Source organism: Streptomyces sp. NPDC033845, assembly GCF_055576225.1.
Genome location: NZ_JBVIRI010000006.1, coordinates 1 through 115,033 on the forward strand (window position 1 = coordinate 1; position 115,033 = coordinate 115,033).

The following is a 115,033-nucleotide window of genomic DNA, read 5'->3' on the forward strand; positions in this document are numbered from 1 at the left end:
GGGTCCTCGTCGTTCACACCGGTGTTGCCCACGTGCGGGGCCGTCATCACCACGACCTGACGGTGGTAGGACGGGTCCGTCAGGGTCTCCTGGTAACCGGTCATCCCGGTGGAGAACACGGCCTCGCCGAAGGTCTCCCCCACGGCCCCGTAGGCACGGCCGCGGAAGATCCGGCCGTCCTCCAGGACGAGTACGGCGGGAGCTTTCACAGCTCCCCTGGTGGAGGTCGTCATCGCTCCTCGCCTTCCGTCGGGCTCAGGCGGCCATGCCGACGGGGCGCGCGGCGCACACGTCGGCGAGGCGGGTCAGGGGGTCGCGGTCGAGGGCGGCCATCACGCGGGCCGCCTCGTCGATCTCCGCCTCGGTGACGTCGTCGACGAACTCGGTACGGCCGATGTCCGTCAGCAGCGTCAGGTACTGGTGGTTGTCCCGGTGCCGCATGGTGTCGGCCAGCGCCCGCCGCATCACCGCGGGATCACCGAACATGGGGTGGGAGGGTGCCAGCCCGATCCGCCGGACCGTGTCCACGATCCGCTGGAGGTCCCGCAGCCCCAGCCGCCCCCGATGGTGGGCCAGGACGGCGCTGAAGACGCAGTCCACCGCCACCGCCTCGCCGTGGTAGAGCTCGGGCAGGGCGTTCATCTCGACGATCGGCGAGAACGTGTGCCCGTAGTCGACGATCCGCTTCAGATCGGTCTCCCACAGGTTCTTCTGCAACTCCTCCGCCATCCCCGCGATGGCCCGGTGCATCACCGTGCGGCCCGGCCGGAGCGCACGGGTGTCGGGGCCCGAGTCCTGGAGCCGTTCGGCGACCAGCGTGGGCCCGTACTCCTCCAACAGCCCGAACAGCTCCGCGTCCTTGATCAGCGCCATCTTCAGCGCCTCACCGAGACCGCTGCGCACCTGGCGCGCGGGCACCGAGGCGATCAGGCCGCGGTCGATGAGCGTCCGCGGGGGCGGTGCGAAGGTGCCGAGGCGGTTGCGGCAGCCCTCGTAGTTCACACCCGTCTTCGCCGACACGCTGCCGTCGATCTGGCAGAGCGGGGTGGTGGGCACCCGGACGTACGGGATGCCGCGCCGGTACAGGCTGGCGGCCATCCCCACCACGTCCTGGACGACCCCGCCGCCGATGGCGATCGGCGGGGTGCCCCGCCGGTCGGTCCCGATCGCAGTGAGCCGGGACGCGACCCGGAGCACCTGGTCGAAGGTCTTGTGGGCGTCACCACCGGGCAGGGTCAGGTACTCGACGCTCGTCCCGGTCCGGGTGAAGTAGCGGCGGATCCGCTGTCCGTAGATCTCCTCCACCGTCTCGTCCATCACCACGAGCCGGGTGCCGCCGGGGCTTCCCGCGCCGTCGGGCTGTCTGGCGAGCTCGGGGTTGTCCGGGTCGAACAGGTCGGTGGTCTCGACGATCTCGTAGTCGTAGCGCCTCGTGGCCGTCATGGTCCAGCGGTACGGCTCGGTCATGGTCCGCTCCATCCTGTGGGGGGAGGGGCCTTCGGGCGGCCACCTCCGTCCTGTCACGTCGTGAGTCTGTTGCGCGCGCCGGGAGGGTGCTGTCGGCCGATCGGACCAACCGGGGAACGACAGGAGACCGCCCTCATCCCCGGACGCCCGGAGCGGCGAACACGGTCCGGAGCTCCGCGAACGTGCGGTCCTTCGTCTCCGGCACGTAGCGGCGCAGCAGTACCAGGATCAGCAGGGTGATCACGGCGAAGAACAGGAAGGCCCCCGCCAGCCGGTCCGCGGACGCCGGGCTGCCGACGACCACCGGGAACAGCAGGGCCACCGCCAGGTTCACGGCCCAGGTCCCGGCGAGCGCACCGCCCGACACCCGGGCCCGCAGCTCCGGGGGCAGGACGTCGGCGAACAGCACCCAGCTCAGCGGACCGGCGGAGAACGCGTAGCAGGCGATGTAGCCGAGCACGGCGGCGACCGTCAGGGCCCCGGCCGCCGCCACGTCCACCAGCTGGAAGCAGGCCGCCGCCCCCAGGGCCAGCACCATCCCGGCCAGCCCCGCCGACAGCAGCGGCCGCCGCCCGTGGCGCCGGATCAGCGCCAGGGCCACGAAGGACATCAGTACGTTCACCACGCCCACGGTCAGGGCCGCGGCCCGCGCCCCCGACGCCCCCGGCAGGCCCGCCGAGGAGAACACCAGCGTCGAGTAGTAGACGACCGCGCCGACGCCCACGATCGGGTTCATCAGCGCCGCCCCCACCGCGATGGCCAACGGCCGCCGCAGTGCCGGATCGGCCGCACACCGCCATACGGACCGGTGCGGGGCCCGGCGCGCGCCCGACAGTACGGCCAACTCGGCGGCGGCCTCCTCGCGACCCCGGGTCGCGCCCAGCACGGCCAGCGCCTCCGGGACACGCCCCCGGGCCACGAGGTCCCCCGGAGCCTCCGGCACCCGCAGCGCCGCCAGCCACAGGGCGGCGCAGGCCAGCGCGTTCACGGCGAACAGCCACCGCCAGCCGCCCTGGCCGGCGGGGCCCGCACCGAGGGCCAGGGCGGCCAGCATGGCCACCGCGATCGACACCTGGTAGGCCGTGACCAGGGACCCGCGGGTACGGGCCGGGGCGAGGTCCGCGACCAGCACGGGCCCGACGGCCGAGGCCACCCCCATGGCCAGACCGATCAGAAACCGCCCGCCGGTGAGCACCGCCGCGCCCGGGGCCACGGCACACAGCACGGCCGACAACGCTCCGAGGCCCCGGCCAGACCGAGGATCCGGCGCCGGCCGATCCGGCCGGTCAGCACCCCGCAGCCCAGACTCCCCACCAGCGCCCCGACCAGTAGCGCGCTGACCACCACGCCCTGGCCGAGCGCGGACAGGCCGAACCGGTCGGCGATGACGGTCAGGCTCTCGTTCATGGTGGAGATGGACACACCGATCAACGCCCCGGCGGACACGGCCACCGCGAGCGTACGCCGGTGCGCGCGCACCGGGGCCACGGGCCGGGGCCGCCGCACGCCGGCCGCATGCCGTGCGGCTCGTCCTCGTCGCTGAACCAGAACAGATACGGGCACCGTGGAGGTCCTTTCGCGCGGACAGGAAGGCTCACGGCGACGCTAGGACGGCCCCGGAGCCGCCCGCGTCCTCCCTTCGGACCCGGGAAGGGAGGAACCCCGCCCGCAGGCCCCGTGCCTGTCCTCCGATACCTCGACCGGTTGGGGGAACCGCGCCCGCCGGGTCCTCCCTACGGTGATTCCGCCGGTGGCGCCCTCCACCACCACCCACCCCCCACGTGAGAGAGACGTCCATGCTGATCTGTGGAATCAAGATGACGCACGACGGCGGCGTAGCCGTCATCGACGGGAACCGCCTCGCCTTCAGCGTCGAGATGGAGAAGATCGGGAACCGTCCGCGCTACAGCCCGCTCGACGACCTGGCGCGCGTGGAGGAGGTCCTGACGGACGAAGGGGTGGACCTCGCGAGCATCGACCGGTTCGTCATAGACGGCTGGTTCGCAGACCCCGCGACCGGACTCTCGGAAGTACCCGTCCGCGACGGCGGCTGCACCCTGAGCCTGCCGGTGGCCCCGTACGCGGACGAGATGGTCGTCAACGGCTACCGGGGCGAGGACCCGCTGCTGCGCCGGCACCTCACCGAGCACAGCTTCTCCCGCGGCACCGAGGGCTACTCCAGCTACCACCACTCCACCGGGCACGTCCTCGGCTCGTACTGCGCCAGCCCCTTCGCCGCCCGCGGCGAGGACGCCCTCGTCCTCACCTGGGACGGCGGGGCGACCAGCCGGCTCTACCACGTGACGCCGAACCCGCCGAAGGTCACCCAGACCGCCGTGGTCCTGCCCTTCTCGGGGCACATGTTCTCGATCCTCTGCTCCGCCCTGGAACCCTTCCAGATCAAGAACCCCGCCCTGATCGTCGAGGACCCCAACGACCCCGAGGTCCAGCTCGGCATCCTCTCGGTCGCCGGGAAGGCCATGGCCTACGCGGCCCTCGGCACCGTCGACGAAGCGCTCTTCGGCACCTTCGACGAGCTCCTCTCCGGAGTCACCCCGACCAACGACGCCGTCGAACTCGTCAAGCAGGTCCTGCACATCCGGGAACGCCTCGTCACCGAACGGGACGCCCTCTTCCCGGGCATGACCAGCGCCGACATCATCGCCACGCTCCAGTCCTATCTGGGCCGGAAGATCCTCTACGAGGTGGCCGTGCAGGTCCGCCGGCACTACCCGACCTCCCGGCCCAACCTTGCCCTGGCCGGCGGCTGCGCCCTCAACATCAAATGGAACAGCAAGCTCCGCGCCTCGGGCCTGTTCGCCGAGGTGTGGGCACCGCCCTTCCCCAACGACTCCGGCGCCGCCATCGGCGCCGCCGCCTGCGCCATGTTCGCCGAGTCCGGACACACCCGGCTCGACTGGGACGTGTACAGCGGCCCCCGGCTCACGCCCGCCGGACCGCCCCCGGCGGGCTGGCGGGCCGCCCCCTGCGACGAGGCACAGCTGGCGCGGCTGCTCGCCACGGAAGGGGAGCCCGTGGTCTTCCTCGCCGGCCGGGCGGAGATCGGCCCCCGCGCCCTGGGCGGACGCAGTCTGCTGGCCCCCGCCACGGACGTCCGCACCCGGGACCGGCTCAACGAGGTGAAGGGCCGCGCCGGCTACCGCCCGGTCGCCCCGATCTGCCTCACCGAGCGCGCGGCGGAGGTCTTCTCGCCCGGCACCCCCGACCCGTACATGCTGTTCGAGCACCGGATCCGGCCGGAATGGGCGGACCGCGTGCCGGCCGTGGTCCACCTCGACGGCACCGCCCGCCTCCAGACGGTCGACGCCGACGCCGGAACCCCCGTCTCCCGGGTGCTGACGGCGTACGAGCGGCTCACCGGCATCCCGGTGCTGTGCAACACCAGCGCCAACATGAACGGCCGCGGGTTCTTCCCCGATGTGGCGACCGCGGCCGAGTGGGGCCGCCTCAACCACATCTGGTGCGACGGCACCCTCTACACCCGCAACGAGCGGGTGACCTTCACCGACTGAGGCCACGACTGAGGCCACGACCGCCCCGCGCCCCGCGTCCTTCGATCGTCCCCCCTCCGGCCGGACCGTCCGCCCGGGGGACCGATCGAAGGACGCGGGGCGCGGCCGGTCCGGGGTGTCCTGGGGGGACCGCGTATCCCGCCTCACCGGAGAAGCAACCATGAGCGACACGACCATCCGCACCCGGAACAGGAACACCGTCGACATCGACGCGCGACTGATGCCGATGACCCTGCCCGTCCTCCCCGTCGAGGAACGGGGGTGCTCCTGCAACTTCTGCTTCACGGTGAAGGAGACCTTCGTCGAGCCGCCGGTGCGCCCCGGCGACCCGGCCTGAGCCGGACCTCGGCCCGCACACCGGTACGCGTCTCGGCCCGCCACCCCGAACGGGGCGGCGGGCCGAGACGTACGCCGGAGGGAAGGCTCAGGACCGGCCGTCGCCCTTCACGCCCGGCGCCCGGCGGACGAAGGACACCCGGGAACAGGGCTGGCACAGCAGCGCCGGCCGCCGTGTGGCGGTCACCGGGACGGCACGGAAGGCGAGGTCGGACAGACCGGAGAGTGCGACGGTGCGGGCGTTCTGGTTCATGGCTCCTCATTTCTGGTTGTTCCTGGTCCCCGGCTCCCATGGCCCGGATCGCCCACCAGGCTAGGGACGGCCCCGTCGCCCGGGGGTCGTCCCAACGGGGGAGAACCGGGACGAGCCGGGGTCAGCGGGCGGGTGCGGCCGACACCGGGCCGACGGTGAACTCCCCGCCGCACACCCGCAGCGGCACGGACACGTACTGGGAGCCGTACAGGCCGGGCGGATAGACCCGCAGGCCGGAGGCCTCGGGGCGGCAGCGCCCGCCGCCGGTCGTGCCGTCGGCCGTGGTCACGGTCGCGGTGCCCGTCGCCCCCGGCGCGAGGACCACGTTGACCGGCCGCGCACCCGAGTGGGCGGCGGGCGGCCCGATCTGCCGGCCGTGCGCGTCGACGGCGCTCACTCCGGGAAAGCCGGAGAGGCTGCAGGCCGTGTCCGTGGCGCTCTGGAACCGCAGCGGCAGGTGCAGCTGACCCGCTCCGGGGTCCGGCCGGCCGGCGGTGACCGCCACCTTCCCGTCGGTGCACGGGGAGGGTGGCCGGGCCCCGGCCCAGGCGGAGCCGGTGGCGACGTATCCGAGCGGCAGCAGGACGGCGGCCGGCAAGCAGAGGGCACGCAGGACGAGACGGCGGTACCGGTGCATCGGAACTCCTACGGGACGGGGTGCGGGAAGGGGAGGTGACACGGGGTGAGGTGCGGGACGGGCGGGGGCCCGCCCCTTCCAGCCCAGCACCTGCCGCCGCACCAGCGGGTCCTCCGGTCGGAGGAACCACGGGGCCACGTTCTCCAGCGCCGCGACGGCCCGTGCGGCCTCGGCCGGCGGGAAGACCCCGCTCACCGACCCGGAGAGGTCCAGACGGCCCCGGTGCAGGAGGCCGACGAGCTCGGCGAGATCCTCGTGTCCCTCGTGTCCCTCGTGTCCCTCGTGTGGTCCAGCGAGCCGCTCTGTCGGTCAGGCGCGGTTACGAGGTGAGCAGCAGGCAGTCCCATGGGGTCCGGGTCGGGCGGGACGGCAGGCCGGCGTACTCGGCCAGGGCCAGTGCCGCGCCGCAGGTGCCCGTGAGGAAGCCGGGATCCGTCCCGCGATCCTCCCCGAGGAGCCGTACGGTCCGGTCGGCGGCCCGTTCCGCCGGCTCCGCGCAGCGGGCGCGCAGCGCCGCCAGGAGCACCCCGGCGGTGCCGTGGCAGAGGCCGGGCCCCCGGGTGTCCCAGGACCCCGGGGCCCGGTCCGCGAGGGCCCGGAGGGAGGCGCGGCCGGCGGCGGCGTGCCGTGACTCCCCGACGGCGCGGGTGGCCAGGTCCAGGGCCCGGGCGATGCCCGGCGCTCCGTAGCACCAGGCGTCACGGCGCCCGCCCCGCCGCGGTCCGTCGGGCGCCCGGGGAGGCCAGGAGGGGCCCGCCCGGTGGTCGAGCAGCCAGTCGGCGGCGATCTCGATCGCGTCCCGCTGGCCGGGTACGGACACGCCCCGCGACTCGGCGAGGGCGAGCAGGGCGAGCGGCCCCGCGATGCCGTGGGCCATACCGGTGTCGGACGGGAACCCGAACCCCAGGCCTCCGTCCGCAGCCGATCCGGGCGTTGGGCCGGACCGGCCGGCCCGGTCCGGTGAGCCGTCGAGGAGCATCCCGGTCAGCCGGGTCAGCGCCGCCCTCAGCCCCGGAGCCGCCTCGGCGGCCCAGCCGCCTTCGGAGGCGGCCAGCAGCAGCCGCCCGAGGCCCCCGAGGCCGCGGACCACGTCGTACACCGGGGGCGGGAACGGAGGCGGTCCGTCCTCCGCCGCGAGCGCCTCGGCCCGGCGGGACAGCCAGCGGGTGCCCTCGTGCAGCGCGTCCGTGGGCACCGTTCCCGGCGGCAGGTAGCCGGCCCCGACGATCAGTGAGGCGGCGAGCCCGCCGCGCCCCCGGAACACCCCGTCCACGGCGAACGGTCCGGAGCGGTCCAGGGCGGCGGCGGCCGCCGCCCAGTGGGCGAGTGCCCGTGGTGTTCCGGCCGGGTCGACCGTGCTGAGACGGGCGTGCAGCAGCGCGGTCCCCGCCAGCCCGTCGCCCAGGGAGTGGACCCGGACGGCGGGCAGGGCCCGGGCGACCTCGGCCGGATCGGCGAGTGCGGCCGCGACCGTCAGGGCGGCCGTGGCGGCGTCGGTGGCGGAGGCGGTGCTGCTCCGCGTGCCGGTCACGGGGAAGGGTGCGCGGCGGGCGGCCGCCGGTTCAGGGCGTCCGAGGCGAGCGAACGCACCAGGTGCTCCGTCGCCGGATCCGGGCCGAGCAGCCGGTTCACGTGCAGGTGCACGAGGTCCGAGGCGCAGAGCTCCAGGACGCCGGGAGCCGCGGGGGCCAGGGGGGTTGCCGTGGCCGTGCGGTGCGCCGCCGCCGCGACGAGTGCCGTCCCGTAGGCGGTCAGGGCGGTGTCGCGGGCGGCCCAGACGGCGCGGAGGTTCGCGGCCCCCGACCCGGCGACGACCGAGGCCGCCGGTTCCGGCAGGAGCCCGCGGAAGGGCTCCCGGAGCGATTCGCGGCGGCGGCGCGCGTCGCGGCCCAGCGCTGCCGTGGCGACGGCTCCCGGCGAGCCGCCGGCCACCCGGCGGGCCACGGACACGGCCCCCGCGGCGGCCAGCAGGATCCGCAGGTCCTGCGCCTCGCCGCCACCCGGCGGGGTCAGGCGCAGGACCGCCAGGGCCAGGTCGCTGTCGGCGGTGAACACGGCTTCGGCGGCGGCCAGGCAGGCGGGCCCGCCGTACCGCTCGACCTCCGGGACGTAGGCCTCCCACCGTGCCGGGCCGGCCAGCCCGCCGGCCCGCAGTTCCTCCGCCCAGCCGTCGGCCGCCGGCCGCACCACCGACTCCAGGGCTTCGGGGCGGCCGTGGAACCGGACCCTGAGGTGGGGGCCGAGGCCTGGGGTCGCGTAGCGGATCCAGAAGCAGCGGACGCCGGGCCCGGGCCCGGGCGGCAGCCCGGCGAGGCGGTCGCCGAGCCTGCGGAGCGCGGCGTCCTGGCGGGCTTCGGGCACCCGGACGGCCAGGGACAGCCATCCGCCGGCCTCTCCGCCCGGACCCCCGTCACCTGCGGGCCGGGGTTGTCGCCGGGGCCGGGTGCGGGGCGCGCAGCGCGGATCGAGCCGGACAGGCTCCTCGCCGGACCCGGACCCGGACCCGGACCCGGACCCGGACCCGGACCCGGACCCGGACCCGGACCCGGACCCGGACCGGGCCCCCGCGCGGTGCAGCGGGACCACCAGTTCGAGCAGGTGGCCACCGTCCGGCCCGCGTACGACGGCCGGGTCGGTGGCCGCGCCGAGCGGTTCGAGTACGGCCCGCACCCCGTGCCGGATGCGGGTGCGGAGGATCTCCCGGTCGCGGGGGTCGTCGAGGTCCAGCGGCAGCAGACGGTCCGCCTCCTCGGCCGTCACCTGCCGTGGCGGGGCGGGCCGGGTGTCCGTGCGCCAGCTGTCGAGCCGGGCGGCGAAATGGGCCGGCCGGTCGGCCGCCGCGACGAGGGCCGTGGGGAGCGTCCAGCGGGCGGGGGCGAGGATCACCTCCCGGTGACGGACCCGCGGGGTCGAGGGCAGCCCGTCGTACGGCCCCCAGGACCAGGTGCGCCAGGGCCGGGTTCCGGTGTGGCCGAGGAGGCGGAGCAGCCGGACCGGGGTGGGCAGGAGCTCGGGGACGAGGTGGTGCGGGACGAGGGGGACCACACGGCGCGCGTGCCGGGGCGACCAGAGGACGAGCCGCCGCCCGTCGGAGGCGAGGTACAGGTCCGCGGGGGTGAGGTCACCGGGCCGTGGCGGCACCCCGACGGCGATCCGGGGACCCGGGCCGTCGGGCGCGGGCGCGAGCGCCGCCGCCGCCGGGTCCAGCGGCCGGCAGACGACGGGGGCCACCAGCACTCCCGGAGGATCCTCGCCGGTGCCCTCGGCGCGGGCGGCGGGGGCGGTTCCGCGCGGGAGGAGGCCCAGCGCGGTGAACCGGGCCGCCGCGGAGCCGGCCTGCTGGGATCCCGAGCCCGGGCAGACGGCGAGCCGTAGCGGTCCGGCCCCGTCGCGGACGACCCGGACGTGGATCTCCGCCGAGCTCGGCGGGGGTTCGCCGCCGGGCGGGGAGAGCCGGTCGACGAGCTCCTCGGTGAGCACCACCTCGTTCTCCGGGCCGTGCCGCGCGACGAGTTCGGCGAGGGCCGCCGACCGGGCGGGCGAGGCCTCGGCGGTGGCCCCCAACCCGTCGCCGGGCTCCGGCGGACCCAGACCCCCGGAGGTGTCCAGTACCTCGCCCAGGCGGACCATCCGGTGGATCCCGTACTCCTCGACGAACCGCCGGTGGTAGTCGGCCAGCGGCGGTCGGGTGTCCGCCGTACGCCACAGGACGCCCGCTGCCTGCGCGGCCTGCTCGGCGAGCCGGGCCGGCAGGACGATCCCGGCGTCGGCCCGGGTGTCGGCCACCAGGGCCCACCCGCCCGGCTCCGGATCCTCCTCCGGAACCTGCGCGGCGACCTCTTCGGGTTGGTCCATCAACGACCGTGCCGTGCGCAGCAGTTCGAGCCGGGGTTCCGCTCCGGGCGGGTGGGTGTCGGCGGCCGCCAGCAGGTCCCGCAACCGGGGCAGGACGGACCACCGGTCCCCGGGGCGGGTGAACGTGCACAGCTCGTCGAGGGTGTGCGAGGGCGGCCCACCGGCGGTGAGATCGCACAGGAGCAGCCCGGAGCGGACCAGCTGGACCAGCAGCCGGCGGGCCGTCCGGTCCCGGAGCTCCTCGTCCTGCCCGCCGGCCTCCTGTCCGCCGGCCTTCTGCCCGGCCATCAGCCCCCGCAGGAGGCCGAGCGGGGCGGAGGCCGGAGCGCCGCCCGCGCACGCGTCGAGCAGTGTCCGCGACACCGTGGTGTCCCGGACGCTGTGCACACCGGCGATGCCGCCCGGCGGCGCGCACTCGACCTCGAACCTGCCGTCGACGGTGCGGATCGTGTTGTCCGTGGTGAGGGTGGTGCGGTCGAAGACGTCCGGGTCGTCGAGCATCCGGTCGGCCACCCGCGCCAGCCAGCGACCGCTCGGCGCGGTGACGGCCCGGTGCGCCACCCCCGACTCCAGCCGCTCCGGGGAGGTGAAGCGGACGGGGGCGACACCGCTGAACACACCGCTGGGGGTCGGGCGGGTGCGCGAGCGGATCTCGTACGAGCGCAGCGACCGGGCGCGGCCCGCGCGGCTGCCGGGCGGTTCCGTGCCGAGCAGGTCCGGGGAGGCGAGGAAGAGCGCCTCCTCCAGTACCGCCGCCCCGTCCTCGGGGCGCGCCCCGAAGGGCCGCAGCGGGATCCGGGCGAAGGCGCCGGGACCCGGTTCGAACACTCGTCGTCGCATGGCGTGCCGGTCCTGTTCCTCCGGAGGAGCCGGGGGCCCCGGGCCGCCGTCGGCGGCCGCGGGCCGCTCGCGCCCGCCCGGCTCCCCCGGAGGGCGGGTCCTACCGGGCGTCCACCCGGCGGCGGTCCGAGCCGGGATCGGCACAGCCGGTGGTCATCCAGTCGGGAACGGACAGGTCCCGGGCCGCGGCACCTGCGGGATCGGTCGAGCGGGTGACCGCAGAGTCGATGCGGGGGTCGAAGCGGAAGGCATCGGCCAGGTCGTGTGCGCTCATCGGAATCTCCTCTCGGCCCGCCGGGCGGGCGGGACACTCGGTGTTCGTACGTCCGCCACGCTAGGAGCGGGCGACCGGAGACTCTGTCCTCCGTTCGAACGGCGCCCCGGACGAGGAGGGGGGTCAGCCCGCCCAGCGGACCCCGGTCAGCTCCTCCGAGACGGCCCACAGCCGTGCCGCGGCCTCCCGGTCCCGGGCGGACTCGGCCAGGGACTGGAGGGCGGGTCGCCCCTTCAGCCTCCCGGGCCCCGTCGGGCCGTAGTACTGGCCGCCGAGGACCTCCGGGTCGGTGGCGGCGCGGACCACGCTCCAGGCACCGCGGTCCTTCCCCTGGGCCAGCAGTGCCAGCGGCGCACCGCGCAGTCTGCCGAGCGGACCGGGCTCCCACAGGGGCGGCCGGGCCGGAGTCAGTCCCTGCACGGCCCAGCCGGGATGCGCCGCCACACTGCGTACGCCGCTCCCGCCGGGGCTCGCGCGCAGCCGCCGGTCGAGCTCGGCGGCGAAGAGCAGCACCGCCAGCTTGGACCTGCCGTAGACGGCCATCGACCGGTAGCCGGTGCGGCTCTGCAGATCGTCGAAGTCCAGCCGGGCCCGGGTGTGGGTGAGGCTGCCCGAGGAGACGATCCGGGCGTCGTGGGTGAGGGTCGGTGCCAGCAGCAGGGTCAGCGCGAAGTGCCCCAGATGGTTCGTGCCGAACATCAGCTCGAAGCCCTGGGCGGTCTCGGCGCGTTCCTTCGAGGCGGTGACCCCGGCGTTGTTGACCAGCAGGTCGACGGGTCCGGTGGCGGCGAGTTGACCGACCGCGCGCCGGACGGAGTCCAGGTCGGCGAGGTCGAGCCGCAGGTCGGAGGCCTGGGCCCCGGGCACGGCCGCCCGGAGCGCCGCGAGCGCGGTCCGGGTGCGCTCCGGACTGCGGCCGGCCAGGACGACATGCGCCCCGGCGCGCGCCAGTTGCTCGGCCACGTGGTAGCCGATTCCGGCGTTGCCCCCGGTGATCACGGCGGTGCGCCCGTCCTGTCTCGGGACGATGCGGGGATCCCAGGTCATGGGGCTGCTCCTTTCACTGTCCGGGCCGGACAGCCCCGGTCCGTTGGAGGACGGCGGCCCGGGGGCCGCTCGCGCCCGGGACCGCCGTCCATGAGCCACACCCTAGGCAGCGCGCCGGCCGGGCCCTGTCCTCCGATCGGTCCACCCCGGGGACAGACCGCACCCGCCGTCGTACGGCCTACGGCACGGCCGGCGGGCCGTCGTCGGGCACCCCGAGCCGCCGCGCGTCCCGTTCGGGCCGCAGGAAGCGGGTGGCGAGCGCCCCGGTGAACGCGAGCAGGGCAGCGGTGAGCAGCCAGGCCCGCTCGTATCCGGTGACGGCCGCCGGGGCGGCGTCGACCACCCGGCCCAGGACCACGGGGGAGAGCACCCCGCCCACCGAGGACAGGCCGACCACGACACCGAGGACGGCCCCCCGCCGGTCGGCCGGGGAGAGCCGGGCGCAGACCGTCTGGCCGATGGTCATCATGGGCACGCACAGGGCCATCGGGCCGCACATCATCGGCAGTTTCAGCCAGGAGGGCCCGGCCGCGAACAAGGCCACCGCCGCGGCCGATCCGAGCATCAGCAGCCCGGCGCCCGCCCCGTCGGGCAGCCGGCCCGGGCGCCCGCCGCGCGCGGCGGCGCGGCGGGCCAGCAGGCCGTGTCCCAGCAACACGGCACCGCTGGCCAGGGATCCGGCCGCCACCGCCAGCCCCGTCGCACCGGAGGACCATCCGAGGGCGGTGTGCAGGTAGTCGGGCACCCAGGTGAGCTGTGCGCTGATCTGCCAGTAGACGGCGAAGCAGGCGAAACCGGCGGCGAGCACGCTCGGCGAGAGGAGGATCCGGCGCAACGAGGGCCCGGCACCGGTGCCCGCGCCCGCACCTGCGCCGGCACCGGTGGCGCCCCCGCCGAGCGGAGGGGCGAGCGGTCCCTCCCGGCCGCGCACGGCCCACAGCGCCGCCCACCCGAGCCCGGCCAGTCCCACGACCCCGAAGGCCCACCGCCATCCCCAGTCGGCGATGACCCAGATCAGGGCCGGTGCGGCCAGGGCGACGCCCACCGCCGCGCCGGTCAGCAGCACCGCCGTCGGCAGGGCCCGGTCCCGCTGGGCGAACCATCCGTACAGGTGGTGCGCGGCCACCGGGGCCGCAGGCCCCTCGGCGGCCCCGAGCAGCACCCGGGTGGCGATCAGCATCCCCAGCCCGGCGGACGGCCACAGCATCGGGAGTTGGGCCGCCGACCAGGCGAGCGCCATCGCCAGCAGCAGGACGGTGCTGCGGACGCGCCGGGTCAGCAGGGAGACACCGATCGCGGAGAGCGAGAACAGGGCGAAGAACGCCGCCTGCGCCGTCCCGAACTCCCGTCTGCTGAGCCCGAGTTCGGCCATGATCTCGGGCCCGGCCAGGCCCAGTACCGCCTTGTCGGCGAAGTTGACCACCATGAACAGCAGGAGCAGCCGGGTGGTCGGCCAGGCGCCGGGGGAGTGTGTGCCGATCCGCGCGGCCTTCTCGCCGACCGTCCTCAAAGTGCCTCTCCACCGACGGAACCGCCGCCCGCAACGCCCCTCGCGATACCGCTCACCGCACCGGCGTCGGCTCCGGCGTGGGCTCCGGCGTGGGATCCGGCGTGGGCCCCGGCTTCGGCCGTGTCGTCCGCGGTGCCCGGGCCCTCGTCCGTCAGGCCCACGCCGACCCGGCCCGCCGCCCACCCGGCGCCCTGCGGGGTGCGGGCCAGTTCGGTCGCCACGTCCGTCCCCTCCACCACCGCGGAGGACTCCGCCGACGCCCAGGAGAAGATGCCGCGGGCCATCGTCGAGGTCTCCCGCGCGGCCCGGCGGGCGTACACCTCGGACCGCACCCGGGCCACCTCCTCGTCGGCCGGAGCCGCCAGCGCCGCCGTCTCCGCCAGGTGCGCGGCCAGCCGCAGCCGGCCCTCCGCCAGCAGCCCGGCCGCCCGGGCGGCGAGCACCCGCGCCCCGCCCGCCGCGGCGGCGAACTCGGCCGCCACCTCCGCCTCGGGCGCGGGCTTCAGATGGGCCGGGTTCTGGTCGTACCAGCCTCCCCACAGCCGCCACAGGTTCCGTACGACGAACTCGGGCTCGTCGTAGGCCGGCCGCAGATAGGGCTTGGCCAGCAGGGCTCCGGGCACGCGCACCCGCCGGACCACCTCGTCCAGCCGCAGTCCCTGGTTCATCAGGTCGCGGGTCTGGTCGCAGAGGGTCTGGAGCAGGACGGCGGTGTCCATGAGCGCGCCCCGCACCCGGTCCGCGCCGACGATCGGCACGCCGTGGCCCGGCAGCAGGATCTCGGCGCCCAGGCCCGCCATGGTCCGCAGGGCTGCCGCCCATTCCTCCGGATACCGCTGCGCCTTCTGCGGGTTGCCCGCGTTCGGGGTGTTCCAGATGAACAGGTCCCCGGTGCACAGCACCCGCGACTCGGGCACCCACACATAGGTGTGGTCGTCGGTCTCGCCCCGCGCGTGCACCAGCTCGAAGGTCAGCCGCCCCCACCGCAGGGTGTGACGGGTGCGGTAGGTGGTGTCCGGGTAGCGGTAGTCCGTCGGCCAGTCGAGCCACGGGACGCCGAACTGCCGCCGGTTGATCCAGGAGTTGTAGCCGGCGGTGCGGCGGTAGCGGTCGAACCGGTCGGCCACGGCCTCATGGGCCAGGACCTCGGGACGCCGGCCCTCCTCGTCGAACGGGCCGAGCCCGCCGATATGGTCGACATGCCCGTGCGTGAGGACGGCGGCCACCACCGGGTCGCCGGAGAAGTTCCTTACCGCCGTGTGCCGTTGGGCGGCGGAAAGCACGTCGCCGGTGTCGACGAGGACCAGGCCGTCACCGGTGTCGAAGACCACCGAGTTCGCGAACCCCGGGCAGAAGCCGACCTCTTCGCGCAGCCGGATCAGATGGTCCCCGCCGTACACCCCGGTGAGTTGGTCGTTCAGATCGGCCGCCCCGTGCCAGACGCGGTCGGCGTAGGCGAGATAGGCCGCGGACCGGTCGGGCAGGGCCGGGCCCTCGGGGAGCGGCTCGGGAGCGGTGGCTGCTGCGGTCATGGTCCTGGCTCCTTCATCTGCGGCTGGCTCCGGCACCGGTGCTCGCGCGCCCGCTCCGGTTTCGTACGGTGAGTCTCGGCGCCGGGGCGAGGACACGGCACCCTTCCGCGTCACTCCCGGCGCGCCCGGTTAGGGTGACGCGTCATACCCCCGGCTCCTGGAGGGCACGTGGTCTCCGAGGCCGCCCGCGCGCTCGCGGCACGCTGCGAACGCCACGCGAACGCCCTTGCGCGCAGGCTGAGCAGGGAGGTCTTCGACAGCGTCCCCGGGTACGCGGAACTGCCCGCGGACATCAAGGACCTGGAGATCGCGGCGACGGTCCGGCACGGCGTACGCCTCTTCCTGCGCGGGGTGGCCCGTCCGCCCGCCGACCCCGACGGGTACCGGCTCTTCCTGGAACGTGCCGCCCACCGCGCGGAGGAAGGGGTTCCGCTGCATCTGCTGCTGCGCACGTACGCCCTCGGGGTGCACGGGCTGTGGGAGGTGATCCGGGAGGAGGCCCGGCCGGCGGAGGCCGGCGCCGTGGCCGAGCTCGTCGATCTGCTGCTCAGGGCACAGACCGAGGTCGTCGGGCTGGTGACGGAACGCTATCTGGAGGAGAGGGAGGCGCTCGCCGCGGAGCGGGCGTCGGCCGGAACACGGCTGGTGCACCGGCTGCTGGACGGCGGGCTCGGCCCGGAGGACGTCCGGCAGGCGGGCGCCGACCTCGCCGGCCCGCTCCTCGTACTGGCCCTGGGCGTCGACCCGGCCGCTCCCGCCGGCGGTCCGGTCGCCCACCGGCGCCGACTGCGCGGGCTGCGAACCGCACTCAACCGCATCGCACTCAACCGCATCGCACTCAACCACATCGACTTCGGCCGCATCGATTTCGGCGGCGATGCACTCGACCGGCCACCGCGTGCCGGCGCCACCGCCGGACCCGGTGCGGCAGCCGGCGGACTGGTGCTCCTGGCCGAGGAACCGGAAGGCGGGGCCCTCGCCGGGCGGGCCGTGCTGGCCGGCTGCGCGGAGGTCCCGCCCGGACTCGCCGTACGGCTGTCCGAGGGATACGGCTCCCCGCTGTACGTCGCCGCCGCGCACGCCGCCGATCCGACCGGGGTACCGGAAGCCGCACGGACCGTGACGGAGGTCGTACGGATCGCCCGCGGGGGCGGTCTGCCGGTCGACCGGGTGCACCGGCTGGAGGACGTCCTGCTGGAGTTCCACCTGTCCCGGCCGGGACCCGGCAGCGACCACATCGCCGGAGTGCTGGACCCGGTCGGGCACCGTCCAGAGCTGCTGGACACGCTCCGGTGTCATCTGGAACTGCGGCTGGACCGACGGGCCACCGCCGCCGCGCTCGGAGTCCACCCGAACACCGTGGACAAGCGACTGGCCCGGCTGACCGCCCTGACCGGACTGGACCTGTCCTCGCCGCGCGGTACCGCCCTGGCCCTGGCCGCCCAGCTGCTCAGGGAGACCCGACGGCCCGCCGACGGCGGCTGAACGAGGAGGAAGCCCGGCCCCGGCCCGGCCGTACACGCCCGGCCCCCTCACGCTTCCGCGGCCGCGGGACGGACCGGCCGGACGACGGCGGGGCGGATCCGCCGCGGCCCCCGCACCCGGGCCATGGCGGGGACACCGCCCCGGGTGCGTACCGCGGCGACCGCCGCCAGCCCCGCGATCCCGACACAGGCGCAGCCCGCGAGGGTGAACGCGGTACGCGCCCCGAAGGCCGAGGCGATCAGCCCGGCCAGCGGGGCACCCGCCGCCGCCGAGCCCAGCGTCACGAGCATGGCCAGTCCGGCGGCCCGGCCCTGGAGGCCCGGACCTGCGCCCATCTGGACGGCCGTCGCGGCGGTGGTGGTGAAGCACAGGGCGGCGATCCCGACGGGCACCAGCAGCACCCCGAAGGCCGCCAGCGAGCTGGAGGAGCCGGCGGTGACCTGGAGCACCCCGATCGCCAGGGCGCACACGGCGAGCGTGCGCAGCGGGCAGGTCCGCAGCCGGGCGGCCAGCAGGGCGCCCAGCAGGGATCCCACCGCCAGCAGGGCGCTGAGCATGCCGAAGGACTCCGGGGCGGCCCCGAACCCGTCGGTGGCCAGCGCCGGCAGCAGCACCGGGAGGTTCATCCCGAACAGGGCCATCAGCCCGCTCAGCACCAGCGTCCACCGCAGACCCGGATGGGCGGCGACGAGCCCGAAGGCGCCGGAGCGCCGCGTCCGCTCGGCGGGATGCGGGTCGGGACGGCGGTCCAGGGCGGGCAGGTGCCGCAGCGCGAGCAGCCCGGCGGCGCTGAGCACGGGGGTGAGGGTGCAGAGCAGAAAGGCCCAGCCGGTGCCCAGACAGCCGATGAGGAGACCGGCGGCGGCCGGCCCGGCGATCCGGGCCAGCTGGAAGTTGGCCGTGGACAGTCCGATGGCGGCACGGCGGTGCTCGGGTTCGACCATACGGGGGATGAGGGCCTGCCGGGCCGGGCCCTCCACGGCCGTCATCATGCCGAGCGCCCCCGCGAGCACGCACACGGACCACATGCGGGCGGTACCGGTCGCGACCAGCACCGCCATGGTGAGCGCCAGCACGGCGGCCACACCGTTGCACACCATCATCAGCCGCCGGGGCCGGTAGCGGTCCGCGATCGCACCGCCCCACAGCCCGAACACCAGGGCCGGCAGGCACTGCACGGTCACCACGAGCCCTACCGCGGCCGGGCTGCCGGTGAGCTCCAGCACCAGCCAGTCCTGCGCGGTGCGCTGCACCCAGGTGCCGGTACCCGCCACGGACTGGGAGAGCAGGAACAGCCGGAAGGCCCGCGAGGCCAGGGGCCCGGTCCCGCTCCCGCGCTCCGCCCCGCGCAGCATCCGTACGGCTCGTACGAGGGCGGGGCCGGGGAGCGTCACCGGGAGGGACGGGAGGGTTTTGTGCGGGAGGGGGGACATGTTTCGACGCTAGGCGCGCGGGCCGGATCCGCGATTCCTCCCAACGGTCGGTCGGGGGGACGAGACGGTCGGTCCGGACGAGGGTCCGGCGGGGGTGCCTGCCGCACCGGCGCACGCGGCAGCGGCTGCCCGGTACGGGCAGCCGCTGCGGTGCGACACGGGTAGCTCAGGTCGGTCCTACGGCAGGCACAGCTTGCAGCCGCCCTGCACCGAGGAGGCGAGGACCTGGTTGCCCTCCAGCACGGTGTTCGCGGGGTGCACGGTGGCCGCGCCGCTGACGACGGAAGCGGGCGGCTGGGGTGCGGCCGAGGCGATGGACGCCGTACCGGCGAGGCCGAGGGCGGTCAGGGTGAGTCCGGCGGTGGCGAGGGCTCGGTTGATGCGCATGGTTCAGGTCCTCCAGGACGGTGGGGTCCATCGGTGCCGCACGGTGGTGTGGCGGACCCCAAGGGGTGGGGGCTTGATCTGTTGTGCACCGACCCCTCCACAGAACCGCGAACCTTCCCCGCCCCGCGTCCTGCGTTCGGCCCCCCACCCGGATGAACGCGCCGCCGGGACCGACGGCCGACCCGGATGACGGGCCCGACCGGGCACCGCGCGCCCGAGGCCCGAGGCCCGAGGCCCGAGACCCGAGGCCCGGGGGCCCGGGGCGGGGTCGCGTCCCACAACACCCGATACCGGTCCGTTCGGAGGACGCGGGCGGCGGGGTGGGGCGCGTTCCCTGGAGGGGCCGGTCCGCCGCCCCTCCGGAAGGACGACCCGTGGAACTCACCCTGCTCGGCACCGCCGCCCCCGAAGGACTGCCCCGACCCGGCTGCCCCTGCGCAGGCTGCGCGGCATCCGTCGGTGCGGACGCCCGTGCCGCCACGGCGGTCCTCGTGGACGGGGTCCTGCTCCTCGGAACCACCCCCGGGGCCGCCGCGGCCGCCGCCCGGGCCGGGCACGCGCCGTCCGCGATCCGGCACGTGCTGTCGGCCCGCCCCGAGAAGCCGGAGGACACCGACCCGGCCGACCCGGCCGACCCGGCCGAGCTGGCCTGCGGGCCGGCAGCCGGCCTGCCCCCGGCCGCCCGGCTGCCGGACGGAGGCCACCTGGCCACCACCTCGGGGCACCGGGTGCACCCGGTCCCCGTCGACGTACCGGGCACCGGCCATGGCTACGCCGTGACCGGTCCCGACGGCACCCGCGCCCTCCTCCTGCCGCCCGGCGCGGCCCCCGCCGCCTCCGGTACCGGGGACGGCGCGGAACGCCCGTACGAGGTGGTCCTCGCCGATGTGCTGGGCCGGCCGGAGGCCCTGGCCCGGATGCGCGACACCGGCGCGATCGGCCCGGGCACCGAGGTGATCGCGGTGCACCTCGACCACGAGGACCCGATCGGCCCCGAGCTGGTCCGGCGCTGTGCGGCGGCGGGCGCCCGCCCCGTCCCGGACGGGACCGCGCTCCGCACCGACGGGGACCGGCCCGCCCCGCTGCCGGCCGTCCCGCGCCGGACCCTGGTGCTGGGCGGGACCCGCTCGGGGAAGTCCCGTCACGCCGAACACCGCCTGGAAGCCCACCCGGACGTGGTGTACGCCGCCACCGGAGGCCCCCGGGACGGCAGCCCGGACTGGCTGCACCGGGTACGGCTGCACCAGGAGCGGCGCCCCGCCCGCTGGCGGACGGTGGAGACCGGCGACCTGGTCCCGCTGCTCGCCGAGGACGGTCCGCCGCTCCTGATCGACTGTCTGGCGTCCTGGCTCGCCGTGGAGATGGAGCGGATCGACGCGGGCGACGACACGGCCTGGCTGGGCGGCGGGCGCGGGAAACTGCGCGACCGGTCCGCCGAGCTGGTGTCCGCGATACGGGCCACCGGGCGGCGGGTGGTGCTGGTGAGCAGCGAGGTGGGAGCCGGGGTCGAACCGGGCACGGCCTGGCAGCGGCGCTACCGCGACGAGCTCGGCTGGCTGAACGCGGCCGTGGCCGACACCTGCGAGGAAGTCCTCCTCGTGGTGGCCGGCCAGACGCTGCCGCTGAAGGGCTGATCACCTGTCCAGCCCGTCCTGTCCGGGCTGTGCCCGCGACCCCGTTCAGTCCACCGGCCCCGCCGTGAGGGTGCCCGTGTAGCCGCCCTGACTGTTCCAGGAGAGCTCTCCCGGCCCGGTGAGCCGCAGCTCCACGAGGTCCGGGCAGTAGAAGCTGCCGTCGAAGACCATGCCCGGAAGAGGGCCCTGCTGCCCGCTCGTACGGAAGACCAGGGTCCGGTCCGCACGTGTCGCGGAGTGCGAGAGGGTGGCCGTGCACCCGGTGTCCCCCTTGATCCGCAGCAGGCCGGAGAGATCCCGCACGGTGGGCGGATCGGCACGGCCGGGGGACAGGGCGACCAGCACCTCGTAGCGGGGCGCGGGCCCCGAACTCCCCTTGATCTCTCCGCCGAAGGGCGAGGTCAGGGCGTACACGTCCTCGACCGACCAGGTCGGCTCCCTGGACGGGGAGACGGAGGACGGGGAGACGGAGGACGGGGCGACAGGGGACGGGGCGGACCGGGAATCCGACGGGGTCGGGGGGCTCGCTCCCCCCTCACCGCCGGAGGTGAACAGACCGACTGTGTGCACCGGACCGGTACCGGAGAGCGCCGGGACGACCACCCGCCCGCCCAGGGCCGCGCCCTCTCCCAGACGTCCCTCGTCGGCGAAGGCCTTCAGCCGGATCGCCGTCCACCGCTCGCCGTCGGGGGACACCCAGGCGGCCGGCTGCTCCAGCTCGTTCAGGACGGCGCTGCCCAGTGCGACGAACGTGCCCGCGGACCTGAACAGGTCGCTGACCCAGCCGGTGCCGGGCTTGGAGTCTTCCCCCACCGGCAGCGTGATCTCGGCCCACCGGCCGCCGCCGTCCGTGGACCGCAGGAGGACGGGCCGCTGGTCCGGCGGCTGGCCGCCCGCACCCGCGCCCTTCGTCCGCAGGGCGCTGAGCAGCAGGGTGTCCCCGCGCCCGGCCAGGCCTTCCACGAGCACCAGATCGTCCGGGAGCGGTGTGCTCAGGTCGTCCAGGTGCGCGCCGCCGTCCGTCAGCCGGTACAGGGCGACGGGATACGAGCCGCCGGGGTCGCAGGACCCGACGATCAGCGCTTCCCCGGAGCCGGAGTCGGACCCCGAGCCGACGGCGGCGCCCCGCTCACGGAAACGGCACCCTTCCGGGGCCCGTGCGGCCACGGGCGTCCAGCCTTCGCCCGTCCCGTTCAGCCGCCACAACGAGGTGCCGTCCTGGGTGACGTACGCATGGTCGCCGTCCGTGAAATAGGCCGGTCTGCGGCTTCCGGCATCGGAGGGTGGCTGGAGGAGGCGCCAGGACCGGCCGTCGGCGGAGAAGTAGGTGGGGGCTGAGGCGAGGACGGGAAGCCCGCCGGAGGAGTCCACGCCCCGGGCCTCGACGATGAAGCCGCCGTTCCAGGACATGAGCCCCGAGAACTCGCTGTACCAGCCGGCGCCGCGGCTCACCGTCCGCAGGTCGCTCCTGGTCCAGGTGACGGCATCGGCGGAGTACCAGGCGTCGAGGTCGTACCCGTCTCCGGACGGTTCCGGACCGTCCCCCGCCGCGACCAACAGCCCCTGACCCTCACCCTTCAGTTCACCCTCAGCTCCGGCACCCATGCCCTTGCCGTTGCCCTCGGACACGGCGACGGCCCGGGCATGGAACCCGCCGCCCGGGGTGACGGACACGTCCGCGGCCTTGCCGTACGTCCAGTCGACCGCCACCGTGTCCGTGCCCTCGCCGTCACCCTCGCGTCCCGTGAACCACCACGCCCCCGCGGCGAGCAGCGCCAGCACCACCGTGAGGACTGCGGTCAGCACCCCGGCCCTCCGGCCGGCAGGCCCCGCGCTCACCGGGCGGACCGATCCGGACAGTTGGGCCCGGTCTTCTCCCCGGTGTCCACGAGCTCGCGCCCGCCCCCGTGGGAGTCCGGGCGGACGTCGTAGACGGGGATGCCCCGCACACCGCCCACCGAGCGGAACGGCCCCAGTTCCTGCGACTTCTCCTCACCGCCGACGAGGTATCGGACGGTCAGAGTCCAGGTGTACGTCGCGGTGCAGGAACGGACGCCGACGGTGACGTAGGCCGGCACGTCACGGGTCACCGAGATCCCGGTCAGCAGGGAGTTGCCGGGGACGGACTGCTCGGCCTCCTTGCCGTCGACCACGTCGAACAGCTTCTGCCGGTCGAGGTCGAGGCGCAGTACGGTCGGTCCGCCGCCGGGCCCACCGCAGGCCTGGGTCTTCTTCAGCATCCACTGGTACGCGGTGGTCGTGTTCCGCCCGGTGACGTGCGGTGTCACCGACTTGATCGAGATCTTGTCCGTCCCCTTGGTGCTCAGGGTGAGGTTGAGCACCCCGGTGCCCCAGGAGGCCGCGCCCTTCTCGGCCGCCGCGGTGCGTGGGTCCTTGGCCAGGTCGTCGAGGTCGAGGGAGGTGACGGGCGGGCCGCCCTCCCTCATGGCGACCGCGGACTGCAGGTCGCAGCCCGCTGCCGTGGGCCAGCCCGTGAGCACCGTCAGGGTGCTGGGCGGCGTGGGGTCCCAGAACTCGCTGAGCCAGCCCCAGAGGGCTTGCGCGCCGCCCGTCAGGATCAACAGCAGCAGCCCCGCCACCGCCGAACTCACGGCGGCAGGGACACCCCAGGTGGCCAGTGCCGACTGCTGCGGCCCTGAACCGTTCGCCTGCTGCCCCTGCTGCCCCTGCTGCCCCTGCTGCGAACCCTGCGTCCCTGACATCCCGGCCCCCCAGCCCCACCCGCGCCGTGTCGCGCCCGCACCCGCCCCCGCCCCCCGCTACTCCGGTATTCGGCTTCCGGCCGGGTCCGCAAACCTGCGGCGTGTCGCCGGGCCCCCGGAGTCCGGTTGTGCGAATCGATGGGTGTGCGACTGACCTTGCCCCACCCGCTGCGTCACCCCTCGCCGCTCTTCGCGCTGTGCGTCAGCTTCTTCATGATCTGCCTGGACGCCACGGTCGTGAACGTGGCCGTCCCCGATATCCGCGCCACCCTCGGGGCCTCCCTGAACGAGGCGGTCTGGGTCAACAGCGCCTACGCCCTCTGCTACGCCGTGCCCCTGATCCTCGCGGGCCGCCTCGGTGACCGCTACGGCCCCAAGCGGGTGTTCCTCGCCGGCCTGGCCGGGTTCACCGCCGCTTCGCTGGCCTGTGCGCTCGCCCCCGGTGCTCCGGTACTGATCGCGGCGCGCGCGGCCCAGGGGCTGGGCGCCGCGCTGATCGCGCCCCAGACCATGGCGCTGATCGTCCACCTCTTCCCCGTGCGCCGCCGGGGCCGTGCCCTGGGTGTGTGGGGGGCGGTCGGGGGTGCGGCCATGGCCGCCGGACCGGTGATCGGTGGGCTGCTCATCACCTGGGCGGGCTGGCGCGGCATCTTCCTGGTGAACGTTCCGGTCGGCATCGCGGGCTGGATCGCCGCGGCCCGGCTGCTGCCGGACTGGCGGCCCGCCCGGGAGCACCGTCTCGACCTGTGGGGGATCGCGCTCAGCGCCCTGGGGCTCACCGCGCTGGTCTTCGGGGTGCAGAGCGGCGAGGCGTACGACTGGGGCACGATCGTCGGCCCTGTCACGATCCCCGGGGTCCTCGTGTTCGGGGTTCTGTGCCTGGGTGCGTTCGTGTGGTGGCAGCACCGCAACACCCGCGAACCGCTGCTGCCGCCGCGTCTGTTCCGCAACCGGAACTTCTCCGCCGGGGCCGCCGCGGGCGGCGCCATGGGAGCGGCCATGGGAGGCCTGTTCCTGCCCCTGATGATCTACCTCCAGAGCGACCTCGGCTACAGCCCGCTGGCCGCCGGTGCGGCCACGGTGCCGATGTTCGCGCTGTCCTCGGTGTGCGCCCGTCTCGCGGGCAAGTGGTCCGACACCACCAGCCCCTGGGCCCTCGCGGCCTCGGGTTTCGTCCTGCTGGTGGTGGGAACCGGCTCCCTCGCCCTGTTGCTGCACCCGGGGGTGGAGGTCCTGGCGCTGATGCCCTCGCTCCTGGTGGCCGGTATCGGCATCGGCCTGGTGTCGGCGCCGCTCGCCGGGATCGCCACCAGGTCCCTGGAACCCGCACTGGTCGGCGCGGCTTCCGGAGTCTTCAACACCACCCGCCAGCTCGGCGGGGCGTTCGGCAGTGCAGCCACCGGCGTCCTGCTCCAGGCCGGCCTCGGAGGCACCGCCACCAGCGCCACCCGGGCAGCCCTGGCCTTCCCCGTGGCGGCGCTCCTGCTCGGCCTCGCCTGCTGCGCCGCCGTCCGGCAGGAACCGGAAGAGAAGGGACAACGACAAGGGCAAGGGCAAGGTGCGGTCTAGTCGTTCGGGTCCCAGTTCGCGAGGAGTTCCATCGGCTCCAGGTTGCCGCTGGTCTCCAGGCGGTCGAGGGGGGCGCGGGCGTAGAAGTAGAGGACCAGGTCGCTCGCCGTGCCGCGGATCGCCAGGTCGCCCGGCTCCGCGTCGGCGGGGAGGCGGTCGCTGCGGACGCCGTCGGCGTCGAGGGTCAGACGCCAGGAGCGACCCTCGACGGTGTGCAGGTCGATGGTCGCCGGCTTGAACGGCCAGGGGACGGTGGTCGCCGAGACGGTGGTCAGGAACTCGTCGACGCCCTCGACCGCCACCTCCGCCGGCAGCGGCTGTTCGGCCCCGTGGGTGAGCTGGACGTCGTAGGTGTGGACGGCGAGTTCCTGGATCTGATGCCGGGCCACGGCCCCGCTGGTCTCCGGGGCCTGCGACCGGCCCCACCAGGTCCAGCAGCCGCGGTCCGGGCCCGCGTTCCGCAACGCGTCGAGCATCAGCGCGGTCGACTCGGCGAGCCAGGCGTCCAGGGCCGCCCGGTCGCGGGGCGCGGTCGGGGCGCCCTTCGGGTCCGTCTTCGCCGGGGGCCCGGAGCCCGGGCCGGCCGCGACGATGGCCGCCTGGCGGCGGCGGCCGTCCCCGAGGTGCTGCGCCAGTTCGCGCAGCGTCCAGTCCGGGCAGCTCGGCACCGTGACGTCCAGGTCGGGGGCGTCCGCGATCGCGGAGCGGAAGGCGGCCGCGCGGTCCTCTATCAGCCGCAGGACTTCGGGGAATTCGAGAGTGTCACGCACGTCCGTCGTCTATCACGGGGCCCGGGACCCCGGGTAACGAATTTGCGGCACCCCGTGCACGCCGCGCCGCGCACCGAGCGCCGCGCACCGAGCGCCGCGCACCGAGCGCCGCTCACTGCGCGCCCAGCGTCATCCACTTCTCGGGGTGTTCGAGAGCCGCGAAACCCGCCTTGGCGTAGACGGTGTGCGCGTCCGCGGTGGCCAGCATCACCCGGCGCAGCCCGAAGGGCGCGAGGTGCTCGCAGACGGCGGCGACCAGCGCGTTCCCCAGGCCCAGCCCCCGGCACTCCCGGGCGATGTAGACATCGCAGAGCCAGGCGAAGGTGGCCCGGTCGGTGACCACCCGGGCGTAGCCGGACTGGGTGCCGTCGGCCAGGTCGTAGACCCCGAAGTTCAGCGAGCCGGCCATGGCCGCCTCCTGCTTCTCGCGGGTCCGGCCCATGGCCCAGTACGAGTCCTCGGACAGCCACGTGTGGACGGTCGCGCGGTCCAGACGGGCGGGGTCGGCCGAGATCTCGTAGCCGGCCGGAAGATCGGTGCTCATGGCCGCATACAAGCAGACCGGGTCACCCCGGGCCATCGAATAGTGGGGTCGGTCGGAGCCGGTCGGTCGGAGCCGGTCAGTCGGAGCCGGCCGCGGCCCCGTCCGTCCGGCCCTGCTGGTAGAGGGCCACCAGCACGCCGTGCAGGGGTTCCTCGTCGGCGTCCTCCTCCGCCTCGTCCACCAGCGCGGTGAGGATCCTGCCGAGTTCCTCCGCCTTGGCGGGGCTGAGCCGCAGATGGCGCAGGCTCAGATGGGTCTCGGCGGTGGAGAGGTCCAGCTCCTGGGCGACCGCGGCGAGCATCGCGGCGGTGCCCGCCGCCTGGGGTTCGGCGACGGCCATCCGCCGGGCCGCGCGCTGGTAGTACTGCTCGGTGCCGCCCCGGACCTGGCGGGTCTCGACGACCCGGATCAGCCCGGCCTCGCGGAGCACCTTGAGGTGGTGGGCCACATTGCCCTTCTTCGCGTCCAGCCGCACCGCGAGCTGTCGGACGGTGGCGGGCCGGTGGCCCAGGGCGAAGAGCAGCCGCTGCCGCAACGGGTGGGCGAGTGCCGCGAACTGCTCGGGTGCCCCGATCTCCAGGACCCCGTCGGGCGGCGGCGGGTAGGAGGGCTGGTCGGGCGTACCGGGCACATCAACCGCATCAGGCATAAGGAAAGTGTCTAAAACCTTTGACGCTTTCGCAAGGGCGGTGATCTACTCCCTGCCATGACGACTTCCGTGACAGTTCCGCCCGCCCCGGTCATCGACGAGACGGTCCGACTCCTGACCGAGCACTACGTGTTCGCCGAGACCGCCGAACAGCTCGCCGACCTGCTGCGACGACGCCTCGCCGAAGGCGCCTACGAGGTCGACGGCGCCGAGGAGCTCGCCCGGCTGGTCACCGAGGACCTCCAGTCCCTCAACGGCGACCGGCACCTCAGGCTCAGGCACCACCCGGACGCGGTCCCCCCGAAGCGGGGCGCGGCCACCATGGAGGCGATGCGCCGGGAGTTCGACACCTCGCTGGGCGGTGCGCCCCGCGTGCAACTCCTCGACGGCGGGGTGGCCGTGCTGGAGCTGGGGCCGATGCTGTTCCCGCTGGACTGGGCCGCCGAACCGCTGGCCGCCGCACTCACCCTGGTCTCCCGGGCCCGGGCCCTGATAGTGGACCTGCGGGGCAACCGGGGCGGCGACCCGGACACGGTCGCCTTCGTGTGCGGCTATCTGCTCGACGAGCGCACCCACCTCAACACCATGCGCTGGCGCCGCGGCGACCGCGTCGAACAGTCCTGGAGCCTGCCGCACGTTCCCGGTGCGCGGTTCGGCGGCAGCAAGCCGCTGTACCTGCTGACCGGCGAGACCACTTTCTCCGCCGCCGAGGAGCTGGCGTACGACCTCCAGCAGCACGGCCGTGCCGTGGTCGTCGGCGAGACCACCCGGGGCGGCGCACATCCGTGCGACGGCTGGACCGTGCACCCGCACCTGGAGGTCACCGTCCCCGTCGGCCGCGCCGTCAACCCGGTGTCCGGCACCAACTGGGAGGGCGTCGGCGTGCAGCCGGACGTCCCCTGCCCCGCCGCCGACTCCCTCGCCCGGGCCCACGAACTGGCCCTGGCCCGCCTGGCCGACTGACCCGCCGCCGCGGACGACCGGATCGCGTGTCCGCGGCGGACCGCCGGGGCGGCCCGGGCAACACGCTGTTCACCACAGGGTGCACCCGGGGGCAACAACGGCCTCCTAGCGTGACCGCACCGTTGGAGCACGCCGTGGACCGGGCCGCCGGGAGGCTTCGTATGAGCACCACCGAGTCACGAGGGACCGCGACCGGGTCGCCGGAGGAGGCCGTCGCCGCCCCCGCAACCGGCACGACCGCCACCGGATCGGCGGCGAAGGAGACCCTGGAGGACTACACCCTCCGCTTCGCGCCGCGCAGTTACCGCCGCTGGACCCCGATGGTCGTGGCCACCACGGCCCTCGGCGGGATCGCCTACATGGCCGACTTCTCCATCGGCGCGGGCATCGGGCTGGCCCACGGCACCGGCAACGCCCTCGTCGCCATCACCGTCGCCGCCGTCGTCATCTTCGTCACCGGGTTCCCGCTGGCCTACTACGGCGCCCGCTACAACATCGACCTCGACCTGATCACCCGGGGCTCCGGGTTCGGCTACTACGGCTCGGTCATCACCAGCGTCATCTTCGCCAGCTTCACCTTCATCTTCTTCGCCCTCGAAGGCTCCATCATGGCCCAGGGCCTCGAACTCGGCTTCGGGCTGCCGCTGTGGCTGGGCTATGCCGTCTCCACCCTGATGGTCATCCCGCTGGTCATCTACGGGATGAAGGCGCTCAGCAAACTCCAGGTGTGGACCACCCCCGTCTGGCTGCTGCTCATGGTCGGGCCGCTGGTGTACCTGGTCGCCGCCGACCCCGGCAGCGTCGACCGCTTCCTCGCCCACCCCGGCACGGACGGCGACGGCGCGGTCAACGCCGCCTCCGTCATGCTCGGGGCCGGCGTCTGCCTGTCGCTGATCGCGCAGATCGGCGAGCAGATCGACTACCTGCGGTTCATGCCGCCGAAGACCGAGGCCAACCGGCGCGCCTGGTGGACCGCGGTGGTCATGGCCGGACCCGGGTGGGTGGTGCTCGGCGCGCTCAAGCAGGCCATCGGGGTGTTCCTCGCCGTCTACATCCTCGCCGAGGTCGGTCCGGCCGCCGCGCCCGAGCCGATCCAGCAGTTCCGCAGCGCCTTCGACGCGATGATGTGGTCCTGGCTGGTCGTCCCCCTGGCGGTGGTCCTGGTGGTCATCAGCCAGATCAAGATCAATGTAACGAACGCCTACTCCGGCTCGCTGGCCTGGACGAACTCCTTCACCCGGGTCACCGGCCACTACCCCGGCCGTATGGTCTTCGTCCTCGTCAACCTGGGCTTCGCCCTCGCCCTGATGGAAGCCGACATGTTCAGCTTCCTCAACAGCATCCTGGGCTTCTACTCGAACTGCGCGATCGCCTGGGTCGTCACCGTGGCCACCGACATCGGCGTCAACAAGTACCTGCTGAAACTGTCCCCGCTCCAGCCGGAGTTCCGCCGGGGCATGCTCCACCCGGTCAATCCGGTCGGCGTGGTCGCCTTCCTCGCCGCCTCGGGCCTGTCGATCGCCATGTACTTCCATCTGCTCGGCGACACCCTCCAGCCGTACTCCCCGGTGGCCGCCGCCCTCATCGCCTTCGTGGTCACCCCGCTGATGGCGGTGCTCACCAAGGGCCGCTACTACCTGCGCCGCACCGACGACGGCATCCCCGAACCCCTGCTGGACACGGACGGCAACCCCAGCGCGGCCGTCTTCGACTGCCACGTCTGCCGGCAGCCGTACGAGCGCCCGGACGTCACCGCCTGCGCCGCCCACGACGCGGTCGTCTGCTCCCTGTGCCTGAGCACCGACAAGTCCGCCGCCCATGTCCTCCCCGCCGGCCCCCCGGTGGACTCCCGGCGGTGAGGGTCGTACAGGGCCGCTACCCGCCTTCCCTGGAGGTGGCCTTCCAGATCGCCGGGTGTTCGGCGTCCCGATCGACACCGTCTTCCGGTACGAGGGCCCCGGCGCCCCCGCCCCAGCGGGGCCCGCGACCCCGGAGTCACCCGCTTCGTCCCGGGCGACGAGGTGTACGGCATCTGCGAGGGCTCCTTCGCCGAGTACGCCCGCGCCGAGGAGGGCCGCACCGCCCGTCGGCCTCACCCCCGGACAGGCCGCCGCCGCCCCGGTGTCCGCCGTGTCCGCCCTCCAGGCCCTGCGCCGCACCGGCCGGCTCCGGCCGGGCGGCCGGGTGCTGGTGATCGGGGCCGCGGGCGGCGTGGGCACGTACGCCGTACAACTCGCCAAAGCCCTCGGGGCCGCCCATGTCACCGGGGTGTGCAGCGCCGCCAAGGCGGACCTCGTCCGCTCGCTCGGCGCCGACGAGACCCCCGACCACACCACCCCGACGCCATCAGGGACCTGAGGGCCGGCCGGGTCCGCGGCAAGGCCGTCGTCCGCATCCGACCCGGCCCGGCCGGCCACCGAGAACGCCGGCCACTCCCGGCGGGGCGGGACTGACGGACACCCCGGGCGGGGGCTCAGCGGGGGCGGAACTCCTTGCGGAGGGTCTCCAGGACGTGGGCCGCGTCCGGGTGGCCGGCCTCGTGGCAGCGGGCCGCGCCCGCCGTCAGCCGGGCGACCGCCAGATCCGCGCGGTCCAGGCCGTTGCCCTCGATCAGGGCCGCCACCCGGACCGCCTCGGCCCTCGGGAGCTCACCGGCCTCGCCGCCCTCCTCGTGCGAGGCGACCGCGGACTCGGCCTCCCGCAGGGCCTCGTCGAAGCGTCCGGCCTCGGCGAGGACCCGGGCGCGCCGGTAGTGGATCTCGCCGCGCTCGTACCAGACGGCGAAGCCCTCCTCGCCGGCCGGCAGCCCGGCCAGCAGCGCGTCGGCGCGGGCCAGGTGCTCCAGCGCGGTGTCGGTGGCCCGGGTGTCCCCGGCCCCGGCGGCGTCCCCGCCGCCCTCGGCACCCGTGCCGTCCGTGCCGCTCCCGGCGGGTCGGTCGGCCGGGGCGAGCCGGGCGAACTCCCGCATCATCTGGACCACGATCGGCGGGTTGGGCGCCTCGGCGTGGGCGGCCACGGCCCGCGCGTACGCCGTGTGCGCCGCCTCCCAGCGGCCGGCCAGGGCCAGGGTGGTCGCCGTCTCGGCGGCCACCAGGGTCAGGACGGCGCCGCCGTCCTCCTCCCCGCCCCAGCCGGCCACCGTGTCGGCCAGCCGAAGCAGTTCCTCGGCTGCCGGAAGGTACTCCTCCAGATCGCGCAGGCCCCGGCCCAGGGTGAGCCGGGCCTGGGCGACGGAGCGCGCGTCCAGGGAGTCCGGGGCGTCTGCCAGGGCCGACTCCAGCACCGCCACGGCGTCGGCCTGCCGGCCCGTCCGGGCCAGGACGTCGGCGAGCATCACCCGGGTCTCGAACGCGTTGGCGGGGTCCTCGGCCCGGTCGAACCGTGCGGCCGCCTCGGACAGGTGGCGTACGGCGCCGTCGGCGTCCCGCAGATGGGTGGCGGCATGCCCGAGCAGCATGTACACGGGGGCCAGTTCGAGGGTGGTGTCGTCATGGGCGACGGCGTCGGCCAGGGCGGAGTGGAGCAGGTCCGCCGCCTCCTGGGGTTGGTCCCGGGAGAGCAGGATCTGCGCCAGCTGGATGGCCGGCCGGGGCCGGCGCCAGGGCCGCCCGGCGGCCTCCAGGTCCTGGAGGGCGGCCCGGAGTTCCTGCTCCGCATCCGCCATCGCGTCCCGACGGGCCAGCAGATCGGCCCGGAACTGCCGGGCGTTGGCCGCCTGGTGGGGGAAGCCGAGCCGGACCGCCTCCGAGCACAGGGCGTCGGTGCTCGCCTCGAACCGGGCGGCGAGCCCGCCGCCCCCGAGCCGGTCCGCGTCCCCGTCCGTGCCGACGGCCGTGGTCCCGTCCGCGGCCCCGGAACGCTTGCGGGCCGCCTGCGCGGCGTGCAGTGCCTGGTGGTCGAAGAAGGCGACGGAGTACAGCAGGGAGAGGTAGGACAGGATCCGTTCGGCGGGCAGGTCGGTGCCGTACGCGGCCTCCGCCCCGCCGAGCGGCTCGGCGTCGAAGGGGACCCGCGCGAGCAGTTCGTCCTTCTCCCGCAGCACCTCCGCCAGGGCGGAAGCGGTCGCCCCGGGATCGGGGGCGAAGGCCCCCGCCTCCTCGCGGGAGCCCGGGGAGGCCGTCCACACCAGGGCGCGGGCCCGGGCGGACAGCGCCTGCCAGGGCATGTCCAGCCGGGCGTAGTCGGCCACCACGCCGTCGAGCAGGGCCGCACCGCTCCGGTGGCGGTCCGCCACCCACAGCTCCCGCGCCTCGTGTTCGGCGCATTCCGCGCGCAGCAGCTCGACGGGCCCGAGGGACTCCTCGTGGGGCTCGCCGGCCCCGGTCGCCGCGGCGAGCCGTTCCCCGACCAGGGCCCAGAGCCGGCTGTCGCCCGGGTGTCCCTCGCGGGACAGCCGGCGTGCCTCCCGTACGAGCGCGGGGAACTCCTCGGGGGCCGCCGGGCGGGCGGTGCCCGGGACGGCGGTCGGCGCGGCCGGACGGGCCGCCGCCGGGGTCAGCGGTGCGCGCAGGCCCAGCGGCAGCGGCTCGTCGAGCACCGGGCGGAGCGCCAGCCGGGCGCGGCGGCGGTCGCCCACGGCGCCGGTGCCGTTGCGGGCGTCGAAGGCGTCGGCGAGGGCGCCGGCCTCGGACCCGACCCGGGCCAGGAGTTCCGCGGCCGTCCAGGTGCGGCCGGCCGGTCCGGCCACGACGGTCTCCCCGTGGCCGTCCTCGACGAGCCTGGCCAGGAACACCTCCACGCCGGTGAGGAAGCGCAGATGGTCGAGCGGGGCACCGGTGGCCTCGAACAGGGAGCGGTTCTCCGCGAGGATCTCCAGGCCCCGGCCCTCGTTCCGGGAGTGCGCGCAGAACTCCAGGTGGAAACCGACCTCGGCCTGGGTGCCGCTGTTCCCGCGCACCTTGCGGTAGCCGGTCAGGTGGTGGGAGCGCGCCTCGTCGGCGCGGCCGGCCCGCAGCAGCGGCAGCAGTGCCCGCGCCTGGCTCGTCTGCGGTTCCTCGCTGCACCCCTGCTCGCGGTCGAGGACCGGCCGCCAGACGTCCAGGGCGGCCGCGTCCACGCCGTCGGCGACCAGCTTCAAGGCGTGGTGCCGGGTCTCGCAGGCCTCGCAGTCGCTGAGCTCGGTCCGGGGCCGGGTGGCCCACAGGTCGTAGGCGTCGTCGGTGCCGGTACCGGTGTGCCGCGCGAGGTGGTAGCGCATCGCGGCCACCGGCTGCACGCCGTGCTCGGCGGCCTCGTAGCGTTCCCGCATCCGGTCGATCCAGCCGCTGATGCCGGTCAGCGGCACCTCGGGCACCTGGAGCAGCGAGGTGGCCACCCACTTGAACCGCCAGAAGACCTGGTGGGCCTCGTAGCGGTCGAAGCTGTCGGGGGAGGAGTCCCACAGCTTGAGGATGCGGGCGAAGACCACGGGCGCCTTGCGGTGCTCGCCGGTGAACTCGTACGCCGTCATCAGTTCCAGCAGCGCCGTGACGAGGACCTCCGGTTTCTCGAAGGCCTCGGCGGTCTCGACGAGTTCCTCGGCGGTCACGGTGCGCGTCAGCCCGTGCGGGCGCTCGTGGTTCTCGCGGAGCGCCTCGACGACGGCCTCGGGGGTGTCCAGCATCTACGGTTCCTTCCTGGGCCCGGGGCCGTCGGCCGCCTCGCCGGGGTGGTGCATGGCGTGGGTGAGCAGGCCGATGAAGGCCCGGTTGAGCAAGGCGCTCTCGCTGGCGCGCAGCGGGCGCCGGCTCAGCAGCAGGGCCTGCCCGTAGAGGGCTTCGGCCGTGGTCACGGCCAGACCGCGCTCGCCGATGGTGAGTGCCTGCCGGACCAGCGGGTTGAGATGGTTCAGGACGAGCTGGGCGCGCGGGGTCTCCTCGCGGAGGGCGCCCAGGATGTCGGCCCACAGGCCGTCCCCGTCGGCCGCCAGCCCCGACCGGGTGCGTTCGTGCCGGGCCTCGCGGTTGTCCAGCAGCAGCGCCGGCGCCGTCACCGGCTGGAAGTCCCGCAGCACCACGTCGCAGTCGTGGGCGCCGATCGTCTCGCGGGCGTACCCCAGGAAGGCGGCGGCCCGCAGCTCGGCCCCGGGGTCCACGGAGTCGAGGTGGGCGGTGACGGTGGCCGGGTCGAGGTCGGTGACCGTGGTGCCGGGCCGGATCTCGGGCAGCCGGTGGACCAGGTCGCGGTCGTAGGTGTAGCCGCCGTTGACGACCCCGAGCCCGGCGGCCGAGGCGATCGGCGCCACCTGCCGGAACTCCTCCACGCTGCGCGCCACCAGCAGCGTCGGATGGGTCCGGGCGAACTCCTCCAGGGTGACGTTGCCGTCGGTGGTCTCGAACGGCAGCCAGGGCAGCACGATCCGCAGCAGCTCGTCGTCATGGCGGGCGAGCGCCTTCACCGCCAGGTGATGGGTGTCGATGAACCGGTGCAGCAGGGCCGGGTCCCGGGCGGCCAGCCCGGTCAGCCAGTCCCGGATCCGGTCGCCGAGGGCGTCGCGCACCGCGGACAGCGTGCCGTCCTCGTACAGCGACTCGCGGGAGGCGGTCGGCCGCAGACTGCTGGTGTCCACCACGCACCGCACGAAGAACGCCCAGTCCGGCAGCAGTTCGGGCGCCTGGTCGGTGAGCAGCATCCCCTTGAGGTGCACCCGGTGCCCGGCCCGCTGGGCGGGGCTGACCGGGGTCGGCTGGACGTAGGCGACCCCGCGCAGCCCGGCGGCCGGCAGGTCCAGTTCGATGGTGTCCAGCGGGGCGAAACCGAAGAGCTCCCGGCAGTACGCGGCGTACGCCTCGCGCTTGGCGAGCGGCGAGCGGTGGTCCCGCTCCCACGGCGGCGCCTCGTTGACCCGGTGGCTCACCCCGTGCCCGTCGACGACGGTCACCTCGTGGCGCAGCAGCCCGCCGTAGTGCCGGGCGAGCGAGACCACCTGCTGCGGCGAGGTCCACTCGGCGTTGTCCGCCCGCGGGACCAGCTTCACGGTGGTGCCGGGCTCCGGAAGCGTCGCCGGGGGGAGGGTCCTGATCGTGTACCGGCCGTCGGAGTGGCCCCGCCACTCGACGGTGGGCGCGTCCGGTTCGGCGGCGGACCGGCTCAGCACGGTGATCTCGTCGGCGACGACGAAGCAGGCCAGCAGCCCGATCCCGAACTGGCCGATGAACTCCCCGCGCGCCGCGTCCAGTCCGGCACCGTCCAGCGCGCCGTCCGCGGTCCGCTTGGAGCTGCGCCCGATGGTGGCGAGGAAGCGGTGGACATCGGCCTCGGACAGACCGATGCCGGTGTCCGTGACGGTCAGGGTCTCCCCGGTGCGCACGGTGATCGTGCCGACGCTCCCGGGGGTGAGCGCCTGCCGTGCGGTGATGGCGTCGACAGCGTTCTGCAGCAGCTCGCGGAGATAGACCCGGGGGCTGGAGTAGAGGTGGTGGGAGAGCAGGTCGACCAGGCCGCGCAGGTCCACCTGGAAGGTGTGGGCGGTCGACGGGCCTTCGGCGGCCGGCGGCTGCGGCTCGGGACGGGAGGGTGACGGGGGCAGGGACACCTGGAGCGGTCCTTCGGTACGGGGTGACGGCGCGGCTGTCGCCGTCGGCGGTCGGGTGCGGGAGGTGCGGGGGAGTACGGGCGCTGCGGGGCTGCGGTGGTCGGCGGCTGCGGCGGTCGGCGGGACGGGCGGCGCCGGCCACCGGGCCGGTCAGCGCCCGGAGTTGACGCGGTGCTGCCGGTACGCCTTGGCCGGGTCCGCGCCGTTGAGGTAGTACCAGGGGAACTTGGTGACCCGTCCCTCGGTCGCCCGGAAGCACTCCCGGGCGGAGGCCCGGTCCCCGGCCAGCGCGAAGGCCATGGCGAAGGTGTTCCGGACCTGGAGCGTGCCGGGGCCGGGCACGAAGTCCGGGTGCCGGATGGAGTGGTCGGCCGCCGCGCGGAGCGAGGCGGCGACCTCGTCCCGGCGGATGTAGCGGGAGTCCTCACCGGAGTCGAGGGCCAGCCAGTGCTCCAGGTGCGCGACCGCCACCAGCTGCCCCAGCAGGGTCCCGCCGGGGGCGCCGAAGGCGGAATCGCGGGCGAACCCGTGCATCTCCTCGTGGGAGCCGCCCCACTTCTCGCAGACCTGCTGCAACCGCTGCTGGTGCGCGCCCAGATGCTGCGGGGAGCGGCGCACGGTGGCCTCGAACCGGCGCCGCGCCACCTCCTGCCCGACCTGGAGGCCGCGGCCGGTCACCTGGAGCCCGTACCAGGGCGAGATCCAGCCCGGTTCGCGCTCGGCCACCTCGTACAGCCAGCCCTCTGCCACGGCGAGCCGCTCGTGGAAGACCCGGAACTGCTCCCGGGAGACCTGGGAGGCGCTGGCGCCGGTCCGGGCCTCCCAGGCCCAGCTGATGTGACGGACGGCCGCCACCAGGCGGGGCAGCGGGGCCTCCGGCTCCGCTGCCACGACCCGGGCGATCCAGCGTTCGGTACCGGTGACCTCGCTGACGGCCCACAGGAGACCGGTGCGGTCCTCGCTCTCCGGACGCGCTTCGAGCACCTCGCGTACGCCGGCCCAGTCCGCGGCCTCGGCGGCCGCGCGGACGCGCCGGGCGTCCGGGTCTCCGGAATCCTCGTCGACGGCGGCGACGGGCCGTCCCGCCCACCGTCCGAGTCTGGTTCCCACGCCCTTGAGCAACGCCATTCCCCCACCCCTTGCCGGATCGCACGGGCGGCGATGATCGCCCCACCCGTGGACGTAGTGACTACCATGCGCGACCGACAATCGCACATCCGTTTTCCCCGGTTCCCGTCGGCCCCGGGTGGCGCTCGCTCTCGGTCACCGCGCCCCCGCCCGCCCTGGCCGCGAGCCTCCGCTCCCGGCCCTGACCTCGATATTTCCCTGCCCAAAGCTATTGCGGAGAGTGACCGAACCGGGGGAGGATCTGCCGCCGTGACACTCTTCCTCGGCGCCGTCCTCCTCGGCTTCCTCGCCCTCCTCTACCGCGTGCTGGTCGTGCCCCGCACCACCGCCACCTGGGTCCAGCGGCAGTTCACCGCCTCCGACTACGGACTCCCGCCCCGCGAGGCCCTCGACCCCGGCCGCCCCGGACCGCCGCCCGCCGACCACCTCCGGGCCGCCCGGCAGGCCGTCGCCGACGCCGCCTGGGAAGGACACTGGGAGACCGCGCGAGGCCACCTCCAGGAGGCGGGCGAGGACTGGGACGAGCGCTGGAACCGCCTCGAACTCCTCCAGCACATCGCCCAGCAGGACGACGCCTGGCTGCACGCCTGGCGCCGCGCACGGCCGGACGACTGCGACGCCGCCACCCTCCAGGCCGGCCTGATGGTCCACCAGGCCTGGGCGATCCGCGGCAGCGCCTACGCCGACGCCGTCCCCGTCGAGGACATGGACCGGTTCCGGGCACTGCTCCCGGCCGCCATCGAGGAGGCCCGCAAGGCCGCCCTCCTCGACCCCGCCAACCCCGGCCCCTGGGTGGTCATGGTCACGGCCGCGCGCGGAGCCCAGTACAAGCCGGCCCAGTTCAAGAAGCTCTGGGAGGGGCTCGTCGCCCGCGCCCCGCACCACTACGAGGGCCACTGGCAGGCCCTCCAGTACTGGTGCGCCAAATGGTTCGGCAGCGACCGCCTGATGATGCGGTTCGCCGGCCGGGCCGTCCGCACGGCACCGCCCGGCAGCCCGCTGGCCGGGATCTACCTGCACGCCCTCGCCGAACTCGACGGCCGGCCCGGCGGCGGAGGCCCGGTCGCCACCCCCTTCTGCCGGAACAAGCTCCGGCAGGTCGCCGCCTCCTTCGACCGGGTCGACCCGCAGGACGAACGACTGCCCGCCCTGCGGCACCTCCTCGCCCACCACATGATCCGGTCCCTGATGTACAAGGCGGCGCTGGAACAGTTCCGCCTCATCGGGCCCTGGTGCGGGGCCGAGACCTGGCGCAAGGCCGGAGACCCCGTACGGGCCTTCGAGAACGCCCGGGGCACCGCCGCCAAGCTCTCCCGGGCCCGCCGCGCACCGGCCCCCAGCAGCCACGGCATCGGCCACTGACCCGGGCCCCCGGTCCTCCGCCGACGCCCCTGACCGAGCCCCGGTGTGCGGGGCCCGCGCGGGCCTTGCGTAGGGTGGGACGGCTTCCCGGCCCGCCCGCCGTCGGCGACGGCCACGCCGCAGCCGGTGCCGCGTGCACCGGCGCCGGGAGCACGACCACCGCACGCACCACCCGGGGGATACCTGCCATGCGCCACTCGCGCCTCGTCCGACGCTCCGTCACCACCGTCTCCGCCCTCTCCTTCGCCCTGCTCCTCACCGCCTGCGGCTCGAAGGACGGCGACGCCGAGGGCAAGTCCGCCGCCTCGGTAAAGCCGGAGAACTCGGCCGCCGCCCAGGCCCAGACCCCGCAGACCAAGGGCAAGACGGACGCCGAGCTGTCCGCCCTGCTGCTCACCAAGGCCGACGCGCCCAAGGACCACGTGGTCAAGGCGCCCACGGCGGCCCAGCTCGCGGCCCTCAAGGGCTCCAGCGACAAGGCCGAGTGCAAGCCCGTCGTCCAGGCCTCCTCGATGGAGCCCCAGGGCACCGCCACCGGCGTGGCCCGCACCTCGGTCGCCGGCACCACCGGCAAGCCCGCCGACCCCAACGCCTCCGAGGAGGAGAAGATGTTGGCCGGGCTGGAGATGCTGTCCGGCTCCGTGGGCACCTCCGTCACCCTCACCTCCTACGACGGCAAGGGCGCCGAGGAGGCCTTCGCCGCGTTCAAGGCGGCCGGCCAGGCCTGTGCGTCCGGGTACGTGCTCGACCAGGACGGCGAGAAGGTCAAGATCAACAAGGTGCTGCCCGGGGAGGCCGTCACCGCCGGAGACGAGGCCGTCTCCTTCATCGCGGACTTCGGCGACGCCGAGACCCCGATGGCCGCCCAGCTGGTCGTGGTCCGCAAGGGCGGCACCCTGGCGACCTTCGCCGTCCAGAGCCTGGCCGGCAAGCCGAAGCTCCCGCAGGCCGTCATCGACGCCCAGCTGAAGAAGCTCGCCTGACCCCCACCGGGCACCTCCCGCACCCCCGGCGCCGTCCGAAGGCGCCGGGGGTGCGCGTTTCCGGCTGGACTACGCTGAGGCAACCCGCACGCCTGAACGAAGGACGCCCGCACATGGCCCGCCCCTACCGCCCCGGACCGAAGCGGTTCGTCCTCGCCGCGGGAGACGGCACCGACCGGCAGATCTCCGCGGGCGACCCCCAGGAGGCCTATGTGGCCTTCTCCGCGTTCTACCGCGACCGGGCACCCGACGACACCTGCACCATCAGGGACGAGGCGGCGGGCCAGAGCCTGGTCCTGATGCCCGCCCGAGGCCTGATCCGCCGCACCCTGGACGCCGACCCGCCCCGGTCCGAGTTCCTCAGGACCGACCGGCCCAACCGCTACACGCCGGCCGCGATGCTGTTCTTCGAGAACGGGTACGCCGGCCTCGACCGCTACGGCCAGTGGTTCGCCGACCCCGCAGCCCTGGACGCCACCCCCGAGGCCCGGGGCGCCGCCCGCGCCGCGACGATCACCACGGAAGCGGCGGCCGTCGAGGAACTCGCCCGGATCTGGGCGGACTCCGGCCACGTCGACCCCACCGACCAGTACCACGTCTTCTTCGACTCGCACGGCGCCGACGAGGACCGGGCCGACCGGGCCACCCTGCTCGCCCTGATCGCGTTCCTGGGAATCGAACGGGTCGACACCCCGGCCGGAGCCGCGTCCGGCGAGGTCTGGGTCCGCACCGACGCACGCCTCGACGCCGAATGCGCACGATGGTCATGAGCGGCTCCCGCAGGCCCGAAACCGTCTTCACCCGCATGACCGGCTGGATCCCCCAAGTGATCAGCCAGGACGGCGGGCTGAAGCTGATGCTCGGCGCCGGGGCCGACGCCAACCACGAGCCCCGCACGTTCACCTTCCCGATCACCGAAGCCCATCTCGCGGTGATCCGCGAGGACCTCCCCAGACACCTGTTGCTGTGGAGCGCGGTCCTCCCGCTGTGCGAGGACGCCGGTACCCGGGGCCCGCTCGACGAGGACGCCGCCACCGCACTCCTCGACCCGGTCCTCCTCGGCCCGCCCGCCGGCATCGACGCCCTCTTCCGCCGGATCCGCTGGGACCGGAGCCGCCTCATCGCCCACGGGGCCGACATCGCCCTGCTGGAGAGCGGCCGGGTGCACGCGTCGATGCGTACGGCCACGGAGACCTCGGACGGCAGACGAGCCGCCGAACACCACGCGAACCGCCGCCGCGCCGAACGCGGAACCGTACTCGGTCCGCTCGACACGGCACTCCTCAAGTACACCGGCCGCCACCTGCACGGCGCGACCGTCCCGAAGCGACTCCCCGACGCCGTCGACCCCGCCCTGCTGCCCGAGGTCCTGCGGGTCATCGCCACCGCGGAGCGGGCTTGCGCCGGCCTGGGCATCGGCCGCGACCCGCGACGGGGCAGGCACGCCACCGACAAGCGCGACTGGAACCGACTGGAGTCGGCGGTGCAAGCGGCCGTCCGCCGCGCACACCCGGAGCTCGTCGACGACGCGGTGGGCACCGTGAGCCTCCTGATGTGCTCGGAGGCGGCGGCCCGCGGCAGGAAGACCCCCCTTGAGGGCGAAGGGGACCCCGCCGACGGCCGTGCCGACTCCGGCGGCCCCGCCGCCAAGACGGCCCTGACGTTCACCGACGACAAGAACGCCGAGAAGAAATGGCTGCGGTCCGGCCCGCGCTCCGCGGCGGCGGAGTTCTGGGAGTTCGTGGCCGACCGCGCCACCCGCGCCAACGAGGTCTTCACCATCGAGGACGAGGAACTCGGCGAGGGCATCCAGGTCCACTTCTACGCCGACTCCATCGCCCGGATCACCACCCTGCGCCCGGGCCGGGGCGGCGCGGAGCCGGAGTACCGGGTCGAGTACGCCCTGGTCGACGGGATGGCCGGCTACCGCGCCCTGGTGAACACCTTCGTACGCGGCGGCTGCGCGGCCCTCGACCGGCACGGGCCGTGGATCTCGGACGTGGCCGAGTTCGAACGAGCCCGCCGAAGCCGCCGCACCACCCGCTGACCCGCCGACCCGCTGACCCGCCGCCCCGCTGACCCGCCGACCCGGCGATCGGCTGAGCACCCACCTCGTCCATGCCGACAACACGCACCTGCATGCCCATAGTCCGATTCTCCAAGCATCCGCCAGGCAGCAGACCTATATAGGCTAGTGAATGCAAGATGGAGATCCGCGTCCATCGGCCCGCCGCCGCAACCTGGGGCGCCGGGGGAGTTACTCCTGTTCCTGCTCACGAGGCGAGGTCAAGGACATGACCGCAGTCACCCACGTCGCTGCCGCCCACGCCGACGGCCCGGCCGAGGCCCCGTCGGCCGCCGGGCCCGGCCGCGCTGCCCGTCGCGGACCCGACTTCCGTATCGCCCGGTTCGTCGCGGAAGCCCTGGGCGGCGCCCGAAAGGTGCTGAACGCGGGCGGCGGGCCCTACGGGAACGCGCCCCGGGCGCTGCCGGACCCGTCGGCCCCGGCCCAGCCCCGGCGCCCCGCCGGCCCGGCCGGCACGGTCGCACCCCTCTCCGAGGAACTCCCCTACACCGACGGGGAGTTCGAGGCGGCCATGACCCTGTTCAGCGTCCTCCGCTGGAGCGAGGTCGACGTGGCGGCCGCACTGCGCGAGGTCCGGCGGGTGACCTCCGGCCCCGTGGTCGTCCTGACCTGCGATCCACGGACCGTCCGCGACTTCTGGCTCCACGCCTACGCCCCCGAGGTCCTGGAGGCCGAGGCCCGCGGCTATCCGCCCATCGCCGAACTCACCGCGGCCCTCGGCGGCAGGACCACCGTACGGGCCGTCCCCGTACCGCTGGACTGCACGGACGGCTTCAACGAGGCCTACTACGGCTGCCCCGAACTCCTCCTGGACCCCGGGGTCCGCCAGGCCAGCCCGGCCTGGAGCTTCATCGACGACGGCGTCCGGACCCGCTTCGACGAGAACCTCCGCCGCGACCTGGCCTCCGGAGCCTGGGACGAACGCTTCGGCCACCTGCGCACCCAGCCGGCCTACGAAGGCTCCCTGGTCCTCCTCCGCGCCACCCCCTGACCCGCGATCCGAACCTCCGATCCGGCCCGCACACCCTCTTCCCGTACAAGGAGAACCCGCCGGACCGGATCATCGGCGAGGACGACGTCGCCTTCGCCGACTTCGGCCCCATCTTCGAGGAGTACGAGGCGGACTTCGGACGCACCTTCGTCTTCGGCGACGACCCCGCCAAACACCGGCTCCGCGAAGACCTCTCCACCCTCTTCACCGCCGGCCGGAAGGCCTTCCACGCCGGTCCGGACATCACCGGCCGCCGCCTGTACGCGGAGGTCGAACGCCTGGCCGCCGACCGGGGCTGGACCCTGGGCGGCTGGCACGCCGGGCACCTGGTGGGGGAGTTCCCCCACGAACTGATCGACGGCGCCCGCGCCGAGTCCTACATCACCCCCGACAACACCCACCCCCTCCGCCGCACCGACCGCACCGGTCACCGCTGCCACTGGATCCTGGAGATCCACCTCATCGACCCCCGAGGCGGCTTCGGCGGCTTCCACGAACAACTCCTCGACCTCGCCTGACACCCCCGGAGCCCCGTGGTCGTCCCGCCCGATCTGACCGGCTGTCACGAGGGCCCGCCGCCAACCTCGTCTCCGGGCGGGCCCGGCTGCTGGACCGGATCAACCCCGCCTGGGGCAGCGGGTTCCGCCACGGTCGGGGGGCGGGCGCTGACCGCTGAACGATGCCGCCTCGACCGCCGCTACCCCGTCCAGGCGAGGGCCCGGCGGAGCTCGGTCACCGGATCCGTCTCGTGGTACGGGCGCTCGCTGGTCTCGATGTGGTCCAGGAACTCCTGGTACCGCACCGCGTAGGCGAGATGGAACAGCGGCTCGACGAGCTCCAGGGCGCGCTCGGGATCCGAACCGGGCACCTGCTCCCGCCAGGCCCGCGCCCACACCGAGGCGATCTGTGTCCACCGCTCCTCCTCGACGAACTGGCGCGGGCGCAGCCCGTCCAGGGCGGGGTGGCCGTACGCGGCGTCCGCGTAGTCCACGACCGCGGCCCGGGTGGCATCGGAGTCGGACCGCCAGTTTCCGGAGTGGAAGTCGCCGTGGACGAGGGTGTGCGGCAGCCCGCAGGCGGCCAGCTCCTCGATCAGTGCGGGCAGCCGTGCGGCGAGGGCCCGTGCGGACGCCAGCTCCTCGCACGTCAGCCGGTCCTCGGGCGGCCCGCTCGAACCGTCGGCCGCCGCTCCGACTGCGCCCACGCCCGCGCCTGCGGCTCCGGATACCGGTCCGGATACGGCTCCGGATACGGCTCCGGATGCCGCCGGGAGCCGGTCGAGCAGTGCGTTCACCTGCGCGACCAGGGCGGCCGGGGTACGGTCGCGCAGCCCGGCCGCCGCCGCCCGACCGTCGGCGGCCAGGGCGGCCTGGGCCGCGACCAGACGCGGCACCACGGCGACGACCTGCTCGGCGGACGGCGTCCAGAGGTCCTCCCCGGGCAGGTGGTCGATCAGCAGCCGGCCACGCCCCGCGTCCGAGTCCAGGACGGTCGGCACCAGGGTGGGGTCGACGGAGCCGAGCAGGGAGATCACCCGGCCCTCGGAGGCGTTGAACGCCGGGTTGGCGACCTTCAGCCAGGCGTGACCGCCGTCAGCGGTCCGGAAGCGGAACAGTCCGGACAGGTTCCAGGACCGGACCTGCTCGGGCCGGCCGGTGCTCGGACGGCCCGCCCGGTCCAGCACCGCCCGCGCCCAGTCGAGTGCTTCCCGCAGCCCGGCCGGGGTGGCCCAGTCCGCCCTGAGTCCGGCCGGCCCGAGCATCGCGGCGACCCCGCGCCCCATGGGCCGGGAGGCCGTCCCGACCGGCCGCTCCAGCGCTTCCAGGTGGTAGACCACGTGCCCGCCGTGTCCGCTGCTGCCGTCGTTCGGCGCGTACACGAGCCGCAGCACCATCACGGGTACGCCGAGCTCTGCGGACACCCGCTCCACGAGGGGACCGGTGGACCACCACCAGCCCTCGGCCATCTCGTACGGACCGAACACCCCGAAGTAGCTGTCACCATGGGTGAGATGGATGCTGACGGTGCGACCGCTCGACTGTGCCATCCGCCCAATGTCCCGCCCCGACCCGGCCCGCGCCAACCGTTTTCCACCGCCCGGACGGCCCGACACTGCCGTGGACCACCACTGGATCGTCGGCCGTGCATCCGTTCCGTGCCCGGGCCGCGAAGCATGAAGGGGATGGCCGAGACGGGACGGGACGAGACGAGGCGAGCCATGGCGGGGCGAGCGGAGAACGACGGCACGGACATCCGGCAGCCGGCCGTCACCAGGGGCCGTGGCGGGTCCAGCGGGTCCAGCGGATCCGAGAGCGCGAGGCAGGGCACGGACCACCGGACGGGCTCGGTTCTGGTACCCGCCGCCGGCTGGCAGCCGGCTCCCGACGGCGGACGGGCCCGGCCCCGGCCGTGCGGGCACCTGGACGGCGGGGGACCGCCCCCGGCACCACTGCCCGTGACCGGCTGCGCCGAGTGTCTGGCGGCGGGCCGTGAGGACTGGATCCACCTGCGCGTCTGCCTGCTGTGCGGGCACAACGGCTGCTGCGACAGCTCCCCGGGCACCCACGCCTACCGGCACGCCTCCGAAACCGGACACCCGATCGCCGCCGCCGCCGAACAGCCCTGGGCCTGGTGCTACGCCGACGAGGTCTTCCTGATTCAGGGGAACTCGGAGAGCGAGGGCTGATGGTGCCCTGCCGGAGGGTGGGCAGGCCCCGGCGGAGGAGTTCGGCAGGAGGCGTGTGGTCCACGGCCCGCTGGGTAGGAAACCTCCCCGTGCCGAGGGGGCGGGGCAGCACCGGGAAGGGGGCACATGGGCGGGGAAGACCGGCTGGGCGTCGTCTTCGTCCACGGCTTCGCGTCCGGACCCAAGGTGTGGGACCGCTTCCGCGCCCTCATCGCCCAGGACACGGACCTGGAATTCGTCGATACCCGGACCGTCCAGTACGCCACGGGCTTCCGCCGACTGCGCCCCGACAGGAGCCTCCCGTCCCTGAACACCGTCGCCGACCACCTCAAGACCCTGCTCGAAACCGAGCCGCCGACGCGGCCCCTGGTACTCGTCGGACACAGCATGGGCGGCCTGGTCATCCAACGATGGCTGGTACGGATGCTCGCCGAGGGACGCGGCCAGGAACTGGCCCGGGTCCGCCGGGTCGTCCTCCTCGCCTGCCCGAACGCCGGCTCCGACATCGCCCGGGCAGCACGCAGACAGCTCCTCGGCGGCAACCCGCAGGAGCGGCAGCTGCGCACCCTCGACGAAGACGTCCGCGACACGCACGCCGCCGTACTGCGCGACATCGTCGGCGCCACAGCGGTCGGCGAACGCACCTGCCCCATCCCGTTCTCCGTCTACGCGGCCGAGAGCGACGCCGTCGTACCACGAGCCTCCGCCCAGGGGGCCTTCCCCCGCAGCGGAGTGCTGCCCGGAGACCACTTCAGCGTCGTCCAGCCCCGCTCCCGGGACCACTCCTCCTACACCGTCCTGCGCAGCCTCCTCCAGGAGGAAGCCAGCGGCACCGATCCGCCCACCGGCCGGCCGGTCTCCACGTACACGGCCAGGGCCCTTGAGGTCCACAGCGCTCCGCTTCCCGGCGCGCGGCCGGAGGACGCGGCCGACGCCCCACCCACCCCCTACCTCCGCCGCGCCCACGACACCCGCCTGCGTACGGCGCTCGAATCCGCCCTTCGCGGCGGCACGCCCCGCCTCCTCGTCCTGACGGGAGAATCGGCGACCGGCAAGACCCGCGCGCTGTACGAAGCGCTCCACGACCTGGCCCCGGACCGGCCGCTCCTCACTCCGGCCACGGCATCCGACCTCCTCGCCCTGCTGCGCGGAAGCGGAATCCCGGACGGAGCGGTGCTGTGGCTGAACGAGGCGCAGCGCTTCCTGCACGGCGCCGACGGGGAGGCCGCGGCCGAGGCACTGCACCGGCGCCTGGCACGGGACGAGCGGCCCCTGGTGGCCGTGGCGACCCTGTGGACGCGACCGTACTGGACAGAACTCACGGGCCCCGACCGCTCAGCCCACCTCCAGGCGCGGGACCTGCTGACCCATGCGGCACTGACCGTGCGCATCACCGTGCCCCCGTGTCTCGACGAAGCGGACATGAGGGCTTGGACGGCGCTGGAACGTGCGGCGGGCGACGACCGGCTGGGCCACGCCCTGGAAGCGGGCCACACCGACGGTCGCGTCGTCCAGCAGCTCACCGGCGGGCCCCAACTCCTCGACGCCTTCCAGTCAGGACCGGACACCTTCTTCACCGCACCGGAGCACGCACTGATCAGCGCGGCGCTCGACGCCAGGCGCCTCGGCCACCACGCCCCGATGTCCGCCGCGTTCCTCGCCCGTGTCGCGGACGGAGCCCTGAGCCCCCGGCAGCGCAGCGGATCCCCTGACTGGGCGGCTCGTGACCTCGCCGCGCTCGGCGAGGGCCGACGAGAGGACGGCACGCCCACCGACGCCCGCACTCTGACGGCGCTCACCGCGCTGCGACCGTACTCCGGAGCACCCGCGCTCTACGAGCCCGCCGACTATCTGGACCAGCAGGCCCGCGAACTGCGGGCGGACCGACCGCCGCACCCCGGCCTCTGGGACGCCCTGCTGGAGCACGCCGACGACCCCGGGGACCTGAATCGGCTCGGCAGCGCCGCATGGGAACGCGGCCTGCGCAGACACGCGGCCCTGCTCTGGCGCCGCAGCGTTCTCGCCGGGGACCACAAGGCTCCCGCACTCCTGGTGTCACATCTCCGAGGTCCGCTCGACCCCCTGGGATCGGTGATCGGCTGGGCGGCCGCCCACTGCCCGGTCCGGGAGTCGTTCGCCCCCCTCGACCTGCTGAAGGAGGTGGCAGCGGCAGAGGCGGACGCCGAGTCCGGAACCGAGGAGGGAACGGAAGGCGGAACGGAAGGCGGAACGGAAGGCGGAACCGGGGCCGGCCCCGGCCCGCTGGTGCGACGCACGGAGTCCCAACTGCGGGAGCGCGGAGTCCTGGAACACCTGGAGGACCTCTGCCGCAGCCCCGTCATCATGTACCCTGTCATGTCCATGCTGTGGGACGCGGGGGCCCGGACACTCTTCTTCGAACTGCTGGACCGGGGAGCCGTCGAGCGCATGGAACTCGGCCCCCCGGCGGGCTGGACAGGGCTGGCAGGCCTGCTCCGCGTCTTCAACCAGGCACAGGCGGATTCGGCCCGCGCCGCCTACCTGGCCAGGCGACCGGTCCTCCATCTGCATCGCGACGACCCCTGGGAAACGGCAGAAATGCTGCGGGAGATCGTCACGGCCGGCCCCGAGGTGGCGGCCGAAGCGGCAGAGGATCTCCTCCGGCACTGCGACCCCGCCCGCCGGACGGACATCACGGCCGGCGCCGAGGTGGCGGAGATGCTCCACCTGCTCGATGTAGTGCGCCCGATCGAGACCGAGGTACTGCTGGCCCGCGACCCGGTCGGACATGTCAACCTGAACCGTCCCCGAGACGTGGCACCACTGCTCAGGTCCCTGAAGCACATCGGTGCTCAGGAGCTGGTGGAGCGACTACTCGCACGCGACCCGGTCGCCCATGCCGACCTCGACCCGTCGTCCGTCTGGGGAGCCCTGTCGCTCCTGGGCAGCCTCGACTGGCTCGGGGCCACATCCCACGCGGCGGCACTGCGCACCCGCTTGACGGAGGAACTCTGGATCCTGGACCCGGCGGTACTCCGGGCGCTGCGGGCACATGATCCCGCACTGGTACGCGCAGCACTCACGGAGCAGTATCCCGCCCACGACCTGGACCCGGAGTACACCGGCGCCATAGGAACGGCGCTCAGCGCCTGGGCGGCAGTCGGCGACGAGGGCACCGCCGTCCGCGACCTGCTCGCACTCGACCCGACAGCACACGCGGACCTGACCTATACGGGCGATATCGCCCAACTGGTCCAGGGGCTGACGGACGTCGGAGCCGACGGAGTCCTGACGGCGCTCCTCGACAGACATCCCGCCGCGCACGCCGACCTCAACGACGCCGATGACGTACGGGCCCTGCTCCGCGCCCTGCGCGACGCGGGGGCCGACGCCGAGGCCGACGCACTGGCCGAGCGTGCATGGCAAGCGGGACTCGCCCTCCCCGCCCGGTTCCTCCCGTACGGCTGTGACCCCGACGGCCGTCGGGCGTCCCCTTGGACCTGGGACGACCTGACGGACCCCGGCACCGTGGGGCACCCGGGAGTCGGCCCCGAGGGACGGTGACGGTGAGGGCGCCGTGCACCTGCCTGTCGGCTGTCGGCTGACCGCCGGCGCGGCGGGGCGTGACGACACCACTCGTCACGTCCCGCCGCGCCCCTCAGCCGCCGGGCACCCTCAGAGCCCGGGCGGTGCGCGCCGGGGTGTCAGGCCCGGGCGTAGGTGTGGAACCCGCGGCCGGTCTTGCGGCCGAGCCGGCCCGCCTGCACCATCCGCGACAGCAGTGGGGGCGGGGCGTAGAGGGGTTCCCGGAACTCGGAGTAGAGGGATTCCGCGATGGCGGCGACGGTGTCCAGGCCGATGAGGTCGGCGAGTTCGAGCGGGCCCATGGGGTGGGCGCAGCCCAGCACCATGCCGGTGTCGATGTCGGTGCTGCTCGCGAAACCGGACTCGGCCATACGGATCGCCGAGAGGAGGTAGGGGATGAGGAGGGCGTTGACGACGAAGCCGGCCCGGTCCTGGGAGCGGATCGGGGTCTTTCCGAGGGTGTCGCGGACGAAGGTCTCCACCGTGTCCGCGACCGTGGGGCAGGTGTGGAGGGAGGTGACGATCTCCACGAGCGGCAGGACGGGGACGGGGTTGAAGAAGTGCAGGCCCAGTACCCGGTCGGCGCGGCGGGTGGCCATGCCGAGCCGCATCACGGGGATCGCCGAGGTGTTGGTGGCCAGCACCGCCTCCGGATCCTTCACGATCTTGTCGAGGGCGGCGAAGATCCCGGTCTTGGTGTCGGGGTGCTCGGTCACCGCCTCGATGACGAGCTGCCGGTCGGCGAGCTCGTCGAGATCACCGGTGAACACGAGCCGCGCCAGGACGTCCTCGGCGCTGAGCCGGTCGAGCTTGCCGCGCTGGACGGCGCGTTCCAGGGAGACGGCCACCCGTTCGCGGGCCGCGCGGGCGGCGGCGGTGGAGGTTTCGGCGACGACGGTGTCGAGTCCGGCGCGGGCGCAGACCTCGGCGATGCCGGCACCCATCTGTCCGCCGCCGACGATCCCCACCCGCCGGAGGGCAGGAGCCGTCGGGTGCGAGGGGGCGTTCACGCGGTCACCGGCCCGTCGGTGCGGCGGACGGGATGACGGGAGACGGGATGACGGGAGACGGGATGACGGGAGACGAGATGACGGGAGTAGGCCTCCGTCGTGAAGAAGGAGGGGAGCCGGACGGACAGGGCCGTGTCCACGAACAGCTCCCGGGCCTCCAGGACCAGGGCCTCCGGATCCTCCGCCGCCAGGGCGGCGCATTCGGCGTCGAGGAGGTCGATGGCCGTGCTCCGGTCCACCCGGTCGTGGCGCAGCCACTGCCAGACCTGGACGCGGGCGATCTCCGCGGTGGCGGCGTCCTCCATCAGGCCGTACAGGGCCACGGCGCCGCTGCCGCGCAGCCAGGCGTCGAAGTAGCGCAGGGCCACGGCGATGTTCGAACGGATGCCCTCCTGGGTGGGGGGCGCGGCGATTCGGCGTACGGACAGCAGGTCCGCGGCCGTGACCTCGACGTCCTCCCGGGTGCGCTCCAGCTGGTTGGGCCGCTCGCCCAGCACCCCGTCGAAGACCTCGCGGCATACGGGGACGAGGCCCGGGTGGGCGACCCAGGAGCCGTCGAAGCCGTCCTCGGCGTCCCGTTCCTTGTCGAGCCGGACCTTCGCGAGGGCGGCGGTGTTCGCCTCCGGGTCCCGGCTCGGGACATGGGCGGCCATCCCGCCGATGGCGTGGGCGCCGCGCCGGTGGCAGGTGCGGACGAGCAGCTCGGTGTACGCCCGCATGAACGGGGCGGTCATGGTGACGGCGGCCCGGTCCGGGAGCTGGAAGTCGGTGCGGTGGCCGAAGGTCTTGATCAGGCTGAAGAGGTAGTCCCAGCGGCCGGCGTTCAACCCGGCGCTGTGTTCGCGCAGTTCGTGGAGGATCTCCTCCATCTCGAACGCGGCGGTGATCGTCTCGATGAGGACGGTGGCCCGGACCGTGCCCCGGGGGATGCCCAGGAGTTCCTGGGCGAGGAGGAACACGTCGTTCCAGAGGCGGGCCTCGTAGCGGTTCTCCAGCTTGGGGAGGTAGAAGTACGGGCCGTGCCCGGCGTCGATCTGCCGTCGGGCGCAGTGGAAGAAGTACAGCCCGAAGTCGACGAGGGAGGCCGGGACGGGCCGGCCGTCGACCTCCAGGTGCTCTTCGAGGAGGTGCCAGCCGCGCGGCCGGACCATGATGGTGGCGAGGTCCGTGGCGGGGCGCAGGCGGTACTCCTTGCCCTCCGGGCTGGTGAAGTCGATGCGCCGCTCGATGGCGTCGAGCAGGGTCAGCTGGCCGCCGATGACGTTGTTCCAGGTGGGGGAGGTGGCGTCCTCGAAGTCGGCCATCCACACCTGGGCGCCGGAGTTGAGGGCGTGGACGGCCATCCGGCGGTCGGGCGGTCCGGTGATCTCCACACGGCGGTCGAGGAGCCCGGGCGCGGGCGGTGCGATCCGCCAGCCGGGGTCGGCGCGGACCGCGGAAGTGGCCAGGGGGAAGTCCAGGGGTGTGCCCGAGGCGATACGCCCGGTCCGGCGGTGGCGCTCCCTGAGGAGCTCCAGCCGGCGATCCGCGAACGCGGCGTCCAGCCGGGCGATGAAGCCGAGGGCCTCCGGGGTGAGGATCTCGTCCTGGCGTTCGGCCGGTGCGCCGAGGACTCGGACACCGGTGGTCAGGGACGTGGATGACATGCGGTTCTGCTCCTCGGCGTGGGCAGGCCGGCGCCCGGGACGGTGGTCCCCGGGCGCCTGGGAAGGGGGATGGCGGGGGAAACGGGGGAGCGGGCGAAAGCGGGACGTTCCTAGTGGAACTGTTCCTCCTCGGTGGAGCCGGTGAGCGCGGTGGTGGAGGAGGCGGGGTTGACGGCGGTGGAGACGAGGTCGAAGTAGCCGGTGCCGACCTCGCGCTGGTGCCTGACCGCGGTGAAGCCCTGGGCCTGGGCGGCGAACTCGCGCTCCTGGAGCTCGACATAGGCGGTCATGCCGTGTTCGGCGTAGCCCCGGGCCAGGTCGAACATGCCGTGGTTGAGGGAGTGGAATCCGGCGAGGGTGATGAACTGGAACTTGTAGCCCATCGCGCCCAGCTCCTTCTGGAACTTGGCGATCTGGTCGTCGTCCAGGGCCGCCTTCCAGTTGAAGGAGGGGGAGCAGTTGTAGGCCAGCATCCGGTCCGGGTACCGGGCGTGGATCGCCTCGGCGAACTCCCGGGCCTGGGCGAGGTCGGGGGTCCCGGTCTCCACCCAGATCAGGTCGGCGTACGGGGCGTAGGCCAGGCCGCGGGCGATGACGGGGGCCATGCCGTTCCGCACGCGGTAGAAGCCCTCGGCGGTGCGCTCTCCGGTGCAGAACTCGGCGTCGCGCTCGTCGACGTCGCTGGTCAGCAGGTTGGCGGCGAGGGCGTCGGTGCGGGCGATGACCAGGGTGGGGGTGTCGGCGATGTCGGCGGCCAGCCGGGCCGCGTTCAGGGTGCGGATGTGCTGGGAGGTCGGGACGAGGACCTTGCCGCCGAGGTGGCCGCACTTCTTCTCGGAGGCGAGCTGGTCCTCGTAGTGGATCCCGGCAGCGCCCGCCGCGATCATCGCCTTGGTCAGTTCGAAGGCGTTGAGGGGGCCGCCGAAGCCGGCCTCGGCGTCGGCGACGATCGGGGCCAGCCAGTCCGTGGTGTCCGTGCCGCCCTCGGCGGTGGCGATCTGGTCGGCGCGCAGCAGCGCGTTGTTGATCCGGCGGACCACCTGGGGGACCGAGTTGACGGGGTACAGGCTCTGGTCGGGGTAGGTGTGGCCGGCCTGGTTGGCGTCGGCGGCGACCTGCCAGCCGGACAGGTAGATCGCCTGGAGGCCGGCCCGGACCTGCTGGACGGCCTGGCCGCCGGTCAGGGCGCCCAGTGCGTGGACGTAGTCGAGTTCGTGCAGCTGCCGCCACAGCCGCTCGGCGCCGCGCCGGGCCAGGGTGTGCTCCTCGCGGACGCTGCCCGACAGCCGGACGACGTCCTCGGCGGAGTAGGTCCGCTCGATGCCCGCCCAGCGCGGGTCCGCGGCCCACCGCCGCGCCAGCTGCTCGGCCGCCGCCGTCGTGTTCCTGTCCGCCATGACCGTCTCCGTCTCCGTCACCTTCACCGTCTCCATCCGTGAGTCGCCGCTTCTGCCAACGCCCGTCGCAGGAGACGAGGTGCTGGCACTGTGTGCCGTCAATAGGGGGATCGCGGCCGCCGGTCCAGGTGGAGTGGAGCTGAGCAATGCTGGTCCGGCGGGCCGCACCACAGACTCTGGCAGCGGCACGGAGTGCCATCAATGAGGTACATCTGCCAAGTTCTGCGAATCTTCCGCACCGGAATTGCCAAGGTTGCGAAGGCCACCGACGAGCGATTCGCGCGTAATCTGGCACCGGACGAGCCGAAGGAGCGCAGGGGTGGGCAAGACGTACGCGGGGGCGCGGCTGCGCAGGCTCCGCGAGGAGCGCCGGATGAGCCAGGCGGACCTGGCCCGGCTGCTGGGCATCTCACCCAGCTACCTCAACCAGATGGAGCACGACTCCCGCCCGCTCACCGTGCCGGTGCTCCTGAGGCTCACCGAGGCCTTCGGCGTCGACCCCGGGTTCTTCTCCGAACGCGACACCAGCCGCCTGGTCGCCGACCTCCGCGAGGCCCTGGCCGGTGAGGTCGCCGAAGCCCGGGTCTCCCCCTCCGACCTCGCCGAACTGGCCACCCGGATGCCGGCCGTGGCCTCCGTGCTGCTGGACCTGGGCCGCCGGAGCCAGCTCCTCGCGGAGCGGCTGGCCGAAGGCGCGGACGGGGACGGACGGAACGGAACCCCGGGCACACCGCGCGCACCGCGCTCACCGCACGAGGAGATCCGGGAGTTCTTCTACCGCCGCCGGAACTACCTCCACGACACCGACCTCGCCGCCGAGAACCTGGCCCGCGAGATCGGCCTCCGCCCCGGAGAGGTGCTCCGGGTGCTGTCGGACCGGCTTACCGGCCACCACGGGATCCGTCTCGGATCCGGCTCCGACCGCCTCCACCACTACGACGCGGAGGCCCGCGTCCTGCACCTGTCCGGCCGGCTCCGCCCCGGCCAGCAGGCCTTCCGGATGGCCACCCAGCTCGCCCTCCTGGAACACGGAGCCGAGCTGGACCGGCTGGCCGCAGAGGACTTCCCGCCCGGCTCCCCGGCCCACGGGCTGGCCCGGATCGGCATCGCGAACTACTTCGCCGCCGCCCTGATCCTGCCGTACCAGGCCTTCCACCGGGCCGCCGAGGAGTTCCGGTACGACATCGAGCGGCTCACCGACCACTTCGGGCTCGGCTACGAGACGGTCTGCCACCGGCTCAGCACCCTGCAACGCCCCAGGCTGCGCGGGGTCCCCTTCTCCTTCGTGCGGGTCGACCGGGCCGGGAACATGTCCAAACGGCAGTCGGCCACCGGATTCCACTTCTCCCGGGCTGGCGGCACCTGCCCGCTGTGGAACGTCTACGAGGCCTTCGCCGCCCCCGGGCGCATCCACGTCCAGGTCGCCGCCATGCCCGACGGCCAGCGGTACCTGTGGACGGCCCGGGCCGTGACCCGGCACCGGGGCGGCTGGGGCGAGCCCGGCAAGACCTTCGCCATCGGCCTCGGCTGCGAGATCCGGCACGCCTCCCGGCTGGTCTACTCCGACGGCCTCGACCTGGACAACACGGCGGCGGCCACCCCCATCGGCATGGGCTGCCGGCTCTGCGAACGCCTCGACTGCCCCCAGCGCGCCGTCCCGCCACTCGGCCGGACCCTGGCCGTCGACGAGAACAGCAGCACCTTCATCCCCTACCCCGTGGCCCCCGACCGGGTCTGACGAGGACTCAGACCCGGCCCAGTCGCCGCGCCTCCGCCCCGGTCACCGGGTCCCCGGCCCGTACGCCGTGCAGGACGTGGGCGAGGACCTCGGCGCCGCGGACCACGCGCGGGCCCGGCCGGTTGAAGTACGCGGGACCGTCCAGGACCCACACCTCCCCGGCCCGTACGGCGGGCAGCTCCGCCCAGCCCGGCAGCCCGGTCAGGAGCCCGATCTCCGACAGGGTCCGCCCGGGCGGGAAGCCGCACGGCAGGACGAGGACCACGTCCGGGCGTGCGGCCCGCACCGCATCCCAGGTCATGGGCCTGGTGTGTTCGCCGGGCGCGGCCAGGAGGGCCTCGCCGCCCGCGGCGGCGATCTGCTCCGGGACCCAGTGGCCGGCCGGCCACAGCGGGTCCAGCCATTCCACGGCGACCACCCGCGGCCGGTCCCGGCCGGCGGTGAGCCGGCGGACCTCGTCCAGCCGCCCCCGCAGTTCGGTGCGCCGCCGCTCGGCCCGCTCCCGCACCCCGAGCAGGTCCCCCACGGTGACCAGGCAGTCCAGTACGTCGTCCAGGGTCTTCGGTTCCAGGCTCAGCACCCGGGGTCCGGTGTCCATGACCCGCACGGCCCGGGAGACGGCCCGGTAGGACACCGCGCAGACCTCGCACAGGTCCTGGGTGAGCAGCACGTCCGGCGCGAGCGCGGCGAGGGCCTCCGTGTCCAGGGTGTAGAGGGAGGACCCGGAGTGGGCGGCCCCGCCGACCGCCTCGGAGATCTCCCGGCTGCTGAGTTCGTCCGGGTCGAACCCGGCGCGGGTGATGACGGGGACGGAGGCGACCTCGGCGGGTGGCCAGTCGCATTCGTGGGTGCGTCCGACCAGGTCACGGGCGAGTCCGAGGTCCGCCACGAGGTCCGTGGCCGCCGGGAGCAGCGAGACGATGCGCATCCCTTGAGGGTAGGCGCGGCATGGCGCGAGGGCGGACGCGCGGCATGTCCCGAGGCAGGCACGTGGCCGGAGGCCCTGGACTTACTAGGACGTCCAACTATATGTTCGTGGCACAAGGTCCGCGGTGCAGGGAAGCCGGTGAGAAACCGGCACGGTCCCGCCACTGTGACCGGGGAGTGTGCTGCCATCCACACGCCACTGACGAGGTCTGTCGGGAAGGCGGGCGGCACGCGGGGATCCGGGAGTCAGGATACCGGCCGCGGATTGTTCCGTGTTGTCCACGAGGATGGAGCAGACACGCATGGCACCGGTTTGTACCCACGACCCTGGTGATCCGGCGGAGCGCACCCCCACCACTTCCGTGCGCTCGTAGTTCCCACGGCCTTCCGCAGCGGCGCACCCCCATCCGGGTGCCGTCCGCCGGCTCGCCGTGCCATCCCCGGATCCCACCTGACGAGAGCAGGCACCCATGGTCCGTGAACTCACCCACTTCATCGGCGGAAAGCACACCCCCGGCACCTCCGGGCTCTACGCCGACGTGTACGACCCGAACACCGGTACCGTCCAGGCCCGCGTCCCCCTGGCAGGACGGGCCGACACCGAAGCCGCCATCGCCAACGCCCAGGAGGCGCAGGCGGAATGGGGCCAGTGGAACCCGCAGCGGCGGGCCCGGGTCCTGCTCCGCTTCCTCCAACTCGTCGAGGGAGAGCGGGAGGACCTGGCCCGACTGCTCTCCTCCGAGCACGGGAAGACTGTCGCCGACGCCCACGGGGACCTCCAACGAGGCCTGGAAGTCGTCGAGTTCGCCGCCGGCATTCCGCACCTCCTCAAGGGGGAGTTCACCGACAACGCGGGCACCGGCATCGACGTGCACTCACTGCGGGTCCCGCTCGGCGTCGTCGCCGGCATCACCCCCTTCAACTTCCCCGCCATGATCCCCCTCTGGCAGGCCGCACCCGCCCTGGCCTGCGGAAACGCGTTCGTCCTCAAACCCTCCGAACGCGATCCCTCCGTACCGCTGCGCCTCGCCGAACTGTTCCTGGAGGCCGGCCTCCCGCCCGGCGTCCTCAATGTCGTCAACGGTGGCAAGGAATCCGTCGACACCCTCCTGGAGGACCCGCGGGTCCAGGCCCTCGGGTTCGTCGGCTCGACCCCGATCGCCGCGCACATCTACGCCACCGCCGCCGCCCACGGCAAACGCGCCCAGTGCTTCGGCGGCGCCAAGAACCACATGATCGTGATGCCGGACGCCGACCTCGACCAGGCCGTCGACGCCCTCATCGGCGCAGGCTACGGCTCGGCCGGCGAGCGCTGCATGGCCATCGCCGTCGCCGTACCCGTGGGCGAGGAGACGGCCGACCGGCTCGTCGCCGCCCTCAAGGAGCGCATCGCCACCCTCAGGATCGGCCGCTCCGACGACCCCGAGGCAGACTTCGGCCCCCTGGTCAGCCGGGACGCCCTCGACCGGGTCCGCCGCTACGTGGACATCGGCGCGGGCGAAGGGGCCGAACTCGTCGTCGACGGCCGCGGATTCACCCTCGAAGGCCACGAGAACGGCTACTTCGCCGGCGCCACCCTCTTCGACCGCGTCTCCCCGCAGATGCGCATCTACCGCGAGGAGATCTTCGGCCCCGTCCTGTCCGTGGTCCGCGCCGCCGACTTCGAGGAAGCGCTGCGCCTGCCCACCGAGCACCCCTACGGCAACGGCGTGGCCATCTTCACCCGCGACGGGGACACCGCCCGCGAGTTCACCCGCCGGGTGGGCGCCGGCATGGTCGGCGTCAACGTGCCCATCCCCGTCCCCGTCGCCTACCACACCTTCGGAGGCTGGAAGCGGTCGGGCTTCGGCGACCTCAACCAGCACGGCCCCGACTCCATCCGCTTCCACACCCGCACCAAGACCGTCACCTCGCGCTGGCCCTCCGGGGTCAAGGAGGGCGCGAGCTTCACCATCCCCACGATGGGGTGACCGAAGTGACCACCACCCTCACCGAGGACCAACTGGCCCTGGCCGAGGTCACCCTCGACTTCGCCCAGGAGCAGCTGGCCCCCCACGCGGTCCTCTGGGACCAGACCAAGCACTTCCCCGTCGACGTGCTCCGCCGGGCCGCCGCGCTCGGCCTCGGCGGGGTCTACGTCCGCGAGGAACACGGCGGTTCGGGCCTCTCCCGCAGCGACGGCGTCCTCGTCTTCGAGACCCTCGCCACCGGCTGCCCCTCCATCGCCGCCTACCTCTCCATCCACAACATGGTCGCCTGGATGATCGACCGCTACGGCGACCCCGCACAGCGCGCCCGCTGGCTCCCCGGCCTCTGCTCGGCCGAGACCCTGGGCAGCTACTGCCTCACCGAACCCGGAGCCGGCTCCGACGCCGCCGCGCTGCGCACCCGGGCCGAACGCCAGGGCGACCACTACGTACTGAGCGGGGTCAAGCAGTTCATCTCCGGCGCCGGAGATGCCGGGGTCTACGTGGTCATGGCCCGGACCGGCGACCCCGGCCCTGCCGGAATCACCGCGTTCGTGGTCGAACGCGAGGACCCCGGAGTGTCCTTCGGCCCCAACGAACAGAAGATGGGCTGGAACGCCCAGCCCACCCGCCAGGTGATCCTCGACGGCGTCCGGATCCCCGCCGACCGGAGACTCGGCACCGAGGGCGAAGGCTTCCGCATCGCCATGAACGGCCTCAACGGCGGCCGCCTCGGCATCGCCGCCTGCTCCCTCGGCGGGGCGCAGAGCGCCCTCGACCGGTCGTTGTCCTACCTCGCCGACCGCGAGGCCTTCGGCGGCCGGCTGCTGGACGCCCAGGCGCTCCAGTTCCGGCTCGCCGACATGGCCACCGAACTCGCCGCCGCCCGCGCCCTGGTCCGGCAGGCCGCCGAGGCCCTGGACGCGGGCGACCCGCCGGCCCCGCAGCTCTGCGCCATGGCCAAACGGTTCGCCACCGACACCGGATACGCCGTCGCCGACGCCGCCCTCCAACTGCACGGAGGCTACGGCTACCTCAGCGAGTACGGCATCGAGAAGATCGTCCGCGACCTGCGGGTCCACCAGATCCTGGAAGGCACCAACGAGGTCATGCGCGTCATCGTCGCGCGCGGACTCACGGAGAACCTGCGATGACCCACGACACCCCGAACGCCCCCGCCCCCGTCGCCGATGCCGATGTCGATGTCGATGTCGATGTCGACCACGTCCTCACCCGCACCGAGGGCCACGCCGCATACATCACCCTCAACCGCCCCAAGGCCCTCAACGCCCTCAGCCACCCCATGGTGCTCCGCATCGAAGAGGCCCTCACCGCCTGGGCCGAGGACCCGGCCGTCGAGCTGGTCGTCATCGAGGGCGCCGGCGAGCGCGGACTGTGCGCGGGCGGCGACATCCGAGCCATCCACGAGGACGCCCGCACCGGCGGCACCGCCTCCGCGGACTTCTGGCGCGACGAGTACCGCCTCAACGCCCTGATCGCCCGCTACCCCAAGCCGTACGTCGCCCTCATGGACGGCATCGTCATGGGCGGCGGGGTCGGAGTCTCCGCCCACGGCAGCGTCCGCATCGTCACCGAACGCTCCAAGGTCGCCCTGCCCGAAACCGGCATCGGCTTCGTCCCCGACGTCGGCGGCACCTACCTCCTCGCCCTGGCCCCCGGCGAACTCGGCACCCACCTGGCGCTCACCGGAGCCCCCGTCGGCGCCGCCGACGCCCTGCTGTGCGGACTCGCCGACCACTTCGTCCCCGCCCCGGCCCTCCCCGAGGTGGCCCGGGACCTCGCCGCCCACCCCGTGCACACCGTCCTGGAACGGCATGTGGCGGACCCTCCCCCCGGGGAACTCGCCGCCGCCCGCGAATGGATCGACCACTGCTACGCCGCCGACACCGCCGAGGAGATCCTCGTTCGGCTCCGCGCTTGCGGCCTCCCCGCCGCGAAGGCCGCCGCGGACACCCTGCTGACGAAATCCCCGACGGCGGTCAAGGTCACCCTGGCGGCGCTGCGCCGGGCCCGCCACCTCGGACCGCTGGAACACGTACTGGAACAGGAGTACCGCGTCTCCTGCGCGGCCCTGTCCTCACCCGACCTGGTCGAGGGCATCCGCGCCCAGGTCATCGACAAGGACCGCACACCGCACTGGTCCCCGGCCACGCTGGAGGCCGTCACCGACGCGGCCGTGGACCGCTACTTCGCCCCGCAGGGCGCGCACGGGCTCCGGCTCCCCGCACCTGCCTCGTCGCAGGAGGTCGTCTGGTGAGCACCACCGTCGCATTCGTCGGGCTCGGCCACATGGGCGGGCCGATGGCCGCCAACCTGGTCAAGGCCGGACACCGGGTCCTCGGCTTCGACCTCGTCCCCGACCTGCTGGCCGCAGCGGTCTCCGCAGGCGTCGAGGCGGCAGGCTCCGCGGCCGAGGCCGCCGCGGAGGCCGACGCGGTCATCACCATGCTGCCCGCCGGCCGCCACGTCCTGACCCTCTACGGCGAGCAGGGCCTCCTGGCCGCGGCCCGCCCCGGCACCCTGTTCGTCGACTGCTCCACCATCGACGTGGCCGACGCCCGCTCCGCCCACCAGGCCGCTGTCACGGCCGGCCACCGCGCCCTCGACGCACCCGTCTCGGGCGGGGTAGTGGGCGCCGAGGCGGCCACCCTCACCTTCATGGCGGGCGGAGGAGCGGACGAGTTCGCGGCCGCCGAGCCGCTGCTCGCCGCGATGGGCCGGAAGGCCGTGCACTGCGGCGGGCCGGGCGCCGGACAGGCGGCGAAGATCTGCAACAACATGATCCTCGCCATCTCCATGATCGGCGTCAGCGAGGCGTTCGTCCTCGCCGAAAGCCTCGGCCTGGACCACCAGGCCCTCTACGAGGTCGCCTCCACCGCATCCGGCCAGTGCTGGGCCCTCACCGTCAACTGCCCGGTCCCCGGCCCGGTCCCCACCAGCCCCGCCAACCGCGCGTACCGCCCCGGATTCGCCGCCCCGCTCATGGCCAAGGACCTCGGCCTCGCCGCGAACGCCCTGCGCGCCGGCGGCGTGGAGGCCCCGCTCGGCCTGAAGGCCGCCGAGATGTACGCGGCCTTCGCCGCCGCCGAGGGCGCCGACCTCGACTTCTCCGCGATCGTCCGCACCCTGCGACCCCAGAACGGAACCCCCGCATGACCGACACCGATTACGAGACCATCCGCCTGGAACGCAAGGGCCGCGTCGCCGTCCTCACCCTCGACCGCCCCCAGGCGCTCAACGCCCTCAACCTCCAGCTGATGCAGGAGGTCGTCGCCGCCACGGAGGCACTGGACCGGGACCCCGGCATCGGCTGCATCGTCCTCACCGGCTCCGCGAAGGCCTTCGCCGCCGGCGCCGACATCAAGGAGATGCGCCCGCAGAGCTATATGGACATGTACCTCACCGACTGGTTCACCGCCTGGGACCGGCTCGGGGACGTACGCACCCCCACCCTCGCCGCCGTATCCGGCTACGCCCTCGGCGGCGGCTGCGAACTGGCCATGCTCTGCGACATCCTCCTCGCCTCCGACACGGCGAAGTTCGGGCAGCCCGAGATCAAACTCGGCGTCATCCCCGGAATCGGCGGCTCCCAGCGCCTCACCCGGGCCGTCGGCAAGGCCAAGGCGATGGAGCTGTGCCTGACCGGCCGCACCATGGACGCCGCCGAGGCCGAGCGGGCCGGACTGGTGTCCCGCATCGTCCCCGCCGAGGACCTGCTCGCCGAGGCCCTCGCCGTGGCCACGACGGTCGCCGAGATGTCCAAACCGGTCGCGATGATGGCCAAGGAAGCCGTGAACCGGGCCTTCGAGACCACCCTCGCCGAAGGGGTCCGCTTCGAACGCCGCCTGTTCCACGCCGTGTTCGCCACCGCCGACCAGAAGGAGGGCATGTCGGCCTTCGTGGACAAGCGCCCACCCCACTTCACCCACGCCTGAGCCACGGGACCGGGGGCCAGGGACCGGGGACCGGGGCCGGGGGACAGGATCAGCCGGTGACGGCTGCCTGCCAGGTCCAGGAGGTGCGCCGGGCGCGGCCGGCCAACTGCCCGGCGTAGGAAAGCAGATCGTGCGCGATATGCGCGGCCGTCGTCCAGCATCTCCAATCCAGCGAACCCGCCGGAACCGACCAGTCCTCCGCCTCGCGTGCGCCGAGGATCCGCACCATCCCGGCCACGGCCTCGCCGCGCTGGCTGTCGCGCGGCGGGCCGAGCATCCGGCCGGTCACCTCCTCGCGGGCCGCACCGGCCCGGCCGGCCTGCGCTGGCCGGACTCGCTGCCCAGGGCACGTGGAAGGACGTGCCCACCAGACGGCCCGGGCCCCCCGCCCCGGCCACGGCGTCCCGGTGGGCCTGGGCGCCGCGGCCTTCGACATCGGCCCCGACCCTGCGGCCGCTTCCGACGTCCCCTCCCAGAGCGGCGGCGGAGCGGACCCGCCGCAGTTCTCGTGGAGGACGTACGAGTCCGCCGAGGCCTCCGACAGCGCGGCCGCGGTCCTCAGAAATCGCCGGTCGGCGGGATGCGGCGCTCGTGGTACGCGGGGGCCGGGGTGACGGGGGCGTGGGTCACGAAGCCTGGGTCACGGAAACCTGGGTCACGGGGTCTCACTCCTTCCCGGAGCGGGATCTCCGGTGCGGCGGGTCTCCCCGCGGAGGTCGATGGGGTGCGGTGCCACGGGCGATCCGGCCGGGGCCAGGACCGCCGGGCCGCGGAGTGCCTGCAGGACGTGGGCGACGACCGCGGGCATGTGGTCGAGCAGGTAGAAGTGGCCGCCGGGAAACACATGGGGTCCGGTGAGGTGTTCGGCGACCTCCGCCCAGCGCGCGGCGTCCGCGAGGGGGGTGGCGGGATCCTCGTCGCCGAGCAGAACCCGCAGAGGCGTGCCGAGGCGCAGCCGCTCCAGGTCCGGGGCGTAGTTGCCGATCACCTGGAAGTCCGCCCGGCAGGCCGGGAGTATCAGCTCGCGGACCTCGGGGTCGGCGAGGAGTTCTTCGGGCGTGCCGCCCAGTTCGCGGAGGTACTCGATGATCTGGGCGTCGTCGTAGCCGGCCACCTCGGAGGGGTGCTCCAGCAGTCGGCGCGGGCTGGGCCGGCCGGAGACGACGACCCCTACGGGCCGGGGGCCGACCAGATCCTCCAGCCGACTGGCCGTCTCCACCGCGAGCGAGGCGCCCATGCTGTGTCCGAAGAACACCGAGGGGCGGTCGAGGACGGCGGACAGCTGGTCGGCCAGCTCGTCGGCGAGGTCCGCCATCGAGGTGAAGGCCTTTTCGCCCAGGCGGCGTTCCCGTCCGGGCAGGACCACGGACAGGACCTCCACGTCGCCGGGGACGGCGGTGGCCCAGTCCCGGTAGAAGGCCGGTGCGCCGCCCGCCGGGCCGAAGCACACCACCAGGGACCCGGCGTCCGGGCGGGGCGCGTACCGCCGGAACCAGGCCTCCGGCCCCGAATCCGCTCCCGTCGCGGTCCCGTTGTCGTACTGGTACTCAGACATGATCGCCCTCCGATGATGTTGTCGTTGGGGAGATCGTGCCGGACAGCCGGGCGGAAATCTCCTCGTCGGGCAAGGAGTCGATCTCCAGGAACACCTCGGCCACCGCCTCCGGACGGCCGCGGTCGGCATGCCCGTACCGGACAGCCGTGCTCCGCGAGCCGGTGGGCTCGCGGAGCACGGGATGTGCCGGCGCCGGTGTCAGCGCAGCGGGATGGAGTCGATCACGCGCTGCGGAATCGTCCACGCCCCCGTGACCTCTGTCGTCACCGTCCGTCCGCCTTCGGCGATCAGCCAAACAGTCGCCGCATCAGGCGACTTGACCCGTGTCCCGTCGGCGATCCTGGTGGTGAGCGTGTTCCAGACGCGTTGGGGGACGACCTGCATGGGTCGGTCGGCGTAGCCGCTGGCGGTGAGTTCCTCGATGCTGGCGAAGGTGATTCTGGCGCCTCCGATGATGGCTGCCTGGCCGGTGGAGCCGGAGTCCTTGATGCGTGTGCCGTCGGTGATTTTCGTGGTCATGGCGTCCCATACGCGTGCGGGGACGATCTGGCGGGGGACGGTGTGGTATCCGGCGGTGTCGCGTTCGGCCGCGGTCTGGAAGTCGATGCGCGCACCGCCGATGACCGCGGCCTCCGAGGTCGCTCCGCTCTTGGCCAGCCGCGTCCCGTCGGCGATCCTGGTGGTGAGCGTGTTCCAGACGCGTTGGGGGACGACCTGCATGGGTCGGTCGGCGTAGCCGCTGGCGGTGAGTTCCTCGATGCTGGCGAAGGTGATTCTGGCGCCTCCGATGATGGCTGCCTGGCCGGTGGAGCCGGAGTCCTTGATGCGTGTGCCGTCGGTGATCTTCGTGGTCATGGCGTCCCATACGCGTGCGGGGACGACCTGGCGGGGGACGGTGTGGTATCCGGCGGTGTCGCGTTCGGCCGCGGTCTGGAAGTCGATGCGCGCACCGCCGATGACCGCGGCCTCCGAGGTCGCTCCGCTCTTGGCCAGCCGCGTGCCGTCCGCGATCCTCGTGGGCATCGAGTCCCACACCCGAGGCGGCACGATCAGCAGCGGCTCGGGGCCGTAGCCCGAGCCCTCCAGCTCCTCCATGCTCTGGAAGGCGACCACCGCCCCGCCGACCACGGCACCCTGCGAGGTGTTGTCGCTCCTGCCGAGCAGCGTCCCGTCCTCGATCTTCGTGGTCATGGCGTCCCACACCCGTGCGGGGACGACCTGGCGGGGCTCGTCGCCGAACCCGGCGGCGTCGCGTTCGGCCGCGGTCTGGAAGTCGACGCGCGCACCGCCGATGACGGCGGCCTCCGAGGTGGCTCCGCTCTTGGCCAGCCGCGTACCGTCCGCGATCTTCGTGGTCATGGCGTCCCAGACCCGTGCGGGAATGACCTGGCGGGTCGTGTCACCGTATCCGGCGGCGTCGCGTTCGGCCCCGGTCTGGAAGTCGACGCGCGCACCGCCGATGACGGCGGCCTCCGAGGTGGCCCCGCTCTTGGCCAGCCGCGTACCGTCCATGATGCGCGTCGGCAGGACGCTGAACGCCCGGCCCGGGACGGCCCGCACCTTCGAGGGCCAGTCCGTGCCGAAGCCCGCATCGATCACTTCCTGGGGACTGCTGAAGTTCACCCTGCCGCCACCGACGATGGCGGCCACGGGAGTGGAGCCCAGCGTGCCCTGGATGAGGGTGCCGTCCTTGGGGATGGGCGGCAGGGTGTGGAAGTGCCGCGCCGGAATGCCCTGGACCTTCGAGGGCCAGTTGGTGCCGTAGCCGGAGTCGATGACCTCCTGCGGGTTGTCGAACGGGAGGGCCGCACCACCGAGGATCATCGCGACGGGCGTGGAGACACCGCCCGCGGCACCCTGCACGAGCGTGCCGTCCGCGGGGATCGCCCCGAGGTTGTGGTAGCTGCCGGGAGAGATCGCCACCACCTTGGCCGCCCAGTTGCCGCCGTGGCCGGAGTCGATGACCTCCTGCGGGCTGGCGAAGGGGATCAGCGCGCCGCCGACGGTCGCCGACACCGGAAGGTCCGTGGAGCCGGCCTTCGCCTGCACCAGCTGACCGTCCGCCGGCAGGGTGTTCATGTGGTCGCGCGCGTCGACGGACCACGACGACACCTTCACCGGCGTGCCGCAGGTGACGGGAGCGGCGCAGGTCTCCTGCCACAGCGGAGCGCCGCCGACGAAGAGGTGCACCCTGCCGCGCTGGTCGATGACGGTGGCCCCGTTGCGCGGAGTGGCCGGCCCGGCGTTGATGACGGCCTGCGTGGTGGGACGCGGAGTCGTGGTGCAGATTCCCTCACCGCAGGTGGCCTGCCACACGGGCGCGCCCCCCACCATCTTGTACACCCGACCGGTGTCGGTGGTGGACAGGAGCGTTCCGTCGGGCAGCCCGTGGACGGAGGTCACCGGCTGCGGGCCCGCGGGAGGCGCCGGCGTCCCGCCCGACGGGGGCGCGCCACCGCCACCCCTCCGGCCCCGCCCCTCGGGCGGACAGTGCGAGTCGGCGGGACCCGCCCACATGCACATCGTCTCGGCGACCGGGATCTTGGCGACGCGGTACGAGGTCGTCTTGTTGTCGCGGCACCACAGCACGCCCATCCAGTACTTGATCTCGACGGTCATGGTGACCTCGTAGACGACGAACAGGTTCGTCACGAACGGCTGGAGATGGATGTACTGACCCGTCGGGACGATGGGGGAGTACTCGCCCGTCTCCGACGTCTCCCTGACGACCGTCTGCGTCCAGCCGGCCTCCAGAGCGATCTTGACGATCTTCTCGGCTTCGATGGACCCGCCGACCGAGGTCTGCACGCTCAGAGAGATCTTCTCCCCGTACGTGGCCTTCATCGGTACGGGCGCACCGGTCGAGTTGTAGGTGCTCTTCACCCTCCCGGCCGGAGTCGTATCCATGGTGCGCGAGAGCAGACGGCGGGTCTCCACGTTGTCGAGGATGTCACCGGGGGTGCACGGCAACCAGATTCCGAAACCCCTGGCCTGGCCGGCGGCAGCGCTCGTGGCACTCGGTGGCGGCGCCAGGCCGGCTGCCCGCGCTGGTGTGGACGTCGTCTCCAGCAAGGAGACGATCCCGGTGAAAAGGGCCACCAGGGCCACCAGGTATCTGTTCCATCTTTTCATTGAATTTCCCCGTATCGGACCCCGATGGGGTCGCAGATCCGCAATCCGCCTCCCGCGGCCAACGGCACGCGTCGAGGCGGAGCAGCTCAAGAAGTCGCCCTGTGAGAAGGCGAAGATCGTCCACCCGCCGCCGTCAGGCAGCCGTGGACACCGATGTGCCACCCCCGATTCCCCCGTTGTGCCGCCCCTGCCCCGACCCGCCGGCCGTGTGGTCCCCGTGGTGAGGAGCCGAGGCAGGCTCAGCTTGCCCGGCTCGAACTGCGGCTGTCAGCAAGGCAATTATTCGAAAGACCTGGCGATCGATAACATCCGCCTTATGACTCCTGGTCGCAGCGCTGACACCGCCGGTCCTGGTCCCGCGGCGGCGGGAGAGCCGAGCGTCCACCAACTGCGCCTGTTCCTGACCCTCGCCGAAGAACTGCACTTCGGACGTGCCGCCGAGCGGCTGTTCATCAGCCAGTCGGCCCTCAGCCAGCAGATCCGCGACATGGAGAAACGCCTGAAGATGCCGTTGTTCGCCCGGACCAGCCGGATGGTCGACCTCACGCCGGCGGGGCGGGCACTGCTACCCGACGCTCGTCTGGTGATCGAGGCCACCGACCAACTGCGCCGCACGGCAGCGGCGCAGGCTCGTCAGAGCGACGGCCGGCTCGTGGTGGGCACGGTCGGAGCGGAGGCCGCCATGCCGCACACCCGCGCGGTGCTGCAGGAACTACAGCATCGGCACCCGCAGACGAAGGTACAGCTGCTCGGTCTGAACATCGTCGACCACATGGCCGACCTCGTCCGGCAGGACATCGACGCGGTCTTCCTCCGTCCCCCCGTACCGGAGGGCGTCGAGCTGCAGCACCTGGCCACCGAGCCACGGGTGGTGTGCCTCGCCGCCGACGACCCCCTGGCAGCCCTCCCGCACCTCACCCTGGCCCAACTGGCGGACAGAGCGGTGGTCGACGTGCCCGCCCAGGTACCGCGGGCGTGGTGGGACTTCTGGGCGGTCGATCCGCGTCCCGACGGCAGCCGCGTGCGGTACGGACCGGTGGTGACCGACATGGAGTCCCTGCTGCACACGGTCGGTCAGGGGGAGGCGGTGTGCTTCCTCCCTGCGGCCGCCCGGACGTTCTTCCCCCGCCCCGGCATCCGCTACCTGGACGTCCTCGACCTGTCGCCGTCGACCTGCGCGCTCGCCTGGCTGACGAACCGCCGCACGGAACCGACCATCCTGGCCCTCCGGCAGGCGGCCCGCACGATCGCCCGGCGAACCGCCGGCGACCGGACGCTCCACCCCTGACCCGGCCATCGCGGTCGCCGGGGGACGTCGAGTCCCGGCGGCGGACGCCTCGCCGGCCGGTGGGCCCGCCGGCGGTGACCGGATGTTCAGGGGCGGCCCGCGACGAACCAGCGGGCGGGGAGGCGGAGCGGGGTGCCGTCGGGGCCGCTCTCGCTCATGGCGAGGGATGTGGTCCCCTCGGCGAGGACGGCCAGTCCCGCTCCGCCGAGCAGGCCGGACACCTCGCCGTCGGCGATCTCGCCGGGCCGCAGATCGTGTTCCTTGACCCGGCGGAGTTTGGGCGAGGGCCCGCCGGGCAGCTCGGCGAACCCGGCGATGGCCTCCTTGGCCTCGCCGGTGGGTTCCAGGACGAGGGCGCGGCCGCGCGTGCCGACCAGCCGGGCGACGGACGCGGCCACCGCGGGCCGGTCCTCGGGGTCGCTCTGGTGAAGCACGGCCCGCATGTAGACGTTGGTGTCCCCGAGGCGCTCGTGCAGGGTGGCGGTCTGGGCGGGGTCGGCGAGGTTGAGCTGCTCGTACGTGGCCGCCCCCGCCCGGTCGGCGCGGCGGGCGTGCTCCACGGCGGCGGCGGAGAGGTCCACGCCCACCGCGCGGGTGAATCGGGTGGCGAGGTAGCGGGTCTGGGTGCCGTTCCCGCAGCCGAGGTCGGCGACGGGAAGGGATGCGTCGGCGTACGGGGCGAGGTGGCCGAGGTCGTGTTGCGCGGTGAGGGCGGGGTCGGCGTCCCAGAACGGTTCGCCCGGCTCCCCCGAGCACTGCTCCCAGAAGCCGTCCCAGGCGGCGCGGTAACGGTCGGACACGCTCATGGGAACTCCCTGCGGATCGGGTGTACGGGCATCCTGCGCGGCGACACGACGGGGCAAACACCATGTCCCCCGCGGGGGCGACGGCCGCTCCGGGCTGCCGTGGACGCCTGGGCGCGCCCATCTCTCCCCGCGCAGCGCCGTGTTGACACCCGCGCATGCCCGTTGACGACCCGTATTGGTCTAGTCCAAGTTGTGTCTACGCATGTGTCCTGACCCGCTCTCCCCCCACACACACCCAGTCCCAGCATCGGAGCGAACTCCATGACGCACCACGGACGCCGCCGGCGCCGGCTCCACCACGGTCTCGCCGCCGCAGGAGCCCTCTGCCTCGGCCCCGCCCTCCTGGCCCTGATCCCCGCCCACGCGAGCGCGGCCACCGAACTCCTGGTCAACCCCGGCTTCGAGGCCGCCACCCTCGCCCCCTGGTCCTGCACCGGCACCGCCGCCCCCACGGCCGTACCCCGCTCCGGCAGCGCCGCACTGAGCGCCACCCCCGGCGCGGCCGACCTCGGCGCCTGCTCGCAGAACGTCACCGTCCAGCCGAACACCAGCTACACCCTGTCCGCCTGGGTGAAGGGCTCGTACGTCACCCTCGCCGCCACCGGCACCGATGTCTCCGGCTCCACCTGGGCCAACGCCCCCGGCTGGACGCGGCTGACCCGCTCCTTCACCACCGGGCCGGCCACCACCCAGGTCACCGTCACCCTCAGCGGCTGGTACGGCAGCCCCTACCAGGCCGACGACCTCTCCCTCACCCCGACGGGCACCGGGCCTTCTCCTTCCCCGTCCCCTTCGACCTCGGCGCCTGCCACGCCGCCCCCGACACCGACCGCCACCCCCACTCCCACCCCCACGGCGACGCCCGGCAACACGGTCCGGGTCACCACCGCCAAGGAGTTGCAGACCGCGCTGACCGCCGCCGTCCCGGGCCGGACCATCGAGCTCGCCGACGGCACGTACAAGGGCAACTTCAAGATCACCTCGGGTGGTACGGCAGCCTCCCGGATCACCCTGACCGGCTCGCCCCGCGCCGTCCTCACCACCACGACCGGCGGCGGCTACGGCCTCTCGCTGGCCGACGCCCCGTACTGGACCGTGCGGGGCATCACGGTGACGGGTGCCCAGAAGGGCATCATGGTCGACGCCTCCGACCACGTGGTGCTGGACTCGGTGACGGTGAACCACATGAAGATGGAGGGCGTGCACTTCCGCAACTCCTCCAGCTACGGGGTGCTGCGCAACTCCACCGTGCACGACACCGGGACCGCCCGCGACGGCAAGGGCGAGGGCGTCTACGTCGGCACCGCCAACACCCTCGCCGACAAGAGCGACCACGTGCAGATCCTGGACAACGTGATCGGGCCCAACATCGGCGGCGAGAACATCGACCTCAAGGAAGGCACCACCGGCGGCCTGGTCTCCGGCAACCGCTTCGACGGCAACGGCCTCACCAACGTCAACTACGACGACTCCTGGGTCGACGTGAAGGGCAACGGCTACGTCATCGAGAACAACACCGGCGTGCGCACCATGAACCACGGCTTCGAGACCCACACCCAGAACCCGGGCTGGGGCTGCGGGACCGTCTTCCGCAACAACCGCGCCGATCTCACGGGCGCGAGCGGTACCGCCCCGGCGAAGTACGCGATCAACGTGACGAACCGGTCGGGCTCCTGCCCGGTCACCGTGACCGCCGACAACACGGTCACCGGAGGCACCGCGCTCACCAACCCCGGCGTGCCCGTCGGCTGACGCGCCGACGCCCCGCCTCCCGCCCGATCCCGGGCCGGAGGCGGGGCGTCCGCCTGCGGCTATGCCTGACCCGGCCGCGTCGAGATCGTGACGTGGTCCACGCGCATCGGGTGGCCCGGTTCGGTCGACGGGCCCGCGTCCGCTCCGTCCGCGAGCGGCAGGGCGCCGCCGACGGCCACGTTCAGGATCACGAACAGCCCGTGGTCCACCGCGGCCTTCCAGGTCGCCGGGTCCATCCGGGCGGCGGTCACCCGGTGGTACGCGCGCCCGTCCAGGTACCAGCGCACCTCCTCGGCGCCGGGCGTGCGGTCGACCTCGACCGCGTACGAGCGGAAGCCCGTACGGCAGCCCTTGCACACCTGCTCACCCGAGCCCAGCCCCGCCGGCTCCTGGCAGGGGCCGCCTTCGAGCACCCCGCAGTGCATGGTCCCGAAGAAGGAGTCCCGCCCGTTCACGGACTCCATGATGTCGAGCTCCCCGACACCCGGCCAGCCCGTGTACCCGTCGCGCAGCGGGGCGCCCAGGGTCCAGAACGCCGGCCAGTAGCCGGCCGCCTTCTTCCCGGTCACGTTCGGCAGGGCGATGGAGGCCTCGATCCGCAGCACCCCGCCCGGCGGCGGTGCGAAGTCGTCGCGCCGGGTTTCGATCCGCCCCGAACTCCACCGGCCGTCCACCCGGGTGGGCACGATCTCCAGCGCGCCCTTCCCGTCGAGGCGGACGTTGTCGGTGGAGTCGGTCATCGTCTCGATCTCCCCGGTTCCCCATTGCGGCGCGGGGCAACCCGGATAGCAGGTGCCGATGTCGTGGATCCAGTTCGCGGCGGACGGAGGGGTTCCGGCCGGGCCGTCGAAGTCCTCCCGCAGCAGCCGGGTCCAGCCGTCCGCCCCGGGCCGGGCGGTGGAGTCCGTAGCACCCTCGGACGACCCCCCGGGCCCGCCGCCCGGCCCGGCCGCCGCCGCGGGCAGCAGCCCGTCCTCCATGAGCAGCCGCTCCAGCCGGTTGGTCAGGACCACCGCCGCGGCGTTCGTCAGATGCGCGTCGTCGCGGTAGAGCAGGATCCGGTCCAGGACCGCCGGGCAGGTCGGCCCGTCGCCCGGGCACAGCACCTGGTTCACGCCGACGCTCCGCACGCCGGGCAGCCCGCCGGCCGCGATCCGCCGCGCCAGCGGATCCGGCAGCAGCCCGTCCCCACGGTGGAAAGCGCAGTCGGCGGGGGAGTCGGGACTGCCCGACACGCAGGCCGGGACGTCCGTCCCGGGCACGGGCGTGTCCTCGACGTAGACGATCGGCGCCCCCAGCGCCCGCAAGGGTGTCAGGGTCTTCTCCCAGGCCTCGCCGAGCAGTTCCATGTCGGCGGTGTAGCGGTTGAGCGAGGCGATCACGATCAGTTTCGGTTTGGGCTGTGACCGCAGCCTTTCCAGGGCGTCCGCCCGCCAGGTGTCGCACTCCCGGTAGGCGCGGCCGAGCTGCGGACTGTCCACCGCCAGCTCCGGCAGCGGGCAGCCCTGCTTCACCAGCTCCTGGAGCGCCCAGCCGCGCTGCGCGGCCAGCGCCAGCATCGGGGAGAACCACTGTCCGGCGTGCGAGTCACCGAGCAGCACGATCCGGTCCGGGCTGTCGACCGCCCCGAACAGGCAGTCCGGGCTGCGGGTGGCCGCCGGGGCGACCTGGCAGACCCCGTCCGGCGGGAAGTCCGTCCGCGCCTGCGCCGGACCGGGCACCACCGGGCCGTCTGCGAGCACGCCCCCCGGGCCGCGGGCCAGCAGGTTCGGTCCGCTGGCCGCGCCGGGCGGCAGCCCCTGCGGGTCCACCGGGCCGTCCGGCCCCAGCGCCCGCAGCGTCGTCGACCCGACCAGCAGGGCCAGGACCACCGGCAGCACGATCGCCGCGACCCCCACCGACAGCCCCCGGCGCGGCAGTTCGGAGACCGTACGGCTGCGGCGCAGCGGCCGCTCCACCCAGTGCATCGTCGCCAGCGCCGGCAGCACCGCGGCCGCCGTCAGCGCCGTCTTCACCGGCCAGCCGAGCGTACCCAGCCGGGCCTCGGCCAGGACCAGCACCGGCCAGTGCCACAGGTACAGGTTGTACGAGAGCCGCCCCACGGCCCGCGGCGCCCGCCCCGACAGCAGCCGCCCCACCTCCCAGGCGCCCGGCGCGTGCCGCTCGCCGCGGCCCGGAATCGCGGCGAGGATCACCGCGGCCGCGCCCAGGGTCGGCACCAGCGCCGCGACACCGGGGTACGGGGTGCTCGCGTCGTACGACACCACGCACCAGCCGATCGCCACCGCCCCGGCCCAGCCGCACAGCAGCCGCAGCGGCCGCGGCCCGCGCACCAGATGCCAGGGCATCAGGGCCAGCAGCGCCCCGACGCCGAACTGCCAGACCCGCGAGGGCGTCCCGAGGTACGCGAGCGAGGCCGACCGCCCGGTCCAGTACACGGCCAGGGCGAACGAGCCGAGCACCAGCGGGGCCGCCACGAGCACCACGGCCAGCCGCACGGCCCGCCCCCGGCGCACCGCACGGGCCGCGCCCAGCACCACGACCGCCAGCAGCGGCGCCCAGACCAGATAGAACTGCTCCTCCACGGCCAGGGACCAGAAGTGCAGCAGCGGACTCTGCTCGTGCCCGGCGGCGAGGTAGTCGGTCTGCTGCGCCACGAAACGCCAGTTGGCGAAGGACAGCGCCCCGGCCAGGACGTCGTGCTCCAGATCGGCGCGGCGCAGCGGAACGATCAGCCAGGCCCCCGCCACGGCCACCGCGGCCAGCACCACGGCGGCGGAGGGCAGCAGCCGCCGGGCCCGTCGGGAGAAGAAGTCGCCGAGCCGGATCCGGCCCGTCGTGATCGCCTCCCGGACCAGCAGCCCGGTGATCAGATAGCCGGAGATGACGAAGAAGACATCGACACCGACGAACCCGCCGGCCGTGCCCGGAACACCGGCGTGGAAGGCGAGCACCGCGAGGACGGCGACCGCGCGCAGCCCCTCGATATCGGGCCGGAACGCGGACCGGTGCGGGCTCGGCCCGGACTCGCCGCCGGTACGGGACCCGGCCGGCGGCCGGCCGGCCGGCGCCTCGGCGGCGCTGTCCGGAACCTCGGCGGCGCTGTCCGGCCGGGACCGGCGCCGCCCGGGAGTGAGAAGGAAGGACATGGGAATGGGAGAGCCTTTCAACTGAGCCAGGGAAGCATCGGGTTGACCCACCCCGAGGCCAGCAGAGCGGTGAGCAGGAGGACCGCCGAGGCGGCAGCGGCCTCGGGCCAGCGCCGCGGCAGCATGCCCGTACGGGAGCGGGGTCCGGCCCAGACCCGGCCCCGGCCCCGGTCACGATCACGATCGCGATCGCGATCGCGATCAGGGCCATGGTCACGGTCCCGGCCTCGGACGGCGGTGGCCACCGCGCCCGCCGGACGCAGCTCCACGGCCAGATCCCGGATCAGCGGGAGGTTGATCTGGCACTGCACCAGGAGGTAGAGCAGCAGACCCCAGTTGGGCTCCCAGCCGTTGCGGGCCACGGCCAGCGCCAGCCCGACCGCGGCCGCCCCGTTGGACAGGACCAGCCACAGCAGCGAGACGGCCACCACCCGGCGGGCCATCCCGCCCCGCGAGGCCGCACCGCTCGTCCCGGTGGGCACCCAGGCCGCGCTGCGCCCCCGCAGGGTGTGCAGGAAGGCGGTCGCGGCGGCCACACTGGTCAGGACGTTGGCCCGGATGACCTCCACCCGCCAGCGGGTCCGGCTGATCCTCGGCAGCAGCACGTGCCACAGCCACAGCGGCGCGAGGAGCGGCAGCACGTGCCAGGGCCGGATCTGGTCCGGGAACCAGAACATCATCACCAGCGGCGGCAGCGGGGCCGCGAAGGTGTTCACCGCGGTGGTCAGATAGCCGATGACCCCCTCGTAGAAGCACAGCCGCATCCGCCAGGGCGCCCGCATCCGCCGCAGCACGGGCGTGCCGATCAGATGGAGGTTGCCCATCGCCCACCGGTACTGCTGGTTGACGAAGGAGGTCAGCTCGTCGGGCGAGGTGCCCTTGGCGACCAGCACCGGCACGTACAGGGTGCGGAACCCCTGCTCGTGCAGGGCGAGCCCGGTGTACAGGTCCTCGCTGTGGTCGAGCCGGGCGAAGCCGCCCGCCAGGTCGATGGCGCTGCGCCGGTAGACGGCGTTGCTGCCGCAGCAGATGGCCGCGTCGCTGGCGTCCCGGGAGGGCTGGATCCAGCGGAAGAACCACTCCTGCGCGGAACCGGCGGCCCGCTGCACCCACCCCATGTCCTCGTCGGTGTCGAAGCACTGCGGGCTCTGCACGATCCCGACGGCGGGATCGGCGAAGTAGGGCACGAGGTGGCGCAGGAAGTCCGGGCGCGGGGCGAAGTCGGCGTCCAGGATCGCGATGAACTCGGCGCCGCTCAGGGTGAGCGCGTGGTTGAGGTTGCCGGCCTTCTTCAGATGTCCCCGGTCGGGCCGTACGACGTACTCGTAGCCGTACGAGCCGGCCAGCGCGGCGACTTCGGGCCGGTCGGCGTCGTCCAGCACCCAGACGCGCAGCGCGCCCGGCCAGTCGACCTCCGCGACGGCGCGGTAGGCGTTGCGGAGCACGTCGAGCGGCTCGCCGCAGGTCGGCAGGTACAGGTCGACACCCGGCAGCACGGCCGGCTGCCAGGCGCGCACGAGCACCTCGTGCGACTGCCGGGTGAGCCGGCGCTGCCGCAGGCTGTTGACGGAGGAGAGGCCGAGGGCCACGACATTGAGGCCGAGGACGGCGAGGAACGCCCAGAGGGCGGGCGTCCGCAGGGCGAAGGTGAACATGGTCGCCGCCGTGAACACGAAGGCGAGCGAGGTGCTGACGAGGACCCAGCGGCGCTGGGGCCCGAAGTACCAGTAGAGCTCGTCATCGGACGGCGGTCGCGGAAGATGATGAAAGGTCATAAAGCCCCCCACGGCTGTGTATGTACCCGTTTCCAGGGCCCACCATATCGCCAAAGGTATAGACCACTTGCCACGAGGGCGCCCAACGGAGGCATTTCGCCAAGGATTTGGCGCGACTGTAATGGTCCAGACCTCTTGCGTCACCATTGCACCCCCCGCCACGCGCCGAACGGGGAAGCCGCAGGTCACAGCTGGGTGAACACTCCCCGAACGGCCCGGTCGGAACCACCCCTGACCGAGCCGGTGGCGGAACGAAGGGAACGAGCCGCCGGATCGTGGCGAACCCTTCGCCGTCACAAGGGTTGACGGATCGTCAGGTCCTGGCGGAGCTTATATCGGAACCCCGATATAAGTTCCGGGAGCCGCCATGACACCGCCCGCCGTACCCGGGAGTCCCCAGCCCGGCCCTCCCGACGACCGCCGTCGCCGCACCGGGACCCCGCCCGGCACCGAACCGGGCCGCCAAGAGCAGCGGAAGGCCGAGACACGGGGCCGGCTCCTCGACGCGGCGGCCGGACTCTTCGCCGGCAGCGGCTACCACGCCGTGTCCGCCGAGGCCGTAGCGGAAGCGGCAGGACGGACGACGGGCGCCCTGTACAGCCACTTCGGCGGCAAGGAAGGCCTCCTCCTGGCCCTGCTGGAGGTCTGGAAGGAACGCACCGCACAGGAGCTCACCGAGGAGATCGCCGCCAGCGCGGACCCCGCCGACCCCGCCGTCCACTTCGCCGCGATATGGGGCAGCCTCACCCGTCCGCACCCCGAGCGCGGCGATTCCTGGCTGCTCCTGGAAGCCGAACTCTGGCTGCACGGCGCCCGCGGCCCGCTCATCGGGACCCGGCTCGCCGACCGCTACGCCCAGGTGCGCGCCCGGCTCGGCGAAAGCCACGCCGAACGGGCCGCGACCGCCGGAACCCCTTCGGCGCGCCCACCCCAGGAGACCGGAGCCCTCGCCCTCGGTCTCCTCCTGGGCCTGGCCATGCAGCACCGGCTGGACCCCCAGGCGGTACCGGACTCCCTCGTCGTGGACGCCCTGGGAGCACTCCTCGCCACACCGGCGCCGGCCTCCGCACCACCTCCCGCACCACCTCCCGCATCTTCTACCCCACCCCCTGAAGGGACATGATCGCGTGATACCCACCGGTGAAGTGGACCTCCTCGAAGACACCTGGGCCGCCGGGGTCCCGCACGAGCAGTTCACCAGGCTGCGCCGCGAGGACCCGGTCCACTGGCACGAGGTCCCGGGCCCCGGCCACCACCAGGGCTTCTGGGCCGTCACCCGGCACGCCGACGTCAAGGCGATCAGCCGCGATCCCGAGCTCTGGTCCACCGAACTGGGCTCGTTCATGGTCCGCGACCAGAGCCCCGAATCCCTGGAGAGCCTGCGCCTGGTCCTGCTCGGCATGGACGCCCCGCGCCACTCCCGCTACCGGGCCCTGGTCAGCGCGGGATTCACCCCCCGGGTGGTCCGCCGGCTGGCCGACCGGATCGGTGAGCGTGCGGCCCGGCTGGTGGACGAGGCCGTCGTCCCGGGCCGCGAGATGGACTTCGTCCCCGAGGTGGCGGCCCGGCTGCCCATCCAGACGATCTGCGAGATGGTCGGCGTGCCGGCCGAGGACGAACAGCTGATCTTCGAGTGGAGCAACCGGATGGCGGGCGGCCAGGACCCCGAGCTGTCGGCCGGCCGCCAGGACAGCGACCTCGCGGCCGCCGAGATCTACGCGTACTGCGATCTGCTGGCCGCCGACCGGCGGGCCCGCCCGCGCGAGGACATCCTCTCCACTCTGGTCCACGCCGAGGTCGACGGGGACCGGCTCACCCAGCACGAGATCAACATGTTCTTCGTGCTGCTCTGCGTCGCCGGCAACGAGACCACCCGCAACCTGCTCTCCCACACGGTGATCGCGCTCGCCGAGCACCCGGCCGTTCGGGCCGAGCTGGCGGCCTCTCCCAAGGACGAGGCGCTGTGGACCTCCGCCACCGAGGAGTTCCTGCGCTGGGGCGGCTCGATCCACAACTTCCGCCGCACCGCCACCCGCGACACCGTCCTGCGCGGGCGCCCGATCGAGGCGGGCCAGAAGGTGGTCACGTTCTACACCTCGGCCAACCGCGACGAGGAGGTGTTCGCCGACCCCTTCACCTTCGACGTCCACCGCACCCCCAACGAACACCTGGCCTTCGGCGGCGGAGGCCCGCACTTCTGCCTGGGAGCCGGCCTGGCCCGCACCCAGATCAAGGCCCTGATCCGCCAGCTCCTCCTGCACCACCCGGAGTTCGCGGTGACGGGTCAGGTCCGCCGCCTCCGTTCGGACTTCATCAACGGCATCAAATACCTCCCCGTACGCTTCGACTAGGGCGAGTCCCCCGCGCGGGGTGTCGCGCCGGCCCGGCCTACGACAGGATCCCCCGCACCGAGTGCGGGCAGGCCATGTCCCGGGGCCCGGCACACTGCACGCAGTGCACGGCCGCGCACGGGTACCGCCACGGGGCGGTGGAGACCGACCGCCCCGGCGCAGCGCCTGGCCGCCGAACTCCGCAACACGCCCCCCGCCGGGGCGGCCGCGGTCGTTGCCCGCTTGTTCCGGCCCGGCGACGGTTCCTGACGAACCCTCCGTGGCCCCGCCGCTCCATGGGCGGGGCCACGGACCGCTCAGCGGCCGGCTCGCTGGTTGAAGTGCAGCTTGTGTCCGTCGGGGGCGTCCACGAGCGCGTACGTGCCCCACGGCTCCTCCTTCGGGTCGGTCACCGTCGCCCCCCGCTCCCGAAGCTCCGCGACCGTCGCCGCCACATCATCGGCGGCGAAGATCAGGTAGGCGCCCGCGCCGGGGGACTTGTCGAACGCCTCTGCCTTCGACAGGACGACCGAGGTCTGCGCCCCGGCCGGCCGGAGCTCCAGCCAGCGGGCTCCGCCGCCCATGTCCACGTCCGTGATCAGCTCGAAGCCGAGGACGTCGCGGTAGAAGGCCAGGGACTCGTCCTGGTCGGTCACGTAGAGGGTCGTGGAGGAAATGTGCGTGATCATGTCGTCGCCTTGTCCGTGAACGAACTCGATCGAGTTCTCGCCGTCGGAATTCACGTGGGGTGGCCAGCTTCCAGGATGCTGTTCCGAAACGGCCCGTCCGGCCGGGGTTCCTTGGAAGCCGCCCGGCATATCGCCACCGCGACTCCGCTCCGCTCGCCGTTCATGAGTTCAGCGGACCACGGAGCGCATGGAAGTGGCTGGCGGGAATCCGACGCCAACGTTGCGGTTCCGCCGTACCGGGTGGAGGCATGGGGAGTGGTGCTGCGGGCAGCCGTGAAGCATGACGACGATGCTGGGCGCTTTCGTTCTGGAGACGGAGACCGAGCGGGCCCGCACCCTGGGGGCGACGGTGGAGGACGAGCAGCCTCAGGACGACGTACTGGTTCTGCGCGACCCGCACGGCCACCTGTTCTGCCTCTTCCTGCCCGGCGCCTGACCGGCCCGCTGCGGACGGGTCCCGCGACCGGAAGGCTCCCGGCCGCCCCGGGCGGGCCATGGACGCCCGCGGTCAGGGGCTTGTGGCGGCGGGCGCCGTGGGCCAGGCGGTCAGGGCCACCTCGACCGCCGCGGTCAGCTGGGAGGCCGTGGCGCCGTCCTGGGCTCGCTGCGAGAGCCCTTGCAGGATGGTGGCGAAGTAGTCGGCCAGGGCGCGGGGGCTGGCGTCCTCGGGTAGTTCTCCCGCCCGCTGTGCCTGCCGCAGCCGGTCCTCGAACCCGTCGACGTTCCTGCGGCGCAGGTCGCTGAGCAGGGACCGTACTTCCGCGTCCTGGGTGGTGACGTTGGTCGCCGCGCTGATGGCCAGACAGCCGGCCGGGTGCGAGCAGTCGGGGTAGATGGCGGCGGCCTCCCGGAGGATGCGGGCGAAGGCCCCGTACGCGGTGGGCTCCTCCCGGAGCGCGATGCCCGCGAAGGCGCCGACCGGCGACCGGCCGTAGGTGTCGACCACTTCCTGGAACAGGGACTTCTTGTCCCCGAAGGCCGCGTACAGACTGCCCGAGCGGATGCCCATCGCCTCGGTGAGCTCGCCGATGGAAACGCCCTCGTAGCCCCGCTCCCAGAACAGGCGCGTGGGCCCTCCACGCGCGGCTCGGAAGCCACGGCGATGCCGCGGCCCTCTGGTCGGCCTTCGACACCCAGGTGCCCCACGACACGCCCGCCCCCGTTGTCGACATCATCGTCAACAACGCGGGCGTAGGCCACGGCGCGAACCTGGAGTCCCTGACCGAGGAAGGTTTCGACGAGGTCTTCGCGGTGAACGTCCGCGCACCCTTCTTCATCGTGCGGGAGGGACTGAAGCGACTGCGCGACGCCGGCCGGATCATCAACATCTCCAGCGGCGCCGCCCACCTCGCGATGCCCGAGATCATCGCCTACGGGGCCACCAAGAGCGCCCTCGACAACTTCACCCTCAATCTCGCCAAGGAACTGGGCCCCCGCGGCATCACGGCGAACTCGGTCGCGCCCGGGATCATCGACACGGACGTCAACGCGGGCTGGCTGCGCGGCAACCCCGAAGCCGAGGCCCACGCCGCCTCCCTGGCCGCGCTGGGCCGAGTCGGCCGGCCGGAGGACGTGGCCGATATCGTGGCCTTCCTCGCCTCGGACGACGCCCGCTGGGTCACCGGCAAGGTCATCGACGCCACCGGCGGCTCCGGACTGTGACCCCTCGGGACCGGTCGGGAATCGAGAAGCGCAGGTCATGATCCGCTTCTGCTCCAGCCCAGCCCAGCCCTACGCGGAGTGGAGGAGCACGCGGTGAGGTTCCGCACCCGGGTCGAGCCGCCCGGCCGGTGGCGAGCTGGGCCTCGATCATCCCGGGCGTCAGCGTGCCCAGGGCACCGCTGCGCACGATGCCGGCGTTGTTGACGAGCACGTCCGGCCGCCCGTGTGCCTCCAGCACGGTGCGGAGAATCCGACGGGGCTCGCCCTGGGCGGCGAAGGCGCGGGCGGTGGCCCGGCCGATCCAGGTGCCGGCCCCGGTGACGGCGACGATCCTGCCGGCGCGGGGTGAGGTGCTGTTCATGCCGGCCGTCGTCCAACCCTGCCGCCAGCGGCAAGGTCAAGCAGGAGCAACAGCCCGAAGCCACCGGTCAGCCGGTGGTGCCGGGCGCGGTCTCCGCGGCCCTGCGCCGCAGCACGTCCTCCACGCGGGTCCGCCACAGCCTGAGCGGTTCCGGCATGCCGACGTCGGGGAGGGGTGTGCCGGCCGGGGCTCCCTCGTGTCCCCGGCGGGCCTTCTGGTTGTTCTCGTACAGGGTGACCAGGTGTGCCAGTTGCGGAATGTCCCGGCGGAGCCGGTCGGCCCATGTGGGCGTCAGGAAGTCGTGGTTGACGACGAACCGTCCGTCGTCACGGGCCGTCGTCACGTACATGAGGTGGCCGTCCGGGGACCAGAAGTACCGCATGTGGGGGTCCCGGGTCAGTGCCCCGTGACGGGCCGCGGCCTGCTCATGGGCCATCCAGGACCGCACCCGCCCGGCGTCCTGGTACTCCTCCACGGTGAGCGGGATCCCGAACTCCCAGAGCCTGGGCAGCATCTCCAGCTGGGCTACCTCCTGGAGGTACCGGGCCCGGGCCCGGCCGTCCCCCCGGCGGCCGGCGGCCTCCGCGTCGTGGCGGCGGTCTTCAAGCCCCCGCTCCTGGTCGAACTGCAGGAGGGCTGCCCAGTTCAGCTGTTCCGCGGCGGTCATGCACGCCTCCCCCCGGCCCGCGGTACCGGGCCCTCGGCCGGACCGCCGCCGGTCGGCGGCCCGTGCCACCGGATGATCCTCCGTCCGGAGCGCTGACGCCAGACGCTCCCGCGACAGCCGACCTGTCGGCCGGGCCCGGAGCCGGGGCCGGGGCCGCGGATGCGTCAGATCTGGACGACGGCCTCGGCGCGCATCCAACCCCGCCGGTCGGCTGCCGCGTCGGTGGTGACCAGCACGTAGCCGTACTCGTTGTAGCTGGCGCCCTCACAGGTCGAGGCCCCGACTATGTCGCCGGCGTGCTTGGTCTTGACGACCACGCTGTTCGGGTTCGGGTTCTCGTACACGCCGGCGGACGGCCACAGGACCTTGTACTGGCAGCCGGACGAGGCGGAAGCGCTCGCCGCCGGGCCGGCGGCGAGGATACCGGCGCAGCCGAGCGCGGCGGCCAGGACGGTGGTGGTGAGACGATTGATGCGCATGAGCGGTGAATGCCCTTCAGGGTCGACGTTCTGTCAGCACACACCATCGCAGGTGCGGTTCGATCCCGCCGAGGCCCGGGGCTGCTGGAGGGGAGCGTTGGGAGAGGCGCTCTGCGGTGACCGGTCTGGATCAGATCTTCGACGAGTACCCCCACAATCCTCGGCTGTCTTCGCCACTCTGGCCGGCCCCGCCCACATGCTGGAGTCGGCGAACGCGGCGTTCTTCACCGCGATCGGCGACGGGCGCACCGAGACCGGGCTGCCGCTCGGTCAAGGGGACGGCACCCGGGAGGGCTTCTTCGACTTCACCTACGAGCCGCGTGTGGACGCGGGCGGCAATGTGATGGGGGTGCGGGTGGTCGGGGTGGAGACCGCCCAGGTCAAGCACGCTCAGCGGCTGACGGCCGAGCACCGGGTGCTGCTGGAGCAGATCGCCCGCCAGGCCTTCGACGGCCACACCGTCGCCCTGGCCGAGGACCTCGCCCGCCGCGCCGCCTCGGCCGTGCGCAACGCCCGCCAGTACGCCCGCCGCGCCGCCCTCGCCCGCGACCTCCGGGCAGGGCTTCTCCTGCCGGACCTGCCCGAGGTGCCCGGGGCCGAGGTCGCGACCTACCACCACCCCGCGGGTGAAGGACTCGACATCGGCGGCGACTTCTACGACGTCTTCCCCCTCAAGGACGGCCGCTGGGCGTTCCTCCTGGGCGACGTCTGCGGCCGCCACCCCCGACGGCCTCGACATCGCACTGGTCCGCGCCGGCCACAGCGCCCCCGTGCACCGGAAGGCCCACCGCGGCGCGCACGCCCTGGACATCAAGGGCTTCCTGCTCGGCATCGCCCCCGACGCGCTCGTCACACCCCACCATGTCCCAGGGGGCTCCGGGAACCTCCCGTTCCGCCGGGCCGCGCGGGCGGAAGGGTTCGGCCAGCTGGGCCAGATAGGCGGCGTCCTCCAGCACCACGCAGTCGGCCGGGGCCGCGCCCAGATCCGGCTGAGACCAGGGTGCGGAGCGAAGGTGCGCGAGGCTGTGGCGGGTGCGGTCCTCGGGCGGGCCGTCGGCTGCCCTGCCCACCGCGAGCATGGAGACGATCGCCCAGCCCGGGGCCGGGTCCAGTTCCTTGGTGAGCCCTTCGAGGTCGAATGCCCGGAACTGGTGCGAGGCCAGGCCCAGGGCCTGGGCCTGGAAGGTCAGGTGGGCGACGGCCTGGCCGAGGTCGTAGTCGGCGAACTCGGAGTAGAGCAGGCTCGTGTCATCCACGTGCCGGCGGGTGAGGGCGACGACGAGGAGGCTCGCCTCCGTGGCCCAGCGGGCCGAGCTCGGTGCGAGGTGAGGCAGGACCCGTTCGTGCTCCGGCTCACCGGGCCTGCCGGTGTGGAAACCCCACGGCTGGGAGTTCCCCGCCGACGGCGCCCACCGTGCCGCTTCCAGCAGCAGGCCGAGGGCGTGGTCGTCTACCACCGCCGACGGATCGAACCGGTAGGGGCTGAAGCGCCCGGCCAGCAGGGGGTGTATGCCGCTGGGCGGCTCGGGTCGACGGTGCACGCTGGGCTGCAACCCGTGGCCGCCGGTGTGTATTCCGGCGGAGGAACGGGAGAACGGAGGGCCCCCGCACCCCCCGCCGCTCACGCAGCCGCGGTGCTGCCCGGTAGCGGGGCGGCCCGGTCCGGGTCCTCGGGGGCGCGGCCCAGGGCGCGGATGGCCGGGACGCAGAGCATCGCGCCGATGCAGACGACGCCGACCACCGAGGAGAACAGCAGGACCCGGTCCGCGCCGAAGGCCTCGGCGGCCGGACCGGCGAGCGCGCGCCCCACCGGGATGACCATGATCGACCCGGCCACGTCGTAGGCCGACACGCGGCTGAGGACGGCCAACGGGACGTGGGACTGCACGCTCGTCGCCCACATGACGCCCCAGAACGCGAACCCGCAGCCCGCCACCGCTCCGGTCACGGCGGTCAGGGTGAACGACCAGCCGAGCGCGGGGGCAAGGGGGTTGAGGGAGAAGAAGAACATCGCGCAGGCACCCGCCACCAGCGGCCGCCGGGGTCGCACCCGCATGCCCAGGAGACCGCCCACGATCGTCCCGGCGCCGTCGGCCGACGCGATCCAGCCGTACCCGCCCGCCCCGTGCTGCTCCGTGAGCAGGACCGCGCACAAGGGGATGGCGGGGCCGAAGACGAACAGGCCGTACACCGCCCAGAGGGAGATCACCCCCCACAGCCAGCCACGGGAGCGGAACTCGTGCCAGCCGGTGAGGAGCCGCTGCCACATGGGGTCGTCCTCGGTGTCCCGGGCCGTACCGAGCCGGCGCAGCGGGGCCAGGCCCAGCGCGCTGAGCGCGTACGCGGCCGCGATGACGGTGAACGACCCCGCGACGCTCCAGTAGGCGACGACCAGACCGGCGACCCCGGGACCCAGCAGGGTGCAGATGGCCTCCGAGATGCGCAGCAGCGCGTTCGCCCGCTGGATGTCCTCGGAGACCTGCGGCACCAGGCTCGCCAGCCCCGGCTGGAACATGGCGGTGGCGGCGCCGCTGAGCGCCAGCAGCGCCATGATGTGCCACAGCCGTATGTCGGTGGCGACCAGCAGGAGCGCCAGGGCGAGCATGGCGACCATCCGCACGACGTCGGCGCCGACCATCATCAGCTGGGGCGTGAAGCGGTCGGCCAGCACCCCGCCGAACAGCACGAGGAGCACGATCGGCGTCATCCAGGCGGCCAGCGCGTAGCCCACCCCGGCCGCGCCGTGGCCGGCCCCGAGCACGGCGCTGGTCAGCGACACCATCAGCATGCCGTCGGCCAGCAGCGAGGCGCTGCGCGCCATGAACAGGAGCCGGAACCGGCTCGACTTCCACGGGCTCGGCGGCCTCTTCCGGGGCGCCCGGGGGACCACTGCCTCATCCATCGTCATGTCGCATCCGCCGGAGCCCGGCCGGTCCCTTCGCTGAGTATCCGTTGACTGAGCCATGCGCCGCTCCGGTCCGCGTCCGCGGGCGCGGGCGGGTGGCGGACGATCACGTACCGGCGGGGGGCCAGTACGCCCGGGTGCCCCGGGAGCGCCTCCATCAGCGCGGTGTGAGCCCGCCGCGGGGTCAGCGGACCGTCCCCGGCCGCGATGTACGCGGTCAGGCCGTCCGCGCTGACGTGCGCGGCCCGTCCGCCCAGCGCCCGGCCGAGCGCCTCCGCCACCAGCGGCGGCGAGGTCCAGCAGCCGTCCGCGCGGACCCACCGCGGGCCGTGCCGGACCGGCTCGACCCCCGTCACCCCGCTCAGCGACGCCAGCGGAACGTCCGCCGCCACCGCCGCCTCCAGCAACCGGACCAGCCCGGTCAGGAAGCCCTCCGCCTGCTCGCGGGTGAACAGGGCCGGATCGGCCCACAGGCCGAGGTGCAGCAGGGGATCGGTCGCGTACACGAAGCTCAGGGCACGGGTCGGCAGGACCTGCCCCGGGCCCCAGGCCAGCTCGTGCTCGGGGCCGTCCGCCCCGTCCCGCACCAGGGTGCTGACATCGTTGAACACCACGTCCCGGGTGAACCGGCTGCCCCGCTCGCAGGTGACCCCGTCGATCATCTCCCACAGGCCGAGCGCGTCGAACTGACTGTGCCGGTAGGCGTCCAGGGCCGCGCCCCATGCCCTCGCCACCAGCGCGTCGAAGCCCGGGACCCTGGTGTCGAGGCACAGCAGCGCGTCCTGGGACAGGGTGCCGACCGCCCGAGCCAGCCCGGACCGGAACCGGTTCGCGCTCGGGACGGCGACGACGCAGGCCTCCTGCTCCGTACGGTGCGCGATCAGCGCGCACCAGGCCGTCAGCAGCACGGTGGACGGCAGGGCCCCCGTACGGGCCGCCACCCCGGCCAGCGCGCGGGCGGCCCGGCGCGACCGGAGGGTGAGGCACGGCGTCGGGATCTCGGTGCCCTCGGCGCCCGGCTCGGCGAACATGGCCTGCGGCCCCGTCCGGATGATCCGCTCCCAGTGGCGCAGCGAGGCCTCGGACCTGCGGCGGCCGGCGGGGGAGGCCTCCTCGGCGGCCTGGGCGAGCGGGGTGAGGGAGCCCGGAGCCGGCAGGGTGTCTCCTGCGAGCAGGGCGAGCCATTCCTCCCGCAGGACCGCGAGGGCGCCCGCGTCGGCCGCCGCGTGGCTGGCCGCCATGGCCAGCTGGAGGGGCCGTCCGGCGCGGGCGACCAGGACGAGGCGCAGGGGGAAGTCCGCGTCCAGCCGGAACGGCGCGTTGCGGGCGTCCCGGGCCAGGGCCTCGGCGTGCTCCCCGGCCGGCCCGGGGAGGTCCGCGTGGTCGAGGACGGTGACGGTGAAGGTGCCCGCGGGGGTCACGGTCTGCTCCCGGGGCGGGCCTTCGCCGTCGTACGGGAAGGTCGTTCGCAGTGCCTCGTGCCGGAGCACGAGCGTGCGCAGGGCGTCGAGGACCGGGCCGGTGCCGGTCCCCTCCGGCACCGGCCACACGGCGTGGATGTTGATGTGCTCCGGCTCGTCGCGCAGCATGCAGCGGATCATGTTCGCCTGGCCCAGGGTGACGGGCCCCCGGCCGGTGGTGCCGCCCTCGTACCGGAGGGTGTGCACGGTCCTGGTGGGCGGGGCGGGGTCGTGGCTCATGCGCGGTACCCGGCGGCTTCCCGGAGCGGGCGGCCCGCAGGACGCGGGTGGGTGCGGGCGGCCGCGGTCAGCTGCTCCCAGACGTCGGTCAGCAGGGCGAACTCCTCCATGTCGCGGCGGGCCTCGTCGAGGAGTTCCCCGGCGCGCGCGGTCAGGGACTCGGCCGCCCGCGCGTACCGGCCGCCCAGGGCGCGGTACGTCCGGACGAGCCGGTCGAGCCGTTCGGCGCCCTCGGTGCGGTCGGCGAGGGCCCCGTCCCGGACGGCCCTCGCGACGGCGCGGGGCCGGATCCGCCCTTCGGGGTCGAGCAGCGCCGCACCCTCCCGCCGGGTGGTGGCGTAGACGCGGTCGAAGTGCGGTCCGGCCAGCAGGAACTTCGCGAAGCGCAGTTGGTAGGCGAGGAATCCGGAGTCCGAACGCCGTTCCTCCGTGTGGTAGTTGACGATGTGCCGGTTGTGGAGGACACCAGGGAGCCGGGCGTCGTGCACCAGGTGGATCAGGAAGTAGTCGCTGCCGATGGTGTCGCGGGCGGGCGGCAGCGGGACACGGCCGTACACCTCGCGGTCGAGGGCGATGTTGCACATGTCCACCCGGGTCGGGCCGACATGGGTGAGGGTGGTGGAATCCGAGGTGAACGGGGTGGTGCCGGCGCCCCGGAAGGATCCCGCGACGAGGTGCCTGCGCCACAGCTCGGGATAGCCGGGCGGGACGGAGAGCCCGACGACCTCCTCGTAGGCGGACGGGTCCGTACGGCGGATCTCCGCCAGGTCCACGGACATCTCTCCGACGAAGGAGCCGCCCACCAGCGACACCGGCCGGTCGACGCAGGCCGGGTCGAGTCTGCTGCGCGTCACCAGGGCGGAGACGTCACCCGCACGCCGTCCCAGGGCGGCCAGTTCGTGGGGCAGGGGGTGGACCGGTTCGCCGTCCAGCTGCTGGTAGCGGCTGTCGGAGTCCCGTCGGTGGACGGAGGCGCAGCCCAGGGCCTCCGCGACGAGGAAGGCACGGTTGGTGCAGGCGCCGTAGGAGACCGCGGCGGGCAGCAGGAGCCCGAGCAGCCGCTCGGGCTCGGCGGCACCGGACCGGGCGATCACCTCCCGCAGGAAGGCCCGCTGCCAGGCCTCGTCGTAGTGGTGGACGAGGACTCCGGGTGCGGGGGGCAGCGAGGCGACGGCGGCCCGGTGCGCGGCGAGGTCCGCGTCGGCGGAGGAGTCGAGGACCAGCAGGTGCACCTCGGCGCGGGAGTCGCGGGCCCCGCGGGCGGCCTCCTCGACGATCGCCCTGATGGCCTCGGTGGAGGGGCGGTTCGTGGGGAGGGTCAGGCAGACGCGGCGCACGCGGACTCCCCGTTCCGTTCGGCGGCCTCGGCGGCCTGCGTGGCCTCGCCGGCCGGGGCGGCCTCGGCGGACTGAGGGGTCTCGACGGGCTCGGGGTCGTGCCAGGAGGTGAGCCCCAGCAGCCGGCTGCCCAGCGGGTCGAGGACGGCGGTCGGGTAGCGCTTCGACTCGTGCAGGACGGGGTCGCCGACCAGGGTCCTGTTCCAGCGCGGGGTCCGCAGGTGCCGCCAGGCCTCGACGCGCGAACGCCGCAGCCGCTCGTGCTCCTCCAGGGCCGGCATCATCGACAGGTACTGGACGGCCCGGACCTGGTCCCGGGAGGTGTTGCGGGCCACGCCGTGCGCGAGGAGGCCGTTCCAGATCAGCAGGTCACCGGGGCCGAGGTCGGGGCGGACGACGGGGAACTCCGTCCGGTCCACGTCCGGGCGCAGCGGGTCGCGGTCGGCGGGCTGGGTGGTCTTCCACTCCTCGAACCGCCGGAACAGCTCCGGATCGCACTGGAACCCGCCGGACTCGGGCCGTGTCGCGTTGAGCGCGATGATCCCCTGGACGCGCTGCGGCGGGACCTGGAGGGTGGTGTCGATGTCCCAGTGGAGGTCGATGTCGAATCCGCGGGCGGTGGGTTCGATCAGGGCGCGGTCGCGGTTCCCGATGTTGGGAGGGTTGAGATTGAGCCGGTCCTGGGTGACCCAGAGCTCCTCGCAGTCCCAGACGTCGACGAAGGCATCGTAGACGCGTCGGGCCTGCCGGTTGTCCCAGAGCAGCTGGTGGTGGTAAGCCTCCACGAACCCGTACACGTGCAGTTGCCGGTCCAGTTCCGAGCGCAGCGGCCGGTCCTCGTACCAGCTGTCCGGCCGGTCGGGGTCGAGGCCCTGGAACCGCCACGCGAAGTCGAGGAGCCGGCGGGCGGCTTCGGGCGGCACCGCCTCGCGGACGATGACGTAGCCGTACGTCTGCCAGTGGGTGAAGTCCGCCTCGGACAGCACCCGCAGCGGCCGTGACTTCCGCAGTTCCCGCAGGGTGGTCTGGGCGAGATAGGACTCGCCGTCCGCGCTGAAGTACGGCAGGTCCGAGGCCGCGCGGTGGAGGCGGGGGCGGGGGCGCCGAGGATCGGGTGTGGTCATGGGATCTCTCCAGAACTGGGGTCGGGGAGGCCGTCCGGCACGCCTCCCGCCCCGGCGGCGGGCCGGGGGCAGTGCGGTGCCCGACCTGGTCGGGGTCCGGGTGTGGACCGGGCTCGGGGCCCGGCCCGGAGGCGGATCCCGGGGTGCGGCCGGGGCGCACCGACCGACACCGGTCCCGGGTGTCCGGGGGCGGTCGGGGGCGGCCGGAGGTGCAACGCCACGAGCAGAATTGGTGTAGACCAGACGTCCTGTCAAGTCCTCCCCGGGGGGATGCTGTTGCCCTGACCGGCGACTTTCGGACAAGGCTCGGAGGTCTCCGCCGCTCTCGCGGTTTGGTCTAGACATTCGCGAGCCGAGCGGCCTACTGTCCCCATGCGCGGCCTGCTCCTTGACCAGGCGTCAGCCGGCTCCTGCGGCGCTGCCGCGCATCCGCCGGTCGACGCTGACCACGCAAGTCCACCACTCGAACCCGCCCGTGCCCGCGGTCCCCGCGCCCTCGCGCACACCGCTCGTACGGCCTTGCGGCGTCTCGCCGCCGGTCGGCAACGCCGTCCACGGCCACGGACGCGACGCCCGCCCGCGGCGCCCGGCCGCCCGCGAAAACCGGCCGTCGTCGCCGCCCCCACACATCCACCACCCCAGAGGGAGCCTTCTCCAATGAGCACACCCGTCTCGGACCTGCGGGACCTCGGCCTGAAAGGTCCCGGCCCGGGCCTGATCACGCTCGACCCGGCCCGGACCGCCCTGCTGCACGGCCTGGACGGCCTGCTCACCGGCCTGGCGGCCAGACTCGGCGCCCCCGAGGTCGTGGGGCCGCCCCTGCTGTCCGTCGAAGGTCTGGCCCGGCTGGACTTCTTCCGCAACTTCCCCCACCTCGGCGTGTCCGCCGGGCGGTTCACCGCGGACGCCCTCGACGACCTGGCCGGCGGAGCCGTGCCGGGGGAGCGGACCCTGCTTCCCACCGGCTACCTCCTGCCCTCCGCCACCTGCTACGGACTGCTGCTCTCCCTGGAGGACACCGACATCGGCGAGCGGGGCCTGCGCCTCTCCGCCGCCGGCCGCTGCTTCCGCAACGAGACCCACTACGACGGACTGCGCCGCATGTGGGGTTTCCACATGCGGGAGGTCCTCTACCTCGGCACCAAGGAGGGCGCTGTCGAACACCTGGAACGAGGATCCGAGTTCATCGCCGGGACGGCCGCCCGGCTCGGCCTGGAACTCACCCGGGGCGTGGCCGACGACCCCTTCTACGACAAGGGCGGATCCCGGGCCCGGCTGATGGCACTGGACCCGGTCAAGCACGAGTTCTCCACCGCCGACGGCACGGCCATCGCCTCCGTCAACCGCCACCGCAACTTCTTCGGCGAACGCCTGGACATCCGCGCCGGGTCCGCCGGGCCCGCGTACAGCGCCTGTGTCGCCTTCGGCCTCGAACGCTGGGTCCACGCGATGCTCCTCGCCCACGGCACGGCCGAACGGGCCCTGGATCGCCTCCGCGAAGCCGGAGCGTGAGCGGGCCTACCCGCACACCCCGCATCCCCGGACCGACCCGGGACCCCATACCGCAGACCGCAGACCGCAGACCACAGACCACAGACCGCAAGGAGCGAACCCGCCGTGCACCGCATCACCTCCTGGCTGTACGAGAAGAACCCCGGCCTGGACGGCCCCATCGACACCGACGAGGACCTCATCGAGGCGCGTCTCATCGACTCGATGGACTTCCTGGAGTTCATCGACCTCCTGGAGGAGCTCTCCGGCAGCACCATCGACCTCCAGGAGGTCACCATCGACGACTTCCGCACCCTCGGCCGGGTCCGTGAACGCTTCCTCAGCACCGCAGGCTGACCGCGTGCCCGCCAGGGGCCTCCCGCTGCCGGGACGAGCCCCCGGCACCGATCCGGACACCACCGGCGCCGCCCTCGCGGTCGTCGCCACCACCGCGGAGGTCCTCGCCCACCCCCTGCTGCACGAGGGCCTCCTCGCACCCTGGGAGCACCGGCGGCTCGCCGGGATCAGAACAGCGAGCCGCCGCGCGGACGTGGTGGCGGCAAGGCTGCTGGTACGCCTGTGCACCGCCCGGTTCACCGGACTGCCCCTCGGCGAAGCGGCCCCGGCACAGCTCTGCCCCGACTGCGGCCGCACCGGTCACGGACGGCCCCACCTGCCCGGCAGCCCCGGAGTGGGGCTCAGCTTCAGCCATGCGGACGGCCTGGTGGCGGCGGCCGTGGGCCCCGGAGCCGTCGGGATCGACGTGGAACCCTCCACGCGCCGCCCCGGCCCCCTGCGCCAACTGCGGCGCCTGCTGCCCGAAGCCGAACTGCGCGAGGCCGCCGACGGCCCGGACCCCGGACCGGCACTGCTGCGCCTGTGGGTCCGCAGGGAGGCGCGCCTGAAGGCCGGCCGCCCGGACCTGCCGGTCCTCGTCTGGTCGGACCCCGAACGCGCCGCGACGGCGGCCGTCTCCGCCCGCACCCTCCCGGCCCCGTCCCGTATCCCCGCTACCGCCGTCCCGGCGGCGCGTCCGTAGGGCGGCGGCCACCGGGCGCACTCTGCCACGGCGTCACGGCGTCACGGCGTCACGGCGTCACGGCGTCACTGCGTCACGGCGTAACAGTGCGCGGTCCGCGGCCGCCCGGCACGGGCCCCGGTTCACCCCGTGCCCGAAGCCAGTCCCGTCCGATGGGCGAGCACCACGGCCTGCACCCGGTCGCGCAGACCCAGCTTGGCCAGGATCCGGGACACATAGGTCTTGACGGTCTCGGGGGTGATGTACAGCGCGGCGGCGATCTCCGTGTTCGAGAGGCCTTCGGCGATGTGCCGGAGAACCTCCAGTTCGCGGGGGCTCAGCGCGCGCACGACCTCGTCCCGGCCCGGCCGGGCGTTCCCGGCCGGGCGCAGGTGTCCGGCGAAGTGCCCGATGAGGTGGCGGGTGACGGCGGGCGCCAGGAGGGCCTCGCCCCGGGCGACGGTCCGGACCGCGTTCACCAGCTCGGCGGGCGGCGCGTCCTTGAGGAGGAACCCGCTGGCTCCGGCACGCAACGCGTCGTACACGTAGGCGTCGACGTTGAACGTGGTGACGACCAGGACCTTCGGCGGGCTCGCGTCCGTGACCTCGGGGCCGGCCAGCCGACGGGTGGCCTGGATGCCGTCGAGCAGGGGCATCCTGATGTCCATCACGACCACGTCGGGGCTCAGCAGCCGTGCGGCCGCGACGGCCTCGTGCCCGTTCCCCGCCTCCGCGACCACCTCCATGTCGGGCTGCGCGGAGAAGATCGTGACGTAACCGGTCCGGACGAGGGCCTGGTCGTCGCAGACCAGGACGCGGATCGGGTCGGGTGGGGTGCTCACTCGGCTCACACCTGCCTGGGCTGGAAGGGAATGACGGCCCGCACCTCGAAGCCCCCCTGGGGGCGGGGTCCGGCCTCGAAACTGCCGTCGAGCATCATCACCCGTGCGCGCAGCCCGCCCAGCCCGCGTCCTCCGCCCGCGCGGCGCGCCCCCTCCACCACCGGCACGCCGGCGGGGCCGTCGGTCGTCACGACGATCTCGGTGTGCTCCTCGGCGTGCCGCAGCCGGACCCGGGTCCGGCTGCCGGGCGCGTACGTGACGGCGTTGGTGAGCGCCTCCTGCACCACGCGGTACGCGGCGAGTTCGGCCTCCACGCTCTGCGGCCGGCGCTCACCCCGCTCGGTGAGCTCCGTAGGCTGGCCCGATCTGCGGGTCTGCTCGACGAGGTCGCCCACCTCTCCCGGCGTGGGCGAACGGTCGCCGCCGCGTGCCAGCTCCGCGGAAGCGCCCTCCCCGGTCGCCTCCAGGACACCGAGCAGATGGCGCAGGTCGGTCAGGGCCCGCCGGCCGGTGTCGCTCACATGCGTCAGCGACTCGCCCGCCCGCTCGGGCGCGGAGTCGAGGAGGAACTGCGCGGCGTCGGCCTGCACCACCATCGCGGTGACATGGTGGGTCACCACGTCGTGCAGTTCCCGGGCGATCCGGGCCCGCTCGGTGGCCGTGGCCACCTCGGCGGCCAGCCGCCGCCGCTCCGCCTCTTGTGTCCGGTGCTTGCGCACGGTCCTCCCCACCAGCAGAAAAGCGGTCAGGAACAGATAGAACGCGAGATAGTCCAGGAACGACTGGGGCGAGCCGAGACGGTCGAGGACGAGGGCCAGCACCCCATAGCCCGCGCTCAGCGCGAGGACCGACGCACGCCGGTGACGGACCTGGTGAGCGCCCGCCGAGTACAGCGCCAGATACAGGCCCATGCTCGCGAACGTGGTCGGGAACCCCAGCATCTGGTGCAGGGCGAAGGCCCCCGAGACGACGGCCAGTGTGCCCGCCGGCCAGCGGCGGCGGGCGGCCGGCGTCAGGCTCTGGGCCAGCACCAGGACCAGGGCCAGGGCGTTCTCGGGCCGCCGGGGCAGATCGCCGATCTGCGCGCCGATGGGGGACAGGTGCGGGAGGAAGGCCGACACGGTGAGGGCCAGGGCCAGCACGGAGTCCCGGACGAAGACCTCCCGCCGCTGCCACCAGCCGTACGGCCGCTGGAACAGCGGTATCTGCCAACCCTTCTGACGTGATGTCACGTACGTCCTCAGGTCCGGCCGATACCGCTGTTCCAGCGGCCGGCATGGGTGCGGGGTTTGATCCCGCCGCTGCGATGGGCCCGGCGGAGCATCCAGACGGCGATGGCCGAGCCGACCAGCACGGGCACGATCGATGCCTCCAGGCCGAAGCCGCCGCCGGTCAGGAAGGCGGGGCCCTGCGCGTCCAGGGTGAACCAGCCTTCTGGGGTGTGGCCCGAGACCGGTATGCCGAGCAGCTGTTCGGCTGCGTTCCAGGTGAAGTGGATCCCGGCGACGAACCAGATGCTACGCCGCCACAGGAACGCGGCACCCAGCAGGACCCCTGCCTCCACGGCGATCGCCAGCGCACTCCACAGGGTCGCCTCCGCCGCGCCCAGGTGCGCGACTCCGAAGAACAGCGAGGTGATGACCAGGGCCGCCCGGCTGCCCCACATCCGCTCCAGCGCCTGGAGGGCCAGACCGCGGAACAGCAGCTCCTCGGTGACCGACCCCCCGACCTGCACCATCACGGTGGTCCAGAGGGCCGGGAGGAAGCCGTGACCCGCCCAGGAGAACGAGTAACCCCCGAACGCGGTCAGCAGGAGGACGGGGACGAGGACGAAGCCCAGGCCGATTCCGCCGCCGAGCAGTGCCTCCCGCACGGCCCCGTGCCGGCCGATCTCCGGCGCCGAGCGCCCGGCGACCCGCTCCATCACCCACCAGTACACGAGCACCGCGGCGGCCGCGCCCAGCACCGGCACCGGGCCGGGGCCGGTGGCCGTCAGCCCGGAGACCAGCCCGACGCCGACCAGGCCGGTCAGCAGCCACCCGACCGGCGCGCGCGCGATCCGGCCCAGGCGCCCGCCGAGCGCCTCCGGGATCCGTCCGGGGCCGGACTCGGCCCCGGACGCGGACTCTGCCTCGGTGTCTCGCCGTGCATCGGACGTCGCGTCCATGGTGGTCTCCCGTCGCCGTGGCACCGTGTGGTGTTCCGGGGACCACGCTAGGAATCCGCGCACCTCAGGGGATCACCCGCGCGGGGACGGCAGTTGTAGCTCTCACGGGGGATGTTCATTGGTCCAGACCAGCTCTTGGTTTGGGGCGGGACGGCCCGCCGTGGTGGTGAGGCCCCCTTCCTCACGAGAAGTGGCTCGTGTCCCAGCAGAGGCTTACCGCCATGTCCGCCGCCGCGGTCACCGTGGCGGCACTCGGCGCCCTTGTCCCGTTCGGCTCCCCCGCCCAGGCGGCGGACTGCGCCGCCCCCTACTCGGCCGCCACCGTCTACACCGGCGGCATGTCCGCCTCCTCGGGCGGCCGCAACTGGCAGGCCAAATGGTGCACCCAGGGCGAGGTCCCCTCCCACGCCGGTTCCGGAGTCTGGGCCGACCAGGGCGCCTGCGGCGGAGGCGGCACCACGCCGAGTCCGACCCCGACGACCCCCGCGACCCGCAACCGCCATCCTCGGCGTCGCCCCGGGCGCCAACCTCTCCTGCTGAAGCCGCCGCCCCCGACCCCGAACGCCCCGACCCCGTACGCCCCGACCCCACGGGCCCCCCGCCACGCGACGGTTCCTCCCATAGGCACCCGCCGGGCGGATGCGGTGTTCGGTGCCGTCGGCGAACGAGGCGGGCAGGAGGGCGCCCCGCGGGTTCGGGAAGGCGTGGTAACCGTCGGGAACCCACCGCTGGCAGGGGCCGCTCGCGGGCCACACGGCGGGGTTCGCCGAGCCGTACGCGTTTGGCAGAGATTTGGGGAAACGATGGTGGCCCTCGCCAGGATGGACACGTCCGCATCACCCACTGATGTGAAGGAGATTCCCATGAAGAAGATCCAGGTTCGCAAGGCCGGTCCGGTCCGTCTGACCTCCTCGGCGTGCGACGTCTACACCAACCCCAGCTGATCCCGGCTCGGTTGAGCCCCGGCTTCTGATCGGCCGGGGTCCGGTGCCGTCGTGCCCCGGACCGCCCGAGGTGACTCGGGCCGTCCGTCGGCATGACGGCGCCTCCCGGACGGCGGGCCCCGCCCGCAGCCGGTCCGGACCACGAGCCGAGGGAGCACCCCATGCCGGAGCACGGCATCCGCAGTGAGGCGGACACGCCCCTGCCGTTCCACCCGCTGGTCTACCTGGAGGACGGCGAAGAGGTCACCATCGGGCGGCCCGACACGGACTCCTACGGAATCTTCCCGGTCGACGGCGCCCACCTCGTGCGCCGCCTCGAAGCCGGCGCCACCCCGTCCCAGGCCGCCGACTGGTACGCCGCAGAGTACGGCGAACAGGTCGACATGGACGACATCATCGGCGCCCTGCGCGAACTCGGCTTCGTCCGCGAGGAGGGCGAGGAGCCCGCACGGGCCGGCCCGGTGCGCTGGCAGCGGCTCGGCCGCGCCCTGTTCTCCCCGCCCGCCTGGATCTGCTACGGGCTGATCACCGCCTGGGCGCTCTGGCGCGTGGTCCGCTCCCCGGACCTCGTACCGACCGCCGAGGACATGCTGTTCAGCGAGTACTACGCCGTCATCAGCCTGGTCATGCTGGTCGCCGCGGCGCCCCTGATCGCCATCCACGAGGCCTTCCACGCCCTGGCCGCCCGGCGTCTGGGCATCGGCTCCAGGACCAGGCTCTCGCACCGCTTCCACTTCCTCGTGGTCGAGACGGCCCTGGACGGGCTCGTCGCCGTGGAACGCCGCAAGCGCTACCTGCCGATCGTCGCCGGGATGGTCGCCGACCTGGTCCTCGTCTCCGTCCTCATCACCGTCGCCGACGCCGCCCGCGGCCCCGGCGGCGCCGAGACCACCGCCGGCAAGGTCTGCCTCGCGGTGGCCTTCGCCGCCGTGCTGCGGGTGCTGTGGCAGTTCTTCCTCTACCTGCGCACCGACGTGTACGTGCTCATCACCACCATGCTCGGCTGCGTGGACCTGCACACCACGTCCGTACGCCTGCTCCGCAACCGCCTCCTGCGGCTGCGCGGGCGCACCGAGGGGCTGGCCGACGAATCCCTGTGGCACCCCGTCGACCGCCGGGCCGCCCGCTGGTACTCCTGGCTGATCGTGGGCGGCTACACCTTCAGCCTCAGCACCTTCCTGCTGGCCCTCGCCCCCGTCTTCGTGGAGATGGTCTCCGGAGCCGTCAGCCGCTTCGGTGGCGACGGCTCCAGCTGGGTGGAGCTGCTGGACTCCTCGGCCTTCCTCGTCATGGCCTTCTGGCAGACCGCCCTCACGATCTGGATCGCCACCCGGGAGCGCCTGCGCGCCCGGAACACCCGCACCCACCACCTCATCGGCTGACCGACGCCCCCGCCGGCCCGGCCCCCACCACGGCGAGCCACGCCGTCCCGGCCCCGAGCCCCCGGGTCCCGGGCTCCCGCTTCGCCAGGACTCCGGCCGGTCCCCCCGACCGGTCCGCCCAGCGGGCGAACCGGCTCCCGCCGTCCCGCACCGCGGGAGCTCCGCATCCTCCCCGGCCCCAAGGCCGCGGTATCGACGAAGGAGTCCTGATGACCGGCCACTACTGGATCGCGGCCCCCCTGCGCCGCGAACGCGACCGTCTGCGGGCCGGACTCGGCCTGCCCGCCCCCCTGGCCGTGGTCGACGCGCACCGGCGGCTGCGCGGACCCTACTCCGCGGCCGGCGCCCTGCTGCGCCAGGTCGCCCCCGAGGCGCTGCGCCGCATGCCCGAACTGGCCGCCCGCCACTACATCGAGCTCCAGGAGAGCACCCCGGAACTGGCGTCCCTCGTACCGCAGCGGGTCCGCGCCCTGGAGAAGATCGCCAACGCCCCCGGCGAGGCCAGCCGCTACCCGGCCCGGCTGCACTCGCTTCGCGTCTCGCACGGGATCGTGGACTTCCTGCTCGCGGCCCTCCCCGGATCCGCGGACGGGCCGCGCACCCTCGTCGTGGAGAACGTCCAGCACGCCGACGTCACCGACCACGAGTTCCTCGCCGCCGCCCTGCGCCGGATCCCCGCCGAGCTCCTGACCCTGGTCGTCGCCACCGACACCGCCGAGCTGGAGGATCCGCCGGGCATGGTGTCCGTATCCCTGCCCGCGGAACTCGCCGTACGCACCACCCGCGTCCACCACCCCGGGACCGCCGAGGCCGACGGACCCGACGGGCCGGCCGCCGACGGCGCCGGGCCCGGCAGCCTGGCCGAGGCCGCCGCCCGGTACGTGACCGGCGACTGCATCAGCGACGAGCCCGCCCTGCGCGCCGCGTACGAGGCCCTCACCGGCCCCGAGCGCGCCGCACTGCACGACCGCCGCGCCGAGGAGATCGCCGCCCGAGCCGAGGAGGAGCCCTCGCTCCGGCTGGGCACCCTTCCCTACCACCTGCTGCGCGGCAGCGACGCCGACGGCGCCGGACTCGACGCCCTGCGCTGGGCCCAGCTCCGCTGCAAGTACCTGGGCCTCTACCACGCGGCGGCCGAGATGGGCGAGGAGGGCCGCCACCGTACCGGCCCCGAGGTCCGGCCCGACCTGTGGTGGCCCTTCACCCGCGAGACGGGCGTGTGCCTGGCCGCCGCCGGACGGCCGGAGGAGTCCGCCGCCGTCCAGGAGGAGGCTCGCTCGCAGACCATCATGCCCAAGCACCACATGAGCCTCGCCTACGAGACGGGCATGCTGTACGCCCGCCACTTCCCGCCGGAACTGCGCGACGAGCGCAGGGCCCGCGCGTACGTCAACCAGGCCATCGCGATCTCGGACCTGCTGCCGGACCTGAAGGAACGCGCCTTCTTCTCCGTGTTCAACCGCAACGGCCTCGCCCTCGTCGAGGTCCGGGCCGGCCGCCCCGACGAGGCCCTGCGGCTGCTGGACGAGGGCATCGAGCGGCTCGACCGGGAGCTCGGCATCGGCGAGCGGACCTGGCACCGCGTCGGCCTGCGCTACAACCGCGCACAGGTCAACGGCATGAGCGGCCGGCTGGAGGACGCCCTGGAGGACTACGCCTCCATCATGGACCTCGACCACGACTTCGCCGACCACTACTTCAACCGCGGAAGCATGCTCCGCCGGCTCGGCCGCATCGAGGAGGCCATCGCCGACTACGAGCGGGCCATCGCCCTGGAATCCCCCTTCCCCGAGGTGCACTACAACCGCGGCGAGGCTCTCCTCGAACTCGGCGACCTCGACGGCGCGCTGGCCGACTTCGACCGGGCCCTCGAACTGGAGCCGGGCAACCTGGAGGCCCTCCTCGCCCGCGCGGGCCTGCTGGCCGACCAGGGCGAGACCAAGGCGGCCCTGGCCGATGTCGAGACCGGACTGCTGATCGACGCCCAGCACCCCCATCTCCTCTGCCTCCAGGGCCGGTTGTGGGGGGAGGAAGGGCGTACGGCCGAGGCCCGCGGCTCCCTCGACGCGGCCCTTCGCAACGATCCGGAGCTGGCCGAGGCCTGGGCGATCAGGGGCGAACTCGCCTACGGGGACGGCGACCTCACCGCCGCACTGGCCGATTTCAACCGGGCGGTGGAGCTGGAGGCCCGGCCCGAGTTCCGGTTCAACCGGGGCGTGGTCCACGAGGCGGCGGGCAGCCTGGTCCAGGCGGTGGCCGACTTCGACGCGGTCCTCGCCGTCACCGACGACGAAGAGGCCCGCAGCCGCCGGGAGACCTGCCTGCGCGCGGCCGAGCCGGCGCACCCGTAGGGGCCGGGATGGACCTCCGTCAGCAGGAGAAGCAGCAGCAGGGCCGGCGGGACGCGCAGCGGGAGACGCCGAGGGGGACACAGCGGGACCGGGGGACCGGCGGGTCCGCGTCCGGATCGGTGTCAGGGTCCGCGTCGGGGTCCCTCTCCGGGCCCCTCTCCGAGTCCGGGTTCGTGTCCGGGGCCGCGTTCACCGAGGCCATGTCCCGGCTGGTCTCGGGGGTCGCGGTGGTCTCCGCCCGGCGGGGCGACGGCCGGCCCTCGGGGCTCCTCGTCTCCTCCGTCTGCTCGTACAGCGCGGATCCGCCGTCGGTGCTCGTCGCGCTGGCGCGCACCTCCCGGACCTGCCGGGACATCGCGGCGGGGCCGGACGCCCACTTCGGCGTCCACCTGCTGGCCCGCGGCCACGCGGCACTGGCGAGGACCTTCGCGGGCGCCTCCGCGGACAAGTTCGCCGACGTGCTCTGGGACTGGGACGGAACGGTGCCGCGGCTGGCGGGCGTCCCGGTGTACGCGAAGTGCCGTACGGAGGCGGTGCTCCCGCACGGCGACCACGTGATCGTGGTGGGCGAGGTGATCGGCTGCGCGGTGACGGAGGACGACCCCCTCGTCTACTTCCGGCGCCGGCTCGACTGGAGCCTCGGGGACTGACCGGACTGACCGGACTGACCGGACTGACGGGGCTGAGGGGGCTGAGGAGGCAGTCGGGTCAGCAGGGCGGGTACGCCGGTACGCGGAGCGCGCGTACCGGCGTACCGCTGTCCGGGCGAGCCGGTGCACGGCCGCACGCGGATACGGCCGTACGCACCTGCGGCCGCGCGCTCCCGCGGCCGCACGCGCCCGCGGCCCTCAGCCGCCGAGCGCGGCAGGGTGCAGTGCGCCCGCCGGGCGGCAGCCGTCGTGCCGGGTGTTGCCGGGCCGGGCCCCGCTGAGCAGCGCCTGCTGGGCCGCCCGCAGGCCCGGCCCCGGTTCGATCCCGGTGTCCTCCACCACGGCGCGCCGGGCCCGGGTGTACGCGTGCAGGGCCTCGGCCCGGCGGCCCGCTGCCGCCAGGGCGAGCATCAGCTGCTCGTGGAAGTCCTCGCGCAGCGGGTGGAGCGCGCACAGTTCCTCCAGCTCGCCGACCACCTCGCGGGCCCAGCCGCTGCAGATGTCGGCGCCGATCCGGTCGTGGAGCAGGGCGAGCCGCTCCTCTTCGAGCCGGACGGTGTAGTACGCGGGCAGGCAGGCCGGGCCGAGGTCCCCGAAGGGGGTGCCCCGCCAGAGGGCCAGGGCCCGGTGGAACGATTCCGCCGCGGTGCCGCAGTGGCCCGCGGCCCGCAGTTCCCGGCCGCGCGCGGCCAGCGCCCGGAACCGGTCGAGGTCCAGGTCCCCGGGCTGTACCCGCAGCAGGTAGCCGTTGCCGGAGGTCAGCAGCAGCGGGTGCCTGCGGGGGTCGCCGCCCCCTCGGCCGTACTCGGGGGCGAGCACCCGCCGCAGCCCGGACACGTACATCTGCACGGTCGCCACGGCCGAGGGCGGCGGTCGGCCGTCCCACAGATCCCCGATCAGGGAGCAGATCGGGAAGCGGCGGTTGGCGTGCAGCAGCAGCAGCGTGAGCAGGGCGCGCCGCTTCAGGGAGCTGGGCGTGCACGGCACCCCGCCCCGGCGGACCTCCAGGGGCCCCAGGATCCGGTACGTCGGCCCGCCGGCCGGCCCGCCCCCGCCGGTCGGGTCGGGGGCGGGCTCGGGACAACCGGATAAGTCGGGGTCCGCCGGGGGAGCGTGGACGGGATCTGAGGAGGATCTTTCGGTTCTGGCCAGCACTGGTCTGCCACCCCCGCGCTACCGGCGCCCTCGGGCGCACTGTCCTGTCGGCACGCGGTGGGGCTCACCGGCGCTCACGACATGGATACGGGATCGCGTGAGAAGGTGTCAGGAACGCGAACCGGCCAACTTCCAATAAACATGGGCGAGTTGTGAACCGACAGCCGTCCTCGGCCGTGTGCCCGCCGCATCTCGGCCAATAATCGGGGCGCCCGGCCCGGCTCGGATCTTCTCCTTGGCAGGGGCTCGCCGCAGGGTTAGCGTGCCTCGATCTCCTCCCGACACGCACGTTCTTCCCGATCGTCGACCGCCGACCACGGCCCTGCCGACCGGTCCGTTCGACCTGCCGTGAGAGGGCACCCCGTCATGTCCGCACCGCGTACCGCCGCGGCGACCGCCACCCTGGCCGCCGCCGCACTGCTCTCCCCGCTGCTCCTCGCCGGCCCCGCCGCCGCGGGCGCCGAAGACCCGGGCCGGGCCGCCGCCGCCCGCGGCGAGGCCCTGGCGGCGCAGCTCGTCCGGGAGTCCACGGCCAAGGACGCCCTCCGGCACCTGCGGGCCTTACAGTCCGCCGCGGACTACAACGGCGGTGACAGGGTCGCGAGTTCGAGGGGCCACCAGGCCTCGGCCACGTATGTGGAGGGGGTGCTGCGCAACGCCGGCTACCGGACCTCCCGCCAGGAGTTCGACTTCGTCTACACCGAGGACCTCGCCGAATCCCTCACCGTCGACGCGCCCACCCCGCGCGAGATCACCGTCCAGCTCATGGCGTTCACCGCCCGCAGCCCCGAGGGCGGTGTCACCGGCGAACTGGCCGTGGTCCCCGTCGACGCCGACAACACCCACGGCTGCGAGCCGGGCGACTTCGCGGCCGGCGCGTTCACCGGCAGGATCGCCCTGGTCAAGCGCGGCGGCTGCTCCTTCGCCGTCAAGCAGGACAACGCCCACGCGGCGGGCGCGCTCGGCGCGATCGTCTACAACAACACCTCCGGGAAGATCAACGGAACCATCGGGGACTCCTCCCTCGCCCGCATCCCCACCGGCGGGATCAGCCAGGAGGACGGCGCGGCACTGACCTCCGAGGCCGCCGCCGGACCGGTGACCGTCACCCTCGACATCCACGAACTCCGGGAGAACCGACGGAGCTTCAACGTGATCGCGGAGACCCGCGGCGGGGACGCCGCCAACACCGTCCTCCTCGGCTCCTACCTCGACTCCCAGCACGGCACCCCCGGCATCAACGGCAACGGCTCCGGCGCGGCCGGCCTCCTCCAGGTCGCCCAGAGACTCGCCAAGTCACAGGACAAGGTCGGCAACAAGGTGCGGTTCGCCTGGTGGTCGGCGCAGGAGTTCGGCGTCGCGGGCTCGCAGGCGTACCTGTCCGCCCTGACCCCGGAGCAGCGCGCGCAGATCCGCCTCTACCTGAACTTCGAGACGATCGCCTCGCCGAACGGCGCGTTCTTCGTCAGCGACGGGGACGACTCCGACCGCGTCGGAACCGGCCCCGGCCCGGAGGGCTCCGCCCAGCTCGAAAAGGGCATCACCGACTTCCTCGACGCCAAGGGCGTCCCGCACGAGGGCACCGACTTCCTCGCCCTGTCGGACTACGCGCCCTTCCTCGCGGCGGGCATCCCCTCGGGCGGCACCTTCACCGGCTCCGACGGCATCAAGACCGAGGCCCAGGCCGCCAGGTTCGGCGGCCGGGTGGGCACCGCCTACGACCCGAACCACCACCAGCCCGGCGACGACCTCACCAACATCGACATGAGCTCCTTCGACATCAACATCGACGTCATCGCCCACACGGCCGGCCGCTACGCCCACGACCTCGGCCCCCTCGGCACCCGCTGACGCGACACCACCCACAGTGCCCCCGGGCCCTGCCGCACCGCACGGCAGGGCCCGGGAGGGATGCGGCCCGGCACTACTTGCTGATGTCGTCGCTGAACCGGTCCGAGCAGCTCTGCTTCTCCGCCTGGGTCTGGGCCTTGTCGAGACACGACTGGAGGTCCTTGCCGGCGTCGGAATTCAGGATCGACACGCCGACGGCGACCAGGACCACGGCGATGAGGACGCTCACCGAGCCCAGGACGAGGCCCGTGATCGCCATACCGCGGCCTCCCGCGCCCCGCTTTGCCCTGCGCACTGCGGCTATGCCAAGACCGATGGCGACCAGCGCCAGCGGGATGCCGACGAACCACAGCCAGAGCAGCAGCAGGGAGAGGATGCCGGTGACGAGCGCGGCGACGGCCAGTCCCGTACCGCCGCCCGCGGGCGTGTGGCCGTGCTGCGCCGGATGACCCGGTACGGTGCTGTCCGGGGCGCGGTAAGTGTCGGACATGGTGTCCTCCTTGAGGCGGATCGGGCCGCACCCCTCCAACACGACGGTGGAGTACGGCGGTTCATCCCGTCTGCCACGGACTCGGCCCCCCAAACCTCCCAGCCTCGTACGGGCCGCCAGCAGCGGTCCGGCCGAAGCGGCGACAGCGGACCGCCCCCCCGCACCCGCTTGTTCAGAGGCAGGGATCGGATCGGGTGTGTCGTCCGGCTGGGGCCGACTGCCCGTCATGCGGTCAGTTGAGCAGGGTGAGACGGGCGGTGATCACCAGGGAGTGCAGGACGATCACGACCGACATGATGGTGATCAAGGGGTAGCCGAGTCGGCCCCTGCGCCGCAGTGGCAGGGCGAGCAGGATTCCCGTCACGTGGAACGCGATGGTGGTCGCCGAGCCGCTGGGCCGCAAGGAGACCAGGATGGCCAGGGAGAGCAGGAGTCGCCCCCAGTGCCCCGCGCGCACCCAGCGTGCCGCGCGCCTACGGGCGCGTGTCGGGACGGATGGGGGCGTGGCGGTCGGCGGGTTCGTGGGCGTCGCGGGGGCATGCGCGACCGCGGCCCCGATCTCCGCCGGGGTGTCGGGGCGTGGGGTGGAGGGTGGAGCGGGTGAGGGCGAGGGCACGGGCGGGAAGGCCGGCGGACGCCCGACGTTCAGCGCCGTCGGCGTCGGCCTGGCGGCCGGGGCGCGGAGCGCTGCTCGCATGGCGTGGGCGTCCGGGTACCGCTCCGCGGGGTCCTTCGCGAGCGACCGCGCGAGCACCGCCTCCAGTTGTGCCCTGCCGAATATTCCGTTCGAGGCCAGCGTGGGCGGGGGTTCCGTCACATGCCGGTAGCCGATCACATAGCCGTCGTCCCCGTCGAAGGGGACCCGGCCGGTCAGCATCTCGAAGAGCAGCACGCCCACCGCGTACAGGTCGGAGCGGCCGTCGACCCCGGTCAGCCCGCGCACCTGTTCCGGTGACATGTACTGCGGGGTGCCGACCATCGTCCGCGTCCCGGTCAGGGCCGGGCCCTCGCCGGCCATGGCCCGGACGATGCCGAAGTCGGCGACCTTGGCCGGGCCGCCGCCCTCCGGCAGGAGCACGTTCCCCGGCTTGATGTCCCGGTGCACCATGCTCCGTTCGTGGCTCACGGCCAGCGCCGCGAGGACCTGGTCGGCGATCTCCACCGCCTCCGCCGCCGGGAGTGCGCCGCCCGCGCGGATCCGGTCCGCGAGCGACTGCCCGGCCACCAGCTCCATCACGAAGTACGGCACCGGGGGGCCGTCCTCCCGGGACTCCTCGCCCGTGTCGTGGACCGTCACCACGTTCGGGTGCGAGAGGGCGGCCATCGCCTGTGCCTCCCGCCGGAAGCGGATCGAGAGGCCTTCGTCAGCGCCGAGTTCCGGCCGTATCGTCTTGACCGCGACCGCTCGGGAAAGCTCCGTGTCCCAGCCCCGGTACACCTGCGCCATTCCGCCGCTGCCGAGCGTGCCGTCGATGCGGTACCGGCCGCCGGCCAAGGTCGTGCCCTGTGCGAAGAGGTCCCCCATGGGCGTGATCGTAGGCGTGATGTCCACATGAATTAAGGGTTTTGGCCCGCCGCCGGGTCGAAGAACCGTCACTCAGCCTCGGCCACGGCGGCGGCAGGGTCCCCCGTCGCTGAGGCGCGGATGGTCGCCGCCTCCGTCCTGGACGTGGAGGGACTGTGGGCGTTGCTCTCACGGGCGAGGGTGTCGGGCGGCTCGGACCGGCGCAGTGTGAAGACCATGTCGAGTTCGCCGAGGGTTCAGGCCGAACTCGTCGGACAGCGCGTTGAAGTGCCGGTCGTAGACGCGCTGCATCCGCTGCATCCGCCCGAAGATCTCCACCGGCCCCATGGCGTCGGCCAGTTCAGGGCACTCCGTACGCCACTGCTCGGTGATCAGGTCCACCGCGTCTGCCATTCCGTGCCTCGCATGTGTCTGGAGTGAGCCATGTCCTACCCCGCCCCCCCCGCACCACGGCGACCGAGGCGAAGCGAACGCCTCCTTCCGCACGGCGGACACCCCGCCCGACCTCACCTCGCCCCGCGGGGACACCTTCCGCCCGGCGGCCTGCACGCCTTCAAGAACGCGACGGACGAGCCCGTGTCCGTGCTCATGCCCTTCTCGCCCGGCGCTCAACGCGAGGAGTTCTTCGAGAGGGTCGCGGAGATGTCCCAGCGCGGCCGGCAGGAGCTCAAGGAGTTCCGGGTGCGGCACGACAGCTACTTCGAGTCGGACTTCGAGGCGGAGGTGGAGGCGAAGTAGCGGGCCCCTGTCGCAGGCCCGCCTGCCCGCCATGTCTGCCCGCGCGGTCGCCGCGACCGGCCCGGGCGACCTGACCCCTGCCCAACGGGTCACCCCGGCACCCTCTACTGGCTGGGGGCGCCGCCGATCAGGTAGTCCACCCGGCGCCGCAGCCCGTTCCAGCGCCGGTCGTGGTGGTAGGCCCTCTTGAGGGCCCGGGCTCGGGTCCGCGCCCGGCCGCGGTAGAGACGCCGGGCCCACGGGGACGTCGGCCGGGCCAGCCGCACGGCGGCGATGATCGCGATGATCGGGACGACCGCGCCGAGAACGGCCATCCGGGGCTTCCCCTTGAACAGGGCCACGACCGCGAACAGCAGGTTCACCATCACCGTGGCGACGGCTGTCAGCCGGTTGCGTTCCTCCTCGGGCGTCAGCCCGTCCACCCCCAGCGGAAGGAACCCGCAGAGCAGCAGCGATGCCAGCGCCGCCGTCATGATCACGACTTCGATGCTGATCGTGCCCTGCTTGGTCCAGTAGACGTCGCTCAGATGCAGGATCAGCGCGAACTCGTCCAGAACGAGCCCGGTCCCCGTTCCGAACAGCACCGCCGCGACGGAGGCCCCCCACCCCGACCTGTTGGCCGCGGCGATACCCGTGAAACCGCCGAGGGTCATCAGGATCACCCCCGGAACCGCGTGGTGGACGTGGAGTCCGCCCGGAGTGACGTTGCGGAACGGCCCCTTGCCCGCGCGGATCATCCGGGTGATGACCCGGGTCACGGCGAAGGAGACGACGAACGCCGACAGCGCCAGGAGCAGCGGAAGCTTCCCCGGCTCCAGGATGTTGCGGTACCACCAGTGCCCCATACCGCCAGCCTTCCGGCGGGCACCACGCCCTGCCCGGCGGGAGCCCCCGTTCGGGGTCGGGCCTGCGGCCGAGTGGGTGACGGCCGCCCGGCACCCGGGCCGCGTAGAAGCGTGCACCATCCGGTGGCAAGCCCCTCCGCGACCTCGCCCTCGGCGGCGACCACGCTGCTGTCGGGGGCGAACGTCCGTGGCCAGGGCGCCAGGACAGGAGTTCGGCCTGGAGGTGGGGGGTGGGGGGCCAGGCACTGGCCGGAGACGGGGTCGAATCCACGTCCACCTGCACCCGCGTCCAGCCGCGTACGCCGGGGTTCCCGTCCGGACCGAGCGCGGCAAGCGAGGCGATCGCGACACCCTGCGGTTTTCCGCAGGGGTACCGGGCGGGAACACGCATACCGGTCGTGAGCTGCGGTTCCTAGGTTGGGGAGGGTCGTCCGGCGGCTCCGCCGGGGACCTTTCCCCGAGACCTGGAGGGCACATGACGCCATTCTCGACCTCGACCTCGACCTCGATCATCCTCGCCCAGGAGCCCTCCGGCGGTATCGCGGGCTGGGCGGCCGGCCTCGTCGACACGCTCGGCGGGCCGGGCGCGGGGCTGGCCATCGCCCTGGAGAACCTGTTCCCGCCGCTGCCGAGCGAGGTGATCCTGCCGCTCACCGGTTTCGCCGCCGGACAGGGTGTGCTGAGCCTCGCCTCCGCCCTCTTCTGGACGACGCTGGGTTCGGTGGTGGGCGCGCTGGCCCTGCACGCGATCGGGGCGCTCTTCGGCCGGGAGCGGATGCACGCGCTGTGGGCACGGCTGCCGCTGGTGAAGGTCTCGGACCTGGAGCGGACGGAGGAGTGGTTCCGGCGGCACGGCACGAAGGCGGTGCTCCTGGGGCGGATGGTGCCGATCTTCCGCAGCCTGATCTCGGTGCCGGCCGGGGTGGAGCGGATGCCGGTCCCGCTCTTCCTCCTGCTCACCACCGTGGGCAGCCTGGCCTGGAACAGCGTCCTCGTCCTCTCCGGCTACGCCCTCGGCGACCGCTGGGAACTGGTCGAGTCGTACGTTGGCGTGGCCTCCAAGGCCGTTCTCGTCCTGGTCTGCGCGGCCGTCGCGGCCTGGCTGGTGGTACGGCTGCGCGCCCGCCGGGCGGCCGCCCGCCACCGTCGCGCATAGGGTGGGGAGCGTGAGCGGGGGCGAACAGGGCGGCAGCGAAGGGGAGTCGGCGTTCCGGCGGTCGGCGGGCGTGCTCGCCGGATGCCTGACGGCGCCGGTCGGCCTGCTGTACCTGCTGCTCGCCGGACTGCCGCTCGGCGCCTTCCTGCTGTGGCCGCGCACCCGCCCGTACGCCCTGCGGCTCCTCGGCTCCGGCGCCCGGCGGCTCGCGGAGGTGGAGCGCGGCCGCCGTACCCGCTTCTTCGGCGACCGGTTCCCCGAGGCGTACGAGGTCGGGAACGCGGGAGCGGTCCGCTACCTGGCGCTCCGCTCCTGGTCGGGGCTGGTGTGCGGGGTCGTCCTGGCGCTGCTCGGCTTCGGCCTGGCGCTCGGGGGACTCCTGGCCGCCGGAGTGGTGCGCGGGACGACCGGAACGCTGGAGCTGCTCACACAACTGCTCCTCGGAGGCGTCCTGCTGTTCCTCGCGCTCCAGGGGCTGTTCGCGCTGACCGCGCTCGACACCAGACTGGCCCGGGAACGCTTCGGGCCGTCGGAGCGGGAGTTGCTGCGACGCCGCATCGACGAACTCTCGGTCAGCCGGGCCGCCGTCGTACGGGCCGTGGACGTGGAACGACGACGCATCGAACGCGACCTCCACGACGGGGTCCAACAGCGGCTCGTGGCGCTCGCGATGCTCATCGGACGGGCCCGCCGCGGCGGACCCGGTCGGGACCCGGAGCGGGCGGCCGACCTGCTGGCCCAGGCGCACCGGGAGGCCCAGGAGGTCCTGGCCGAACTGCGCGAGGTGGCCTGGCGGGTGTACCCCTCGGCGCTGGACAGCCTCGGCCTGGAGGAGGCGCTCGGCGGGGTGGCGCAGCGCTGCGCCCTGTCGCTGCGGATCTCGTACGAGGTGACGGGCCCGCTTCCCCGCCCCGTGGAGACGGCCGCGTACTTCGTCGTCTCCGAGGCCGTCACCAACGCGGCCAAGCACTCCGCCGCCTCGGCCGTCTCGGTCCGGGTCACGGGAGCGCCCGGCGGCCCCCTGAGCGTACGCGTCGAGGACGACGGCCGGGGCGGCGCGGACCCGGCGGGCAGCGGCCTCACGGGTCTGCGCGGACGCATCGCCGCCCTCGACGGCGTCCTGCGGATCGACAGCCCCCTCGGGGGACCCACCACCATCGTCGCGGAGCTGCCGTGCGTCTGATTCTGGCCGAGGACTCGACCCTGCTCCGGGAGGGCCTGGCCCGGCTCCTCGCGGAAGAGGGGCACGAGGTCGTCGGGGCGTTCGGCGACGCGCGGACACTGGTCGCCGAGACGGCCGCGCTCCGCCCGGACGTGGTCGTCGTCGACATCAGGATGCCGCCGACCCACACCGACGAGGGCCTGCGGGCGGCCGTAGAGATCCGCGAACGGCTCCCGGACACCGGGGTCCTGGTCCTCTCCCAGCACGTCGAGCGCAGCTATGCGGCCCGGTTGCTGGAGACCGGCGCGCAGCGGGTCGGCTACCTGCTCAAGGACCGGGTGGCGCAGGTGGAGGAGTTCCTCGACGCGCTGGAGCGGATCCACGCGGGCGGAGCCGCGATCGACCCGGAGGTCGTACGGCAACTGGTCCTCCGCAGCGCGCACGTCGACCTCCTGGCCCTGCTGACCCCGCGTGAGCGCGAGGTGCTCCAGGTCCTCGCGGAGGGCTGCACGAACGCGGCCATCGCCAGACGGCTCCACCTGTCGCTGAGCGCGGTGGAGAAGCACCTCAACGCGGTTTTCGACAAACTGGCCCTGCGCGGCAACGAGGGCCACAGCCCCCGCATCCTCGCGGTCCTGCGCTACCTGGGAGCGGGCTGAGCCGAACACGGCAGCACCCAGGGGGCACCCAGGGGAATGGCCGGGCCACGGCCGGCACATGCCGCTCCCCTCCAGCTCGGTCGGACCACCGCCCACGGCCGGCGCTGGAACCCTGACGGTCCGTCGCACCAGCGCCTTGACCAGCAATTTCAAGGTGGCGGGGGCTTGGTGTGGTCGCTTAGAGTCCTTCCATGAGCCCCCGAACCGGCACTGGCGTGGCACTCTTCTTCGAGGACATGGGCCCCCGCGACGGGGCTCCCGTAGTCCTGATCCACGGGCATCCCTTCAACCACTCGATGTGGGCCCCCCAGACGCTCGCACTGACCGCCGCCGGCTACCGCGTGATCACCCCGGACCTGCGGGGATACGGGCAAAGCCCGGTCCTGCCCGGCAAGACACTGCTCGCGGACTTCGCCGACGACCTGGCGGCCCTGCTCGACCGTCTGGGCGTCGGACAAGCGGTCGTCGGCGGTGTGTCCATGGGCGGGCAGATCGCCATGGAGATGCGACTGCGCCACCCGCGCCGGGTCCGGGCCCTCGTCCTCTCCGACACCTCCGCCCCACCGGAAACGCCGGACGGCGTAGCCTTCCGGCTGGGGCTCGCCGAGCGGCTGCTCTCGGAGGGAATGAAGCCGTACACCGACGAGGTCATCGACAAGATGCTCGCGCCCTACAACGTGACCGGAATGCCGGAGGCCGCGGCCGCGGTCACCAGGATGATGTACGAGACCGCCCCCGAAGCCGCCGCCGCCGCCCTCCGAGGCCGCGCCGAACGTCCCGACTACGCCCCGGTGCTCGCGGCGCTGCCCGCCACGGTGCCCTGCCTGATCGTGGTCGGCCGGGACGACGTCTACACCCCGGTCGCCGAAGCCGAGTCCCTGCACGCGCTGGTCCCGCACTCGGCGCTCACCGTGGTGGAGCGGGCCGGACACCTGCCGGGCGTGGAACAGCCGGAGGCCTTCAACCGGGCGCTGCTGGAGTTCCTCGCGGGAATCTGACCGACGGTTGTCGCCCAGGGGTACCGCACCGCCCTCGACCTGCGGTTCCTGGTCGATAGGCACCGGGCACTCGTCGGCTACCCGCAACCGTAAGCGCGAACGCCGACGACGTCCTGGACGCCACCTGGTGCTCGGCCACCTCCATAACCGGGCCGGGCCTGCCTGCCCCCCCCCGCCCACGGGAACCGGGACAGAGCGCTCCCGAGTGCGTGGCGTGCGCTGCGGGCACGCGCCAGCGGGGCGATACTGGCATAGCCCGGTCAGTCACCCCCCCCGGCTGACCTGGCCAGTGCCCCGACCAGCCACCCCCCCCGGCTGGCCGGGGCCTTTTTGGGCCGTCGCCGGGTGCGGCGGGCGGCTGCCGTCAGGCCGGCAGCCGGCGGGTCCGACGACGGCTTGCTTGCCGAGTTCACGGTGCCTGTCGGTGCCAGCTGTGCCGCACGGTCACAAGCCGTGACTGCGTACTGGAGGCGGCGGCAGGGCGCCGCGGAAATCCGGTGTGGGGAGCCGGCTGAGCGTGGCAGGCTTGCGCGGTGATCGTTGACCTGGCTCCTCGGTTCCTGACCTGGGACGACGTGGACCCCACCCGCCATGTCTTCGACGGCGGGTCCGTGGCGCAGACGGTGCGCTCGCTCGGACCGGCCCGGTGTGTCCCCCTCCGTCCGGACGTTCCTTTCGGTGACCCCGTGATGCGCGCCTGGAGCAGTGGCGAGGCCGATTCCTGGGCGGACGCCATGTCGTACGCCCTCGTCCAGCACTACGGTCACTGGTCCGTCGGATGGCGCTGGTCGCACGACGAGGGTGACTTCGACGGCGGACCGGTGGGGAGCTGGTGCTGCCCGCGGGACTCGATCACCACCCCGGAGGAAACGCTGGCCCGCGTCGAGGCGGCCTTGCGCGAATGGCGCGCGTGGCTGGAGACCCTTGCCGGCTGGTTCGAGGCCTACCCGCTGGACCTGAATGCCATCGAGGACCAGAGGATCCTGTGGGGGCACGCGGCGCGGAACGTGATCCTGCAGGTCGTCGACCGCACCGGGTGTGGCAGCGGCTGGCACGGCCATTGCCGTCAGGTCCTCACCTGGTTCCTCGACCGCTGGGGAGTCGCGCCGGACGTGGCCCGGGGCCTGGTCGACCAGGCGGTCGGTGGACGGTTCCTCAGCTGGACCGGTCCTGACACGACGGTGGTCGAAGACGTCGCGGAGCGGCTCGCGCTCTCGATACGGCCGGAGGACGGAGCCACCCGCGCGGGCATGCCGGCCCAGGACCACTTGCAGCACTGGCTCGCGGTCCGCGCGTCGGCCGCGTGGAGCGGGATCCCCGACAACGGTGCGGACGGACCGGTGGTGCCCGTCCACGACGGCGCGGCGCAGGACATCCGGGCCTTCGACGGCGCCATCGACCCGGCCCGGGCCGAAGGCCTCCTCAGGGCCCTGGAAATCCTCCGGGCCGACGCGGCACGCGGAGAGCGGCTCGACTGCACCCTTCTCAGCACATGGCAGCAGCACGTCCTGGGCATGCCGCAACCGCCTCGATTCCGCGCCTCGCCCGCCTTCGCCAAAGGGGGCCGGGAGCGCTACGGCATCGGACCCGACACACCTGCCCGCTTCGACGCCTGCCTGGCCGAGAGCGCATCCGATGCCGGCCGACCCCTCGGCCTGACCGCCCGGGCCGCCCGTGCCTACCTCGACGTCTGCTTCTTCCATCCCTTCCACGACGGCAACGCCCGGTCCGCTTTCCTCGCTCTCGTCTTCGTCCTCGCCCGTGAGGGCGTCGCACTCGACGGAGTCTCGCTCCTGCGCCGCACCACCTTCGAGGCCGACAACCCTCAGGACCCGCTGATCCTCGCTCGCCACATCAACCTCCACCTCACGGAGACCCGCCGTCGGGCCGCCGACCCGCCCCGCTCGGCACCATGATCATCCGAGTCGGCGAGCGTCGCCGCCGCCACGACCCGGCCTCCTCGACTGCTACGCCCGCCCGGCGTCAGCCGGATGTCAGGGGATCCGGGCACTGTGGTCCCTGTGAACGGCGCGGGGAACCGGGCCGGAAGCTGGGAGAGGTGCCCGGAGTGGTTTATCGGGGACCAGAGCTCGCTCGAAGTCGGGTCCGCAGGGATCCACGCAGGTTCGAATCCTGCCCTCTCCGCTCGACCACCACCACCTGCTGGGCAGAGGGCAGCCGGGACGGCGCCTGACCGACGCTGGACACGTCAGAGGCCGCTCGGCAGCCACGTGGGCCTTGTGCCGGAGCATGTACACCCCGGTGCGGCGTCCGGCCTTATCAGGACATGCCGTTGGGTCCGTACCAGGGGCCGCCGTCGCCGAACCAGTAGCGGGTGCCACCGTTGGTGGTGCCGGCGTGGACGTACAGGGCGTTGCCGAACACCACGGCGCTCAGGCTCCGGTCGGTGCCGCCGACCGAGCCGGGTACCGTGTTCGTCCCCGACCACGGTCCGCCGTTGCCGAACCAGTAGTGGACGCTGCCGTCCAGCGCGGTCGCGAAGACGTAGAGGTTGCCCTTGAACACGGCGCTGGCCACTCCGGCGTTGGCCGTCCGCCCCGAAGACCCGGGGACCATGGTCGGTCCGGACCAGGGTCCGCCGTTGCCGTACCAGTAGCGGACGGTGCCGTCGGCCGCCGTGGCGAAGGCGTAGAGGTTGCCGTTGAAGACCTGGCTTGACAGGCCGCCGGTGGTGGAGGTGCCGGCCGAGCCGGGTATCGTGTTCGGCCCCGACCAGGGTCCGCCGTTGCCGTACCAGTAGCGGACGGTGCCGTCGGCCGCCGTGGCGAAGGCGTAGAGGTTGCCGTTGAAGACCTGGCTTGACAGGCCGCCGGTGGTGGAGGTGCCGGCCGAGCCGGGTATCGTGTTCGGCCCCGACCAGGGTCCGCCGTTGCCGTACCAGTAGCGGACGGTGCCGTCGGCCGCCGTGGCGAAGACGTACAGGTTGCCGTTGAAGACGGCGGCCACCGGGTCGCCGGCCGTCCCCGCCGAGCCCGGCACCGTGTTCAGGCCCGACCACGGCCCGCCGCTGCCGAACCGGTACGTCACCGTTCCGTCCGCACCGCGCGCGAACTTGTACTGGTTCCCCTGGAACACCGCCGAGCCCTGCGAGGACTGTCCCGACGGCGCCGGGGCGACGTAGTCGGGGTACCACTCGGCCGGCCGCGGGTTCGCGGTGAACCAGCTGGTCTGCCGGTTCGCCCCGGCCCACGAGAACGCGAAGTGGACGTGGTTGGTGTGGCAGTCGCCGGGAGATCCGTCGCACCCGTGCGACTGCCAGGTCTTGTTGCTGCCGTAGAGGTTGATGATCTTCTTGTTCCAGATGATGTACGCCACGCCGAGCCGACGCGCCATCGCGTGCTGGTTCCCCGCGGAGTCGGTGGCGAGCATCCAGTCGAGCGCCTTCTGGACCTGGGCCGCCTGGGCCGGCACATGGGCGTTGTTCATCCAGTCGAAGGCCCTCCCCTCATTGTGCTCGAAGCCGGTGCACGCCAGGATGCCGCCGTTGGTGCCGCCGAGGCGGTCGATCAACACGTTCTTGAACTCGACCACCCCGGGCTTCTCGTAGTACGAGTGGGAGCAGTTCCCGGGCGCCGAGTAGGGCTGGTAGCCGTCAACCGCCGGTATGGCCCGGGCGGGCGCGGCGAGCGCCGCGGTGGCTCCCACCGCGAGGAGGAAGGTGGTGGCCCGTGTGAACCATTGCCTACGCAAGATCGACCTCTCAAGGGATCGTCAGATGCCGGGAGTTCGCCTGGGACAGTCATCCCGCGAGCCGGGTGAGCGTGTGCTCGGGGCGAGCCTGCTCCCCGGCGGGCCGCCCGCTCCACGATTTCGTCCCTGCTTAATCCACTGCACCCACGGCGCCCCAGCCGTTACCCTCCACCGTGTGATCGAGCTCCTCGTCGGCCCTGACGATCTGACCCGCATCCGTTTCGCCCGGTCACCGATGGAGGAGCTCCTGCACAGCGTGCCGGTCCTCACCGGGGCACGCCGGCTGCCCGTTCACGGCCAGTGGCCCACCTCGGCCGCGTCGCAGGTGGCCGACATCGATCTGAGCGTGCTGCTCGCCCTGCTGCGCGGCCCCCATGTGATCCCGGACTTCCTCGCCCTGCCGCCGGAGTCGGTGTCCGGCGACTTCCCGGAGGAGCTCGCCGCCCTCGCCGCCACGCCGGCCGGGCGGGTCCGCGCCTCGCTTGAGGAGATGGACCGCGCCCAGGGCCTGGCCCCGGAGCTGCGGCCGCTCTACGAGCACCCGGAACGGGGGCTCGCCGCTCTGGCCGACACGATCGCGGCGTACTGGACGGCCGCCATCGAGCCGCTCTGGCCGCGCCTGCGGGCCATCCACGACGCCGAGATCGCCCACCGCGCCCAGCAGCTGACCACCGGCGGGCTGACCAAGGTCTTCGCCGACCTGCACCCCCAGGTCACATACACCGCGGGCCGCCTGCGGATCGACAAGCCCCACCACACGGCGCAGCGGGCCTGCGACGGTGCCGGAATCATCCTGATGCCGTGCGTCTTCGCCTGGCCGAGGCTCCTGGTGCTCCACAACGAGCCCTACCGCCCCACCCTCACCTACCCGCCGCGCGGGATCGCCGGCCTGTGGTCGGCCACCGACCAGGACACCGAGGACCCGGTCGGCCCCTTGCTCGGACGCAGCCGGGCCGCTCTCCTCGCCCACCTCGAACTGCCGCTCTCCACAACCCAGTTGGCGGCCTATCTCGACCTCAGTGCCCCCGCGATCAGCCAGCACCTGGCCGTCCTGCGCCGCTGCCGGCTGGTCACCTCCCGGCGCTCCGGCCGCTGGATGCTGCACGAGCGGACCGCGCTGGCCACCGAACTCCTCTCCACCACGGGCTGATCCCGGGCCGCTCCCGTATCCGCCGCCTGTGCCTCCGTGCCTCCGTGCCTCCGTGCCCCCCGTGCCCCGTGCCCCCGTGCCCCCGTGGCAGCGGTGGCTGAAGGTTCAGAGGTTTCTCGTCACTCCACCGCGTGGCCGATGAGTTTGGGTCCTCCGGGCAGTCCAAGCTCATGACATCCGAGGAAAGGACACGCCATGTCGGAGCTTCTCGTCGACTTCATCACCTCACTCGACGGCTACGCGTCGGGGGAGGGGTGGCCCGGGTACTGGGGCCTGGAGGGCCCGCAGTATCTCGCCTGGCTCGGCGAGCAGCCCGAGGCCACCTACCTGATGGGAGCGGCCACCTACCGCCTGATGTCGGGCTTCGCCGCAGGCGAGGTCCCTGCCGGCCAAGACGGGTTCAGGCCCGAGGAGGAGGCGTCGGTCGACCAGCTCACGCAAGCGTCCAAGGTGGTGTTCTCCTCGACGTTGGAGGAGCCGCTGACCTGGGCCAACTCCAGGCTTGTCCGTGAGGACGCCGTCGAGGCGGTCCGCGCCATGAAGTCGGGTGGCTCCGGGCTCCTGACGACGATCGGCAGCCTCAGCCTGTGCCGGTCCCTGCTGCGAGCCGGACTCGTCGATCGCTTCAGGGTCGTGATGTTCCCGGTGATCACGGGGGCCACGGGCGAAGAGCGCATCTACGACGGCTATCCGGACGTCGCCCTGGAGATGATCGAGCACCGCACCTTCGACGGCCGTATCCAGCTGGTGGAGTACAAGCCCCGGGTGCTCGCGCACCCGCCGCTCGGCCTCCCCGGGTGACCTCCGCTTCGTCGGTCTGCTCCGTCCGTCTGCACGGACGGCCGCCAGGGGTGGTGCCGGCGGGGCGGCCACCTCCTCGGCGAGGACGAGCGCCCCGCAGCCGCCGGCCGCTTCGTGCTCGCACGCCGGCAGCGGCGAACGCGATGCCGCCGTACCCGCCCGTCTACGGCACCGGGGGACGCCCAGTCGTCACGGGAGGTCGTGCTCCCTCCCTTCCGCCCGCCCGTACCGTACGCACGGCCGCCCGGATGGGTCAGGAAGGCGGCCGCCCTTCGTTCGTCATCCGGGTGGCGGTGCCGTCCGAGGGAAGGCCGGTGAAGACGCGGTCCCACCGTGCCCCGAGTTCCCAAGGAGTACGCGCCGCCCCCGACGGGCTGACCTCCGCCGGACCGGAGTCCCGGTCAGGAGGTCTCGGCCAGGGCTGTGGCGAGGTTGTCCAGGACGCGGGGCCAGCCGTTGCCCATCCCGGCGAGTGCCTGGCGTCCCATGGGGAGTCGAGGTCGAAGCCCGCGTGGGTGCGGACGAGGCGGGTGCCGTCGCCTTCGGGGTGGTGTTGTGCGGGATCCCGGCCCGCGAGGTTCGGCGGAGCGTTGTGCGGGGCTCGGGCGTGCGTGCGCGAATTCGTCGGGTGCTCGTGTGAGGGAAATGTGGATTGGTCGTAGGGGAGGCGCATGTGGCCGAGATGTATGGGTGTGTGGACTCTCCGCATGCTGACCTCTGACTGACCGTGAGCTGACTCTCCGGTGATTGTGTACTGACGCTCGACTGATCGTGTGCTGATTCTGGACTGATCTTTTAGTGACGCGTTTCTGACTTCGCCCTGAGGCGTGTTTCTCGCGTC

92 protein-coding genes, 1 tRNA gene, 5 pseudogenes and 1 riboswitch are annotated in these 115,033 nt (G+C 73.5%); of the genes and pseudogenes, 45 read left to right on the forward strand and 53 right to left on the reverse strand.

Going from position 1 to position 115,033, the window contains the following annotated elements:
• The 4 genes from ACZ50K_RS14760 to ACZ50K_RS14775 form a co-directional block, all read right to left on the reverse strand.
• Window positions 1–233: carbamoyl-phosphate synthase domain-containing protein (locus ACZ50K_RS14760; protein WP_468902460.1), on the reverse strand; the 233-nt coding region annotated here is incomplete at its 3' end.
• Window positions 234–255: 22 nt separating this feature from the next.
• A complete protein-coding gene (locus ACZ50K_RS14765) occupies window positions 256–1,467 on the reverse strand; it encodes a sedoheptulose 7-phosphate cyclase (protein WP_468902463.1) in 1,212 nt (403 codons plus the stop codon).
• Between the two features lie 133 nt (window positions 1,468–1,600).
• Complete coding sequence (locus ACZ50K_RS14770; RefSeq protein WP_468902466.1) at window positions 1,601–2,680, reverse strand: MFS transporter; 1,080 nt, start codon at window positions 2,678–2,680, stop codon at window positions 1,601–1,603.
• The gene (locus ACZ50K_RS14775) at window positions 2,638–2,874 is read right to left on the reverse strand and encodes a hypothetical protein (protein WP_468902468.1); all 237 of its coding nucleotides are present in this window, start codon (window positions 2,872–2,874) and stop codon (window positions 2,638–2,640) included. Before ACZ50K_RS14775 ends, ACZ50K_RS14770 begins: the two co-directional genes overlap by 43 nt.
• Window positions 2,875–3,263: 389 nt before the next feature.
• Between ACZ50K_RS14775 and ACZ50K_RS14780 the strand changes: the two genes are divergently transcribed.
• The gene (locus ACZ50K_RS14780) at window positions 3,264–5,000 is read left to right on the forward strand and encodes a carbamoyltransferase N-terminal domain-containing protein (RefSeq protein WP_468902471.1); all 1,737 of its coding nucleotides are present in this window, start codon (window positions 3,264–3,266) and stop codon (window positions 4,998–5,000) included.
• 160 nt (window positions 5,001–5,160) lie between these two features.
• Entirely contained in the window at window positions 5,161–5,337 is a 177-nt protein-coding gene (locus tag ACZ50K_RS14785) for a hypothetical protein (protein WP_468902473.1), read from the forward strand.
• A gap of 87 nt (window positions 5,338–5,424) precedes the next feature.
• Here ACZ50K_RS14785 and ACZ50K_RS14790 read toward each other — a convergent pair whose 3' ends face one another.
• The 8 genes from ACZ50K_RS14790 to ACZ50K_RS14825 form a co-directional block, all read right to left on the reverse strand.
• The gene (locus ACZ50K_RS14790; protein ID WP_468902475.1) at window positions 5,425–5,589 is read right to left on the reverse strand and encodes a hypothetical protein; all 165 of its coding nucleotides are present in this window, start codon (window positions 5,587–5,589) and stop codon (window positions 5,425–5,427) included.
• Between the two features lie 121 nt (window positions 5,590–5,710).
• Complete coding sequence (locus ACZ50K_RS14795) at window positions 5,711–6,226, reverse strand: DUF4232 domain-containing protein (RefSeq protein WP_468902478.1); 516 nt, start codon at window positions 6,224–6,226, stop codon at window positions 5,711–5,713.
• Window positions 6,227–6,545: 319 nt separating this feature from the next.
• A complete protein-coding gene (locus tag ACZ50K_RS14800; protein WP_468902480.1) occupies window positions 6,546–7,757 on the reverse strand; it encodes a lanthionine synthetase LanC family protein in 1,212 nt (403 codons plus the stop codon).
• A complete protein-coding gene (locus ACZ50K_RS14805; RefSeq protein WP_468902483.1) occupies window positions 7,754–10,921 on the reverse strand; it encodes a lantibiotic dehydratase in 3,168 nt (1,055 codons plus the stop codon). The genes ACZ50K_RS14800 and ACZ50K_RS14805 overlap by 4 nt, the downstream gene beginning before the upstream one ends.
• Before the next feature lie 100 nt (window positions 10,922–11,021).
• Window positions 11,022–11,195, reverse strand: a complete 174-nt coding sequence (locus ACZ50K_RS14810; protein ID WP_468902485.1) for a hypothetical protein — start codon at window positions 11,193–11,195, stop codon at window positions 11,022–11,024.
• A 123-nt stretch (window positions 11,196–11,318) separates the two neighbouring features.
• Window positions 11,319–12,242 carry an oxidoreductase gene (locus ACZ50K_RS14815; protein ID WP_468902487.1) on the reverse strand — a complete coding sequence of 308 codons (924 nt, stop codon included), beginning with the start codon at window positions 12,240–12,242 and terminating at the stop codon, window positions 11,319–11,321.
• Window positions 12,243–12,420: 178 nt separating this feature from the next.
• Window positions 12,421–13,752 (reverse strand): MFS transporter, encoded by a 1,332-nt coding sequence (locus tag ACZ50K_RS14820; RefSeq protein ID WP_468902490.1) that lies wholly within the window; start codon window positions 13,750–13,752, stop codon window positions 12,421–12,423.
• The gene (locus ACZ50K_RS14825; RefSeq protein ID WP_468902493.1) at window positions 13,749–15,284 is read right to left on the reverse strand and encodes an alkyl sulfatase dimerization domain-containing protein; all 1,536 of its coding nucleotides are present in this window, start codon (window positions 15,282–15,284) and stop codon (window positions 13,749–13,751) included. The genes ACZ50K_RS14820 and ACZ50K_RS14825 overlap by 4 nt, the downstream gene beginning before the upstream one ends.
• 168 nt (window positions 15,285–15,452) lie before the next feature.
• Between ACZ50K_RS14825 and ACZ50K_RS14830 the strand changes: the two genes are divergently transcribed.
• Window positions 15,453–16,769, forward strand: coding sequence for a PucR family transcriptional regulator (locus ACZ50K_RS14830; RefSeq protein ID WP_468902496.1), 1,317 nt, complete (start codon window positions 15,453–15,455; stop codon window positions 16,767–16,769).
• A 47-nt stretch (window positions 16,770–16,816) separates the two neighbouring features.
• Here the strand turns inward: ACZ50K_RS14830 and ACZ50K_RS14835 are convergent, their stop codons facing one another.
• A complete protein-coding gene (locus ACZ50K_RS14835; protein WP_468902498.1) occupies window positions 16,817–18,202 on the reverse strand; it encodes an MFS transporter in 1,386 nt (461 codons plus the stop codon).
• Window positions 18,203–18,379: 177 nt separating this feature from the next.
• Window positions 18,380–18,589, reverse strand: coding sequence for a hypothetical protein (locus tag ACZ50K_RS14840; RefSeq protein ID WP_468902500.1), 210 nt, complete (start codon window positions 18,587–18,589; stop codon window positions 18,380–18,382).
• 374 nt (window positions 18,590–18,963) lie between these two features.
• Here ACZ50K_RS14840 and ACZ50K_RS14845 point away from each other — a divergent pair, with 374 nt between their 5' ends.
• On the forward strand, window positions 18,964–20,223 hold the full coding sequence (locus ACZ50K_RS14845) for a bifunctional adenosylcobinamide kinase/adenosylcobinamide-phosphate guanylyltransferase (protein WP_468902502.1): 1,260 nt from the start codon (window positions 18,964–18,966) through the stop codon (window positions 20,221–20,223).
• 45 nt (window positions 20,224–20,268) lie between these two features.
• Here ACZ50K_RS14845 and ACZ50K_RS14850 read toward each other — a convergent pair whose 3' ends face one another.
• Complete coding sequence (locus tag ACZ50K_RS14850) at window positions 20,269–22,029, reverse strand: hypothetical protein (protein ID WP_468902504.1); 1,761 nt, start codon at window positions 22,027–22,029, stop codon at window positions 20,269–20,271.
• Window positions 22,030–22,058: 29 nt separating this feature from the next.
• The gene (locus ACZ50K_RS14855; protein ID WP_468902507.1) at window positions 22,059–22,946 is read right to left on the reverse strand and encodes a hypothetical protein; all 888 of its coding nucleotides are present in this window, start codon (window positions 22,944–22,946) and stop codon (window positions 22,059–22,061) included.
• 144 nt (window positions 22,947–23,090) lie between these two features.
• Here ACZ50K_RS14855 and ACZ50K_RS14860 point away from each other — a divergent pair, with 144 nt between their 5' ends.
• The gene (locus ACZ50K_RS14860; RefSeq protein WP_468902510.1) at window positions 23,091–24,515 is read left to right on the forward strand and encodes a DHA2 family efflux MFS transporter permease subunit; all 1,425 of its coding nucleotides are present in this window, start codon (window positions 23,091–23,093) and stop codon (window positions 24,513–24,515) included.
• Here the strand turns inward: ACZ50K_RS14860 and ACZ50K_RS14865 are convergent.
• The 3 genes from ACZ50K_RS14865 to ACZ50K_RS14875 form a co-directional block, all read right to left on the reverse strand.
• Window positions 24,512–25,285, reverse strand: a complete 774-nt coding sequence (locus ACZ50K_RS14865; RefSeq protein WP_468902513.1) for a maleylpyruvate isomerase family mycothiol-dependent enzyme — start codon at window positions 25,283–25,285, stop codon at window positions 24,512–24,514. The two genes, ACZ50K_RS14860 and ACZ50K_RS14865, sit on opposite strands and share 4 nt — an antisense overlap.
• Before the next feature lie 112 nt (window positions 25,286–25,397).
• The gene (locus ACZ50K_RS14870) at window positions 25,398–25,829 is read right to left on the reverse strand and encodes a GNAT family N-acetyltransferase (RefSeq protein WP_468902516.1); all 432 of its coding nucleotides are present in this window, start codon (window positions 25,827–25,829) and stop codon (window positions 25,398–25,400) included.
• Window positions 25,830–25,905: 76 nt separating this feature from the next.
• Window positions 25,906–26,478, reverse strand: coding sequence for an ArsR/SmtB family transcription factor (locus ACZ50K_RS14875; RefSeq protein WP_468902519.1), 573 nt, complete (start codon window positions 26,476–26,478; stop codon window positions 25,906–25,908).
• A 57-nt stretch (window positions 26,479–26,535) separates the two neighbouring features.
• Here ACZ50K_RS14875 and ACZ50K_RS14880 point away from each other — a divergent pair, with 57 nt between their 5' ends.
• The 3 genes from ACZ50K_RS14880 (at window position 26,536) to ACZ50K_RS14890 (ending at window position 29,799) form a co-directional block, all read left to right on the forward strand.
• A complete protein-coding gene (locus ACZ50K_RS14880) occupies window positions 26,536–27,441 on the forward strand; it encodes a S41 family peptidase (protein WP_468902521.1) in 906 nt (301 codons plus the stop codon).
• 161 nt (window positions 27,442–27,602) lie between these two features.
• Window positions 27,603–29,300 (forward strand): purine-cytosine permease family protein, encoded by a 1,698-nt coding sequence (locus tag ACZ50K_RS14885; protein ID WP_468902524.1) that lies wholly within the window; start codon window positions 27,603–27,605, stop codon window positions 29,298–29,300.
• A 271-nt stretch (window positions 29,301–29,571) separates the two neighbouring features.
• Window positions 29,572–29,799 (forward strand): zinc-binding dehydrogenase, encoded by a 228-nt coding sequence (locus ACZ50K_RS14890; protein WP_468902527.1) that lies wholly within the window; start codon window positions 29,572–29,574, stop codon window positions 29,797–29,799.
• A 115-nt stretch (window positions 29,800–29,914) separates the two neighbouring features.
• On the opposite strand, the gene ACZ50K_RS14895 is transcribed toward ACZ50K_RS14890, so the two are convergent.
• From ACZ50K_RS14895 to ACZ50K_RS14905, 3 genes are all read right to left on the reverse strand, one after another.
• A complete protein-coding gene (locus tag ACZ50K_RS14895; protein ID WP_468902529.1) occupies window positions 29,915–33,043 on the reverse strand; it encodes a hypothetical protein in 3,129 nt (1,042 codons plus the stop codon).
• Window positions 33,044–34,948, reverse strand: coding sequence for an HSP90 family protein (locus ACZ50K_RS14900; protein WP_468903207.1), 1,905 nt, complete (start codon window positions 34,946–34,948; stop codon window positions 33,044–33,046).
• A 156-nt stretch (window positions 34,949–35,104) separates the two neighbouring features.
• Window positions 35,105–36,082, reverse strand: coding sequence for a hypothetical protein (locus tag ACZ50K_RS14905; RefSeq protein ID WP_468902531.1), 978 nt, complete (start codon window positions 36,080–36,082; stop codon window positions 35,105–35,107).
• Window positions 36,083–36,331: 249 nt separating this feature from the next.
• Here ACZ50K_RS14905 and ACZ50K_RS14910 point away from each other — a divergent pair, with 249 nt between their 5' ends.
• The 6 genes and pseudogenes from ACZ50K_RS14910 to ACZ50K_RS14935 all read left to right on the forward strand — a co-directional run.
• A complete protein-coding gene (locus tag ACZ50K_RS14910; protein WP_468902534.1) occupies window positions 36,332–37,444 on the forward strand; it encodes a hypothetical protein in 1,113 nt (370 codons plus the stop codon).
• A gap of 188 nt (window positions 37,445–37,632) precedes the next feature.
• Complete coding sequence (locus ACZ50K_RS14915; protein ID WP_468902535.1) at window positions 37,633–38,427, forward strand: hypothetical protein; 795 nt, start codon at window positions 37,633–37,635, stop codon at window positions 38,425–38,427.
• Window positions 38,428–38,540: 113 nt separating this feature from the next.
• Window positions 38,541–39,197, forward strand: coding sequence for a hypothetical protein (locus ACZ50K_RS14920; RefSeq protein WP_468902538.1), 657 nt, complete (start codon window positions 38,541–38,543; stop codon window positions 39,195–39,197).
• Window positions 39,188–40,474, forward strand: a complete 1,287-nt coding sequence (locus ACZ50K_RS14925; protein ID WP_468903210.1) for a DUF6357 family protein — start codon at window positions 39,188–39,190, stop codon at window positions 40,472–40,474. The genes ACZ50K_RS14920 and ACZ50K_RS14925 overlap by 10 nt, the downstream gene beginning before the upstream one ends.
• A 247-nt stretch (window positions 40,475–40,721) precedes the next feature.
• Window positions 40,722–41,504 (forward strand): SAM-dependent methyltransferase, encoded by a 783-nt coding sequence (locus tag ACZ50K_RS14930; protein ID WP_468902541.1) that lies wholly within the window; start codon window positions 40,722–40,724, stop codon window positions 41,502–41,504.
• A 14-nt stretch (window positions 41,505–41,518) separates the two neighbouring features.
• Window positions 41,519–42,022: pseudogene (locus ACZ50K_RS14935) on the forward strand (M24 family metallopeptidase); the annotation flags it as partial.
• Between the two features lie 179 nt (window positions 42,023–42,201).
• Here the strand turns inward: ACZ50K_RS14935 and ACZ50K_RS14940 are convergent.
• Window positions 42,202–43,551 (reverse strand): phosphotransferase, encoded by a 1,350-nt coding sequence (locus ACZ50K_RS14940; RefSeq protein ID WP_468902544.1) that lies wholly within the window; start codon window positions 43,549–43,551, stop codon window positions 42,202–42,204.
• Between the two features lie 135 nt (window positions 43,552–43,686).
• Here ACZ50K_RS14940 and ACZ50K_RS14945 point away from each other — a divergent pair, with 135 nt between their 5' ends.
• Together ACZ50K_RS14945 and ACZ50K_RS14950 are read left to right on the forward strand one after the other, a co-directional pair.
• On the forward strand, window positions 43,687–44,190 hold the full coding sequence (locus ACZ50K_RS14945) for a UBP-type zinc finger domain-containing protein (protein WP_468902547.1): 504 nt from the start codon (window positions 43,687–43,689) through the stop codon (window positions 44,188–44,190).
• 126 nt (window positions 44,191–44,316) lie between these two features.
• On the forward strand, window positions 44,317–47,733 hold the full coding sequence (locus ACZ50K_RS14950) for an alpha/beta fold hydrolase (protein WP_468902550.1): 3,417 nt from the start codon (window positions 44,317–44,319) through the stop codon (window positions 47,731–47,733).
• Between the two features lie 140 nt (window positions 47,734–47,873).
• Here ACZ50K_RS14950 and ACZ50K_RS14955 read toward each other — a convergent pair whose 3' ends face one another.
• The 3 genes from ACZ50K_RS14955 to aceA form a co-directional block, all read right to left on the reverse strand.
• On the reverse strand, window positions 47,874–48,764 hold the full coding sequence (locus ACZ50K_RS14955; RefSeq protein ID WP_468902553.1) for a 3-hydroxybutyryl-CoA dehydrogenase: 891 nt from the start codon (window positions 48,762–48,764) through the stop codon (window positions 47,874–47,876).
• Window positions 48,761–50,410 carry a malate synthase A gene (aceB, locus tag ACZ50K_RS14960; protein ID WP_468902555.1) on the reverse strand — a complete coding sequence of 550 codons (1,650 nt, stop codon included), beginning with the start codon at window positions 50,408–50,410 and terminating at the stop codon, window positions 48,761–48,763. The genes ACZ50K_RS14955 and aceB overlap by 4 nt, the downstream gene beginning before the upstream one ends.
• A gap of 110 nt (window positions 50,411–50,520) precedes the next feature.
• The gene (aceA, locus tag ACZ50K_RS14965) at window positions 50,521–51,807 is read right to left on the reverse strand and encodes an isocitrate lyase (RefSeq protein ID WP_468902557.1); all 1,287 of its coding nucleotides are present in this window, start codon (window positions 51,805–51,807) and stop codon (window positions 50,521–50,523) included.
• Between the two features lie 319 nt (window positions 51,808–52,126).
• Between aceA and ACZ50K_RS14970 the strand changes: the two genes are divergently transcribed.
• On the forward strand, window positions 52,127–53,545 hold the full coding sequence (locus ACZ50K_RS14970) for a short-chain fatty acyl-CoA regulator family protein (protein ID WP_468902559.1): 1,419 nt from the start codon (window positions 52,127–52,129) through the stop codon (window positions 53,543–53,545).
• A gap of 7 nt (window positions 53,546–53,552) precedes the next feature.
• Here ACZ50K_RS14970 and ACZ50K_RS14975 read toward each other — a convergent pair whose 3' ends face one another.
• Window positions 53,553–54,473, reverse strand: coding sequence for an ABC transporter substrate-binding protein (locus ACZ50K_RS14975; protein ID WP_468902562.1), 921 nt, complete (start codon window positions 54,471–54,473; stop codon window positions 53,553–53,555).
• 105 nt (window positions 54,474–54,578) lie between these two features.
• Window positions 54,579–54,749: riboswitch (cobalamin riboswitch) on the forward strand.
• Between the two features lie 193 nt (window positions 54,750–54,942).
• On the opposite strand from ACZ50K_RS14975, the gene ACZ50K_RS14980 reads away from it, so the two are divergent.
• The 5 genes from ACZ50K_RS14980 to ACZ50K_RS15000 are packed head-to-tail and all read left to right on the forward strand — an operon-like array spanning window position 54,943 to window position 60,395.
• On the forward strand, window positions 54,943–56,442 hold the full coding sequence (locus tag ACZ50K_RS14980; protein ID WP_468902565.1) for a CoA-acylating methylmalonate-semialdehyde dehydrogenase: 1,500 nt from the start codon (window positions 54,943–54,945) through the stop codon (window positions 56,440–56,442).
• Window positions 56,443–56,447: 5 nt separating this feature from the next.
• Entirely contained in the window at window positions 56,448–57,593 is a 1,146-nt protein-coding gene (locus ACZ50K_RS14985; protein WP_468903212.1) for an acyl-CoA dehydrogenase family protein, read from the forward strand.
• Window positions 57,590–58,717, forward strand: a complete 1,128-nt coding sequence (locus ACZ50K_RS14990) for an enoyl-CoA hydratase/isomerase family protein (RefSeq protein ID WP_468902568.1) — start codon at window positions 57,590–57,592, stop codon at window positions 58,715–58,717. Before ACZ50K_RS14985 ends, ACZ50K_RS14990 begins: the two co-directional genes overlap by 4 nt.
• Entirely contained in the window at window positions 58,714–59,616 is a 903-nt protein-coding gene (gene mmsB, locus ACZ50K_RS14995; RefSeq protein WP_468902571.1) for a 3-hydroxyisobutyrate dehydrogenase, read from the forward strand. Before ACZ50K_RS14990 ends, mmsB begins: the two co-directional genes overlap by 4 nt.
• A complete protein-coding gene (locus tag ACZ50K_RS15000) occupies window positions 59,613–60,395 on the forward strand; it encodes an enoyl-CoA hydratase (protein WP_468902574.1) in 783 nt (260 codons plus the stop codon). The genes mmsB and ACZ50K_RS15000 overlap by 4 nt, the downstream gene beginning before the upstream one ends.
• Before the next feature lie 49 nt (window positions 60,396–60,444).
• On the opposite strand, the gene ACZ50K_RS15005 is transcribed toward ACZ50K_RS15000, so the two are convergent.
• The 4 genes from ACZ50K_RS15005 to ACZ50K_RS15020 all read right to left on the reverse strand — a co-directional run bounded on the left by ACZ50K_RS15005 (window position 60,445) and on the right by ACZ50K_RS15020 (window position 64,887).
• Window positions 60,445–60,684: a hypothetical protein gene (locus tag ACZ50K_RS15005; protein WP_468902577.1), complete on the reverse strand. Its 240-nt coding sequence runs from the start codon at window positions 60,682–60,684 to the stop codon at window positions 60,445–60,447.
• A gap of 366 nt (window positions 60,685–61,050) precedes the next feature.
• Window positions 61,051–61,950, reverse strand: coding sequence for a thioesterase II family protein (locus ACZ50K_RS15010; RefSeq protein ID WP_468902580.1), 900 nt, complete (start codon window positions 61,948–61,950; stop codon window positions 61,051–61,053).
• On the reverse strand, window positions 61,943–62,194 hold the full coding sequence (locus ACZ50K_RS15015) for a hypothetical protein (RefSeq protein ID WP_468902583.1): 252 nt from the start codon (window positions 62,192–62,194) through the stop codon (window positions 61,943–61,945). The genes ACZ50K_RS15010 and ACZ50K_RS15015 overlap by 8 nt, the downstream gene beginning before the upstream one ends.
• On the reverse strand, window positions 62,149–64,887 hold the full coding sequence (locus tag ACZ50K_RS15020) for a hypothetical protein (protein ID WP_468902586.1): 2,739 nt from the start codon (window positions 64,885–64,887) through the stop codon (window positions 62,149–62,151). Before ACZ50K_RS15020 ends, ACZ50K_RS15015 begins: the two co-directional genes overlap by 46 nt.
• A 511-nt stretch (window positions 64,888–65,398) precedes the next feature.
• Between ACZ50K_RS15020 and ACZ50K_RS15025 the strand changes: the two genes are divergently transcribed.
• Entirely contained in the window at window positions 65,399–66,370 is a 972-nt protein-coding gene (locus ACZ50K_RS15025; protein ID WP_468903214.1) for a LysR family transcriptional regulator, read from the forward strand.
• Window positions 66,371–66,456: 86 nt separating this feature from the next.
• On the opposite strand, the gene ACZ50K_RS15030 is transcribed toward ACZ50K_RS15025, so the two are convergent.
• Window positions 66,457–67,176 (reverse strand): class I SAM-dependent methyltransferase, encoded by a 720-nt coding sequence (locus ACZ50K_RS15030; RefSeq protein WP_468902588.1) that lies wholly within the window; start codon window positions 67,174–67,176, stop codon window positions 66,457–66,459.
• Window positions 67,177–67,437: 261 nt separating this feature from the next.
• Between ACZ50K_RS15030 and ACZ50K_RS15035 the strand changes: the two are divergent.
• Window positions 67,438–67,878, forward strand: a pseudogene (locus ACZ50K_RS15035) (carbohydrate binding domain-containing protein); the annotation flags it as partial.
• Window positions 67,879–68,022: 144 nt separating this feature from the next.
• Window positions 68,023–68,928, forward strand: a pseudogene (locus tag ACZ50K_RS15040) (right-handed parallel beta-helix repeat-containing protein); the annotation flags it as partial.
• Between the two features lie 59 nt (window positions 68,929–68,987).
• Here ACZ50K_RS15040 and ACZ50K_RS15045 read toward each other — a convergent pair.
• Both ACZ50K_RS15045 and ACZ50K_RS15050 read right to left on the reverse strand, forming a co-directional pair.
• Entirely contained in the window at window positions 68,988–72,077 is a 3,090-nt protein-coding gene (locus ACZ50K_RS15045) for an acyltransferase family protein (protein WP_468902591.1), read from the reverse strand.
• 17 nt (window positions 72,078–72,094) lie between these two features.
• Window positions 72,095–73,852: a glycosyltransferase family 2 protein gene (locus ACZ50K_RS15050; protein WP_468902594.1), complete on the reverse strand. Its 1,758-nt coding sequence runs from the start codon at window positions 73,850–73,852 to the stop codon at window positions 72,095–72,097.
• Window positions 73,853–74,219: 367 nt separating this feature from the next.
• Between ACZ50K_RS15050 and ACZ50K_RS15055 the strand changes: the two genes are divergently transcribed.
• Together ACZ50K_RS15055 and ACZ50K_RS15060 are read left to right on the forward strand one after the other, a co-directional pair.
• Window positions 74,220–74,975: a TetR/AcrR family transcriptional regulator gene (locus tag ACZ50K_RS15055; RefSeq protein ID WP_468902597.1), complete on the forward strand. Its 756-nt coding sequence runs from the start codon at window positions 74,220–74,222 to the stop codon at window positions 74,973–74,975.
• Between the two features lie 4 nt (window positions 74,976–74,979).
• A complete protein-coding gene (locus tag ACZ50K_RS15060; protein ID WP_468902600.1) occupies window positions 74,980–76,203 on the forward strand; it encodes a cytochrome P450 in 1,224 nt (407 codons plus the stop codon).
• A 296-nt stretch (window positions 76,204–76,499) separates the two neighbouring features.
• On the opposite strand, the gene ACZ50K_RS15065 is transcribed toward ACZ50K_RS15060, so the two are convergent.
• Window positions 76,500–76,871, reverse strand: a complete 372-nt coding sequence (locus ACZ50K_RS15065; RefSeq protein WP_468902603.1) for a VOC family protein — start codon at window positions 76,869–76,871, stop codon at window positions 76,500–76,502.
• 280 nt (window positions 76,872–77,151) lie between these two features.
• Here ACZ50K_RS15065 and ACZ50K_RS15070 point away from each other — a divergent pair, with 280 nt between their 5' ends.
• Window positions 77,152–77,307, forward strand: coding sequence for a VOC family protein (locus tag ACZ50K_RS15070; protein WP_468902606.1), 156 nt, complete (start codon window positions 77,152–77,154; stop codon window positions 77,305–77,307).
• A gap of 72 nt (window positions 77,308–77,379) precedes the next feature.
• Here the strand turns inward: ACZ50K_RS15070 and ACZ50K_RS15075 are convergent, their stop codons facing one another.
• Window positions 77,380–77,880: a TetR family transcriptional regulator C-terminal domain-containing protein gene (locus tag ACZ50K_RS15075; RefSeq protein WP_468902609.1), complete on the reverse strand. Its 501-nt coding sequence runs from the start codon at window positions 77,878–77,880 to the stop codon at window positions 77,380–77,382.
• A gap of 56 nt (window positions 77,881–77,936) precedes the next feature.
• Between ACZ50K_RS15075 and ACZ50K_RS15080 the strand changes: the two are divergent.
• Window positions 77,937–78,533, forward strand: a pseudogene (locus tag ACZ50K_RS15080) (SDR family NAD(P)-dependent oxidoreductase); the annotation flags it as partial.
• Between the two features lie 428 nt (window positions 78,534–78,961).
• Here ACZ50K_RS15080 and ACZ50K_RS15085 read toward each other — a convergent pair.
• The 8 genes and pseudogenes from ACZ50K_RS15085 to ACZ50K_RS15120 form a co-directional block, all read right to left on the reverse strand.
• Window positions 78,962–79,561 (reverse strand): hypothetical protein, encoded by a 600-nt coding sequence (locus tag ACZ50K_RS15085; protein WP_468902610.1) that lies wholly within the window; start codon window positions 79,559–79,561, stop codon window positions 78,962–78,964.
• Between the two features lie 164 nt (window positions 79,562–79,725).
• A complete protein-coding gene (locus ACZ50K_RS15090) occupies window positions 79,726–80,040 on the reverse strand; it encodes a glycosyltransferase (protein WP_468902612.1) in 315 nt (104 codons plus the stop codon).
• Between the two features lie 130 nt (window positions 80,041–80,170).
• Window positions 80,171–80,761 carry a hypothetical protein gene (locus ACZ50K_RS15095; protein WP_468902615.1) on the reverse strand — a complete coding sequence of 197 codons (591 nt, stop codon included), beginning with the start codon at window positions 80,759–80,761 and terminating at the stop codon, window positions 80,171–80,173.
• A 271-nt stretch (window positions 80,762–81,032) separates the two neighbouring features.
• Window positions 81,033–81,581: pseudogene (locus ACZ50K_RS15100) on the reverse strand (nitroreductase family protein); the annotation flags it as partial.
• A gap of 80 nt (window positions 81,582–81,661) precedes the next feature.
• Entirely contained in the window at window positions 81,662–82,948 is a 1,287-nt protein-coding gene (locus tag ACZ50K_RS15105; protein ID WP_468902617.1) for an MFS transporter, read from the reverse strand.
• Window positions 82,945–84,645 (reverse strand): condensation domain-containing protein, encoded by a 1,701-nt coding sequence (locus ACZ50K_RS15110; protein WP_468902620.1) that lies wholly within the window; start codon window positions 84,643–84,645, stop codon window positions 82,945–82,947. Before ACZ50K_RS15110 ends, ACZ50K_RS15105 begins: the two co-directional genes overlap by 4 nt.
• The gene (locus ACZ50K_RS15115) at window positions 84,642–85,982 is read right to left on the reverse strand and encodes a DUF6271 family protein (RefSeq protein WP_468902622.1); all 1,341 of its coding nucleotides are present in this window, start codon (window positions 85,980–85,982) and stop codon (window positions 84,642–84,644) included. The genes ACZ50K_RS15110 and ACZ50K_RS15115 overlap by 4 nt, the downstream gene beginning before the upstream one ends.
• Window positions 85,964–87,106: a phytanoyl-CoA dioxygenase family protein gene (locus tag ACZ50K_RS15120; RefSeq protein ID WP_468902626.1), complete on the reverse strand. Its 1,143-nt coding sequence runs from the start codon at window positions 87,104–87,106 to the stop codon at window positions 85,964–85,966. Before ACZ50K_RS15120 ends, ACZ50K_RS15115 begins: the two co-directional genes overlap by 19 nt.
• Window positions 87,107–87,763: 657 nt before the next feature.
• Between ACZ50K_RS15120 and ACZ50K_RS15125 the strand changes: the two genes are divergently transcribed.
• From ACZ50K_RS15125 to ACZ50K_RS15135, 3 genes are all read left to right on the forward strand, one after another.
• On the forward strand, window positions 87,764–88,618 hold the full coding sequence (locus ACZ50K_RS15125) for a class-II aminoacyl-tRNA synthetase family protein (protein WP_468902628.1): 855 nt from the start codon (window positions 87,764–87,766) through the stop codon (window positions 88,616–88,618).
• Window positions 88,619–88,723: 105 nt separating this feature from the next.
• Window positions 88,724–88,954 (forward strand): acyl carrier protein, encoded by a 231-nt coding sequence (locus ACZ50K_RS15130; RefSeq protein ID WP_468902631.1) that lies wholly within the window; start codon window positions 88,724–88,726, stop codon window positions 88,952–88,954.
• 4 nt (window positions 88,955–88,958) lie between these two features.
• Window positions 88,959–89,636, forward strand: coding sequence for a 4'-phosphopantetheinyl transferase family protein (locus ACZ50K_RS15135; protein ID WP_468902634.1), 678 nt, complete (start codon window positions 88,959–88,961; stop codon window positions 89,634–89,636).
• A gap of 122 nt (window positions 89,637–89,758) precedes the next feature.
• Here ACZ50K_RS15135 and ACZ50K_RS15140 read toward each other — a convergent pair whose 3' ends face one another.
• From ACZ50K_RS15140 to ACZ50K_RS15150, 3 genes are read right to left on the reverse strand one after another with little or no spacing between them, the layout of a single operon-like run.
• On the reverse strand, window positions 89,759–90,457 hold the full coding sequence (locus ACZ50K_RS15140; RefSeq protein WP_468902637.1) for a response regulator: 699 nt from the start codon (window positions 90,455–90,457) through the stop codon (window positions 89,759–89,761).
• Between the two features lie 5 nt (window positions 90,458–90,462).
• Window positions 90,463–91,689, reverse strand: coding sequence for a sensor histidine kinase (locus ACZ50K_RS15145; protein WP_468902639.1), 1,227 nt, complete (start codon window positions 91,687–91,689; stop codon window positions 90,463–90,465).
• An 8-nt stretch (window positions 91,690–91,697) separates the two neighbouring features.
• Complete coding sequence (locus ACZ50K_RS15150; protein WP_468902641.1) at window positions 91,698–92,624, reverse strand: lysostaphin resistance A-like protein; 927 nt, start codon at window positions 92,622–92,624, stop codon at window positions 91,698–91,700.
• 1,105 nt (window positions 92,625–93,729) lie between these two features.
• Here ACZ50K_RS15150 and ACZ50K_RS15155 point away from each other — a divergent pair.
• From ACZ50K_RS15155 to ACZ50K_RS15165, 3 genes are all read left to right on the forward strand, one after another.
• A complete protein-coding gene (locus tag ACZ50K_RS15155) occupies window positions 93,730–94,950 on the forward strand; it encodes a hypothetical protein (protein ID WP_468902644.1) in 1,221 nt (406 codons plus the stop codon).
• 209 nt (window positions 94,951–95,159) lie between these two features.
• Window positions 95,160–97,301 carry a tetratricopeptide repeat protein gene (locus ACZ50K_RS15160; protein WP_468902646.1) on the forward strand — a complete coding sequence of 714 codons (2,142 nt, stop codon included), beginning with the start codon at window positions 95,160–95,162 and terminating at the stop codon, window positions 97,299–97,301.
• 8 nt (window positions 97,302–97,309) lie between these two features.
• Complete coding sequence (locus ACZ50K_RS15165; RefSeq protein WP_468902649.1) at window positions 97,310–97,951, forward strand: flavin reductase family protein; 642 nt, start codon at window positions 97,310–97,312, stop codon at window positions 97,949–97,951.
• Between the two features lie 198 nt (window positions 97,952–98,149).
• Here ACZ50K_RS15165 and ACZ50K_RS15170 read toward each other — a convergent pair whose 3' ends face one another.
• Window positions 98,150–98,938 (reverse strand): AfsR/SARP family transcriptional regulator, encoded by a 789-nt coding sequence (locus ACZ50K_RS15170; protein ID WP_468902651.1) that lies wholly within the window; start codon window positions 98,936–98,938, stop codon window positions 98,150–98,152.
• 534 nt (window positions 98,939–99,472) lie between these two features.
• Here ACZ50K_RS15170 and ACZ50K_RS15175 point away from each other — a divergent pair.
• Complete coding sequence (locus ACZ50K_RS15175) at window positions 99,473–100,957, forward strand: M28 family peptidase (RefSeq protein WP_468902654.1); 1,485 nt, start codon at window positions 99,473–99,475, stop codon at window positions 100,955–100,957.
• 73 nt (window positions 100,958–101,030) lie between these two features.
• Here ACZ50K_RS15175 and ACZ50K_RS15180 read toward each other — a convergent pair whose 3' ends face one another.
• The 3 genes from ACZ50K_RS15180 to ACZ50K_RS15190 form a co-directional block, all read right to left on the reverse strand.
• Window positions 101,031–101,447, reverse strand: a complete 417-nt coding sequence (locus ACZ50K_RS15180) for a DUF4190 domain-containing protein (protein ID WP_468902655.1) — start codon at window positions 101,445–101,447, stop codon at window positions 101,031–101,033.
• Between the two features lie 232 nt (window positions 101,448–101,679).
• Complete coding sequence (locus ACZ50K_RS15185; protein WP_468902657.1) at window positions 101,680–102,972, reverse strand: protein kinase domain-containing protein; 1,293 nt, start codon at window positions 102,970–102,972, stop codon at window positions 101,680–101,682.
• 168 nt (window positions 102,973–103,140) lie between these two features.
• Window positions 103,141–103,353, reverse strand: coding sequence for a hypothetical protein (locus ACZ50K_RS15190; RefSeq protein ID WP_468902660.1), 213 nt, complete (start codon window positions 103,351–103,353; stop codon window positions 103,141–103,143).
• A 195-nt stretch (window positions 103,354–103,548) separates the two neighbouring features.
• On the opposite strand from ACZ50K_RS15190, the gene ACZ50K_RS15195 reads away from it, so the two are divergent.
• A complete protein-coding gene (locus ACZ50K_RS15195; RefSeq protein ID WP_468902662.1) occupies window positions 103,549–103,710 on the forward strand; it encodes a hypothetical protein in 162 nt (53 codons plus the stop codon).
• A gap of 104 nt (window positions 103,711–103,814) precedes the next feature.
• On the opposite strand, the gene ACZ50K_RS15200 is transcribed toward ACZ50K_RS15195, so the two are convergent.
• The gene (locus tag ACZ50K_RS15200; protein ID WP_468902663.1) at window positions 103,815–104,555 is read right to left on the reverse strand and encodes a hypothetical protein; all 741 of its coding nucleotides are present in this window, start codon (window positions 104,553–104,555) and stop codon (window positions 103,815–103,817) included.
• A gap of 475 nt (window positions 104,556–105,030) precedes the next feature.
• On the opposite strand from ACZ50K_RS15200, the gene ACZ50K_RS15205 reads away from it, so the two are divergent.
• The 6 genes from ACZ50K_RS15205 to ACZ50K_RS15230 all read left to right on the forward strand — a co-directional run bounded on the left by ACZ50K_RS15205 (window position 105,031) and on the right by ACZ50K_RS15230 (window position 110,675).
• Window positions 105,031–105,711 carry a DedA family protein gene (locus tag ACZ50K_RS15205; RefSeq protein WP_468902666.1) on the forward strand — a complete coding sequence of 227 codons (681 nt, stop codon included), beginning with the start codon at window positions 105,031–105,033 and terminating at the stop codon, window positions 105,709–105,711.
• 10 nt (window positions 105,712–105,721) lie between these two features.
• Window positions 105,722–106,894, forward strand: a complete 1,173-nt coding sequence (locus ACZ50K_RS15210) for a sensor histidine kinase (protein WP_468902669.1) — start codon at window positions 105,722–105,724, stop codon at window positions 106,892–106,894.
• Window positions 106,885–107,532: a response regulator transcription factor gene (locus ACZ50K_RS15215; RefSeq protein WP_468902671.1), complete on the forward strand. Its 648-nt coding sequence runs from the start codon at window positions 106,885–106,887 to the stop codon at window positions 107,530–107,532. Before ACZ50K_RS15210 ends, ACZ50K_RS15215 begins: the two co-directional genes overlap by 10 nt.
• A 191-nt stretch (window positions 107,533–107,723) precedes the next feature.
• Window positions 107,724–108,530: an alpha/beta fold hydrolase gene (locus ACZ50K_RS15220; RefSeq protein ID WP_468902674.1), complete on the forward strand. Its 807-nt coding sequence runs from the start codon at window positions 107,724–107,726 to the stop codon at window positions 108,528–108,530.
• Between the two features lie 533 nt (window positions 108,531–109,063).
• Complete coding sequence (locus ACZ50K_RS15225) at window positions 109,064–110,446, forward strand: Fic family protein (protein WP_468902676.1); 1,383 nt, start codon at window positions 109,064–109,066, stop codon at window positions 110,444–110,446.
• A 137-nt stretch (window positions 110,447–110,583) separates the two neighbouring features.
• Window positions 110,584–110,675, forward strand: a tRNA-OTHER gene (locus ACZ50K_RS15230).
• Between the two features lie 135 nt (window positions 110,676–110,810).
• On the opposite strand, the gene ACZ50K_RS15235 is transcribed toward ACZ50K_RS15230, so the two are convergent.
• Window positions 110,811–112,196, reverse strand: a complete 1,386-nt coding sequence (locus tag ACZ50K_RS15235; protein WP_468902679.1) for a VldE C-terminal domain-containing protein — start codon at window positions 112,194–112,196, stop codon at window positions 110,811–110,813.
• Between the two features lie 220 nt (window positions 112,197–112,416).
• Between ACZ50K_RS15235 and ACZ50K_RS15240 the strand changes: the two genes are divergently transcribed.
• Together ACZ50K_RS15240 and ACZ50K_RS15245 are read left to right on the forward strand one after the other, a co-directional pair.
• Window positions 112,417–113,391, forward strand: a complete 975-nt coding sequence (locus ACZ50K_RS15240) for an ArsR/SmtB family transcription factor (protein WP_468902681.1) — start codon at window positions 112,417–112,419, stop codon at window positions 113,389–113,391.
• Window positions 113,392–113,586: 195 nt separating this feature from the next.
• A complete protein-coding gene (locus ACZ50K_RS15245; protein WP_468902684.1) occupies window positions 113,587–114,192 on the forward strand; it encodes a dihydrofolate reductase family protein in 606 nt (201 codons plus the stop codon).
• Window positions 114,193–115,033 lie beyond the last annotated feature (841 nt).

Bases quoted from the DNA above. Each gene is read 5' to 3' on its own strand.
- ACZ50K_RS14765 (WP_468902463.1), bottom strand. From the start codon at position 1,467: ATGACCGAGCCGTACCGCTGGACCATGACGGCCACGAGGCGCTACGAC.
- ACZ50K_RS14975 (WP_468902562.1), bottom strand. From the start codon at position 54,473: ATGCGCATCGTCTCGCTGCTCCCGGCGGCCACGGACCTCGTGGCGGAC.
- ACZ50K_RS14810 (WP_468902485.1), bottom strand. From the start codon at position 11,195: ATGAGCGCACACGACCTGGCCGATGCCTTCCGCTTCGACCCCCGCATC.
- ACZ50K_RS14785 (WP_468902473.1), top strand. From the start codon at position 5,161: ATGAGCGACACGACCATCCGCACCCGGAACAGGAACACCGTCGACATC.
- ACZ50K_RS15220 (WP_468902674.1), top strand. From the start codon at position 107,724: ATGAGCCCCCGAACCGGCACTGGCGTGGCACTCTTCTTCGAGGACATG.
- ACZ50K_RS14780 (WP_468902471.1), top strand. From the start codon at position 3,264: ATGCTGATCTGTGGAATCAAGATGACGCACGACGGCGGCGTAGCCGTC.
- ACZ50K_RS15085 (WP_468902610.1), bottom strand. From the start codon at position 79,561: ATGACCGCCGCGGAACAGCTGAACTGGGCAGCCCTCCTGCAGTTCGAC.
- ACZ50K_RS15185 (WP_468902657.1), bottom strand. From the start codon at position 102,972: ATGGGGGACCTCTTCGCACAGGGCACGACCTTGGCCGGCGGCCGGTAC.
- ACZ50K_RS14980 (WP_468902565.1), top strand. From the start codon at position 54,943: ATGGTCCGTGAACTCACCCACTTCATCGGCGGAAAGCACACCCCCGGC.
- ACZ50K_RS15050 (WP_468902594.1), bottom strand. From the start codon at position 73,852: ATGACCTTTCATCATCTTCCGCGACCGCCGTCCGATGACGAGCTCTAC.
- ACZ50K_RS15200 (WP_468902663.1), bottom strand. From the start codon at position 104,555: ATGGGGCACTGGTGGTACCGCAACATCCTGGAGCCGGGGAAGCTTCCG.
- ACZ50K_RS15245 (WP_468902684.1), top strand. From the start codon at position 113,587: ATGTCGGAGCTTCTCGTCGACTTCATCACCTCACTCGACGGCTACGCG.
- ACZ50K_RS15175 (WP_468902654.1), top strand. From the start codon at position 99,473: ATGTCCGCACCGCGTACCGCCGCGGCGACCGCCACCCTGGCCGCCGCC.
- ACZ50K_RS14835 (WP_468902498.1), bottom strand. From the start codon at position 18,202: ATGTCCCCCCTCCCGCACAAAACCCTCCCGTCCCTCCCGGTGACGCTC.
- ACZ50K_RS14930 (WP_468902541.1), top strand. From the start codon at position 40,722: ATGACCGCAGTCACCCACGTCGCTGCCGCCCACGCCGACGGCCCGGCC.
- ACZ50K_RS15055 (WP_468902597.1), top strand. From the start codon at position 74,220: ATGACACCGCCCGCCGTACCCGGGAGTCCCCAGCCCGGCCCTCCCGAC.
- aceB (WP_468902555.1), bottom strand. From the start codon at position 50,410: ATGTCATCCACGTCCCTGACCACCGGTGTCCGAGTCCTCGGCGCACCG.
- ACZ50K_RS15150 (WP_468902641.1), bottom strand. From the start codon at position 92,624: ATGGACGCGACGTCCGATGCACGGCGAGACACCGAGGCAGAGTCCGCG.
- ACZ50K_RS15065 (WP_468902603.1), bottom strand. From the start codon at position 76,871: ATGATCACGCACATTTCCTCCACGACCCTCTACGTGACCGACCAGGAC.
- ACZ50K_RS14920 (WP_468902538.1), top strand. From the start codon at position 38,541: ATGGCCCGCCCCTACCGCCCCGGACCGAAGCGGTTCGTCCTCGCCGCG.
- ACZ50K_RS15000 (WP_468902574.1), top strand. From the start codon at position 59,613: ATGACCGACACCGATTACGAGACCATCCGCCTGGAACGCAAGGGCCGC.
- ACZ50K_RS15075 (WP_468902609.1), bottom strand. From the start codon at position 77,880: ATGGGCATCCGCTCGGGCAGTCTGTACGCGGCCTTCGGGGACAAGAAG.
- ACZ50K_RS14795 (WP_468902478.1), bottom strand. From the start codon at position 6,226: ATGCACCGGTACCGCCGTCTCGTCCTGCGTGCCCTCTGCTTGCCGGCC.
- ACZ50K_RS15110 (WP_468902620.1), bottom strand. From the start codon at position 84,645: ATGAGCCACGACCCCGCCCCGCCCACCAGGACCGTGCACACCCTCCGG.
- ACZ50K_RS14940 (WP_468902544.1), bottom strand. From the start codon at position 43,551: ATGGCACAGTCGAGCGGTCGCACCGTCAGCATCCATCTCACCCATGGT.
- ACZ50K_RS14775 (WP_468902468.1), bottom strand. From the start codon at position 2,874: ATGAACGAGAGCCTGACCGTCATCGCCGACCGGTTCGGCCTGTCCGCG.
- ACZ50K_RS15125 (WP_468902628.1), top strand. From the start codon at position 87,764: ATGAGCACACCCGTCTCGGACCTGCGGGACCTCGGCCTGAAAGGTCCC.
- ACZ50K_RS15105 (WP_468902617.1), bottom strand. From the start codon at position 82,948: ATGACGATGGATGAGGCAGTGGTCCCCCGGGCGCCCCGGAAGAGGCCG.
- ACZ50K_RS14825 (WP_468902493.1), bottom strand. From the start codon at position 15,284: ATGACCGCAGCAGCCACCGCTCCCGAGCCGCTCCCCGAGGGCCCGGCC.
- ACZ50K_RS14905 (WP_468902531.1), bottom strand. From the start codon at position 36,082: ATGGCGTTGCTCAAGGGCGTGGGAACCAGACTCGGACGGTGGGCGGGA.
- ACZ50K_RS14805 (WP_468902483.1), bottom strand. From the start codon at position 10,921: ATGCGACGACGAGTGTTCGAACCGGGTCCCGGCGCCTTCGCCCGGATC.
- ACZ50K_RS15070 (WP_468902606.1), top strand. From the start codon at position 77,152: ATGACGACGATGCTGGGCGCTTTCGTTCTGGAGACGGAGACCGAGCGG.
- aceA (WP_468902557.1), bottom strand. From the start codon at position 51,807: ATGGCGGACAGGAACACGACGGCGGCGGCCGAGCAGCTGGCGCGGCGG.
- ACZ50K_RS14945 (WP_468902547.1), top strand. From the start codon at position 43,687: ATGGCCGAGACGGGACGGGACGAGACGAGGCGAGCCATGGCGGGGCGA.
- ACZ50K_RS15120 (WP_468902626.1), bottom strand. From the start codon at position 87,106: ATGACCACACCCGATCCTCGGCGCCCCCGCCCCCGCCTCCACCGCGCG.
- ACZ50K_RS15160 (WP_468902646.1), top strand. From the start codon at position 95,160: ATGACCGGCCACTACTGGATCGCGGCCCCCCTGCGCCGCGAACGCGAC.
- ACZ50K_RS14950 (WP_468902550.1), top strand. From the start codon at position 44,317: ATGGGCGGGGAAGACCGGCTGGGCGTCGTCTTCGTCCACGGCTTCGCG.
- ACZ50K_RS14925 (WP_468903210.1), top strand. From the start codon at position 39,188: ATGGTCATGAGCGGCTCCCGCAGGCCCGAAACCGTCTTCACCCGCATG.
- ACZ50K_RS14815 (WP_468902487.1), bottom strand. From the start codon at position 12,242: ATGACCTGGGATCCCCGCATCGTCCCGAGACAGGACGGGCGCACCGCC.
- ACZ50K_RS14875 (WP_468902519.1), bottom strand. From the start codon at position 26,478: ATGCCTGATGCGGTTGATGTGCCCGGTACGCCCGACCAGCCCTCCTAC.
- ACZ50K_RS14855 (WP_468902507.1), bottom strand. From the start codon at position 22,946: ATGTCAGGGACGCAGGGTTCGCAGCAGGGGCAGCAGGGGCAGCAGGGG.
- ACZ50K_RS14915 (WP_468902535.1), top strand. From the start codon at position 37,633: ATGCGCCACTCGCGCCTCGTCCGACGCTCCGTCACCACCGTCTCCGCC.
- ACZ50K_RS15030 (WP_468902588.1), bottom strand. From the start codon at position 67,176: ATGAGCGTGTCCGACCGTTACCGCGCCGCCTGGGACGGCTTCTGGGAG.
- ACZ50K_RS14840 (WP_468902500.1), bottom strand. From the start codon at position 18,589: ATGCGCATCAACCGAGCCCTCGCCACCGCCGGACTCACCCTGACCGCC.
- ACZ50K_RS14880 (WP_468902521.1), top strand. From the start codon at position 26,536: ATGACGACTTCCGTGACAGTTCCGCCCGCCCCGGTCATCGACGAGACG.
- ACZ50K_RS15045 (WP_468902591.1), bottom strand. From the start codon at position 72,077: ATGTCCTTCCTTCTCACTCCCGGGCGGCGCCGGTCCCGGCCGGACAGC.
- ACZ50K_RS14870 (WP_468902516.1), bottom strand. From the start codon at position 25,829: ATGAGCACCGATCTTCCGGCCGGCTACGAGATCTCGGCCGACCCCGCC.
- ACZ50K_RS14990 (WP_468902568.1), top strand. From the start codon at position 57,590: ATGACCCACGACACCCCGAACGCCCCCGCCCCCGTCGCCGATGCCGAT.
- ACZ50K_RS15090 (WP_468902612.1), bottom strand. From the start codon at position 80,040: ATGCGCATCAATCGTCTCACCACCACCGTCCTGGCCGCCGCGCTCGGC.
- ACZ50K_RS15165 (WP_468902649.1), top strand. From the start codon at position 97,310: ATGGACCTCCGTCAGCAGGAGAAGCAGCAGCAGGGCCGGCGGGACGCG.
- ACZ50K_RS14885 (WP_468902524.1), top strand. From the start codon at position 27,603: ATGAGCACCACCGAGTCACGAGGGACCGCGACCGGGTCGCCGGAGGAG.
- ACZ50K_RS14790 (WP_468902475.1), bottom strand. From the start codon at position 5,589: ATGAACCAGAACGCCCGCACCGTCGCACTCTCCGGTCTGTCCGACCTC.
- ACZ50K_RS14895 (WP_468902529.1), bottom strand. From the start codon at position 33,043: ATGCTGGACACCCCCGAGGCCGTCGTCGAGGCGCTCCGCGAGAACCAC.
- ACZ50K_RS15025 (WP_468903214.1), top strand. From the start codon at position 65,399: ATGACTCCTGGTCGCAGCGCTGACACCGCCGGTCCTGGTCCCGCGGCG.
- ACZ50K_RS15180 (WP_468902655.1), bottom strand. From the start codon at position 101,447: ATGTCCGACACTTACCGCGCCCCGGACAGCACCGTACCGGGTCATCCG.
- ACZ50K_RS15205 (WP_468902666.1), top strand. From the start codon at position 105,031: ATGACGCCATTCTCGACCTCGACCTCGACCTCGATCATCCTCGCCCAG.
- ACZ50K_RS15010 (WP_468902580.1), bottom strand. From the start codon at position 61,950: ATGTCTGAGTACCAGTACGACAACGGGACCGCGACGGGAGCGGATTCG.
- ACZ50K_RS15155 (WP_468902644.1), top strand. From the start codon at position 93,730: ATGCCGGAGCACGGCATCCGCAGTGAGGCGGACACGCCCCTGCCGTTC.